We start from the raw sequence: 115,343 nt of genomic DNA, 5'->3' as shown, positions 1-115,343 counted from the left end.
CCCCTGCGCGAGGGCCGGTGCATTCTGCATTATACGAAAAACATCCATACGTTTAAAAATCGGCAGGATTGAAATAACAACGCAGGCTTGAGATCACGCCTTCTTTAATTTCAAAGAGGTTGAATCCTTTCGCAAATCGTTCTTCGCCCGAATTGCGGACCAAAACGACGTCATACTCCACTGCGATTTCATCGTTCTGTTCAACCCAGTGGGTGGGAGTCACTTCAATCTTTTTGAAACCATTAACCATTCCCTCATAAAAGGTCTTGATGTTGTTTTTTCCAACCAACTGCATGGTTGGTGAAGAAAATTTAGCATGTTCATCAAAGTGTGACAGGATTTCAGAGAGGTCTTTTTCACCTTCAGATTTCCAATAGCTTCTAACGATATCTATTTTTTTCATTTTTATCCCTTTTCTATTTTTTCAGCTGAAGCCTAATTCATCAACATGCCGCCCGTTATATTTAGAGCCTGACCGGTCATTGCGCTGCTATCGTTTGATGAAAGGAACAAGATAACGTTGGTAACTTCCTGAGGGTCGATAAAACGCTTCATTGGTACGTCTTCCCAGGCTTTATGCATTTGCTCCACAGATTGTCCTTCAACCTCGGCATGCATTTTCACGAGCTCCTCCACGCGGTCACCATCAATCGGTCCCGGGCAAACGGCATTCACTCTGATTTTTTCATCAACCAACTCAAGGGCCAGTGTTTGTGTGAGCCCCAACAGTGCCCATTTGCTGCAGACGTAGTCTGAACGATACGGCAGTCCGCGTTTCCCAACATTACTTGCTACGTTTACTATGGCGCCGCTTTTGTTGTTGATCAGGAATGGGATTATTTCGCGGCTGACCAGCATCGTGCCGGTGAGATTGACGCTTAAGGTATAGTTCCAATCAGAAAGGTTCATATCCTTAATCAGGTTCGCCTTTCCATTAAATCCTGCGTTATTAACGAGGACATCCACTTTCCCGTTGCATTTTTCACCCACGGCGACAGCCATCGCTTTGATTTGATTCTCATCGCTAATGTCGCAGATTACAAAATCAGATTTTCCGTTGGCGTTTTTGATCAGCTCCATCGTTTCCTCTGGTTTACGGAGGTCTACCAGAACCACAAACGCGCCCTCTGTTGCATATTGCAGGGCAATCTGCTGTCCAACCCCCGCTGCGGCCCCTGTGACGATTACATTTTTGTTTTCAAATCTTTTCATTTCGTTCCTCTATGATTTTGTCAGGTATTTTTCCAGAACGGACATATTTATTTCAACTCCAAGCCCTGGCCCGTCCGGGATGTGAACAAAGCCATCATTAACACTAAATGTTTCTGTTAATAAGCTATCGCGAAGAGGATTTACGTTTTTGTCGTATTCAATCATCGGTGAATTCTCTGGAGCACACTCAAAGGCCGTATGTGGCGACGGTGCAATCGTGGCGCAATATTGCAGCGCCGCCGCAAGGGCAATGCCGCTGCCCCAGCAATGTGGAATCACCTGCACATGATAGGCCGAAGCTAATGCTTCAATACGTTTTGCCTCGGTAAAGCCACCGGCGCATCCAATATTGGGCTGGATGATGTCAAGGCACTCATTTTTTAACAGTTCAAGATAACCAAAACGAGTGAACTCATTTTCACCTGCAGCAATGGCAAGGTTCAATGTTTCGCGAAGTGTTTTGTAGCCATGAATGTTTTCGGGCACAACCGGCTCTTCAAAGAAATGAACATTCATTTCCTCGAGGAATTTACCGATTCGTTTTGCCGTATGGAAGTTGTACGCATGATTTGCATCGACCATCAGAATAATGTCGTCGCCGACTGCTTCACGAATGGCAGCAATACGCTCCATCTCTTCCTTAACATGTAATAATCCGACCTTGATTTTTAAAGCGGTAAAACCTGCATCAATATACCCACTCGCTTCATCTTTCAGGTTTTGCAATGATTTTTTGTAATCAAGGACATCTTCGCCGCGGTAGTAGCATCCCGTTGCATAGCCTAGCACTTTTTTCCTGAACGCGCCTCCAAGCAACTCGTAAACAGGCTTGTTGTAAAATTTTCCAGCAATATCCCACAGTGCGATATCAATGCCGCTCATGGCCTCGATGCCTGTTGTTTTGCGTCCAAAATCGCGGATGCCCGTAAACATATCCTCCCACAAAACATTGATATCAAGAGGGTTTTTTCCGATGAGGCGTGGTTTTAATACGGTTTCGATAAACGTTGCCACCGGTTCGCCAGGGCCGTACTGACCACTTTCTCCCCAGCCGCAAATACCTGTGTCGGTCTCAATTCGAACCAGTAATGAATTGCGTTCTGGAAACGCGCATTGTGACGAATAGAAGCGCTGGTCCCCCAGTGGCACTTTTAATAAATATGTTTTTATATCAGTTATTTTCATTCTAGAATTATTTATATAAGTTTAACTAAAAAGGTTTGAAAGGCTTACCAGAACAATGGCAACAATGAGTAAAATAATACCTGAAAAAAGTTTTACGACAGCTCTTTTTGAGACTCCTTTCCACTCTCCGCTCATTAAGCCCAAAAAATTTGCAGCCATAATGGTTGCAGCCATAAACAGGGGCCATCCAACCACAGCACCAATGTCTTTAATGTAAATTGTTAAGGCAACCGTATAAAGGACCATCCCAACCATAAAAAGACCGGACATGCTAACGCCCAATAGCATATTTATAGTTTTTCCTGAATTATAATAATTTTTAAAGGAGTTATTTTTGATAAATAAATAGATGCAATAGATTGTATTAACGATGAATCCTCCTATAAAATAAGGAAGTAGCTGTGCATAACCAACATTGTAAGGTGCAACTGTACCTAATGCCTTTACTGACTCAGAGATTGGCTGACCAAAGAAAACAGCGAAATTAGTAGCGGGACAGAAAATCGAGGCTACAATACAAACTACCAGGCCGACTTTAAACGATACCCTCTTGCTACTTGAGGTTTGACCCTCTTTTTTCTGATCCAATTCCCTCCTTTTACCCGCTGCTGCAACTTGTGCGACACCAATAATAAGAACCAAAAGCCCAAAAATTAGAAACAACAATGCCTTCGTACTGAAACTATCTGAAGGCAAAAAGAGTAATGGGAAAAGTGTTCCAAAAGCAGCATTTAGTGCAGTGATGATTGCAATTCCAAGTGCCATTCCCAGGAATTCAGCCCCTAATCCGAAAAGCACTACACCGATCCCCCACGCGATCCCAGAAATGAATACCAGCCAAATTGTTATCGAATCAGTCTGACGGTAAATATCCATTAAATCAGGAGTCGTTCCGAAGGCCAGTACCATTGGAAAAATAAAACAACACGTTATAGTAAACACGAACCAACCATTTTCCCATTTCCAGTTTTTCATAAATTTAAGTGGATATACAAATGCTCCTTGTATTCCACCGCCCAATGCGGCTAGTAAAAGTCCAATAATTAATTTCATAATATCATTAGTGTCCCAATTTAGTGTCCCAACATTAGTCCCACAGCTACAACTATTTGCAGATATTGCCGCCTTCTTTCGAGTGGCCTGCGCTCTGAAAGGCCTGTAAAAGCGGCATTTTCTCGAAAACGGACACACTCAAAATCTGTAGAATTGTGTAGAGCGACTGCTCGATCTTCAGCCTCTTTTTCGTGATCGCCACGAGCAGGTAAACGCAGATGGCGATCCATATCTGCGTTTTGACAGCATTCGCGCTGGTTCCGTAAAAAGCTTTGATGCGCAGGTGCTGTTTGATCCATTTGAAGAACAGTTCGATCTGCCAGCGGCCTTTGTACAGATCGGTAATCATCAGCGCAGGCAGTGAAAAGTCGTTGGTCAGAAAGACCAAACGCACCTTCTGTTGCATATTGCAGGGCAATTTTCTGTCCAACTCCCGCTGTGGCCCCTGTGACGATTACATTTTTGTTTTCAAATCTTTTCATTTCGTTCCTCTATGATTTTGTCAGGTATTTTTCCAGAACGGACATATTTATTTCAACTCCAAGCCCTGGCCCGTCAGGGATTTGAACAAAGCCATCATTAACATTAAACGTTTCTGTTAATAAGCTGTCACGAAGAGGGTTCACGTTTTTATCGTATTCAATCATCGGTGAATTTTCTGGCGCACACTCAAAGGCCGTATGTGGCGACGGTGCAATCGTGGCGCAATATTGCAGCGCCGCCGCAAGGGCAATGCCGCTGCCCCAGCAATGTGGAATCACCTGCACATGATACGCCGAAGCTAATGCTTCAATACGTTTTGCCTCGGTAAAGCCACCAGCGCATCCAATATTGGGCTGGATGATATCAAGGCACTCATTTTTTAATAATTCAAGATAACCAAAACGAGTGAACTCATTTTCACCTGCAGCAATGGCAAGGTTCAATGTTTCGCGAAGTGTTTTGTAGCCATGAATGTTTTCGGGCACAACCGGCTCTTCAAAGAAATGAACATTCATTTCCTCGAGGAATTTACCGATTCGTTTTGCCGTATGGAAGTTGTACGCATGATTTGCATCGACCATCAGAATAATGTCGTCGCCGACTGCTTCACGGATGGCAGCAATACGCTCCATCTCTTCCTTAACATGTAATAATCCGACCTTGATTTTTAAAGCGGTAAAACCTGCATCAATATACCCACTCGCTTCATCTTTCAGGTTTTGCAATGATTTTTTGTAATCAAGGACATCTTCGCCGCGGTAGTAGCATCCCGTTGCATAGCCTAGCACTTTTTTCCTGAACGCGCCTCCAAGCAACTCGTAAACAGGCTTGTTGTAAAATTTTCCAGCAATATCCCACAGTGCGATATCAATGCCGCTCATGGCCTCGATGCCTGTTGTTTTGCGTCCAAAATCGCGGATGCCCGTAAACATATCCTCCCACAAAACATTGATATCAAGAGGGTTTTTTCCGATGAGGCGTGGTTTTAATACGGTTTCGATAAACGTTGCCACCGGTTCGCCAGGGCCGTACTGACCACTTTCTCCCCAGCCGCAAATACCTGTGTCGGTCTCAATACGAACCAGTAATGAATTGCGTTCTGGAAACGCGCATTGTGACGAATAGAAGCGCTGGTCTCCCAGTGGCACTTTTAATAGAAACGTTGTTATGTTTTTAATTTTCATAAAATATACTCCTTTTCAATTTTTATGAACCGCACAACGCACCGCTGATGGCGATGGTAACAATCTCCCAAGGCTCAAACTTAAGCTCGATTTCCCCGTTTTTATTTTCTATTTCACGGATCTTTTCGTGATTCAATTTGACTTGGTTATATTCGGCTGATTTGAGGTAGGGCAGATTGATGCCGGCGTTAGTTTTTTTACCGCTTCTCTCATAAAACCGGATATATATGGCATCCCCCTCATAATAAAGTGCGGACAATACGATATTTGGCTGGTTAATGGAGAGAAACGAGAATGCCTGCTGTTGCTCTGTTGGCAGCGTATCAGGCCAGTAGACTTCCAGCGGCGTGTTCACACTTTTTGCAACCGTATATGCATCTCCCTGGAAGGGGTCGTCTTTGTGGGTATAGATGGAATACTGATAGTTCTGTTTTCCAACGACAAAGGGACGCGCGCGACTTAAGCAGATGGATAGAGTGCCGTCCTTATAATGATAGGAAGGCGAACTCCTGTGGATCAGCGACAGACCATATTGCCCTTGGTATACATCGGCAAAATCCGTTGTTACCTGCCGTTCTTTTTGTGCCTCGTACAGTCCAAAAGGCTGGTTGATGTATAGCTTGCCCCTGAAATTTAACGGGAACTGGACAAATAATCCTGTGTCGTCTTCCTTGCGCGCGCCAAAGTTCATTCCCTCTTTGCCATAATCGACGGTCAAATCAAAATCAATCCGTTTCATGTTGTCATAGAGGCGAACCGAACATTCATACGGTGCGGCCCCAATCTTTGACCGGATACGGATCGTGGATCTCAACGGACCCTGTTCAATGAGTTCAACCTCTGCCGATTCGTCAGAAGAACGAGCCGCGGGGAGAGCGGGAGAAAACAGCTCGTTGCCGACCCGGTTTGAATCAAGCATTTCAATCCCGAGTGTTTTATCAAAAATACGGCTTATCCCGCCATTCTCAGCATTAACTTCAACCAGGTAGTAATCATTCTCCAAACGTGCAGGGCTTGTTTGCAATGATTTCGCCACCACGGGTACCGGTTTTTCTTTAGTGGGTTTCAGGTAATAGGTTTTATAGCCGAGGGATGGAATATCCGCCCGAAACAGCGCCTTGACCCGTTTCACAGAACCATCTCCGTACCGGTCCTCCGAGATGACCTGATACGAGACATCCTCTTTTCCGTCATTTAAGTTAAAGTGGAAAACCTCCCCCTGACTAAAGCTTTTTTCAAACGCTACGCACTCGCGTTTGTTCCAGCCAAGTTGATTGAACACCAGAAGGGGGATCACACTCTTATCCAGCGGCGCGGCGTTCACTCCTTCTGAAAGATCGCTGAATGCTTTGCCTGCAATGGCATCGGCAATATCCTGGCTCTCTTTGATGAACTCTTGTGCCCTGTTGTACCGATTGACAGGGATCATTGGTCCGGCGTAATTAGGTGTTAAGTCCTCGGTGTAATTTTCCATTCCGCCAACCGTGGCCGCTGCTTTAGGCAATAATTCGCGATCGTACCCCCAGGCGTGTGCGCCTGCTTTCTCTTCCCCCGGTTTTACGGTCACAGGCGGCACCTGATTTGCGTAATTTACTGAACCAAAAAACATGTGATCCTGGGTCCTCAGCAGGCTTTGCCAGGATTCATCCAGCTTTTCCTTTGTTTCCATTAAATCCGTGCCCGGCAGTTTGCGTAACACCGCCGCCATTGCGCTTAGTTTCTCTGCGGCCAGTATTTTATTCTCAGTCGTTCGGTTCCATTCAACGGCTTCATTCATACAGCCCCAGCTGGACCAGATATCGAGTTTGTTCGCCCATAAATCATCCACGCCAAGGAAGCACGTTTGTTCGGCTTCGGGAGTTTTTTCAAAAAACTCTTTTGCCGTGACCCAGGTCCCGGCAATGGGTGCAATCGGGTTGATCAGAGTGAGTTCCTTCTCGCTGGGTATCTTTTCAGGGTAGAGGTGGCAGGTCGCATCCAGCGTATCTCCCAGGAGAATCGTCTTATAGCCCATTTTATCAGCTTTTGCGATATTCTCCGGGTGAGTCAGAAATAATGGTTTTTCAATCCCTTCATATTGAGGGCTCGCTTCAATGTCCGAGCCATCTAGGCCGCGCCACATGATCTTATCCGCTCGGATCTCCTTGATCTCCCCTAAGAATCCGGAATGTAAAATGGCATGTTTATATCCAAAATTATTTAACAGCTGGGGCAGCTGGGGGTGGTAATCGAAATGGTCTCTGCAGGTCGCATACGTTTGCACTTTTTCGTCAAGGGCATTTTCAATTACGGGCAGACCATAAGAAAACTGCCTCACATTACTTTCTTCCGGCAGCAGCGGAAGAAAGGCTTGGGAATAAATGCCGTGCACGTTTTCCAAATAACCATCTTTGATTCCGTCGCGAAACCGCTTGATTTCATCGGGGTAGTATTTGACCAATAACTCCAAGTCACAGGAGGTTATGTTCATGAGCCGTTTTGCGCCCGTACGTTCACACCAGTTTAATTGTTTTTCCATCCACTGTATCAGATGGTCCTGGTATTCGGGTTCTGCGAAACCCATCAAGCCTCCGCCATAATAATCGGGAGTCAGGACGCTCGAGTGCCAGCCCCGGATCATATACCGCTTTACGCTGGTCATTTGATCCATACACTCGGATAAACGTTTCACACTTGAATCATATACCGCTTTTCCTTCATCAAATTTTCCTTGAACCAACAGGGTGGCAGCCTGCCCGATTTCATGGTCGGCTTTATCAAGCATCCGCATTAACTGCTCTGCTGACAACCTTTCTGAAAACGGCTCTTCTTGCTGGGCCAGCAATACATAGTCCCTGCTGGAAGCATATGCATAGAACATTTCGCTCCACTTCCGCATCGGTGTTTGTACCGGTTGGTCAAAAAAACCGAAGCCTAAAAGAGCTCTGACTGTATTGACAAAGAGATGGCCCATGTTCGCTTTGTATTGAGCGTACTCCTTCGCGCCCCTGAGATGAGCCTCCAAATCATTAAAAAGGTCAGTTGCAGCCAGACCCACCCTTCCATTTTCTGTCACAAACAGGTCGGGATCCCCTCCAAAACCCAACCGGGTCAGGACCGTACTCTGGCCCGGGTCAAATCTCATGTGCGGCAGCCACATCCGATGCGGATAAACACTGGTCCCTTCGGGAAGACCCAATATCCTCGAAGACGGATGATCGGTCAGCAAAGAAGACGCCGGCGTTTTATCCTCGGTCCCTTTAAATGTGACACCCAGTTTGTTCATGAACAGGGAAGCCTGGGACGGGGACTCAAATGTGGGCTGAACGAGGAACAACGCACCGTTGTTGTCTACATAGCTTAAAAGATCATTGATATAATCGTTCTTAATAATGTGAGGGCACGGAATAATAACCAAATCATACGATGAGATGTTTTGTTCGGTTAACTCCGGAGTGATTGCTTTGCCTGCATCACCCGTTTCCATATCTTCACCGGCTTGAATATATTTCGACGGGTCAGATCCTGCCCTGTCTCCATAAACTTTTTTCACCTCAATATTCGCTTCAGACCGGATCAGCGGGTCATATAAAAACCATGGCAAATAGCCCCAGTCCGGATAGGCGCAGTCATAAAAGATTAAGACCTTCTTCGCTTTTGCGGAGGACAATTCCGCGCCCGCTTTATCCGTTACAGCAGCTTCCCCACTAAAATTTTTCATCATCGTTACCTTTTTTGCCGTCAAATGGTGGTTTCCTTTATTCAGGCAACGGATCCGTTGCCTTCATTAGAGCAACCAGCGTCTCAAAAAACGGCACCATACCGCAACTTGAGAGGAGCGCACCTGTTGCGCCGAGCGGCAGACAACGTGCGCGGCCCGATATGTGTATCTCTATCTTATCTGATGTTCTTGAGTCCTATCTGGTCTATGAACCTTACAACGCACCGCTGATGGCAATGGTCACGATCTCCCAAGGCTCAAACTCAAGCTTTATTTTTCCGTTTCTACTTTTTAGTTCGCGGACCTTTTCGTGATTCAATTTGACCTTGTTATATTCGGCTGATTTGAGGTAGGGCAGATTGATACTGGCTTTCGTTTTCTTACCACTTCTCTCGTAAAACCGGACATATGTGGTATCACCCTCATAATAAAGGGCGGACAATACGATATTTGGCTTGTTAACGGAGAGAAACGAGAATGCCTGCTGTTGCTCTACCGGCAACGTATCAGGCCAGTAGACGATAAACGGCGTATTTACACTTTTTGCAACCGTATATGCATCTCCCTGGAAGGGATCCTCTTTGTGGGTATATATGGAATACTGATAGTTCTGTTTTCCAACGACATAGGGACGCGCACGGGTTAAGCAGATCGACAGAATGCCGTTCCGATATCTATAGGACGGCGAATTCCTGTGGATAAGCGACAGACCATATTGCCCTTGGTATAAATCGGCAAAATCCGTCGTGACCTGCCGTTCTTTTTGTGTCTCGTACAGCCCAAAGGGCTGGTTGATGTATAGCTTGCCCGTAAAATTTAACGGGAACTGAACAAATAAACCTGTATAGCGGTCTTCGATCTCGCCAAATTTCATCCCGTTCCTGCCAAAGTTCATTCCCTCTTTGCCATAATCGACGGTCAAATCAAAATCAATCCGTTTCATGTTGTCATAGAGGCGAACCAAACATTCATACGGTGCGGCCCCAACCTTTGACCGGATACGGATCGTGGACCTCAACGGGCCCTGTTCAATGAGTTCAACCTTTGCCGCTTCGTCAGAAGAACGAGCCGAGGGCTGAGAGGGAGAAAACAGCTCGTTGCCGACCCGGTTTGAATCAAGCATTTCAATCCCGAGTGTTTTATCAAAAATACGGCTTATCCCGCCATTCTCAGAATTAATTTCAACCAGGTAGTAATCGTTCTCCAAACGAGCTGGGCCCTTTTGTAATGACTTCGCCACCACGGGGGCCGGTTTTTCTTTAGTGGGTTTCAGGTAATAGGTTTTATAGCCGAGGGATGGAATATCCGCCCAAAACAGCGCCTTAACCCGTTTCACAGAACCATCCGCGTACCGGTCCTCCGAGACGACCTGATACGAGACATCCTTGCTTCCATCATTTAAGTTAAAGTGGAAGACCTCCCCCTGACTGAAGCTTTTTTCAAACTCGACATAATTGCGTTTATCCCAGCCAAGTTGATTGAACACCAGAAGGGGAATCGAACTCTTATCCAGCGGCGCGGCGTTCACTCCTTCTGAAAGATCGCTGAATGCTTTGCCTGCAATGGCATCGGCGGTCCCCTGGGTCTCTTTGATGAACTCTTTTACCCGGTTGTACCGATTGACCGGGATCATTGGGCCGGCGTAATTAGGTCCTAAGTCCTCGGTATAATTTTCCATACCGCCAGGCGTTGCAGATGACCTCGGCAATATTTCGCGATCATATCCCCAAGCGTGCCCGCCGGCTTTCTCTTCCCCTGGTTTGACGGACACAGGCGGCACCTGATTTGCGTAATTCACAGGACCATAAAACATGTGATCCTGGGTCCGCAGCAGGGTCTGCCAGGATTCATCCAGCTGTTCCTTTGTTTTCATTAAATCCGTGCTCGGCATTTTGCCTAACACTGCCGCCATTGCGCTTAATTTCTCTGCTGCCAGGATTTTATTCTCAGTCGTTCGATTCCATTCCGCGTGCTGATTCAGACAGCCCCAGCTGGACCAGATATCGATTCGACACGCCCACAAATCATCCACGCCCAGAAAGACCGATTGCTCGGCTTTGGGAGTTAGTTCAAAAAACTCTTTCGCCGTGACCCAAGTCCCTGCAATGGGAGCAATCGGGTTGATCAGAGTTAATTCCTTTTCACTGGGGATCTTGACCGGGTAGAGCGGGCAGGTCGCATCCAGCGTATCTCCCAGGAGAATCGTCTTGTAGCCAAGTTTGTCAGCTTTTGCAATGTTTTCAGGGTGAGCCAAAAATAACGGTTTTTGAATCCCTTCATATTGAGGACACGCTTCAATGGCCGAGCCATCTAAGCCACGCCACATGATCTTATCCGCTCGGATCCGCTTGATCTCCCCTAACCATCCGGAATGCAAAATCGCCTGTTTATATCCGAAGTTATTTAATAGTTGGGGTAGCTGGGGGTGGTAATCGAAATGATCTCGCGGGGTCGCATACGTTTGCACTTTTTTGCCAAGGGTATCTTCAAATACGGGCAACCCATAAGCAAACTGCCGCACATTACTTTCTTCTGATAGGATCGGAAGAAAGGCGGCGGAATAAATGCCGTGCACGGATTCCAAATAACCATCTTTGATTCCGTCGCGAAACCGCTTGAATTCATCGGGGTAATATTTGACCAGCAACTGCAAGTCACAGGGGTATACGTTCATGAGCCGTCTTGCGCCCGTACGTTCGCACCAGCCTAATTGTTTTTCCATCCACTGCATCAGGTGGTCCTGGTACTCGGGTTCCGCGAAACCCAACAAGCCCCCGCCATAATAATCGGGAGTCAGGACGCTCGAGTGCCAGCCCCGGATCATATAGCGCTTTACGCTGGTCATTTGATCCATGCACTCGGATAAAAGCTTCACACTTGAATTATATGCAGCTTTTCCTTCATCAAATTTCCCTTGAACCAACAGGCTCGCGGCCTGCCCGATTCCATGGTCGGCTTTATCAAGCATCCGCATCAACTTTTCGGCGGATAACCTTTCCGAAAACGGCTCTTCTTGCTGGGCCAGCAATACATAGTCCCTGCTGGAAGCATACGCGTAGAACATTTCGCTCCACCTCCGCATCGGCGCTTGTACCGGCTGGTCAAAAAATTCCATGCCTAAAAGAGATCTGAATGTATTGACAATGAGATGCCCAATGTTCGTTTTGTACTGAGCGTACTCCTTCGCGTTTCGGACATGAGCATCCAAATCACTGAAAATGTCAGTGGCGGCCAGGCCCACCCTCCCGTTTGCACTCACAAACAGGTCGGGGTCCCCTCCCAAACCCACCTGGGTCAGGACCGTACTCTGGCCCGGGTCAAATCTCACGTGCGGCAGCCACGTCCGATGCGGATAAACACTGCTCCCTTCGGGAAGACCTAATATTCTCGCAGACGGATGATCGGTCAGCAAGGAAGACGCCGGCGTTTGATCCGCGATCCCTTTAAATGCAATCCCCTGTTTGCTCAAGAACCGGGCGGCCTGGGTCGGGGACTCAAATGTGGGCTGAACGAGCAATAACGAACCGTTGTTGTCTACATAATTTAAAAGGTCATTGATATATTCGTTCTTAATGGTGTGAGGATACGGAACAATAACCAAATCATACGATGAGATGATTTGCTCGGTTAGCATCGGAGTGGTCGCGGCACCTGCATCATCTGATTGCAAATCAGCACCGGCTTTAATATATTTCAACGGGTCAGTTTCCCCCTGACCTGCATAAACTTTATCCACCTCAACATTCACTTCAGAACGGATCAACGGGTCATATAAAAACCAAGGCAAATAGCCCCAGGCCGGATAGGCACTGTCATAAAAGATCAAGACCTTCTTCGCCTTTTCGGAGGACAACTCCGAGCCCGCTTGATCAGCTGCTGCCGCACTATTACAGCAAAACAAACCTAAATTAAATGCGATGCCTAGAAGTGCTGCCAAGCTCAATCGTTTCATAATATTTACCCTTTTTTTGCCGTCAGGTGGCTTCCTTTATTCAGGCAACGGACTTTAAAGCAGCCAACCATCTCAAAAACGGCCACACACCGCAATCCGACAAGAGCGCACCCGTTGCGCCCCTGTCGTGCGAGGTGCGGGCCTTTTGGAGTTGGGGGCGGCTCGCCTAATTCACCATTTGTTTTAAATTCCGGGTTTGCGGTTCAGAGGCTGACGCTCGTTAAAGCGTTAAACCCGTTGAGTCCGGAGGATGCGTGAAGTGAGGCCTGGGTCGTCTGCTGGGCGGTTAGGGGCTCGGTTTTGTCGGCTCCAATCATTGGAATAGATTCTTCCAACCGTTGGAAAATCATCCTATTGATCCTGTTATCCCGTCCAAGAACTTCCAAACCATGGAGGCTGGCGCAACAGGTGCGTCATCCGTGGGTTGCGGTGTGTGGCCGTTTTTGAGACTCTTTTCCCCTCATTGATTGATAAAAGGGTCGAACGCATGAGTAAAGAAAACCACCACTTGACGGCGAAGGAAGATAAAATACCGGTCGGTCGGAAGCTTGCCTACAGTTCCGGCGCGGTCGCCGATTCGATTATCGGTTGTTCGGTGCATAATCTGGCCAACCCGGTTTTGAACATGGGGTTGGGGGTCAGCCCGACGCTGGTGGGCCTTGCCTTGTTTATTCCGCGCCTGTGGGATGCTTTCAGTGATCCGCTGATGGGCGGGATTTCGGACAATACGCATTCGCGCTGGGGCCGTCGTCGTCCGTACATTCTCTGTGGCGCTTTTATACAGGGGCTGGCTTTTGCACTGATGTGGATGATGGGGCGCGGCTGGAGTGAAATGCAATATTTCGCCTATTTCCTTGCGACCTCTTTGCTCTTTTTTACGGGCGTGACCATTTTTCTGGTTCCCTGGACGGCAATGGGACTCGAGATGACGCACGATTACCACGAGCGCACGCGGCTGATGTCGTACCGCAGTCTGGTTGCGACGCTGGCCGGATTTCTGGCGCCTTGGTTATTCAAACTGCTCGAGTTGGATATTTTCTCCGATACCGTTGAGGCGGCGCGTTATGTCGGGGCGGGTTTAGGGGCTCTGTTGCTGATTTTCGGCGTGATTCCCGCGCTCGCCTGCAAGGATCGCTATCCGGCGCCGAAGCAGGAGCGGCTCCCTTTGCTCAAGAGTGCCGGGGCCTGTCTGAAGCACAAGCCATTTCTCAAGTTGTGCGGAACGTTGGTCGCCGCCTTTACCAGTTTCCTGATGGTGGATGTGTTGGGGTTCTATCTGATCATTTATTATATCTACGGCGGCGACAAGGGTGCCGGAGCCGTGCTGCACGGTGCCAATGGAACGCTCAACCTGGCCATTAGTGCTATCAGCATCCCGATCATCACGATGATTGCCACGCGGTTCGGCAAGCGTCGCACGTTGCTGGGGCTGCTGCTGCTGGCTGTTTTTGGGACGGTATTGCGCTGGTTTTGCTATACGCCGTCGATGCCCTATCTGGCGCTGCTGCCGACCGCGATTATGGCTCCGGGATTTGGTGCCGCGCTCTGGCTGTTGATTCCCTCAATGTTGCCGGATGTCTGCGATGATGATGAATGCACGCATGGTGTGCGGCGGGAGGGCATGTTTGGTGCTGTGTCTGGCTGGCTGATGAAACTGGGGGTTTCGCTGGCTCTGTTGATCGGGGGGCTAAGCCTCGATTTTTCAGGCTTTGATATTGATCTGGCCGCGGCGCAGCTCCCGAATACTTTTTTGATGATGCGCCTGCTTTTTGTGGCGATTCCCACGTTGGGATTCGGCATCGCGGCCTATCTGATCTGGGCGTATCCAATCACGGAAAAACGCGCCTATGAAACGCGTGCGATTTTAGAGAAAAAGCGGGCTTCTAAATGATCAAGACGATTGATTTAAATGGGGATTGGCTGCTTTGCGAATCCGGCGAATCGGCAACCTGGCCGGCCCGCGTGCCCGGCTGCGTGCAGACGGATTTGCTGCGGAACGGACAGATCCCCGACCCGTTTGTTGGGACCAACGAAAACGAAGTGCGATGGGTCGCTGAAAAGGATTGGGTCTATACCCGCACCTTTTCGCTGAGCGCTGCGGATCTGGAAGAGGCGATTGTTGAACTGGTCTGCGAAGGCCTGGATACCGTGGCGACGGTCTATGTAAACAGTCAGGTTGTCTTGGAATCCGACAATATGTTTTTGGGGCATCGTGTGGAGATTCGGAACGCGGTTCGTGCGGGAGAAAATGAGCTGCGCATCGTATTCCGGAGCATTCTGGAGGTGGCGCGTGAGCGCGGCCCTCAGCCGCTGGATGTGATGGGTTCTGAATTCGGCGCGGGCCGCGAATATGTGCGTGCGGCGCAGTGTTCGTTTGGCTGGGACTGGGGCCCGGCGTTATTTAATACCGGCATCTACCGTCCGATCCGCCTAGAGCTTCGGTCCGGCAACCGCATTGATTCGGTTTTGGTTGAGCAGGTTTTCGACCCGGCGTGCGTTACGCTCAAGCTGTTGCCTGAACTGGCTGAAGAGGATGCTTCCGCCCGGTATCGCGTGGAGCTGTTTTTTGAGGAAGAATGTGTTGCACAGGCCGAGGCGGACGGGCCGGAGTTCGAGCTCGACGTAAAAGATCCGCAGTTGTGGTGGTGTCATGGCCTCGGCGAGCATCCGCTTTATCAGTTGCGGGTCTCTCTGCTGGATGGAGACACTCCGGTTGATGTCTGGGAACGGCGCATTGCTTTGTGTGATGTCAAACTGGAGCAGAACCCGGATCAGTGGGGAACCAGTTTCCAGTTTGTGGTGAATGGTGTTCCCATTTTTGCCAAGGGGTCCAATTGGATTCCGGCGCACCCTTTTTACAGTGAGGTCACTCCGGAGAAATACAGGGAGTTGATCGGGAGTGCCCGTTCGTCCCATATGAATATGATGCGTAACTGGGGTGGTGGATTGTATGAGGATGATGCGTTTTATGACGCGTGTGCGGAAAACGGCATCATCGTCTGGCAGGATTTCATGTTTGCCAATGCCTATTATCCGACGGAAGAGCTGTATCACTCCATTCAGCGTGAAGCCGACTATCAGGTGAAGCGGCTCCGGCATCATTCTCATATCGGGCTTTGGTGCGGGAACAATGAGATGGAAAACATGGCGTACTGCATGGTCGGCAAAGATGAAGAGCGCGTGAAAAACTATGATACGCTTTTTAACCATTTGCTGCCCGATGCCGTAAAGGAGCACTGCCCGGGCATGGCGTATATTCCGGGATCCGCATTCAATCCGGAAGGGTTTGACCTCGGCGATCCGAACAACCCGGAGAGCGGCGATGTGCACTATTGGGATAATGTGATGTATGGAACCCCGATCGAGAATATCTCGAAACTAGAGACGCGATTCCTGTCGGAATTCGGCATGCAGGCCTATCCGCACCCGGCCATCCTCAAAGGAGTCGTCAATGACCTCAACATAACGGGGCCTGAAATGACGCATCGCCAGAAACGCGGCGAGGCGACCCGGGTCAACTTTAACTATATGATGCAACTTCACCGAATGCCGAAGGATTATGCCGCGACGGCCTATCTGTCCCAGCTGGTGCAGGCGTTTTATGTGCGGATGACGGTTGAGCATACCCGTCGCTGCATGCCGCAAACCATGGGCGCTTTGTATTGGCAGATGAATGATTTCTGGCCCGCCATCTCCTGGTCGGGGATTGAGTTTGATGGGCGCTGGCGTGCGCTTCAGTATGAGGCCAGACGCTTTTTCGCACCGTGTTCGGTTTCGGCCAAGTGGCTGGGCGAAGAGCAGATGCTTGTGACCTCGAACTCGATTATTTCAACGGTTCACGGGGCAGAACTCTGGACGGTTTATGATGCCGGACTCCCCGCGGGGGAAGGAATTCTTGATTGGATCCTGTTCCGGGTCGACGATGGATCGGTCCAGTTGGAGGGGCAGACGGCGGTGGAGCTTGAGCCGGGTGTTTCGCGTTGCCAGCTAAAGCGGGATTTTACGGACATTTTCGATAGCAGCGACCGCAGCCGCTTTGTGTTGCGCACCCGCTTATCCGCCGCGGGGCAGCCGCAGTCCGAACACTCGCTCTATTTCTGCGCTCCGAAGCAGATGGAGTTTAAGCAGGCGGGGATTTGCTCGGAAATCAGCCAGACTGCGGATTGCACGGCGCGTGTTGTAATCTCCGCCGGGCATGTTTCGCCCAAGGTCATGCTCGACTTCGACGATTGCGGGCGATTTACCCTAAGCGATAATTTTATTGATCTGTGGCCGAACGAACCGCGCGAAATTGAGGTGATGTTCGAACAACCGATATCCTTGAAGCAGGCTGAATCCGCACTGCGCGTCTTCAGCTATGCCGAGTCTTATGAATTAAAAAGGAACGAATATGATGAACTCGAAAAAAAATATGATCCGGGCGGTTTTGATCGTCCTCGCTATGAGTGCGCAAAGCCTGTGGGCGTCAAAAGCAGCGTTTGTTGAAACGATGTTTCCGACGGAAGATTATGTGATTGCGAATGTCTCCATGGAGCCGACGCCGTCAAAAACAGACGGAGATTCCGCGCGCATTCAGAAGGTGATTGATCAACTGGCAAAGAAGGGCGGAGGCGTCATTTTTCTTCGCGCCGGGCACTACACCATTGATCAGAGCATTCTTCTGCGCCAGAGCGTGACGATTCGCGGGGACTGGGTTGAGCCGACGGAGAAAAATTGCGAGAAGGGGACGATTTTAAACATTACGGCTGACCACGGGAATGAGAATACGCTGCCGGCGTTTATCATGAAACGGAACAGCGGCCTGCGGGAACTGACGTTTTATTATCCAAATCAGGATCCGCTTAAACCGGTGCCGTATCCCTGGACGGTTGGGAACGATGAAAAGGATTATGATCGAAAGGTGGTCAACCAGGTCGGGATGGAATTGGCACCTATGGTGAAAAACTGCACGTTTGTGAATCCCTACCGCGCCATTACCACCTCCACTTGGAATAATGGGCAGTATTATTTTATTAATCTCTATCTGTCGCCGCTCAAGGTGGGGGTTGCGTGTAACTTTGTGACCGATATTGGTCGGACGGCGTACATTCATGTCAGCCCGCGCTGGTGGGAAGAGTTTAAAGGCGCGAAGACGATGCTCAACAACAGGCAGAAATCGGCGTTGCGGGATTATATGTTGAAGAACGCATCCGGTTTGACAATCGGCCGACATGACTGGACCTATATGTATGACATCAATGTCGAGGGGTGCAAAAACGGTATTTACTGTCACAAAAACCCGAACGGGATCTACGGCCCGAATGGCGTGCTGTTTCGGGCGAATATCCGCGATTGCGAAGTGGCGCTCAATGCGGAGAATGTCATCAGTATGGGAATCGCTTTCACGGGCTGTTCGTTTGAAGGCCGGAAGCATGCGGTGTTGAAATCACAATGTGGCAACAGTGCGTTGCAGTTTAACAGCTGCAGCTTTTCGAGCGAAAGCGATTCGGCGGTGCTGATTGACGGCGGGTATGCGTCGTTTGTGAACTGTACGTTTGAGACATGGGCCGGAGCGGCGGCGGTTTATGCGCCCGCCGGCGCGTTGTCCGTTGTGAATTGTGATTTTGAGCAGCCGAAAACTCATGTTCGTATGGATAAAAAGGTCTATTCGGGAAGTCTCCTGTCCAACCGGTTCAAAGGCGCTCCGCGCATTCAGAATTACGCGAAAAAGGGTGTGGTTGAGATTGACCATGAGCAGCAGAAATTTGCGAAGCCCAACATAGAACCGATGAATTTTCCGCCGGAGCCCCAGCCGGAGCGCCGTGCGCTCTATTCCGTTCTTGATTTCGGTGCGTCGCCGGATCTGGATGATAATACCGAAGCGTTTCAGAAGGCGCTCGACAAGGCGGGCAAAGAGGGCGGCGGAACCGTGTATGTGCCGGCTGGAGACTTTTATTTCGAAAGCGGCCTGACTATTCCATCCGGGGTGGAATTGCGCGGTATTTATGAAGGACCGCATCATACCACCAGTCCAGGATCGTTGCTGTTGCCGCTCGCCGGGCGCGGCTATGAGGAGGGGACGCCTTTCATCCAAATGGAATCTGAATCCGGGATGCGGGGTATTACAATTTATTATCCACAGCAGGATTGGTATCGCTCCACCCCCTATCCCTGGACCATTCGCAACCTGGGCCCCGGCTGCTGGTTAATGTTTGTCACGTTGAGCAATCCCTACCAGGGTGTTGATTTCTGGACCAACCCAAGCGAAGGACACCACATCAAATATCTGGCCGGATCTCCGATTCGTCGCGGGTTGTTTGTGAGCAAGTCCAAAAACAAGGGCTGGATCCAGGATTCGCAGTTTGTTTGCAATTATGCCATTTGGACACCGACCCGGTTGAACAATCTGGATGTACCCGCTAATGATTGGCGCAATGTATCGTTGATGACCACGCAGATGGATAATCTGGAAGCCTATAAGTTCGGAAATCTTGCCGATGAGCAGGTGATGGGAACTTTTGTCTATTGCTCTCATGCCGGCTTAACGACCGCTGCCGATGATTACAACGGGCATATTTTAGGCCCCAATATGCGCGTCGTTCAGCATGGTACGGACCTCGGTGCTTACGGCTTTCGTATTCAGGCGGTCGGTAATAAGGGGGTAGAATTTATCAACTCGGAGCAAACCCCAAATACTTATGTGCAGCATGGCGGGATTGTTGTCGAGGATTCCTGCAAAGGGGAGGTTTCATTCTTTAACTCCGCTTCATGGTCCATCGCGAAGAACTTCGCGTATTTGAAGGGGGATGCAAAGGTGACGATTCAGCAGTTCAACAACCGTACGGGTCCCATCTTTGTTGAAGGATCCAACGTGCAACTTGATGTCGGTCATTATGACCGCCCGGATTATCGGGAGAAGAGAAAGCTGAAGGGCAGGGGCATGCGCGAGCTGCTACCTCATGTCAATTTGACCGAAGAGGCGAAAGATACGCGCCTGATTGGGCATACCGTTTCGCAAAATGATGAAACCGGGTGCTTTGAGGCGCGTGTGGGGCCGATGCGGAAATAGCTGAAGGAAGGTTTTTTAGACGGGGTAACAGGATTAGTATTATCCGGAACATCCTGTTATCCGGTCAAAAAAGGTTGTCTGCCGTGAAGATTAAGAAAATCAATCGAATCAGAATCCTTGTTCTGGGTGCGCTTCTTTTAGGGGCGGTCACGGGCATTGCAAGCGCTTCGACTTCTGAGCAGCCTCCCAATGTTCTGTTCATCCTCGTGGATGATCTGAACGATGCGGTTGCCGGGTGGGATGGACATCCCCAGGCGGTTAGCCCGAACATCGCGCGGTTGCGTTCCGCCGGCGTGAGTTTTGTCAATGCGCATTGTAATTTCCCCCTTTGTGTGGCCTCGCGAGCCAGCCTTTTTACGGGAGTCTATCCCCACAAATCCGGTTATTCAGCTCAACCGAAATCGTTTCGGTCGAATCCTGTTCTCAAAGAGAGTGTCACGCTCATGGAACACTTTCGTGACAATGGCTACACCGTGATGGGAACGGGTAAGCTCTTTCATCACAGCGCCGGCAATCCGGATCCGTCGATCTGGAGCAAGATCGACGGAAAGCCCGCTTACGGTTGGAGTGCCGATGCGGGGCCGTGGTCTGCCAGTGCGAAGCGGCCCGGTGGCGGGTGGGGAACGCCTCATCCTTCATATCCTGAGCATCATAGTGATATTTTAATGGCGCGCCTTTCCGAGGTTCCTATTCACCCCGGGGATGAAAAGGCGCTGCCGAGCAATCACAGCGGGTGGTATCTGCGTGGAAAGCCGTTCCGCTATAACGGCCCGGATGACCGTGATTTGATGGCGGACGAGCAGCATGTGAAATGGGTGACCAAACGTCTTCAGAAAAAACACGACAACCCGTTTTTAATCTGCGTCGGCTTCCATCGCCCGCACAGTCCTCTCATTCTACCTGATGAGTATGTCGACCGCTTTCCGCTGGATTCGATTCAGCTTCCTGAAATCCTCGAAAATGATCTCGATGATTGCGCGAACATCCTGAAAGACATCAATCATAACTATCGCAGGCTGATGGGAATCGGGGGTGAGCGTGAAGTGAAGCGCTGGATTCAGTTCTATTTGGCATCCGTTGCCTTTGTGGACGAGCAGATCGGGGCGCTTCTGGATGAGCTTGAAAAGAGCCCGTATGCTGATAACACGGTGGTGGTTCTGACTTCCGACCATGGGTATCACATGGGGAAAAAAGAGCGGGTTTATAAGAATAGTCTTTGGGAGGAAAGCACCCGCGTTCCGTTTATTATCTCCGCGCCGGGAATCGGGAAGGATGCAACCTGCGACCATCCGGTTTCGCTCATTGATCTTTATCCGACGCTTATCGATTTGTGCAAGCTGCCGCAGCATCCAAATTCAAAAACCGGCCGCACATTGCTGGACGGCTTCAGCCTGCTGCCGCTTCTTGAAGATCCTGAAAACGGACGATGGGACGGACCCGATGTTGCGTTGACCATGGTGCGGGAATGGTACCCTGAAAACCGGAAGCCGAAAGATATGCATTTTGAATTCACAGTTCGCTCCAAAGACTTCCGGTATACGCGTTGTTCGAACGGGGAAGAGGAGCTTTATGACCACCGCAAAGACCGCCATGAGTGGCATAACGTGGCGGATGAATCAAAATACGCTAAAGAGAAAAACGAGCTAAGGCGTCAGCTCACGGAAATGACCGAAGAGAAAAAACAGACCGGATTTTGAGATGGAGAACACTGTGAAAGAAAAATTAATTGCATATCAGGTCGCGGAAAAAGTTGCTGTAATCGGAAACATTTCAAGGGCGGTTTTGTTTGAAGGGAAACTCAGTGAGTGCAGCGGCGTGTTGCAATCGGCACTCGATCGCCTGGCTGCAGAGGGCGGCGGATCCCTGCAGGTTGAGTCCGGCACATTCCCGCTGGAGCGATCTCTTCTGGTCGGCAGTTTTGTTACCGTGAGCGGCAGTGGTCGCAGTACCTGTTTTCAGGTGAATGAAAACAGTCAGGATGGCCGCGGTATCGTGGTTAAGGATTGCTCCGGCGCGCGGGTGGAAAAATTGGCGGTCGTTGGCGAGGGAAGCACTCCTTGCGGTGAAAGCGGCATTGTGTTTGATAATTGCGGCGACTGCGTATTGGATTCTGTGTTTGCTAAGAACTTCGAGAAATACGGCATCCTGCTTGACAACAATTCATTCCTTTTCCGGGTCGTTAACTGCAGCGCAGCGGGCAATGCCGATGCGAACATCATGCTTAAGGATCTTTGCAACACGCATGCCGGCGACTTCCCTCCGCGCCTGGTGAGCAACTGTACGGTGTATGGGGGTGGGGTAGGCATTCGCCTGCTTAACTCGACGGTCGTTAATATCAGCTCCTGCTTGGTGTATCAGGCCGAAAGCCATGGGTTTCTGCTCGAGTGCGGAAAATATAACGCCAACAGCGTTCTGATTACCGGTTGCCGAACCTTCCAGGTCGGGGGGAGTGCGGTCTATGCGAAGGACGCGCATGAACTCAACGTTTCCAGCAACACGTTCTGCTGGCAGCGTGAGCATGGAATTGTGCTCGATAATGTGAACTGGGCGGCCATCAACGCCAACTGCATCATGGACAACGGCGTGCGTCATGATCCACCGCAATGCGGCATTGTTCTCAAACGCGGCACCCGCGGGGCCCAGGTGAGCGGAAATACTGTTTTCAACTGGCCGGAACAGCAACCAATGGATCAAGGCATTGTTGAAGACGAGAGCTGCTATAAAAACATCATTGCGAACAACATCGTCAGCTATTACCTCAACCGCGATGTGGTCAGTGAAGGGAAGCTCTCCGAGAGCCATGGGAATCTCAGCGAAAACATGGCGTATGCTCCCGCGCAAGGCACACCGCTGGATGAACCGCCTTATGACGGATCGCTCGTTCCGATTCATAAAATGTGGAAATGCATGGGGCCGTTTGAAAACGAGCAGTTCGGTTTTACCTATCCCGATTTCAAACGCGACCCGTTGATTAATTATATTCAAAAGGAGGCTTAAAAAAATGAACAAATGGTTAAAATTCATATGTGTTGCCGGGGTGACGGGCTGGACTGCAACCGCATCCGCTGTACAGGTTGTTAATACGGTTTTCCCAACCGACGATGTGGTGATTGCGAATGCCGTCCTCAAACCGAAGGCATCTTCTAAAGGCGACTCGGAGCGAATTCAGGCGGCAATTGATGCGCTTTCCCAAAAGGGCGGGGGCGTTGTGTTCCTCCAGGCGGGACGCTATGTGGTGGATGAGCCGATTGTGGTTCGCTCCGCAGTTACGTTGAGAGGCGACTGGGCTCCTCCCACGGAAACTGACTCGGAAAAAGGGACGGTTCTTGAAGTCATTGCCGGGCACGGCCAGGAAGATGCGTTGCCGACCATTATGCTTCATCGCGACGCGTGTATTCGCGATATGACCGTGTATCACCCGAACCAGAATCCAAAAAATCCGGTTCCTTATCCTTGGACGATTTCTTCCGACCCGAGTCCGAAGAAGTACAAGACGGAACATTCAGTAAACGATATGGTCGAATCGAATCAAAGCGTAATCAACGTCACCTTAATCAATCCCTATCGGGGAATCCGCTTCAGTTCATGGACGAATATTCTGATGTTTGTCGACCGTGTTTTCGGAACTCCGCTCAAAACCGGGTTTGAATGGAACAACTGCTCAGATATCGGACGGGTTTATCGCATCAACTTCAGTCCGAAATGGTGGGAGGAGTCCCGTGTTTCCGGTGCGGCGATGTCGGATAAAAAACGTGCCGCGCTCCGTTCCTACCTTCTGAAGGAAGGCACGGCGTGTGTGTTCTCCCGTAATGATTGGTATTATGTCTATGATCTGAATGTAGAGGGATATCACACCGGCATCTATACCGCCCTACTTCCGGATACAAAGGAAGTGAGCGGCTATGGAATGATGTTCGGCGTGAAGATTCAGGACTGCGAAATCGCCATTCACGCCAAGGAAATCCGTTGTCCGGGCATGTTGATTTCTGCCGGTGAATTGCATGGACGCAAACACGTACTCCTCCGTGAGTCGGTTGACGAATGGATGGATCGGGGGCCTGTGCAGTTTAACTCGTGCCGGTTTTCTTCGGATAACGGTCCGGCGATTAAGACCATTAACGGGAATGTTTCTCTCGTAAACTGCACGTTTGCAAACTGGAAGGATGCCGCCATTGATTTGGGCGCTGGTGCCGGGATGGTGGTGAATTGCGACTTTGAAAAGGCCGGAACCGCTTTGCGTATCGGCCCCGGGAAGGAACATGCCAAGGTCATTTCCTGCCGTTTCAAAGGGAAGCCCGGTATAGATAATCAGCGGACACCATCGCTGGTTGATGTGGATCATAAGCAGCGCAAGTTTGAGACACCGGAAACGGAACTGATGACATTTCCTGCGGATCCGCGTCCGGCAAAGAACGCTGTGTTTGATGTGGTTGATTACGGCGCATCGGAAGAGAAGGAAGATAACACTGCGGCGTTTCAAAAGGCGTTGGATGCGGCGGGTGAAAATGGCGGCGGAGTCGTCTATGTCCCGGCCGGTATTTTCCGGTTTAAAGGCAATTTGATGGTTCCCGCTGGAGTGGAGTTGAGAGGTTGTTTTGAAGCGCCTCATCATAACCTCACTGCGGGATCGGCGTTGATTCCAATGGGTGGCGTGCGCGACCCGGAAGGCACGCCGTTTATTCAGTTGCAGACGCGCTCCGGCATTCGGGGGTTGAAGATCTTTTATTCCACACAGGAGTGGTGGCGCCTGTATCGGTATCCCTGGGCGGTGCGTAGCCTCGGCCCTGAAACGTGGGTGGTTTATCTCACCTGCGGGAATGCGGATCAGGGAGTGGATATGGGAACGCATCCCTCTGATGGGCACTACGTCAAATATCTTGCCGGTTCATTTATGCGCAGCGCACTGTGGGCGAGTAAATCGAAGAGCACGGGTTGGATTCGCGATGTGCATACGAGCAATAACTTTACGATCTGGGCGGACTCCCGTCTTAAACCGAAAGATCCTGAATTCGATTGGGAAACGATGAAGGCCTGGCATGGAAATTCATTGGGGGAAATCCAGCGCCATCATTTGAATACCGTAGCCCTGGGCTCGCTCGCCGATGAGCAGGTGATGGGCACCTTTTCCTTCTACTCGCGCAGAACCCTTTCGTTCCGCGACGATTATATCAAAGGGACTAGTGGAGCAAAACGGGGTGCAAAGGCGCGGGTGGTCAACCATGCGGGTGATGTGTCAACGGAGATGATTGCCGCCGGAGGGGCGCCTGACTTTGAACTGACGAACTTCTTTATGTCGCCGAATACATTCCTCGCCCGTCCGGGCATTGCTTTTTACGACGACTTTAAGGGGAAGGCATCGATCTTCAATGCCAGCTCATGGCATTGGGGGCTCGGACATGCCACCATTCAGGGCGAGGGAGACGTTGTTCTTCAGCAGGTGCTTAACGCGGGCGGCCCAATCCGTGTTGAGGGTGGAAACGTGAGTCTTGAAGCCATTACGTGGCCGATGAGCAGTTCACGGCTTAAGTACGAAAAACCAGCTCCCTATATTTTCGTCGGTAAAAAGGTCGAATCGATCCGCGTTCTTGGGAATATCACCCCGTCCTGGGAAAAAATTCCTTTTGTTTGGCAGTTTGAAAAAGGTGCCCCGAAGCCTGTTATGGCGGGGAATCAAACGCCGGTGATTAATTCAAAGTAAGGATGAAGTGATGAAGCATAGAAAAGGTATCATGATGTGTTGGGTTTTGGCTTGCCTGCTGTTGGGCGGAAGAGCTGGATGGGCTGAGCAGAAAAAACCCAACATTCTGTTTATTCTTACCGATGATCATCGCTGGGATGCGATGGGTTTTACCGGTGTCTATCCGTTTCTTAAAACGCCCAATATGGATCGGTTGGCCCGTGAGGGCGCCCATTTTGAAAATGCGTTCGTAACGCTCTCGATGTGCTCGCCTGCGAGGGCAAGCTTTCTTACGGGGATGTATCCGCATAAGCATGGGGTTTACAACAATGAAGATTTGCGTGAGTGCGACTGGCGCAAAACCCCGTCGTTTGCCGCCTATCTCCAGAAGGCCGGCTATGAAACCGGCTATATTGGCAAATGGCATATGGCCCATAGCACTGACCCGCGTCCCGGCTGGGACTTCTGGGCAATGTTTTCGGGACAGGGGAAATATAACGGCAATGACATCGTCGTGAACGGAGAAAAGGTTTATGAACCGGGATATGTTTCCGATGTGCTCAATCGCTATGCGCGTGAGTTTATTGAGAGAGATCGCGGCGATAAACCGTACATGCTTTACCTTTCCCACAAGGCGGTTCATGCGCCGTTTCTGCCCGCTGAACGACATGAAAATCTCTATGCGAAAGCCAGGATTCCGAAGCCGGCCAGCTATGGCGAAGATATGTCGAATAAGCCCGTTTGGCAGACGGTTCACTGGCGCGGCGCGACGATGCTGAACGGAAAACTGTGGAAGTTTGATGACTATGATTTTTCCAAACCTTGGAATCCAGAAGGACACAGTGCGCCGATGCATAAAAATTATCTGCGTGCTCTCTCTGCGGTGGATGAGGGGATTGGCGGCATTCTTGACCTGCTTGAAAAGCGGGGAGAACTCGATAATACCGTTGTGATTTATGCGGGCGACAACGGCTTTATGCTCGGCGAGCATACTCGGGCCGATAAACGGGTGGCTTACAACGAATCCATTCGCGTCCCGTTCCTGTTACGCTATCCAAAGCTGGTGAAGCCCGGCAGCACGATTGATGAAATGATTCTGAACATCGACCTGGCTCCCACGCTGCTTGAGCTGGCTGGTATCAGCAAGCCGGTAGCCATGCAGGGCGAATCAATTCTACCGCTGTTTAAAGGCGAGACCGACGGTTGGCGTGATGATTTCCTTTACACCTACTATCAGGATCTTCAGCCGCATCTTCCGCGGATTACCGCCGTGTGCAGCAAGGACTATCTGCTCTCCGTCTACCCGGACCGCCCGGAGGATAAAAACGAACTCTATGATCTGAAGCGCGATCCCTATGAGATGAACAACCTCATCGACCATCCCGAAATGGCGCCCGTTCAGAAATCGCTGTTTCGTCGCCTGGACGAGTTGAAAAATGAGTTTGCTTATCGCGCCGATGTTCCGGATCCGCATCCGGGTCGCTGGGACGGCGGGAAAATCGGGAAACTTTACAGCTTATCGAAACCTCGACAGTTCAAGGCCGACACGAAGTTCGATTCCCAGAAAAACAAAGATCTGGATATGCGCTGGGGAACTTATGAAATCGATCTGACTTTCAACGCAACCGCCGATGGCGTGATTGCTTCACAGAAAAGCACGTACTTAGGATATGTCATTTGCATTGAAGGCGGGCGTTTGCAATTGGTGATGGCCCAGGCGTACGGGAAGTATATTCTCGAGTCATCCAAGCCGGTTTTGAACAGAACGGTTAACGCCCGCATCACCTATTGCAATGCGACAAGGGTTTTCACGTTGGAGGTTGACGGGCGCAAAGAGGCGGAAGATAAACGGATTAATACGATTCCCCATTGGGGTTCGGATCTGCAGAAGGTTCGCTTCGGGCGCATTGATTCGGTTTGGCCCAACACGCACTCTACGCCCGATAGTTTCCAGGGAACGCTGGAGCGTTTTGAAGTCAGCCGAAGCAAATAACAGAAGGCATAACACCGTCGCGTTTTAATCGACCGAGCCTAGGGCGGATGAATAGGGGTAAACGTTTGCATGAAAGGTGCCGGTTTGGTAAAAGGTTCCTTTCGTACGAGGTAGTTTGAATTTTGACGGATAGAGCGGAGTAATAAGATGAAAAAACGTTGGTTACATAGTCTTGTAGTACTGGGTGCGTGTGCATTTGTTTGCGGTGCATTTGCGGAAAAGCCGAATATTATTTTCATTCTGACGGATGATTTGGGTTATGGCGATCTGGGGGTGATGGGTCATCCCTATGTTCAGTCACCAAACATCGACCGGTTGGCGAACGAAGGGATCCGGCTGGAACAGGCGTATACCGCAGCGGCCTGGTGCATGCCCAGTCGGGCGGCGTTTATGAACGGGGTCTATCCGGCACGGGAGTTTAACGCGACGAGGGTGCTTTCCGCGGATCGGCCCACGCTGACGAGCATGCTGAAAGAGGCGGGTTATGCCACCGCCCACTTCGGGAAATGGCACATGGGTGAAGGTGAGAGTGCGCCACCGCCTGCCGAGTACGGAATTGAGGAGAGTTTTACGAAGTATAGCAGCGGGCTGGGATGGACGGACAAGGAGATGAAGGAAAAGCATCACCGCGAAAGAACGGCGGCGCGTTATGTTGATCTCTCCATCGATTTTATGACGCGGAAAAAGGATCAGCCCTTTTTCATTAACCTCTGGGTGCATAACACTCATGCCGTTGTGAATCCAACCCCCGAACAATTGGCGGTCTATAAGGATCTGGAGGTGTCGATTGATGATTTTGAAAATCCGCTGCAGCGTGAATTTCTGGAGTTTGTTGGCAAGCATGGAAATGTGCGGAAAGCCATGCGCGCTTTTTGTGCCGATGTGACCGCGCTCGACAAAGAGATTGGCCGTCTGCTCGACAGCCTCGCAGAGCTTGGGCTTGAAGAAAATACGATCGTGGTTTTTTCGAGCGATAATGGCCCGGCTCCGTTGTTGAAAGTTGGGGAATGGGACCAGATTGTTCCGCGGTTTAAGAAAAGTCCGAACTTGATGAACAGTGTCGGCTCCGCCGGACCCTATCGGGATCGAAAAATCGCATTGCATGACGGGGGGATTCACACCCCGTTTTTCATCCGTTGGCCCGCGAAAATTAAACCCGGCATTGACCGCGACACGGTATTTTGCGGCGTTGATTTGATGCCCACGATTGCCGGGCTGGTCGGTGCGGTTGCTCCGGAGGGAATCGATGGTGAAAATCTTGGTGAGGCATGGCTAGGCGCGCCGCAAGCCCGGAAGAAAATGCTCTTGTGGAGCGATGCTTCCTCATGGCTCGCATTACGCGACCGGCAGTGGAAGGCGCATCTTCAGAGGGATACGATTCGCCTCTACAACCTGGACGAAGACCTCTCGGAGTCAAACGATCTGGCCGGTGCCTACCCGGAGATTGCCGCGAAATATTTTAAAACGCTCAAGCAATGGGAGGCCTCGATCTATCCGAAAAGGGCATCAAAATCCAAAGTGGGCGGCAAGAAAAAGAAAAATCCAAAACAGTAAACAGGGGTTTGTTGTGATGAAAAACAAGTTTAAGCGCACACAATTATTAACAAGGTATGCCTTTTTTTTGGGAGCAGCAGTGCTGGCATGTTCTGCGCCAGACTCCGTGGCCGCGGGACACGGGGCATCCCCGAACAAGCCGAATATTATTTTTATTCTGGCGGATGATCTGGGCTGCGGCGACCTAGGGGTGATGGGTCATCCCTATGTTCAGTCACCCAACATCGACCGGTTGGCGAACGAAGGGATCCGGCTGGAACAGGCGTATGCCGCTGCGGCTTGGTGCTCGCCCAGTCGGGCGGCGTTTATGAACGGGGTCTTTCCGGCCCGGGAGTTTAACGCGAACAAGTGGGTGCTTTCCGCGGATCGGCCCACGCTGACGAGCATGCTGAAAAAGGCGGGCTATGCCACCGCCCACTTCGGGAAGTGGCACATGGGGCAGAGTAAGAGTGCGCCGCCGCCCGCCGACTACGGTATCGACGAGAATTTCGGCACGCAGAGCACCGGGCCGGTATGGACGGACAAGGAGATGAAGCAAAAGCATCATCGCGAAAGAACGGCGGCCCGCTATGTGGATCTCTCTATCGATTTTATGACGCGAAAAAAGGATCAGCCCTTTTTTATCAACCTCTGGGTGCATAACACTCACGCCGTTTTGAAGCCCACCCCCGAACAAAAGGCGGTCTATAAGGATCTGGAGGTGTCGATTGATGATTTCGAATATCCGCTGCAGCGCGAATTTCTGGAGTTTATTGCCAAGCATGGAAATGTGCAGAATGCCATGCGCGCTTTTTGTGCCGATGTGACCGCCCTCGACAAAGAGATTGGCCGTCTGCTCGACAGCCTCGCTGAACTTGGGCTTGAGGAAAATACGATCGTGATTTTTACAAGCGACAACGGCCCGGCGCCGGTCTTGAAAGTTGGGGATTGGGACCGGATTATCCCACGGTTTAAGAAAGATCCGAACTTGATGAACAGTGTCGGCTCCGCCGGACCCTATCGGGATCGAAAATTCGCATTGCATGACGGGGGCATTCACGTTCCGTTTTTCATTCGCTGGCCCGCAAAAATTAACCCCGGCATCGACCGTGATACGGTGTTTTGCGGCGTTGATTTGATGCCCACGCTTGCCGAGCTGGTCGGCGCGGATGCTCCTGAAGAGATTGATGGCGAAGATCTTAGTGAGGCATGGCTTGGCGCTCCGCAAGCCCGGGAGAAAACGCTCTTGTGGAGCGATAATCCCAGATGGCTCGCATTGCGCGACCGGCAGTGGAAGGCGCATCTTCAGGGGGATACCGTCCGCCTCTACAGCTTGAACGAAGACCTCTCGGAGTCGAATGATTTGGCCGGTGCCTATCCGGAGGTCGCCGGAAAATATTTTAAAACGCTCAAGCAATGGGAGATCTCAATCTATCCGAAAGGGGCATCGGAACCCAAGGCTGGTGGTAAGAAAAAGAAAAATTTAAACCACTAAAACTGGAAGTTTATAAGATGAAAAACAGGCTGAAATGCGCGAAATCATTAAAGAGGGTTGCTCTGCTCTGCGGGGCGGGCATCGCGGCTTCTTTTGTGCCTGCCGCCATGGCGGCCGGGCAAGGTGCGTTCGGGAATAAGCCGAATGTTGTTCTGCTCTTTATTGATGATTTGGGATATGGCGATATCGGGCCTTACGGCTGCAAAGACATTCCAACACCGAACATTGATAAGCTGGCGGAGACGGGGGTGGTTTGCACCTCGTTCCATGTGGCCAGTGCGCCCTGCAGTCCCAGCCGTCATGTCCTGATGATGGGGGAGTATGCCCAGCGCTCCGGCAAGTTCGGCATGGCACGCGGCCAGCCGCTGCCCTCCGACCGGCCGACCATGGCGCAATTTATGTCGGATGCAGGATATGCGACCGGGCAAATCGGCAAATGGGATCTGGGTGACAGCACTCAGGTCCCCCTGTCCGTAGGATTCGATGAAACCCGAAAAAATGCGCCGATGAAGAAATATTCGCCGGATGAGCTGAAGGCGCTGGAAGAGCGGATGCTTAAGTATGGTGTGAAGAATACGAAGGCCCTGCTTAAAAAATATAAGCAAAGTTCCCGTTTTTTTGTAAAAACTCCGGACGGCAAAGACCAGTGGCTGACGGATTATGATGGCGATATGATGGTTGACTTCGTCAAGCGTCATAAGGATGAACCGTTCTTTCTCTACTTCTCGCCGAACGCGGTTCATTCGCCAAGTATGGAGGCGCCGGAATCCTATATCAACCGCACGACCGCCAAGGGCGTGCGGCGGTTTTTGGCCGGCGCTATTGTGTCGGTGGATGATCAGGTTGGGAAACTGCTCAAGGTGCTGGATGAATATGGATTACGGGAGAACACACTGATCGTGTTTGCCAGCGACAACGGCGCAAATCTGGATGAAGGTGGTTCTTCAACGCCCTATGCCGGAGGTAAACATGGCGGAACGCAGCAGGTTGGCTGGGTGCGGGTTCCCTGTATCTATTCCTATCCCGGAGTGATCCCTGCAGGTAAGCGGTATGACGGACTGAACAGCAGTTTTGACTTCTTTTCCACGTTTGCTGTTGTTTCGGGACACCCCGTGCCCGGGAATCTAGACGGTGTGAATATGATTCCGCACCTGCAGGGAAAAAAGACGGGCGTTGCTCATGAGTTTCTCTTCCAGCTCAACTGCGATCCCTCGGACATGGAGCACCGTAATGTGGTGGCGGTTCGTTGGAAGGACTGGCGCCTGTATCGAAAATCTGAAACGGATCAGTGGCAACTGTTTGACCTGAACGCGGATCCAAAAGAAACCAAAGACGTGTCAGATGCCCATCCTGAAGTTGTAAAACGCATGGACGAGGAGTTTGGCAACTGGAGAAAGACTCTTCCGGAATGGAAACCGATTCCTCCCCGTAAAAAGAGAGACACCCCGTTAATTCCTCAAGGCTATGGGTGGGCTTCTGCCAAGGAACAAGCATCGGGCCGTGTGCCCGCGAAAGAGGCGGGTAACTACCTGACCCTTGAGGCTCCGAAACAGCTGGTTGCCGGAAGTACCGTAACGGTCAAGATTACTCACAGGATTCCATCGAAGCTCGGTGAGCAGAAAATCCATGTAACCCTGAAAAGCGGGCAAAAGAAGGTTAAGCGGCAGGTGCTTAAAGCTAAAGGAACCGGAACGCTTGAGGTGTCGTTTTTGATACCGAAAGAGTATGCCGGGAAATCCCTCAACTTTGCCGCGTTTGCCGGGGAGGAGTACAAGCAGCGCCTTCAGAAATCCCTCCCGCAACTCCTCACCGATCCCGTGATCGTGAAACAGAAATTCTAACAAGGAGATGAAAGAGATGCTGCTGGAGTGGATGGAAATGGTTAATCACTCCAAACTGGAGCAGGCTCGAAAAGCCCCTTTGTTTAGATGAAAGATCTGTAGGAGAAATAAACATGAAGCCAGAGCAAAAATCTAAACAACCGAGAGGAGAGTATCCTGCCTGTCAGGATCTTGATATACCGGCCGACGGCGGCATGTCCGAATGGTCGCGCAGGTCGTTTCTCAATATTATGGCTGCCACGGGGGCACTCACGTGTGTTCCGAGCGGGCTGTTTGCAGCGCCCGGAGGGTCACAGTCTGCCGTGTCGTGGCCGGAAAAAGTTGAGCAGTTTCCAGCGATGGCCTGTGATGCGGCGGGCACGGCATGGATGGCGTTTTTGTCGCGCCCGAAACGCCGCGGTTTTGTGCGGGTCGATCGGGTCGTTAACGGTCGGCACATCAACTGCAGCTCACTGGATACGTCCAGGGCGACGGCCATTGGCATTCCACGTCTGACGGGTGAAGCCTCCGGCTGCACGGTTGTCTTCCCTCTTGAAATCAAGGACAAATGGCAGATTGCGTTTGCGCGCATCGATGGCTCGGGTCAGAAGTCTGAACTGCAGATGATTCCATGCGAGGGCAATGCCAACTTGTCGCCCGTTGTTGCTTCGAACAAGGGCACAACCTGGATTCTCTGGGAATCGAACGCGGGAACGCACCGCGGGATTTATGCATGCTGCGTGACGAACGGGAACGTTGGAATTCCGCAACGTATCACGGCACCGGACGCCAACAGTTACAACCCGACGATCGTTGCATTGCCGGACGGCCGGTTCTTTGCTGCCTGGGATTCCTATCGTGAAGAGCAGTCGAATATCTACGGAGTCTGGTGCATCGACGGCAAATGGCAAACCGAAATGTCGTTGACCCGTGATGCACGCATCGAGCGGCACCCGCATTTGGCGGTGCGCGGAACTGAGGTTTGGATGGCCTGGCAAGCGAACAGCTACCCGAAGATAAATCTGAACGCTCTGGACGAGCAACGGGTTGTTGTGGCACGCCTTGACGGTGAAAAACTTATGATGCCGACAGATATGTTTGAGAGGGTCTCCATCCCCAAGCGCCACCTTATGCGGCCGCGCATCGGGTTCGATGCGTCCGGCGCGCTTTGGTTGTCGGCAACGCTTGGTGCGAAGAAAAAGCAGGCTGGATGGACTCCGGTGCTGTGGTCATACGGCAAAGACGGCTGGTCTGAAATAATCAAGCTTAGCTCGCAGGAAGGGCGTTGGCAGCCTGTGCCGCTGGCATTTCCGAAGAGCGGCAAGGTTGTTGCGAGTTCCCAGTATGATGACTTGCCGAGGACGTGGGACGACACGCTTGGAAAATACCGCGACTGGAAATCCGGCATTGCAGTCAAGACATTGCCGTCGGAGGAACCCGGCAGACCAACCCTCGTTCCGTTGGCCATGCCTGCGACGGAATTTTCGCTGCCCTCGAAGTCGAAATTCTGCAACGCTACATTCCCGCGACAGACGTGGAAGACGCACTCCGGCGAGTTATCCCTGTTCTTTGGCGACTTGCATGAGCACACCGACATATCCGTATGCAACCGGCGTTTTAACCCTCCGGGGCACGACCTGTATGCGAACGTGCGCGACATCGAACAACTTGATTTCTGCGCGATTACCGACCACGGGTATAATTTTGATCCTCAGCAGTGGAGTCTCAACGCTGAACAGACGCGGCAAAACCACGATCCCCAACGGTTCGTCACGTTCCTCGCGCAGGAATGGACATCGAGCAGAGGCCCGACTTCCGGCGGCCACGGCCACCGAAATCTCATCTTCCTGGATCCGTATCAGTCGAAGTTCTACGATTCGTTCGAAAACAAACAGACTCCGCGTCAGGTCTGGGACGATCTCAAAGACACCGACTTTATCTTTATCCCGCATCAGCTTGCCGACGGGCAGCACAAGGGCAGCGGCAATCCTCCCACCGACTGGACGTATACCGACGAACGGCTGCAACCTGTGGCCGAGATCTTTCAGGGTCGTCAATCCTACGAATATCTGGGTTGTCCGCGACAGGCGCCGCATGGCGAACCTGTAAAAGGTAATTACCTGCAGGACGCATGGGCCAAGGGCATCGTGATCGGGGTCATCGCCAGTCCCGATCACGGCGGCGGCACCGGCAAGGCCGGTGTGTGGGCGCAGGACCTGACACGCGAGAGCATCTTCGAAGCGATCCGCGCCCGCCACACCTTCGGCACGTCCCATCCGAAGATGGGACTCCAGTTCAGTGCCGGCAACGCGATCATGGGCGACAAGGTCAAGCGCCCGAATGGCCCGATCAAGTTCCTCGTCAAAGCCGTGGCTCCCGATGCGATCAAAGAGGTCGTCATTTTTCGCAACAACAAGATCGTCCACCGCGCCGCTCCCGGCAAAGCCGAGATCGAGTTGGCGTGGACCGATCAGGCCCCCCTCGACGAGAAGCATGTCTGGTATTACACCCGTATCCAGACGAACGACGAGGAACTCGCTTGGAGCAGTCCAATCTGGTTTGTGGCATAGAGCCCGGGCTTTTGTCTTTGAGTCGTTACGATGGAGGCGTCATTTGTAATACCGAAAGAGTATGCCGGGAAATCCCTCAACTTTGCCGCGTTTGCCGGGGAGGAATACAAGCAACGCCTCCAGAAATCCCTCCCGCAGCTCCTCACCGATCCCGTGACGGCAAAGTAGCAATTCCGATAAGGAGATCGAAGAGACTTTTTGAAAACCGGTGGCCTGATTGATCTGCTTCCTACGCTTCAGGACTATTGTCAAAAAGTTCCAGCGAGCGGTTCAGGAAAGAGAAGATCGATTCAGGCCTTTTAATCCAGCGCAACGGGTGCGCTAGATATCGGTTGCTAAATGACACCGCTTTTGAAAGAAAGTCACTGTCATCCCATAGAGGACGCTAACGGAGTGTCAGCTCCCGTTTTTGTTAAGGTTTCTGATGTTTAGTTTATTTAGTCGATTCCGATTTTTTGTTGAAGAGTAATGATGATTCCCCGTTTTAAACAGTTGGCTGTCCCACAGCATTTAGATGAACCCCGGCAGATACGCCTGTTCCGGTGCTCCTCGGATGCGACCGGGTGGTTTGGCTGTCCCATAGGATTCCAGCAAGGCGGGCAGGTTCCAGCGACGCCAAAGCGAGACCCTTACGACGGTGAACAGGCGCTTGAAGCTGTGATCCCATCCGTGCATGAATTTGAGACAGCGCATCAGCAGATGGACGAGCAGCCCGGTCCATACCTGCCAGCGTACGGCATTAGCGCTGTAGCCGAGAAAGTCGGAGAGCTGGAGCGTCTGTTTGATTTCCTTAAAGAACACCTCGATATCCCACCGGCAGCGGTAGAGCTCCGCGACCGTCCACGCGCTCCACTCCAGATGGTTGGTCAGGAAGACCATTTCGACATCCTTGCCGTTGATCTCCACGAGGGCTACAACGCGGCGCAACTCGCACGGGTAGGCCTTCTTCGATTTTTCGAGCATCAGCTCGATGACTTCGTCGCGAAGGATGCGCTTGTTTTTAGTCGTTTCGAGGGAGCGCATCACCGTGTACTGCATGTTGTCTTTCGCTCGACCCGCCCAATTAATGCCGCGCTCCGTTAGCCCAAATAGACGCTTGAATTGGATATAAGCCTTGTCGAATACAACGATTTCTCCGGCTTCAAGGTCGGCACACAAGCTCAAGGTCTTGCGGCTGTCATGGTGTTTTGCCGTGTCGACAATGGCACATCGTGGAAGGAAGCTTTGCAGGTCCAGACGCATGTGGCACTTCGCGGCGGCCTTGCGGCGGCGGTGCTTTGCCCAGTCCATGCTATTGGCCACCAGCTGTATCGTGGTCGAATCGAGCGCATGGATCGCCTTGCTGAAGCGACGGAGGTATCCACTACGCACCTTTCCCTTCGCAAAACCAGGCACCGTGTCCATCAGATGCTTCATCATGCTCCAATAAAGCTCTTCGGCCATGTTCGCGTCGCGCACTTGATTCGCATGGCTCAGGTTGTTGCGGGACGGTGGAACCGCACCGCGGATGGTGGAGAGCGCCGCCGCATTCATCTGGAGCGCGTCGCATACATCGTTAAGCCCGAGCGCATGAGCAAAGTGGGCATAAAGCAGCGAAACCACATGGCTCCATGGCGTGTACGTCCGGCTTCGGGCATCGACGCCATGCTTCTTCGCAAGGTTCGTGACCATGTGTCCGGGAATCAGATTGCACAATTGCTTCAAGGTTGTATACTTATGTCCGGCTGGTTTGTGTTTTTGTCTCTGTTTTTTCATACCCTCCGAGTGGAGGATTTAGAGCTCACAAGCCAGCCTTTTTATTTAAAATCTATGGGATGACAGTGAAAGAAAGTCATTCTGTGGAAGTAGGATTAGCGGGCAAGGGGTTCGCATATAACCTACACAATATTTCACCTAACAACAGGAGATATGAGATGAAAAGAAGAGTATGGATCATGGCGGCAGCGTTGATCTCGCTGGCTTCGATAGCAAAGGCGGTAGAATACCAATACACCTCAACCTATGGAACCTGGTCGGAAATCAATAACTGGGAATATTGGCCCGTTGACGGTTGGGTGGCCGCGACCACCCTGCCGGGTACCAATGATAATGTCCGGTATACCGTTGCCGGGGACTTGCGGATTGAAACGGTTTCTCCGTCAATCGGGATTCTGGAAATTGGCGCTGGCGGCGCTACGAACAATGCGCTCGTCACGATGGTCAACAGCACTGTGTTGTCGGTAACCGGGCTGGACGTTGCCGATGGCGCTGGTAAAAATGGCCGGATTGGCTTATGGAAAACTTCAACGCTGAACCTGGATGGCCCGGCTATTATCGGAAAAGACGGAGGATACGGTAGGATGGTGATTGGAACTTCCTGGGCAACGGTGGATGGCGACAGGGCGTCGACTCCTCCTGATCCGGCCGAGGCTTTCGTTGTGGGATACTCGACGAATGCCGTCGGTGAGTTGAATGTTAATGGAACGCTTTCGTTGATGAATAACCACCTGTATGTGGGCTATGACGGGGCGACTGGAACGGTTAACCAAACCGACGGTTTTGTTAAAGTAACGCAATTGCGGCTCGGTCATTCGGGCGATGGCGTCGCAACCTATAATCTGACCGGAGGTGAGCTTCGTATGAGCTCCCAATGGGGTGTTTACAATCCCGGTCCCAATGCCGAATTGCACTTTGCCGACTACGGCGTTTTTACCCAGTGGGGTGATCAAACAACCACGATCAGCAATCTGATCGCCGATGGGGTAATCACCTGGACCAACGGGCAACCGATGCTGACGACTGACTGGGAGCTGGCTTGGACCAACAGTGCCGGCAACAGTGCGCTCTATGCCGACACGGATGGATCGGTGAACAGCGGTTTCACTACGGTCTGGGCATCGCCCATAGCTCTCCCGCCACCGGAGGGTGAGGAGCTTTTGGTCAATTTTGACGGGTCTTCGATCACAGCGGACGTGACGATCAACGGCGGTCTGGATTTGGATACCAATATCAACAAGGTTCGCAACCTGAGCCTGACGAGCCTGTTGTTTGATAGTACGCTCGATCAGCACGATGTGTATGGCGGGTGCAAGTTCCAGTATAGTCTGGATCAAGTCAATTATCTGATCGCAGCTGAAAGTGCTGCCAAGCACAACCTGCGGTTCCGCCCCTGGAATACACAAAACCCTCAGGCTTATATCATCGACGCGGTGGTGCTTTGGGATCAAGCGGACTTTATGGACGGGTTTGATACGCAAACCGTTGCCTTTACCTCCCAGTCCTCGTTTACGCTGGAGGTCGACGGCGCATTAACGACAGGAACTGGCTATGATGTGCGCATGGTTGTACGTGACGGTGCATCGCAATACTATGTGTCGGAAACCGTCGCTCCGTCCGGAACCACGATTACCGTGACGAATCCCGACAGCTTGCAGTGGGCAACCTACGACCTGGTGGATGGTTCCAGCAGCTTCGCGTTTGCAGACGGGGGGATCGGAGCATACGGCGCGCACAGCTTTACCGATGTGCAGCAGGTCGGTTTTGCATTTAACCAGAGCTATGGACCTGCTGAGCCGTGGGCGGACTTTTCCATCAGTGAATTCGTGGTGAAACGGGTTGATCCCGCCGTCAGCAACAGCTCTCCCGCCGTGGTATATGCCGACTGGCTGAGTGCGTATCCGGGAGTGGGCAGCGAATCGGAGCTGACCGACAATCCGGACGGTGACGCGCTTGACAATCTGGCGGAATACGCGCTCAACGGCAACCCGGATGACGAGTCCGATACCGGCATTGCTCCGGTTGCAAGCACTGAAGCCGGCTGGTTCTACTATGTCCATGCCCAGCGCGATGATGCGGCTGAGCGCGGACTGATCTATCGCGTGCTGAACGATACCGACCTGGTTTTTGGCGTCTTCACCAATACGGATGCGGAAGTGGTCGGCACCAACACGAGCTATGGCGTAAGCGGTTTCGAGACGGTCACCAATCGTGTTCCAACCGACGTCCTCGGCCAGCAGTTCCTGAAGCTGGAAGTGGAATCAAGTTTCTAATGTGAACAGCGATCGAGCTTCATGTGACGCCCGGTGCGGGCTGGTTCCGACCGGGCGTTATATATGAAATTTTTTGCGGCCATTTTGCTTTACAGCACGGACGGTAAAGAATGCGGATACTTTAATAAATATGCGCGCAAGCCAACAGTTATAAGATGGTTAATGATGAAGTTGTTATTCGTAAGGGTTGTTTTGTTCGGGTTCTTTCTCTGCGCGGTGGGGCCGTTGCGTGCGGATGTGGTGGGCTATTGGCGATTTGAGCAGGGCGCTGTGACAAATGATTCCAGCGGGAACGGGTTCGACCTGGGGCAAACCGGGACTGGGATTTCCGGGGTAAGCCGTCCGGCAAGCGGTTCCGGCTCCATGTTGTCCACCATCCCTCTGACCGGGGCGACGAACAACGGGGTTTCTTTGCTGAACGGGACGGGGGATCAGTGGTCGGTTGCGGATAATGCCCTGCTTGATTTCACTCCGACCGGTTTTACGTTCGAGGCCTTTGTGACCGGCAAAATCACAACGAGTTAAAGGAAATCACGATGAGAAAAAAAATGAAAAAGCAAATGGTGCTAGCGGCGTTGGCGCTCACCCTTATGCCGGTTGGGTTGCAGGCAACCCAGCAACCGAACATTATCCTGTTTCTGGTCGATGATTGCAGTACGCATGAGCTGGGCTGTTATGGAAATACGATGGTGTCGACGCCGAACATTGATGCGTTGGCCGAGGGCGGCATTAAATTCAAGACCGCCTGGGCGACGCCGGTGTGTGTGAGTAGCCGTGCGGCCATCATGAGTGGTCAGTATGGGTTCCGCAACGGCGCCTACGGCAACACATATATTGAATACGAAACGTACAAAGCCATGCCTCTGGAAAAAATGACTCTTTTCCGGGCGATGAAGGAATCCGGATATGCAACGTTTCACGGAGGCAAATGGCATCTGCCTACCTCTCCGGAGGATTCGGAATGGGGTGTGGATGAATATTTTATGTACGGCTCACTGATGGGCGGTGATGGACTGAAGCAGGAATGGATCCAGGAATATTTCGGTCCATGGTGGTTTTGGGGGAACGCAAACATATTTTCGCTGACCTATGAAGAACAGCACAGTCCGTTAGCAACCTGGCATCCGATGGTGATTGAAAATGACCTTCTGCGATCGACGGGACCCGATGATTTCGGCCCGGAAATGCTCGGGGATGCTGTCCTTGATTTTGCACAACGGAGCAAAAACGACGAAAAGCCGTTTTTTATCTATTATTCTTCCCACCTGACCCATTTTCCCTGGACGGAGATGAAAGCGCCGGGCGACCCTGAGGTCACGAAAACGGAGCCGGGCATGGTGTCCAATGTACAATATCTTGATACGGCAGTGGGCAGGCTGGTGAACGCGCTCAAAGCGATGGGTGAATACGAAAATACGGTCATCTTTTTCATGGCGGATAATCCAACCTATGGCATCGGGAAAGGCGCCGCTTCGGAGATCGGTGCGCACGTGCCTTTTATTGTGGCCGGGGGATCAAACTGGGTTAAATGGCATGGCGAGACTGGAAGTTTGACCGATTGCGTGGATCTGTATCCGACCTTGCTGGAACTGGCCGGCCATCGGGTCTTGCCTTCGCAGGTGCTGGATGGACAAAGCCTGGTCCCGTTGCTGGAGGGCGATCATGCACATAGCCGTGAGTGGATCTTCAGTTATGTATTGGGTTTTCATCGGATGATTCGTAATCGGGACTATTCGCTGGATGCCCAGGGACAGCTTTGGCGCTGCAATCCATCGGGGAACCCTTTCACGTTCGAAAAAATTGAGACGTACGATGAGGCCAGCCAAAACGCCCGGATGGAATTGGAATCCCAGTTGGAGCATCTGCCGATTCCTGATGAAGACCGGATGGAAGAGAAGCCGATCATATATGAGCAGTATCTCGAATTCTTGGCCGGTCAGTTAACCTGGCGCCAGGAACAGGCGGAAGACCTTTACCAAACCGGAGTTCAATCCCTTTTAAATCGGCCGGAACGACTGCAGTATGACCTTAAACCTGCGTATATACCGCCGCAAGCGGCAACATACCAATACACCTCAACCCTTGGAACCTGGTCGGAAACCAATAATTGGGAATATTGGCCCGTTGATGGTTGGGTGGCCGCGACCAACCTGCCGGGTACCAATGATAATATCCGATACATAGTTGACGGGAAACTCCGGATTGAAACGGTTTCTCCGTCGATCGGGATTCTGGAAATTGGCGTTGACGGCGATGCGAACAATGCGGAAGTCTTGATGTCCAACTACAGCACTGAGTTGTCGGTGACCGGGCTCTATGTAGCCAACAGTGCGGGTGAACGAGGCTATATTGGATTATGGGATGCAATGCTGAACCTGGATGGCCCGACTATTATCGGAAAAGACGGAGGAAACGGTAGGATGGTGATCGGAAGTAAATGGTCAAGGGCGGATGGCGACAGGGCGTCGACTCCTCCTGATCCGGCCGAGGCTTTCGTTGTGGGATACTCGACGAATGCCGTCGGTGTGTTGGATGTTAATGGAACGCTTTCGTTGGTGAATAACTTCCTGTATGTGGGTTATGACGGGGCGACCGGAACGGTTAACCAAGCCGTCCCCGACTCTTTTGTTAAAGCAACGCAATTACGGCTCGGTCATTCGGGCGATGGCGTCGCAACCTATAATCTGACCGGAGGTGAGCTTCGTATGAGCTCCCAATGGGGTGTTTACAATCCCGGTCCCAATGCCGAATTGCACTTTGCCGACTTCGGCGTTTTTACCCAGTGGGGTGATCAAACAACCTCTATCAGCGACCTGGTCGCCGATGGGGTCATCACCTGGACCAATGGGCAGCCGATGCTGACGACTGACTGGGAGCTGGCATGGACCAACAGTGCCGGCAACAGTGCGCTCTATGCCGACACGGATGGATCGGTGAACAGCGGTTACACTACGGTCTGGGCATCGCCCATAGCTCTCCCGCCACCGGAGGATGATGAGGTCTTAATCAATTTTGATTCGATCCAGGCAACAGTGGACGTAAACATAAACGGCGGTCTGGATGTGGATACCAATACCAACAAGGTTCGCAACCTGAGTCTGACGAGCCTGTTGTTTGATAGTACGCTCGATCAGCACGATATGTATGGCGGGTGCAAGTCCCAGTATAGTCTGGATCAAGTCAATTATCTGATCGCAGCTGAAAGTGCTGCCAAGCACAACCTGCGGTTCCGCCCCTGGACTCGTACTGACCCTCAGGATTATATCATCGATGCGGTGGTGCTTTGGGATCAGGCTGACTTTATGGATGGGTTTGATATGCAAACCGTTGTCTTTACCTCCCAATCCTCATTTACACTGGAGGTCGATGGTGGTTTTACGACAGGAACTGGCTATGACGTGCGTATGGTCGTGCGCGACGGTGCATCGCAATACTATATATCGGAAACCGTCGCTCCGGACGGAACCACGATTACCGTGACGAATCCCGACAGCTTGCAGTGGGCAACCTACGACCTGGTGGACGGGTCAGGCAGCTTCGCATTCGCGGACGGGGGGATCGGGACATACGGTGCGCACACCTTTACCGATGTGCAGCAGGTCGGTTTTGCATTTAACCATAGCTATGGCACGGTGAAGGCGGCGGACTTTTCCATCACCAAATTCGTGGTGAAACGGGTTGATACCACCGTCACCGAAGACACGCCGGCCACGAGATATGCCGACTGGCTGAGTGCGTATCCGGGAGTGGGCAGTGAATCGGAGCTGACTGACAATCCGGACGGTGACGCGCTCGACAATCTGGCGGAATATGCGCTCAACGGCAACCCGGATGACGAGTCCGATATCGGCATTGCGTCCGTGTCAACCACCGAAGCCGGCTGGTTCTACTATGTCCATGCCCAGCGCGATGATGCGGCTGAGCGCGGACTGATCTATCGCGTGCTGAACGATACCGACCTGGTTTTTGGCGTCTTCACCAATACGGATGCGGAAGTGGTCGATACCAACACGAGCTATGGCGTAAGCGGCTTCGAAACGGTCACCAACCGTGTTCCAACCGACATCCTCGGCGAGCAGTTCCTGAAGCTGGAAGTGGAATCAAGTTTCTAAGGCGGCTGCGTAGCCGCCTTGAACCGCAGATAATCGGGAGCGATTAGAGACTGATTTCCGAACAAGGAACCGCAGAATGATGAGGGTCTAACCTTCGAAATTCGACATTTCTTGTTCGGTGTTCGATATTCAAAAAGGGTGGTTCGCTCCGACCGGGGCGGTACGCATGATTTTTTTTGCGGCCATTTCGCTTTAAGGTGCAGGGGTGAAGAATGAGATTTACGGTGGTTCGTGGCGTTCTTGGACGGCTCGGCTTCCGACGTTTAGAATTCTTCCTGTTCAACCAGCGCAACAGGTGCGTTACGTTTGGGTTGTTGAATGACAATGCTTTTGAAAAAGTGCAACAACATCATAGAAAAAGGATCAGCGGGTCGGGAGCCCGCATATAACCTAACAGGAGCAATGAGATGAAAAGAAGAGTATGGATCATGGCGGCAGTGTTGGTCTCGCTAGTCTCGATGACGCAGGCGGCAGAATACCAAAACACTTCAACAAATGGAACCTGGTCGGTCATCGATGACTGGGAATATTGGCCCGTTGACGGTTGGGTGGCCGCGACCAGCCTGCCGGGTACCAATGATGATGTCCGATACATAGTTGACGGGAAACTCCGGATTGAAACGGGTGCTCCGTCGATAGGGAATCTGACAATCGGCATTATCAGCACGAACATTGCGGAAGTCTTGATGTTGAACTACAGCACTGAGTTGTCGGTGACCGGGCTCTATGTAGCCAACAGTGCGGGTGAACGAGGCTATATGGGATTCTGGGATGCAATGCTGAACCTGGATGGCCCGACTATTATCGGAAAAGACGGAGGAAACGGTAGGATGGTGATCGGAAGTAAATGGTCAAGGGCGGATGGCGACAGGGCGTCGACTCCTCCTGATCCGGCCGAGGCTTTCGTTGTGGGATACTCGACGAATGCCGTCGGTGTGTTGGATGTTAATGGAACGCTTTCGTTGGTGAATAACTTCCTGTATGTGGGTTATGACGGGGCGACCGGAACGGTTAACCAAGCCGGCCCCGACTCTTTTGTTAAAGCAACGCAATTACGGCTCGGTCATTCGGGCGATGGCGTCGCAACCTATAATCTGACCGGAGGTGAGCTTCGTATGAGCTCCAAATGGGGTGTTTACAATCCCGGTCCCAATGCCGAATTGCACTTTGCCGACTACGGCGTTTTTACCCAGTGGGGTGATCAAACAACCACGATCAGCAATCTGGTCGCCGATGGGGTAATCACCTGGACCAACGGGCAGCCGATGCTGACGACTGACTGGGAGCTGGCTTGGACCAACAGTGCCGGCAACAGTGCGCTCTATGCCGACACGGATGGATCGGTGAACAGCGGTTACACTACGGTCTGGGCATCGCCCATAGCTCTCCCGCCACCGGAGGATGATGAGGTCTTAATCAATTTTGATTCGATCCAGGCAACAGTGGACGTAAACATAAACGGCGGTCTGGATGTGGATACCAATACCAACAAGGTTCGCAACCTGAGTCTGACGAGCCTGTTGTTTGATAGTACGCTCGATCAGCACGATGTGTATGGCGGGTGCAAGTCCCAGTATAGTCTGGATCAAGTCAATTATCTGATCGCAGCTGAAAGTGCTGCCAAGCACAACCTGCGGTTCCGCCCCTGGACTCGTACTGACCCTCAGGATTATATCATCGATGCGGTGGTGCTTTGGGATCAAGCGGACTTTATGGATGGGTTTGATATGCAAACCGTTGTCTTTACCTCCCAATCCTCATTTACACTGGAGGTCGATGGTGGTTTTACGACAGGAACTGGCTATGACGTGCGTATGGTTGTACGTGACGGGGCATCGCAATACTATGTGTCGGAAACCGTCGCTCCGGACGGAACCACGATTACCGTGACGAATCCCGACAGCTTGCAGTGGGCAACCTACGATTTGACGGAAGGTTCCAGCAACTTCGCATTCGCGGACGGGGGGATCGGGACATACGGTGCGCACACCTTTACCGATGTGCAGCAGGTCGGTTTTGCATTTAACCATAGCTATGGCACGGCGAAGGCGGCGGACTTTTCCATCACCGAATTCGTGGTGAAACGGGTTGATACCGCCGTCACCGAAGACACGCCGGCCACGAGATATGCCGACTGGCTGAGTGCGTATCCGGGAGTGGGCAGCGAATTGGAGCTGACCGACAATCCGGACGGTGACGCGCTCGACAATCTGGCGGAATACGCGCTCAACGGCAACCCGGATGACGAGTCCGATACCGGCATTGCTCCGGTTGCAAGCACTGAAGCCGGCTGGTTCTACTATGTCCATGCCCAGCGCGACGATGCGGCTGAGCGCGGACTGATCTATCGCGTGCTGAACGATACCGACCTGGTTTCCGGCACGTTCGTTAATACAGATGCGGAAGTGGTCGGCACCAACACGAGCTATGGCATAAGCGGCTTCGAAACGGTCACCAACCGTGTTCCAACGGATGTCCTCGGCGAGCAGTTCCTGAAGCTGGAAGTGGAATCAAGTTTCTAATGTGAACAGCGATCGAGCTTCATGTGACGCCCGGTGCGGGCTGGTTCCGACCGGGCGTTATATATGAAATTTTTTGCGGCCATTTTGCTTTACAGCACGGACGGTAAAGAATGTGGATACTTTAATAAATATGCGCGCAAGCCAACAGTTATAAGATGGTTAATGATGAAGTTGTTATTCGTAAGGGTTATTTTGTTCGGGTTCTTTCTCTGCGCGGTGGGGCCGTTGCGTGCGGATACGGTGGGGTATTGGCGGTTCGAGCAGGGTGCCGTTACTGCTGATTCCAGCGGGAACGGGCTCGATCTCGGGCAAACCGGGACTCGGATTTCCGGGGTAAGCCGTCCGGCAAGCGGCCCCGGCTCCATGTTGTCCACCATCCCTCTGGCCGGGGCGACGAACAACGGGGTTTCTTTGCTGAACGGGACGGGGGATCAGTGGTCGGTTGCGGATAATGCCCTGCTTGATTTCAGTGCGTCCGGTTTTACCTTTGAGGCCTTTGTGACCCCGGTTCTGGGTAATGGATACACCTTGGTCGCGATCAAGGCTGAGGAGTGGCTTGCCACGATTAATGAAGGGAACGGGGCATTCAAGTTTTCGTTGAATAACGGTTTAGGGGGGTGGAAGGGCACTAGTTTTACTCCGAATGGAGAAAATTCTTTTGCGGCTGGGAAAGATTATTATGTCGGGGTCTCTGTAAGCCCCGATGGTTTTGTCACCTATTATTACCAGGATTTGACGGAAGGAACGCTGTTCAGCTCGACTGTTGATTTGAATATCAGCATTACGAATTTGACGAGTGATCTTCTGTTGAATGGAGATGCGAACATTAGGGCGCTTCTCTATATGGATGAGGTTCGTTTGAGTTCCGGGGTGGTGAGCGCATCGGATTTGCTGCCGGTCAGGGGTGGGTTAGTGACGGACTTCATGGTCGGGGGGGATAATGCGTCTTCGATGGATCTGACCTGGTTGAATCTGGCCGGTTCCGTCGTGCTGGAGTCCTCGGCGTCACTCCCGCTCATCGATTCCGTGCAAAATTCATTCCGGGATCCCGAGGGCGTTTCGGGTGTCATCAAGCTGAACCTGCAGGCTGTGGATGATGGTTCTTCCAATTTTAATCCGTTCACTTGGAGCGGGGGCGGGCAAAGCGCCGGAAATGTAATCCAAACGTTGGAAACCCAGGGATGGGGGGTGAGGACGAGTGAAAAAACAAATGGCGATATTCAGGGCTCCGAGGCGCTTCTGTTGACGTTTGACCTGAGTGAATTGACCTTGGGGGCTGATCAGACCCTTGCGCTGTCGGCGATTGGTTTATTTAATGATATCGATGTATACAGCGGCGATATCTGGATGCGCAATCATGATGTTCCGGTGGGAGAGCTCGGTGCCGGGAGGATGCTCGCGAACAATGTCGTCACCTTCTCGGATGCGATGCCGATTCGTGATGGGGATCAGATTGCCTTGATGAAAGGGGCGACGGATATTCGGCTGGGAACGTTGAAGTTCGATATTTTGCCGGCAGGGTTCAATGCGCCTAAGATCTCTTCTGTGTTGGATTCCAATCTGACCATCAGCGCAACGAATCTGTCTGCCGATGCGTATGTGACGATTCAGCAGCGCGAAAGCCTGACCTCCGGCGCGTGGTCGGATGTGGCGTTGACCAGCGGAGTTGGCCTGGCCGAGTGGGTGCTTGAAACGACCAATACGTCATCGTTCTTCCGAGTGAAGAGCAACGACACCTATCCCGTGCCCCGGTTCGGATATCTTTTCAAGCCGGTCGACGACTCCTTTGTGTCGGAGGTAAACTCGACGCAGAACTATGGCGCGAATACCAACCTTTCAGTCCGTACCGGTGCATCGAGTCAGAAGCTTTTCTCCTATCTGAAGTTTGACGTCGATGAGGTTCCCTCCTCGATCGAGGAGGTTTGGCTGAAAGTGTATGCCGCTCAAGCCATTTCCAATGCGGTCTGGGTTCGTGTGGTTGATGATAACACGTGGGATGAAAGCACCATCACATGGGCTAATCGTCCGGTTCCGGGCGACATAATCAAGAGCAAACCTTCTCTTTCCAAGGGTTGGAACACCTTCGACCTTTCCGGCCACATCACCTCAACGGGAACCTATTCGCTTGCAATTATGACCAGTGACCCGAGTGAGCAGGTTTTGATGTCCAAAGAGTCGGTATATGATCCGGTGTTGGAGATTCGCGAGACCCCGGATGGCCCCGAAAAGCCGGTGGGGCTTTTTGCCGGTGGCAGCATGTATGGGAGTTACAAAAGCAATGCTGCGGAGGTGAAGTCGTCTGGGTTCGACACCCTTTTGCTATGGAGTACAAAGGTGAGAACGACGGGCGAACTCTACTATAATCTAACCGAAAACCCGCTCGCGGAGTACGGATGGTATGTTGGCGAAAAGGATTGGATCGAGCAGCTGGTGGATCTGAAAAAGGCACCCTCAACGGTCAAGCGGATCGAGTTTTCGGTGAGTGCGTGGGGGGATGCCAGTTTTGCGAATATCGATGCATTGATCGAAGCCGAGGGAACCGGCGAAGACAGCAGGCTCTATCAGTCATTCAAGGTGTTGCGCGATGTGCTGGGCGCCGATGCCATTAACTTTGATGATGAGGAGCACTATGACGTGGAGTCGATGGTTGAGTTCGGCAAAATGCTCAGTGTTTTAGGGTATAAAGTGACGCTTTGTCCGTATATGAGGCCGGAGGGCGTTTGGAACCCCGTATACGAACAGCTCGAAGCCTACCAGCCGGGGCTGGTCGACCGGATTTATGTGCAATGTTATGCGGGTGGACAGTATAATTACCCTGAGGACTGGAATACCAAATTTGACGGCGATCTCAAGGTGATCCCCGGGCTGTCAATCAACCCGGATGATGCTGGAGGGAAAACCCCCGCAGAGGTTGAGGCACAGCTTTCTGAATGGAAGGACCATTGCGGAGGTGGCTTCATTTGGCTGCATCAGGAGATCCTGAATCAGGGATACGGCGTTTCGACCGTTGCGAATGCGGTAATTAATGGCCTCGAATAGAGGCTGGCCGATCCTCTCGCTCGTTCCGGCTGGTGTTACGCATGAAGGTTGTTCGTTTTACAGAAAATCATCCCATTGAGGGAGTTAACTAAACTGGAGAGTATGATGAAGAAATTGAAGCTGTGTAGTTTGATCATGATGGCCGCCGGATTGTCGTTCGCGGTTCAGGCCTCATCCCCTGACGAGGCGAAGAATGCAACGAAGCGCCCAAATGTGCTTTTTGTGATGTGTGACGATCTCGCCAACCGGGTCGGGGTCAATGGCTATCCTCATGTTCAAACCCCGAACATCGATAAATTTGCCAGAAGCGCCCTCAACTTTCATCGGGCGGTTGTTCAGTATCCCATGTGCGGACCGAGCCGCGCATCGATGTTGACCGGACTTTATTGTGAAAAAGTCGGGCAGGACACCGGCGAGGCCCAAATGTTCCAGTACAGCCCGGGCGTTCGGATTATGCCGCAGATTTTCCGCGACAACGGCTATTGGACGGGAGGCCTCGGAAAGATTTCACATAACCCATGGCAAGACCCAGAGCTGGAGGGGTCCTGGGACGAGTTTCATCTGTTTCGCTTGAAGGAGGAGCGAAAAAAAAGCGGCCCGTCGAAATACAGCATGCGTTGTCCCGTGCAAAATGACAAAAAATGGTCCGAAAGAATTATTTATCAATCCCATCCTGCCGATGATAAATACTATCCCGATGCCCAGAGTGCTGAGCAGACCATTTCCTGGATGAAAGAGCGAAAAGAGGATGGCCAGCCATTCTTTATTGCCTGCGGGTTTCTAAAACCGCACAACCCGTACACTTGTCCTGAAAAATATTATGACATGTATGCCGACTCGTCTGCCGCAGTGGTTAACGAAGATGTCTCCGATTGGGACAATCGTCCGATTCATGCAAAAAACTCTTTCTTTAACACCTATGGGTTTAAGTGGAAAGAAAATGATCAGGAACGGGCGGAGGGGATTATTCGTGCGTACCATGCCTGTATTACCTATGTGGATGCGCAGTTCGGAAAAATCATGAATGCACTCGATGAGCTGGGGCTGTCAGACAATACCATTGTGGTTTTCACCAGCGACCATGGATATCATCTCGGCGAACATTTTCTCTGGGCCAAGTTTACCCTGTTTGATGAGAGTCTTCGGGTGCCGACCTTTATCCGTGTTCCCGGCGCAAACGGGAATGGAAAGACCACGAAATCACCTGTTGGTCTGATTGATCTGCTTCCCACGCTTCAGGACTACTGCGGGCTGGATATCGCCCATAAGATGCAGGGGAAAAGCCTTCGGCCGCTCATGGATGACCCGTCGCATTCGGTGAAAGAGTACGAATATAGCATCTGGGGAAAACGGGAGCCTGAACCAAAGGGACGCTCCCTCTTGGGGGAACGCTACCATTTTATACAGTGGCTGGATAATGAGAATGAAGTCGAGCTCTATGACCTAGAAAAAGACCCGGGTGAACATGTCAATCTCGCCCGCCATCCGGAATATGGGGCGATGGTCAAAAATTTTCTGAAAATGGTTCAGGAAAAGAGAGGATCAATTCTGGGTTTGTGATCACCAATCGCAACTGGAGCAAACGAAGAAGGCGCCCCTTTTGGGGTTCTACGATTCGGCAAAAATCACAACTAGTTAAAGGAAGTCACGATGAGAAAAAAAATGAAAAAGAAAATGGTGCTGGCGGGGTTGGCGCTCACCCTTCTGCCGGTTGGGTTGCAGGCAACCCAGCAACCGAACATTATCCTGTTTTTGGTAGATGATTGCAGTTCACATGAGCTGGGCTGTTATGGAAATACGATGGTATCCACGCCGAACATCGATGCATTGGCCGAGGGCGGTATTAAATTCAAGACCGCCTGGGCGACGCCAGTGTGTGTGAGTAGCCGTGCGGCCATCATGAGTGGTCAGTATGGTTTCCGCAACGGTGCCTACGGCAACTCATATATTGAAAAGGAAACGTACGATGCCATGCCCAGTGAAAAAATGACTCTTTTCCGGGCGATGAAGGAATCCGGATATGCAACGTTTCACGGAGGCAAATGGCATCTGCCTACCTCTCCGGCGGATCCGGACTGGGGTGTGGATGAATATTTTCTGTACGGCTCACTGATGGGCGGGGATGGACTGAAGCAGGAATGGATCCAGGAATATTCCGGTTCATGGTGGGGGTGGGGGAACGCAAACAAATTTTCGCCGACCCAGAAAGACCGGCACAGCCCATCAGCAACCTGGCATCCGATGGTGATTGAAAATGACCTTCTGCGATCGACGGGACCCGATGATTTCGGCCCGGAAATGCTCGGGGATGCTGCCCTTGATTTTGCACAACGGAGTAAAAACGACGAAAAGCCGTTTTTTATCTATTATTCTTCCCACCTGACCCATTTTCCCTGGACGGAGATGAAAGTGCCGGGCGACCATGAGGTCACGAAAACGGAGCCGGGCATGGTGTCCAATGTACAATATCTTGATACGGCAGTGGGCAGGCTGGTGAACGCGCTCAAAGCGATGGGTGAATACGAAAATACGGTCATCTTTTTCATGGCGGATAATCCAACCTATGGGCTCGGGAAAGGCGCCGCTTCGGAGATCGGTGCGCACGTGCCTTTTATTGTGGCCGGGGGATCAAACTGGGTTAAATGGCATGGCGAGACCGGAAGTTTGACCGATTGCGTGGATCTGTATCCGACCTTGTTGGAACTGGCCGACCATCGGACCTTGCAATCGCAGGTGCTGGATGGACAAAGCCTGGTTCCGTTGCTGGAGGGCGATCGTACACATAGCCGTGAGTGGATCTTCAGTTATACATTTGGGTTTCATCGGATGATTCGTAATCGGGATTATTCGCTGGATGCTCAGGGTCAGCTTTGGCGCTGTAATCCATCGGGGAACCCTTTCACGTTTGAAAAAATTGAGACGGACAATGAGGCCAGCCGAACCGCCCGGATGGTATTGGAATCCCAGCTGGAGCATCTGCCGATTCCTGATGAAGACCAGATGAAAAAGAACCCGAAGGTGTATAAGCAGTATGTCAACGTCATGGCCGGTCAGTTAACCCATCGCCAGAAAACCGCGGAAACATTTTACCAGACCGGAGTTCAACGCCTTTTAAATCGGCCGGGACGACGGAAGTATGACCTTAAATAAAATGACGAAGAATCCGGAATATGCTACGCAGCTGAAAAAATGCAGAAAAAGATGAAGAGCTATTCGACCGACTTGCCGCACGCCTTCGGGGAATTCAAGCAGAAAAAACAACGCAACTTTAAGGGAGAATGAGATGAGTAGAACCACAAAAGGAATACGGGTTGTAATCGCCGCGGGTGCACTGGCTGCGGTGGCAGCGGGCGCCGCACAAAAGAAACCCAACATCGTCATTTTTCTGGCAGACGACTATGGCTATGGCAGTTCCAATTGCTATGGAACCCCCGAGTCGGTGCTTAAAACGCCCCATATTAATACGTTGGCGGAAAAGGGCATGCGGTTCACGCAGGCGTATGCACCGGCTGCAGTGTGCTCGCCAACCCGCTACGCTCTGCTTACCGGCCAGTATTGCTGGCGCACCGTGCTGAAAAGAGGGGTCATAAATATGTTCGACCCGCTGTATATCGATGAAGGCCGCTTTACGCTTCCGCAGATGCTGAAGGATGATGGATACAACACTGCTGTCATCGGGAAGTGGCATCTGGGCTTTGGTGAAAAAAAGGGGAAATGGAACGATCCGGAAAGGTATTTTAAACCGATTGCGAGGGGGCCGCTTTCCATCGGCTTTGATTACTTTTTCGGCCTTCCGCACAACCATGGAGATTTGTCCGGAATCTATATGGAGAACCATGATGTGTACGGGCGCAGATCCTACGACAAGATTAAAATTGAAGGGAAGACGCCATACGGAAAAGAGTGGATGGGCGTGGATGCCCCGCAACGGGGCGATGAGGAGGTCATGGATGTCCTGACGGAAAAAGCGGTCGCATGGCTCAATCAACAGCCGGAAGACAAGCCCGTGTTTTTGTATTTTGCAGCTCCTGCGGTACACAGTCCGATCACCCCGTCAAAACGTTTTAAGGGCACGCTGGCGGGCGGGGCGTTTGCAGAGTTTATTCAGGATCTGGACTGGAGTGTCGGCGAGGTTTTCAAGGCCTTTGAAAAGAGCGGTCGTCTCAAGGACACCTTGTTCATCTTTACGAGTGATAACGGGGGTGTTTATGCAGATGAAATCAAGACCTGGGATTATGAGGTTCCAGAGTGTTGGCAGTTGAAAGGCCAAGTCACCAGAATGCGTCAGCAAGGAATGGAAGTGAACGGCATCTATCGAGGCGGAAAGCAGGATCCGCTCGAGGGCGGAACCCGCGTTCCTTTCATCGTTTCCTGGCCGGATCATATCAAGGCGGGCGCGGTGAACGACGACAAAATAAGCCTGGTGGATATGACCGCCACATTGGCCGACCTGCTGAATATTGAAATCCCCGCTAAAGAGCTTGGCGCTGAGGACAGTGTGAGCGTTTTGGATACCTTTTACGGCAAGCCTGTTGATCGCGATGAGCTCGCAACCTGCATCACGCACAGCGGAGCCGGAACCTTTGCTCTTACGCTCGGGAATTGGAAATACATCGAAGGAGTAGAGGTTCCGATAAAATATAAAAAAATGGATCCTCCCGGTACAACCAGCCAGAACACGAGAGCTCTGTATGACTTGGAAAAAGATCCGCACGAGGACAACAACCTGGTTGAATCAAATCCCGAAGTCGCTAAGAAAATGCAGAAGCTTTTGGATCAAACCAGAATCCGCACCTATTCACGCAGGCACTAAAGGCGAAATAAACATATCAACACCCGCATTCAACATAACGTTCCTGTTTTCGGCTCCGTTTCATTGTTATCTTGAATGCTTGGATGATAGGCGCAGCGCCATCGGAGCGTGCTGACATAACAGCAAACAAAAGGAGATAGAGATGAGATCGTTATTCATAAAGATATCCTTGTTCGGGCTGGTTGTATGTGCGGCAGGGCAGTTGAGTGCGGGTACGGTGGGATTCTGGCGTTTTGAGCCTGGAGCCACTCGGGCGGATTCCAGCGGGAACGGGCTTACTCTTACGAGAACCTCGACCGATCTTAAGGTGGTAGACCGTCCTTCATCCGGCTCCGGTTCTTATTTGTCGATTATTCCGCAGACCGGAGCGGAGAATGATGGTGTTGCTCACCTGGATGGACTGGGGAAGCGTTTTTACGTTGCTGATACGAACCTATTTGATTTCGGAAGCAACGCCTTCACATTCGAAACGTTTGTGACGCCAACAACCAATGGCTTCCAAACGGTTGTTGAAAAGGTGGATGAGTGGCGCATGGGTATTAATGAAGCCAGTGGAAAATTAACGCTGTCGCTATATGATGGCGTTTCAGAGTGGAAGACCGCGCTGAAAATATTTGATGGAGCGACCTCCTTTACGGCGGGGAACGATTATTATGTTGCCGCGGTTGTGGCACCGGGTGTGAGCAATACCGTCGTGTCGTTCTATTATCAGAACCTGACCGCTGGCGGAGAATTATTGAGCGATGTGAAAACGATAGCCGGAATAAATTCTCTTAACAATTCGGCGGAGCCTTTCAATCTTAATGGAAATATCGCCGGTAGGTCGATGGACTATATGGATGAGGTTCGTTTGAGCTCCGGGGCGCTGAGCCAGTCCGAGTTGTTTGCGACATTTCCCGAACTCGGCTTTGGCGTTTTGAGCCGGGTGCCGTCACGAATGATTCCAGCGGAAACGGGTTGGATCTGACGCAACTGATTGCAGGGGCCTCCGGTGGAGGCGGCATCGACTTTCCAAAGGGAGTGGATCGTAATGAACCCGGAGAAGGCTCTTATTTGCCGACCATTCCCCAGAGCGGGGTGACGAACGCCGGGGTTTCCTATTTCAATGCCAAGGGGAACCATTGGGCCGTTGCTGACACGAACCTGTTCGATTTTGGAACCAGCGCCTTTTCGTTCGAAACGTTCGTAACGCCAACGACTGGGATTGGGTATCAAACGGTTGCCGAAAAGGATGAAGAGTGGCGCGTGAGTATTAATGAAAGCAAAGGGGAGCTTACGCTGGCGGTATGGGACGCTTCGCTTGCATCGAACAACTGGGTGATCGCGCAGGCCAAGCTGGATGGGACGAACTCCTTTACGGGATCGGTTGATTATTACATTGGAGTCGTCGCGACACCGGGTGCGAGCAATACAGCCGTGACGCTCTATTACCAGAACCTGACCGATGGCGGGGACCTGTTGAGCGCGGAGAGAACCATTGCCGGGGTGACTTCCATTCATAACACAACGAATTCTTTCTTGCTGAATGGCGATACAAACCAGAGGGCTGTCCGCTACATGGATGAGGTGCGCATAGTCACCCGGGCCCTGGGTGAGTCCGAGTTGCTGGTTGCAGCCGCGGCCGATCCGAGCGGGTTTGATGCGTTTGTCGATAAGTATGACCTTTCCGGCGACCCATCCGCCAATGCGGACAACGATGAACTCACGGATTGGGGCGAATATGTCTTTGGCGGAAATCCGACCAATTCGGGGGATATTGGAACACAGCCTTCGTTGGTTTCCGGGGGCTACCTGTTCTCGATTGTCGGCGACAACACCCTGCAGTATTATGTGCTGACAAACACCAACCTGGTCGAGGGCGGCTGGGGAACCAATACCGGCCCCGTTGCGATCACCGACGAGAGCGGAGAGCTGGGCAGCTACACCAATGCGGTCGGAACCGCGGACGACGAACTGTTCATTAAACTGCTGGTGGAATAAGAATCGTTGTCTCACTGGGATTGCCCCTGTTTGTGCCTGGTTGTTCGGGCACAAGCGGGGGCACGATATGACACCGCCGAGGCGTTGTTCTCGGCCGCCCCGGCCGTTTTGGTTTGGCTTCCTTTGGTCTGCGCCAGCGATGGTAAGTTTCCGGTTGGACAACCAACATTACGTCAGAGATGTATGCGCCTCTTCCCCGACCCCATAGGCAAGCCAGCCAAAGCCTGATAATTTATCGGGCATGGATACGAATGAAAATAATGGGCTGGGGCGTGCTTCTTATACGGATGAAGAACGCCGGGAGTTGATCGAGGAATATAAAACGTCTGGTTTGACACAGGCGGCGTTCTGTCGGGAATGGAATCTCAATTCCAAAACGCTGGCCCGCTGGCTGCGAATCGAGCGGGAAGATAATGAGGTGTCTTTTTGCGAGGTCGAGCTTAGCCGTGAAGCGGTTCTGGCTGATGAGGTGCGAATTCGCCTTCCGAATCAGATTGAGGTCGTGATTCCGATTGCCTCTTCGGCAGGACTTGGCACCGTGCTTAGGGAGGCTGCCGGATGTTTGGATTAAGTAATTCGATCCGGGTATTCTTGGCGGTGGAGCCAGTGGACTTGCGTAAAAGTTTTAACGGACTGCATGGGGTTGTGCTGGATCGACTGAAGGAGGATCCGTGTTCGGGGGCGCTGTATGTATTTACGAATCGCCGACGGAACCGGATCAAAACGCTCTACTGGGATGGCACGGGCATGTGGGTGGCGATCAAACGACTGGAGCAAGGTTGCTTTACCTGGCCGCAGGGCGTTGGAGAAAGTGGAAAACTCGCACTCGCACCGGAAGCACTGGCCCTCCTGCTCGATGGCGTTGACCTGAAGCAGGGCTTGTTTAAGCCCTGGTAGCAACGCTGATTCTTTTGCGTTTTTCGCCAGGTTGGTGCCGCATTTTTTACGAGTTTTGATATAATGTGCGGCATGGTTTATACGCGTGAAAATTTCAATCAACTGCTCGCCGAAAATGCGAGTCTAAAGAGCGAGGTAAACCTGCTTCAGGAAAAAGTTCAGTGCCTGATGAAGAAGCTATTCGGGCGCAGTTCGGAAAAACTCAGCCCCGATCAGCTGGAACTCGAGCTTGAAGAACTTCGCGAACTGCAAGAGGCTTTGGAGCTGGCCGAAACGAAAGCCGAGTTGGCCGAAGAAGAACAAAAGGAATCAAAACGAGGGAAGCGCAAGGGGCTCGATGCGCGCATTCCCAAAGACCTCCCGACCGAAACCATTATTATTGATCCAGATGAAGTTCTTGCCCATCCGGAGCTGTACAAAAAGATTGCCGAAGTCCGCACCGAAAAACTAGATGTCACGCCGACGCGCTTCTTTCGCACGGTCATCATTCGCAACAAATACAAGAAGCGCGACGACCGTTCCATTGCTCCGCTGATTGCTCCCGCGCCGAAGCAACTGATCGAAAACTCCTACGCTTCCACCGGACTGGTTCTTCATATCATCCTGAGTAAATACTGCGACCACCTCCCGCTTTATCGGCAGGAACAAATTTTTAAGCAACGCTTTGGAGTTGAGATCAGTCGGAAAACGATGGGCGGATGGATGTATCTCGTAGCCCAATGGTTATCTCTGATCTATGAAGCACTTCGAAATGAAATCCGCGCGAGCGGATACATTCAGGCCGACGAGACTTTTATCAAATATCAAGATCCGAAAAAGGACTACTGTCCCAACGGATACCTATGGGCGTATCACACCCCGCAGGTCGGCGTACTCTTTGAATGGTATCCGAGTCGTGCCGCCGAATGCCTTGACACCATGCTTGGAGGGTATAAAGGCCTGCTGCAGTCCGATGGCTATGTCGGCTACACCAGCTGGCTCAATAAAAAGAAACACCGCGCCGAAAAAGCCGCGATCATCCATGCCGCCTGCTGGGCGCATGCCCGCCGCAAGTTCGTCGAAGTCCCCGGCCATCCCGTCGCCCAGACCGTCGTAAAACTCATCGCCAAACTTTACCGGATCGAATCCGCCCTGCGCGACAAACCGGAGCTCGACCGCGCCGCCTACCGCCAGGCACATGCCAAGTCCCATCTCGAACAGATAAAGAAAATCCTCGATCAGGAAAAACCGCGCCAGCTCCCGCAAAGCAACTTCGGTAAAGCGATCAATTACACCATCGAACGTTGGGATGCACTCAATCTTTACCTCGAACATAGCACACTCGAAATCGACAACAACCTCGTTGAGAACGCCATCCGGCCCACCGCTATCGGCAAAAAGAACTTCCTTTTCTTCGGTAGTCCGGAATCCGGCCAGACCAGCGCCATCATCTATAGCCTCATTGAAACCTGCCGAAAACTCGACATCAATCCAGCCGACTACCTGCGTGAAACCCTCAGCGCCCTGCCGACCATGCAACAGTTCGAAGCTGCCGACTGGACGCCTGCCCGCTGGAAATCAATCCGCGGAACCGCCGGAGAGTAGCCCTGTCAAGGCGGTCGCCGAAGAGACGCATACTTTTGACCTGATAACCGTTGGAAAGACGCTCTACGTGAATGTGGAAACCGTCGCCCTTGTGGATGCATTCGAGGCCAAGGCTCCCTATTGCCAACTGACCGGTGAACGGCAGGTGGTGATCGATGCCGAGTGTTTCGAGGTCGGTCTGAAGGAAGGGCAGTTCAATGAACCGCCGGAACTTTGCCGAATTGCAGGGGCGATTGCTCTGAAAATTGCGGAGGAGCAGCCGGACGACATCAACATTTACTGTTGATTGGACAAGTCAGGAATAGCGGAAGCAGGCAGGGGATATCTTGCTCATGTTTTTGAGCAGGGAGCGTCTCATGGGTGTGAGGATCTTTCCCACCTCGGATATTCCTGGGCCTGTCTGCTCCTGGATCGGTGGCGGCCAACCTATGATGTTGTGTCAGGGGATAATCTGGCCGCGGTAACGAATACCATTTTTCAGAAGCTGAAGGGGCTTTAACCGTTTGGGAAATACTTCGTTATGTGACGGGGGCGACACCTTCCGAGTGCTGGGACATTCTTACGGTCAATCTTCTTAACCCCGGCATGCAACCCCATTATTACCAGCGGGAGGCCAATGGGTGGCGGTCTGACTGCGCGCTTTGCGGCCGTGATGGAATGCTGTTGTGCGGAGAGACGGTTCCTTTGCTGGTTCGTCAGAAAGGCTTTACTCACGAGATCACCACAAAGCTAGCGAGGCAAATTCATGGCGCAACAAATTCCTAGAAATCCTAACAGCCCACGGCCGGCAAGGCAGGTAAATCATCAGCCGCCTCCGCATCCGATTAACAATCATCAGCCTATAAGGCCGCCTGCACATCGCAACCGTTATCTGCAAAACAATTTGACGATTCTGATGTGGGTTTGCCTGGTTGTGGTTGAGGTGGTTCTGATTGAATTCTGTTTTGGCATACTGGGGTTTCTTTTTTCTTATTTGCCGCATTTTCTACGCCCGCTTCTTGCTCTGGTTCAGGTCGGACTGTTTGGTTTTCTTAGTTATCATACAATACGTGCCTTGATAGCAGCTTTCCGGGAGTAAGAAGTATGACTATGACTTTTGTGGGCAAACCGGTTTGGCTTTTGTTTGTCGTCGGGTGCATTGCAGGTGTCTTCTGCAGACGGTATATGCCCTGGTTCGGGAGGCTGCCCCATGGTCTTTCTATATGAGCTCAGTATCGGCGCGTCAGCATTGAAAAAGCATTGTTTCCATTCGCAGCGATCGCTTCTACGAACCCGGGGAGGGTTTCGTGTTCTTCCTGTTCTTTGTGCATGAACAGCAGGGTGTTGCGTAGCATGGCGAGGGCACCGACCATCGTTGGGTTGCGGCTGCGTGTTTTGTCTTCGAGCAGGATCGCGTCTTTCTTCCAGTGGTTCCGGATTTCCACGTCGCCCCAGTGTCCCCGGACGAGCTCAAGCCATTGCTCGGGGGTTCGCCGGTCGAAGGGTTCGGAGGAGAGATAGTAGCAAATCTCTTTCTCGTCCGTCTTGTAGGCGGTCGATTCCCTCCAGATTTTCACGACGGTTTGGATGTGCGGGAACCCGACCTGCAAGGGCGTGGCGCTTTGGGCGGCTACCGCGCGTCCGTCGATTCGCCCATGCGCTTTTTCGGTCTGGCTAAAAGGGGGGAGAGCTCTTTCGCGCTGAGCTCGGCTTCCTGGCGGATGGTTTTTTGGTTGTCCTTGACCTGTATGCAGTATTCGCCGCCCCGATCCACAATGATTCGGGCGGTCTCTTTTTGGCAATCAAGCGCATCGGCCGTGATCACCGTGTTCGTTAAGTCGTCGTGCCTGCGAAGCATCTTTTGCGAGGCCTTGAGCTCGCAGCGTTCCCCTTCGCCTTCCTTTTGGGAGGCGTCGATCATCGCAACGGGCGAATTGGTGTCGTGCTCGGCGAGGGTGACGAGGCCGACGGTGTCGCGGATGAACTTGCCGTCCATGGCCAGCGCGACGGGCAGGGTTCCGCGGTGCTGGGCGAGCCATTCGGAAAGTACCTGCGAGAACGCGTCGAGATCGAGCTGGGTCAGCAGGTTGTAGACGGCGGTGTAGGAGGGTATTTTCTTGTAGCGGCTCCCCTTTTCAAAGCCGGGAAGCGCGAGTTTCTTGCGCTGGGGCAACGTCATCCGCTCCGCAAAGCGCATGATCGCCTTGAGATCCTTGTGCCCGCTGAAAACCCCCATGGCGACGATCGAAAGGATGGCCCCGATGTGGTAGACGCAGTTTTTCGCGCGCGGATCGGGAACCTTGCACAGCGCTTCGTGCAGCGACTCGATCTGCCTGGCCTTGATCGGCATGACCCCGTCCGCGTCCGACGCCGCCCCTTTCTTGAATTCGTCCGGAAGATGGATCGAGCGGAGCAATTCGGTTGCGTTCTTGCGCAGCTCGCGCACCCATAGTTTCTTGGGGCGGTCGTTAGGTACATAGAAGTCCGCTGCGTGGCGGGAATACCCCTTCGTCTTGCCCAGCGCAGTCCATCCCGACGCCTTGTAGCACGTCCCCTCGCGCGCCTCGATATCCGAAAAGGTCTCGGCAAGCAAAGGTTCGTATCCGAACCGCTCCAGCCAAAACGCGGGAAGCTCCCGAACGACCTTACCCAAAATGCGCGATGCCAGATTGGGGTGCTCTCCAGGCTCGGTCAGTAAAACAAAACGACGGTTCTGGACAACGAGTTTTTGGCGGGCCGCGCGTTGCTGATCCGTCCAGCCGATCCACTCATCGCGATGCTTAAGACGGTAGCACGCCGAACCCCAAAGGAGCAGGGCGATCCATTCACCATCGGCCACCACGACCATGCGAAGTGTATCTCCCGCCGGACAGCCCTCGCCCATGTAGTGGAACTGTTTGGCGAGTTTCGTGAAGCGCGCGACGTCCTTTTTGGTCTCTATGATTTTGATTTGCAGGGAGTTGCCACTCAGAGAAGATCTCTTCAAGTGCCGATCTGGGTTTGTTTTTGTAGTCTTCATCGAGCGTATAAAAACAAAGGCAGGGGAAATTGTCTACAAAAATCGGCTCCTTATACCAGCATTACCCAAAGTGCCGTTAGATAAAAACACCATGGAAGCTGCCCGGAGATATTGAATTGAAAGTCGGAAATATCTGTTGTTCAATTCCTTTGGTGAGTTCTATGTTGTTTAGCGTAGTGGTTTCGCTTGTGGCATCTGTTTTGCGCCGCTTTTAAGCGGTGTTAATGACTACGCAGTGCGTGTGTGATCAAGTAATCTGCGGTGGTTTGTGAAATAATGCCGTCATTGACCGCCTGTTCCAGCAGGTAGACGGCTTTTTCACGATCCATGGCCCGCAACAGCAGGAAAATTTTGTGGCGGGAGTCGCCATCGTCCTGGAGCTGAAAATCAACGGCAAGGTGGTTGACGCGGTCGCTGATTTCGCCAAGATCGTCATAGGTCATTCCAATGCCGGCCATCTCGGTTCTTGTTCCCGCACGTTGTTTCCTGAACCCGGTTTCCGTCAAGCGATCATCCATTTCCTGGGCGGAAATCTTGCCGCTATCGTAGAGATCTTGGATCTTCCGTTCTTTTTGGTCATAATAATCCAGCTTAGAGCGGTATTCATCAAGGGACTCAACGATCAGTTTGATGCGACCAGCATATACATCCAGTTCCACAAAATCCTTGTATGGGTCTGAATAGGCCTGATCATACTCTTCGAGTATTTTTTCGAGCTGCAGGATTTGCTCGGCAATTCTGTTTTCGCCGGAGGTGCGGTATTCACAATGATCGTCATGCCGTTTGTTTTCCATATGCTCATCCGCTGCCCCCGAAGAGCGGAAGTCGGCGACAATCTCGCGGGCTTTGTCGATTATTTCCTCTGAATCTTCTGAATCAGAACTTTCAGGATCGTAGTTTTCACTGCCCCATTCATCCTGGCTATCATCGTCAAACCACATACTTTTACCTCCAAAAAGGGTGGGATTTGTCCCATTTGTCTTGGTTGGGGGCATTCCGGCTCGGACGGCAGCGAAAAACTTCGGCTCTCCATCAAATACGGGGGCGAGGGCGATCTCCGACTGCTAAGATAGCAGTTGGATAATATAAGGAGATCGCCATGCCCAAAAGAAAGATAGAGTTCATTGGTAAGGGGTTCAATATCCATTCTGTGAGTGGACACGATCCTATCATCATTAAAGCCGAATACGTCGGCCCGGTTGCCTGTCCGGATTGCAATTCAAAGCAGTTACGAGTCAAAGATCGCATTGAGCGGTTGATTCGTCACGAGAGTTTCGGTCGTCAAAAAAGCTGGATTCGTCTGATTGTTCGCAAGTATCACTGCCTGGCCTGTAACCGCTATTTCAGGCCCCGAATGCCTGGCATTCTACCGTACAAGCGCAGCACGGAATATTTCCGTAGAGAAGTCTGCCTGAATCATCGCGACGGGATATCCCAGGCTCAAATCAGGCGCAACTGCAGGATCGGTACAGCGACCGTGGAGCGATGGTTCCACGATCATCTTGAACTTAAAGAACGCATGTTCTCCGGACGCAAATGCTCTGAAGTGCTGGGCATTGATGAACACTTCTTCTCGAAGCGCAAAGGCTACGTCACCACCTTCTGCGACCTGAAAAAGCACCGGGTGTTTGAGCCGGCGATGGGGCGCACGCATGATGCGCTTGAGCCCTTCCTGCGGGGACTTAAAGGCAGAGAACGGGTCAAGGTGGTCTGCATTGATCTGTCCTCTTCCTATCGAGCGATTGTTCGCAAATTCTTTCCGAATGCGCGTATCGTATCCGACCGGTTCCACGTGATCCGAACCGTGCTGCAGCACTTCCTGGCCGGATGGAAACAACTGGATCCAGAAGGACGGCGTAATCGCGGCCTGTTGTCGCTTGTACGCCGCCATGCGGATAAGCTGCGCCCAGATCAAAAGGAACGCCTGGATCGCTACCTGGATGCTCATCCAGCCATTAGTGAGCTCTATCAAGCCAAGGAGTCGCTCTGCAGGCTGCTTAATATCAAACACCGCACAAAGAAACAGAGCCAGCCGCTGATCAGGCGATTGCTGAATTGGATATGGAAGCTACGTTACAGCGGCCTGCCGGCCATGGAAACCCTAGCGAGTACGCTAGAGAACTGGAGCGCAGAGATCGCCTGTATGTGGCGATTTACAAAGAACAACGGAATCACAGAAGGGTTCCATACGAAAATGGAAGTGATCCAACGCAGGGCGTATGGATTTAAGAATTTTGCAAATTATCGTTTGAGAGTCATTGTGCTCTGTGGTTAAAAAAAACCGCCCTCGCCCCCGTATTTGGTGGAGAGCCAAAACTTCCCGCTTTCTTCCCGCCCATGGTCAGTTTTGTGCTCAAAATATCAATGCCTGTCAAATATCGTCCGAAACTTGGGGATCAGTATAATAGGCAATAAAATAGGGGCTGATATTGCTATCAGCCCCTGTCAAAAATGGAGCGGGCGAACAGATTCGAACTGTCGTAACCAGCTTGGAAGGCTGAGGTTCTACCATTGAACTACGCCCGCTCTTTCGTATAAACGAGCGCATAAAGTAGCGGGCATCCCTAGTGGCGTCAAGGCTTCTTGGGCATATTTTTTAAAAGTCTGGCTGTTATGAAAACACCTGCTTCATTACCAAGTTATGGCGAATCGTTATTTGGCGTTTTTCAGGCTCCACAGCCAGAATTTTAACCGCTGGATAATGGAGGGTTTGTTGGCGGCTTTTTTAATATGGGCGCGCGGTTTTTCCGGTTCCAATTGCTCGGCCGGTTTACGCATATAGTCGCGGTCGGATATTCCCATTTGGATTTACTTGCCCTTCGTTGAATAATTCGCACACAGTATGCACCCCATGACCAAAAAAAAGAAGACAACTTTGCGTGTAATGCCTGAAAACTGGCTGGATCCCTATGACTTCAAATCGGAGTTTTTGCATCCGGAGCAACCGCTTGAAGTGGATATCGGTTCGGGGAAGGGTCGTTTTCTCGTTGCGCGGTCGGGCAAGTTTCCGGAAACGAATTTTCTCGGAATCGAGCGGCAGAAACTTCGGATCAACAGCAGCGGGCGCAGGTGCGAGCGTGCCGGGCGGGAAAATGTACGGGTGTTCCGTATGGAGGGCTATTATGCCATCAGCAAAATGATGCCTGCGGAATATGTCGCCAACTATTATTTCTTTTTTCCGGATCCGTGGCCAAAAGCGAGGCACAACGACTACCGCCTTTTTAATCCGGCCTTTATGGGTGCGCTTTTTCAAACCTTGGAAAAGGAGGGTTGTCTGCATGTAGCAACCGATCACCTTCCGTATTTTGATGACATTTATGCGTTGCTCCAGAAAGATGAACGCTTTGAGGAAATCGAAGCCTTTGAGCCGGACGATGAGGAACGTACGGATTTCGAGCTTATTTTTTTGCATAAGCAAATCGGGCGATGCTCCTTTCGCAAGGTGGTCTGATGGCAAAGAGCAAGCCAGAGGTAAGCGTGCACAGCCACGGGCTGTATGATGGCTGGGATCGAGAGAGCAAGGAGCTTCCTAATTTGGTGAAGATCTCGGCGGAAATTCCTGCGGCCCTCGATGTTGAGTTTGGCTACATTCTCCGGATCCGCAATGCCCGCAACAGCAAGATCACCTTTCGCATAGAGCATCCGCCTTTCAAGGACTCCAATGGCGAACTGGCACCGCCTTTTGAAGGGGAGCTTTATGTGAAGACCAACGACTTCCGTTTTTTCCTTGGCGACACCATATGGGCTCCGCTTGAGGACAAGCGCGGCGAATGGCGGTTGATCACTTGGCTGGACGGCGCAAAGGTGGCCGACAAGACGTTGACGATGATCTAAGGCACCTCAAGCTCGACGGACCGGATCAGAAATTCGCGGCCGCCTTTGAGTTCTACATCGTTTGATCCGCATTGACCGCAAAGCAAAAGCGTGGGCTCTGGGTTGGAGAGGGCTGCGCACTGGCGGCACTCCACCTGAACGGGCAATTCTTCTATTTCCAGTTTAGCCCTCTCGGACAATGTGCCTTCGGCGGCAAAGGGGAAGGCAAATTCAAATGCGTCGCGCTCAACGCCTGAATATTTTCCGATCACCACAATAATGCGTTCAACGCGCAATGCGTTTTCCGCAACCGCGGCCTTTTCCAGCTGCTCCACCAGTCCCTGTGCCAATGATAGTTCGTGCATAGAGCGTTACTATAGCCGGTTTTCGATGATGAACCACTCTCTTTGGCCGTTATGTTGCTTCAGCAAAATGATTTCTCGCTTTGATCTAGGGGAAGTCTGCTGGCTTTTTCGGACAAAGTCTAAATTGGCTGATGTGCTTGTCGTCGGGGGATTCGCCGCTATAATGCCTTCGTTCGGAGAATCATTAATCACAACTAACACTAGGAGGTCGTCAATGGGTGCTGTATCGAATTTGCTCGATTCAAAAGGATATGATGTGCTGACCGTAAAGCCGGATCAAGCGGTTTACGAGGCCATCGAACAAATGGAAACAATTTCTGCCGGTACAGCCTTGGTGATGGAGGGGGGCGGCGTAGTTGGAATTATTTCCGAGCGCGATGTTTTCCGAAAGGTGGTTCTCAAGGGGGAGAGCATTGATAATGTCAAGGTGCAGGATATTATGTCCAGCGACTTGACGACGGTTTCGCCCGAAACACCGCTTGACGAGTGCATGAAGCTGATGACCGAAAAGCGCATCCGCCACCTTCCCGTGTTGCGGGACAAGCAGCTCTGCGGGATCGTTTCCATTGGCGATGTCGTCAAGTATCTGGTGGTTGAAAAGGATTTCAAGATCAAGAATCTTGAAACCTACATCAGCGGTGTGATGTAGCCGCCGTTTTCCATGCCATGGCGCAACCCGCCGCCTCGGCGGGTTTTTTTCTATCCATTAAAGCCGGAGGCGCAGCATCGACGTTGAATTTTCTTCCAACCCTTGAAAAAGGCGGTATATTTTACAGTCGAAATTTCAACCTTTGGAAATGCTATGGAACAGACCGATAACAACAGCGAAAACATGATTTACAAGCCCGTCGTTGGCACCGCCCTCGCGGTGGCGTCCGGCCTCTCCTTCTTTTTTCTTTGCATGATTCTTCCGTTGGTTGGACCTGCGGGAAGCCGGGTGGAGCATGCTGGGAAAAACAAGGCCGCTTTTGTTTTTGTGCTGCTCATGACCTTTGGTCTTGCCGCCGTTGCCGCTTATTCGAAAATTGGGCGCCGCAAGATCGACGGAGGCCCGCAGCCGTGGTTTTCGTTTGGCATTTGCGGGGTTTGCGTTCTAACGCTTTTGGTCCTTTTAATGAATGGATTTGCCATCTGATTCGGAATGCCCATGATCCTGTCTTGTAAATCCCGGAAGGCTGTTCAAGCTTCTGGGATTTTTTTGCGTTGCCAATCAGGAGTGGAACTATGATGACGAGCAAAGAGGTCCGCATTGCGGACTATCTGCAACAGGATTGTATTCTATGCCATGTGGATGCCGAATCTCGCGATAAGGCCATTGATCTGCTTGTCGAAACGCTTTGCAGCAAGATTGACGGCGTTGACCGTGGCGCCGCCGTCCAGGCCGTGGTCGAGCGCGAGCGGCAGGCGCCGACTGTGCTGGCCGAGGGGCTGGCGTTGCCTCATGCCCGCCTCGACGGATTGGTGAAGCCGATGCTGGCGCTGGCTACCTCGCATGAGGGAATTGATTTTGAAGCGGTCGGCGAAGAGCCGGTGCATGTTGTCGTGCTGATTCTGACGCCTAAAGATGATCCGGGGGCCTATCTGCGCCTGATGGCTTCGCTTTCCAAGATGCTGGCTGCGCCTCATATGATCACGCGTCTGGCGGCGGCCGGAACTGCCCGGGAAGTCTTCGGCATATTAACCGAGGGGGCGGAGGAGGTTGTCGTCCTTCTCAATGCATCGAGCGTTATGAACTGCAATCCCATCACGCTCGATGAAGGCGATACGTTGGCGTCCGCCATTCATGCGTTTTGCGCCAACCGAGTGCTGGATATCCCCATTGTCGATTCCGACGGCGATTTGCGCGGCGTGATTGCCATCGAAGACCTGCTGGATCAGAGCCTGCCCCGGCACCTGCTATGGATGGAGGATCTGAGCCCGATTGAAAACTTCGAGCCTTTTTCGGAGTTGCTCCGCAAGGATTCCGAAACCAAAGTGGCGGATTTTATGCACGACAAGTTCGTGGCAATTGGCCCCAGCGTACCGGCCATCCAGCTGGCCAAGATGTTTCTGATGCAGCACATCCGCCAAATTCAAGTGGTGGAGGGGCGCCGGTTTCTAGGGGTTGTGAATTTAGACAGTTTCAGCTCGCAGATTTTTTGGGCGTAGGCCGGTGGGATGATAGTTAAAAAATGCAGGGGGTCATATGCATAGCGACGACAATGGTGAAGTGCTCAGTACACGACAGTTGATTCAGCGGTTGATTCTCCTTTTGACAATAAGCACCGGTGTTGGCGTTGCTGGCGCGACCTTTGGCGGGCTGGACATGAATCAATCGGTTGCAACCAGTGTGTTTCTGGCCATCATCCTTGGAACGCTCTTTTTCTGGACGTTCCGTTTGGCGATCGCTTTTCTGGGACTGGGGGTTTTGATTTTTACGAAGTCGCTGAATATTCCGCACTTTGTCGAAGCGGCCGCGCTTCCGGTAATTCTTTTTTTGGTTGGAATGATGATTGTGGTGGGTGCGCTGCGCGACCTCGGTTTCTTCACTTGGGTGGTGCAGGCCTTGATTTCCATTCCCAAGATGACCGGCCGAAAGTTTATCGCCGCCACTTCGGTGGCCTCTGCGCTGCTGGCCTGCGCGGTGGACGAGGTGACATCGATCATCTTCATTGCCACGCTGATTTTCCAAGTGTGCAACCGGCTCAAGCTGAGCCCGACTCCCTATATCATCATTTGCGTGCTGTGCACCAATATTGGCAGCGCCGGCACAATGATGGGCAATCCGGTTGGCATCTTTATCGGCACGCAGGCTGGCCTGACGTTCGGTGATTTTTTCCGGTGGGCGTTCCCGATCATGCTGGTTTCGCTCGCCTCGTGCGTAGCGATCACCATGTATTGGTTCCGCAAGGACCTGAATCTGTTCGACGAACGACTGAAGGACCGGATGGACCGCCAACTGAGTTTGGTGCCCAAGGTGGTCGTTCCATATAAGCGAGGCTTGGCTGTCTTGCTTCTCACGCTGGCGTTCATTGCTTCGCACCATGCCTTGGAGGAGGGGCTCCACCTCGACACGAACAGCGTGCTGCTTGTGGCGCCGCTGGCCTGCGCTGGTTTCATCATGCTCTTCAAGCGCGACCGTGCCCGCTATTATGTCGAGCGCGAGGTTGACTGGTGGACGCTGTTGTTCTTCATGCTGCTCTTCGCCATTGCCGGAACCTTGGAGTATACTGGGGTAACCGAAATTATCGCCCACAGCTTTGTGAGCGTCTGTGGCGACAAGCCGGCCATCCTCATTCCATCGATTATGGCGACAACGGCGATTGGATCCGCGTTTGTCGATAATGTGATTTTTGTGGCGGCGTTTTCTCCGGTGATTACAGAGCTGGGAAAAACCATGTCCGCCATGCCGCTGTGGTGGGCGCTGTTGTTTGGTGCTTGTTTTGGCGGCAATATCACGCTGATTGGAAGTACGGCGAATATTGTAGCGCTGGGCATGCTGGAAAAGCAGTCACACTCGAGCATCGGCTTTTTCCAGTGGCTTAAGATCGGCGCGCTCTCCGCCTTGGCGGCGTGCCTGATTGCTTGGGGCATGCTCACGGTAATGGCGCCCCTTATGCCCCCCCAGTAGGCACAAAAAAGCACTCCTCAAAGGGAGTGCTTTTCTAAACAACGTTTCCGATCAGCTTTTACATGGAAAGTTCTTCGATCGTTGCAGCATCGCGGAGGGTCTTGATGTATTCGGCAACCGCTTCTTGCTTCTTCTGGCCACTCATGAATACCAGAATCTGCTCTTTTGCTTCTTCGTAGGGGACAACGCCGGCGTCCTGACGCTCGGTAACCTTGATGATGTGGTAGCCGAACTGGGTTTCAACCACGTCGCCAACTTCGTCGATTTCCTGAGTGAAGGCTGCCAATTCGAATTCCGGAACCATCTGGCCTTTTCCGAAAGAGCCAAGCGATCCGCCCTGAGCGCTGCTTGGGCATGCTGATTTTTCTTTGGCTGCGTCTTCGAAGGTTTTCGTGCCGGCAATGATTTCGCCGCGGATGGCTTCAAGCTGGGCTTTCTTTTCCGCTTTGGTGGCATCGGTGTCGGTTTCATCAAACTTGATGAGGATGTGGCTGGCCGATACGTTTTCGGGCTTTTTAAAGCGGTCGGGGTTGGTTGAGTAGAACTCTTCCGCTTCAGCTTCGGTGGCCTCCGTTACATTGACGGTCTTTTCTTCAAGGAACTTGCGGGTGGCCATGTCGTTTTTGATATTGGTCTTGAGCTCGTCAATGGTCGTGCCCTGGGTCGTAAGCGCAGCTTCGAGGGTTTGCCCTTCAGGAATGCGGCCACGGAGTTCGGTCAGCGCCGTCTCGATTTCTGCATCGGCAATCTCAACGTTTGCTGCGGTCACTGCGGCATCAATCAGCTTTTTGGTGACCAAGTCGTTTTTGAACTGTTGGTACATTTGCGCCTGAAGCTGCTGCATCTGCTCCGGGGGAACGCGTCCGCCGAGGCGCTGCATGGAGGCATCCACTAATTTAAGGATTTCGCCACGGGTAATTTCTTCTCCGTTCACACGCACAACAACGGCGGCCGGATCGGAAGTAAGGGGGTTGGCTTGAACTGGTTTGGCAAAGAGGTCTGCGGTCTGGGCCAGATCAACCGGCTCCTGTGTTTGTGCGCTTGCGGCTGCTTCGTCTTCCTTGCAACCGCAAAATACGATTGCCGTCGCAACAGGCAGAACCATCAAAATTTTGTTTTTCTTCAAATATTCAAACATGGTACTTGATCCTTTCATCGTTATTCATCTAAACACCGCAACGACTCCGCGCGCATGTAAAACCCAAGACACTGCCCGTTGGGGCACCAAATGTCAACGCATTCAGACGTTTTTAGAGGCAATGTGTTCAATGTTAAATTCAGAAATCTTAGATGAATTCCAGTGCTCCGGCTGCGGCGAATGCTGCCGGTGGACCGGTGCCGTCCTGCTGACGGATGAGGATGTCGCCTCGATGGCTTCCGGTCTGGGCCTGCCGGAGCAGGAATTCATTGAACAGCACACGCGGCTGGCACCGAATCGCCAGCAGCTGGCGTTGCTGGATCAGCCGGACGGCAGCTGCGAGTTTTTGGAGGGTGATCGGTGCCGCGTGTATGCGTCCAGGCCGGTGCAGTGCCGCTCGTTCCCCTATGCGTGGAGCGTGCCGGAGGGTTGTCCCGAGTTGGACCGTCTCAAAGCGGAATCTAAAATACCCTTAAAATAGAAGGGCGGGAATGGCTGAAGCCAATCCCGCCCAATTGAAGGCTGGTGTTCTCAGATGCTAGATGTTGGCAGGGACAGTCATGTCTTCCACTGCTTGCTTCTCCTTCTTCAGCTCTTCTGGCACTTCGGGCAGTTCTTTTGCAGCTTTTTCGGCTTCGGCTTTATTTTTCTCGGCCAAGTGCTTAACCTTTTCGACCGCTTCCTCAAAGGCCTCTGAATTTCCTGCATATTTGCAGGCGGTCGCATAGCTGGCCCATGCAAGCAGGCTGTGGGGCGACATTTCCGTGGCCGTTTTGAGCGTTTTCATGGCGGGTTCGAATTCCTTCAGCAACAGCTGGCTGTTGCCCAAGCCGATCCAAGCCGCCGGAATGCTTGAGTTGCCTTGCAGCAGTAGGGCGAAGATGGCTTTCGATTCAGCAGGGCGGTTGAAGGCCAAGAACACCTTGCCGGAGCCGATCAGCTCGCCCGGGTTGCCGGCACGGCACCCTTTCGTGATTTTTGCGGCATAAGCCACCCGTGCAGCTTCAAGCTGGGCGAGGCCTTGGGCCTGCGCCTTGGCGTTGTTGAGGAGGGGGGCGAACTTTTCCTTGTCCATAAGCAGGATGGCGGTGGTTCCGTCGAAATAGGCCAGCTTCCATACCTGGCGTGCGAGCAACGTTGAAATTCCTTGGGCGGAAGAGGCGGACAGCGTGTTGATGATGATGGCTTCGGGGCGGTAGGTCTCGTATATGCTGTCGTAGGCCTTGCGGTTTCCGAGCATCATGGAGTTGATCTCTTTGAGCAGCTCTTTGTCGTAGCGGCCCGAACGGTAGTCGAGGAAAATTTTGCGTTCCGGGTTTTTCCACGCGAGGTAGCCGCCGTCGGCCGGCATGTTGATGAACTTTTCGGGGAAGGCGGGGTGGTTGAGGATTTCTTCGGCTCCGCTCGGGAAGAGCTCTTCCTGGATGCCGAGGCCGAAGTTGGAGGCGCTGCCGCTTTTAACATAGGCGCAGTTGCTGGTGACCGGGATGAAGGAAAAAACAATCAGCAATGCAAAGATGACGCCGGTGGCAGGACTGAGCAATTTGGCTTGGTCACCGAGTACGTTTTTGAGCGAGTCGTGCACATATTCGCTGATCGAGGTTAGGCTCAGCACAATAAACGGGAAGGCCAGCACGGCAAAAAGCGGGCTTGTCTGAGGGGAGGTCCATACCAGGAAGGCGCCGAAAATCGCCAACGTAGTCAGCACGATGGGGAGCCGTTTTTTCAGCGTGATCAAACCTCCGGCACCCAGCACCAAGGTGAATAGGATCAGTGGTTTCAGCGGGGGCACCTGGAAGTATTCAAGGAATAGCGACGACCAGTAGACCGGAAGCGGCGATTGAATGTTGGCCAGCACTTGGGCATGCAGTTTGAACATGTAGGGGTTGGCCAGTGTAGCGACGGCCAGCGCTGCGGCGAGTATGCCGTAGGTGCCGGCCTGAGCCGTTTGCTTGCTTTTGCGTCCGGAACCCTTTTGAGCTTGCGCCGCTTGAAAGGCCGTCAAACCCGCGAGGATGGGGCCATAGAGGAAGGAGCCGTCCAAATTGGTCCAGAGAATTTGCAAGGGAATCAGGGCTCCGAACAAAATCGCGGGCGACTTGATGGTGGAAAGCAGGTAGAGAAACAGGGCGATGCCCAGCAGCATAACGGTGTCGGGATCCACGTCCAGCGACTGGAACATGAGGTGTCCGCAGATCAGCAGCGCAAAGCCCTGGCTCAACGAACCGCCCCATTTTTTTGAAACTTGAATCAGCAGCAGGAAGGTCGCCAGTAATCCGATAATATTCATGGTGATCAGCAAGGGGGCGCCTCCAATATTCCAAAGGGCGTAGGTCGCTTTGTCGTAAAGGTGGGTGGTGTTGACTGCTGAGTCGGCCTCTAGTACTGAGATCGGAGCATTGGTGCGGCCTTGTGCTAGATGCGTCCAGATTTCCGGAGTACTGATCGTACGGAAGCCGATGACGGCAATGAAAAGAAGTCCAAGGACAATAAAAATAGCGGATGCACCAAACGGCTTCTTACTCATAACTTCTCCCTAGTTAATAATGCAACAGGCTAAAGCGAATCATAATACTAATGCAAGTGGGTATTGACCGAAAATCAGAAGAGATCCAGCTGCGAAACATTCGCTTTTAATTTGTGCGGGCGCTTCTTGGCAATCTTCGGCTGGCCGGCGTCGCCGAACTCGCCTTCTTCGAGGTTGGTGAGGATGTCTGTCGCCCGCTCGATCACCTCGTCCGGCAGGCCGGCCAGTCGGGCGACCTGGATGCCGTAGCTTTTGTCGGCCGAGCCCGGAACGATTTTTCGCAGGAAGGTGATCGTATGGCCCTTTTCCTTCACGAGTACGCAGAAGTTCTGCACGTTGGGCAGGATTAATGCGAGGTCGGTCAGTTCGTGGTAGTGGGTGGCGAACAGGGTCTTGGCCTGCATTGCCGGATTCTTGCAAAGGAATTCCGCGACCGACCATGCAATGCTGATGCCGTCGAACGTGCTGGTGCCGCGTCCGATCTCGTCGAGCACGATTAGGCTCTTGGGCGTGGCATTGTTCAAAATATTGGCCGTCTCCTGCATCTCCACCATAAAGGTTGAGCGACCGCGTGCGAGGTCGTCGCTCGCGCCGACGCGGGTGAAGACGCGGTCGACGAGGCCGATTTCCGCCGAGGCGGCCGGCACGAAACTGCCCATGTGCGCCATGATCGTGATCAGCGCCACCTGCCGGATATAGGTGGATTTACCCGCCATGTTCGGTCCCGTGATGATAATCAGCTGGTGAGTTTCGCGGTCGAGCTTGGTGTCGTTCGGAACAAAGCGTTCGGCATCGGGCATCCGTTCGACCACCGCGTGGCGGCCGTCGTGGATGTCGAGCCGGCCGTCGTCGCTCATGGTTGGGCGGGCATAGTTGTTGGAAAGCGCACGCTCGGCAAAGGTGGCGAGCACATCGACTTGGCCGATCGCCAGAGCGTTGCGCTGGATCGTTTCGAGATGCTCAACGGCTTGCCGGCGGACTTCGGTGAAGATTTCCTGTTCCAGCCCAATCGACCGCTCCTGTGCGCCAAGAATCTTGTTTTCGTATTCCTTGAGCTCCGGCGTAATATAGCGTTCGGCGTTCACCAGCGTCTGCTTGCGCAGATAGGTTTCCGGCACATCGGCCAGATAGCTCTTGCTGATTTCAATATAGTAGCCGAACACCTTGTTGTGCCGCACCTTCAGGCTCTTGATGCCGGTACGCTCGATTTCCGAGGCCTGGAAGTCCGCCAGCCACTTGCGGCCTAGCGTTGCTGCATCGCGCAGTTCGTCGAGCTCGTCGTGGTAGCCTGTGCGGATGACGCCGCCGTCCTTCATGTTCAGCGGGGGCTCGTCGACAATGGCCGTATCGATCAGTGCCACCAGCTCGGGCAGGGCGGTGATTCCGTTGCCGAGCGATTCTAAAATCGTTCCTTTGCCGGAAAGCAGCGCCTTGACCATTGGCATTTGCTGGAGCGATACGCCCATGGCGCGCACGTCGCGCGGATTGCCGCTGGTGGAGCCGATGCGCGAGATCAGGCGCTCCACGTCCTTGATGTCGCCAAGGATGTCGCGCAGGCTGCGCAGATAGGACTGGTTGTTCACCATCAGTTCGACGGCGTCGTGGCGCGCGTTGATTTGCTCGAGGTTGTTCAACGGCCGCAGCAGCCACTCGCGCAGCAGGCGTCCGCCCATGGCAGTAGATGTGGAGTCCAGTACATTTAATAAAGTGGCTTTATAGGCCTGGCGGTTCGAGTTGATCGGCGCGACCAGTTCCAGATTGGTGGCGGTGGTTTCATCCACCAGCATGTAGTCCTGCGGATTTTTTACGCGAATGTTGCGGACGTGGGAAAGGTTGCGGCGCAGCTCGTTCTTGACGTAGTAGAGCACGCCGCCCGCCGCGCCCAGCGCGGCGGTCATCGATGTGCAGCCGAAGCCTTCCAGCGAATGGACGTCGAAATGGCGCTGCAGATAATCGTTGGCGCTCGAATGTTCGAACGTCCAGTCCTCGCAGGCTGTCAGCAGCGTGTTGGTGGCTTCCATCGCCAGTGCGGCAAAGGCCGGTTCGGCCAGCTGCTCTTCGGCAACAACGCACTCTGCTGGGGCGTAGCGCGAAAGGTTGGCCTGCACGCTCGCCACGTCGTTCGATTCCTCGATCCAAAATTCACCGGTCGAAAGGTCGAGCATGGCCATGCCGAACTGATCCTTGCTGCGGAAGAGTCCCGCCAGAAAATTGTTTTGGTTGCCGTCGAGCACCACCTCGTCGAGAATCGTGCCCGGGGTGACGATACGGGTGACGGCGCGCTTCACGCAACCCTTGGCGGTGGCCGGATCTTCGATCTGCTCGCAGATCGCCACCTTTACGCCCGCCTTCACCAGCCGTTCGAGATAGCCCGCTGCCGCGTGGTAGGGAATGCCGCACATCGGCGTGCTGTGCCGCTTCGTCAGGGTGATGCCGAGAATGTCGGTGGCGACTTTGGCGTCGTCGAAAAACATTTCGTAGAAATCGCCCAGCCGGAAAAAGAGGATGGTGTCCTCCGGCAATTCGCGCCGTATCGAACGATACTGCGCCATCATGGGTGTTTCCTTCTTCTCCGCCATTTTCTCTCCCTGAAAACCAAAACACACAGTTTATCCAGACCGCGGTGCGAATCAATCCCCAATCCCTGCCAATGTAGGGTTTCATGACTGATTCATATAGAATCGGCTGACACTTTTGGAAGCCATGATGATTTCTTCGAGGTCACGACCCGGAAGGCCAGTTCCAATCTATTTTTCTTCATCGTCTCGAAAAAACCGTTGGTTGTCGCTAGGCGGGCATTGGGCTGGTGGTCGATCCAATACCGATCCAGCGAAAGGGCTGCCCGGCGGAACAAGCCGAGGTTATGGGCGGCGTTGCGGTTTCGGACGCGGCTTTTGTCTCCCTGGAAGCGGGAGTTGTCGAGGCACTGGTGGGTGCCGTTTCCGATGTCCCAGCAGCCGCGTTTGAGATCGAGCATCTCTTCCGCCGTCAGCCCAGCGCGACTGGAGAGCAGGTAGACGACCAGGTCGTCGATGGATTCGGGATCTTTGCCTTGATCAGTGCATTGCGTGAGCATCGCCGGGCTTTTTGCGTGGGGGAAGCAGACCTGCCCGGAGGTGGTCGCGTAGGATCATGGCTCCATTCTCGGCGCACTTCTTTGCAAGCTTACGGGCGACGGGAATTTCGTTGGATTTTTCTTCAACAGGCCTGGTGCCGAGCCAGCGGCCGGTTTCCCCGCAAAAGGCGCTCACGAGCTGGATCCCGCGCGACCCGCGCAACGCCTTGCCGTCGATGATGACCAGGTTTCCCCGTGCAGGCCCGACCAGGTCGTCCATGCAGTCGAGCAGCGCTAGCCATTCGCCGTCGTATTCGACTACATAGCGGAGCTGTTCGCCCACGAGTTGCGCACTCTTGAAGGCAGTGTTGTTCATCGATCAACTGCTCATAGCAGCCATGCTCATCCCTACGGATGAGGCGAATCGTCAGGCCATCAAGGATCTGTTGTTCGTGTGGATTCGGCATTTGAATGTTCTGTTTCATGCCGGAAGTAAAAAGAAATTCCGCGGAAATGTGCCTCAAAAAATCCCATTCCTTTTATTCGCAGAGTTTTAACTGGCCGGGCGCATCAGTCATGATGCCGTTAACGATTCAGGTTTCCACGCTTTCCAAGGATTGGATCATTTAGCATAGTGCTACCCAGTTATTGGAGGATTTGATGCTTACACCGTTGCTGCTTATTGTCGTGCTTGCCGTTTTGGCGATTGTTCTTGTGCTTCAGTTGACCGCCGCCGCCAAGGTGCACACCCGTATGGACGAAGCTTCCCGGCAAGGCGCAGAGCGCTCCCAGCGGCTGGAAAGCTTTTTTCAGACCATGGAGAAAGAGCTTCGCGAAGATGTGGAGGGCGTTCGCAAGAAGGTCGATGAATCGTTGGAAAGAAACAACCGCCAGCTGGGCGACCGCGTCAAGGAGCTGATTGAAACCAACGAACGGCGTCTGGGCGAAATCAGCGGCAAGGTTGAGGAGCGGCTCGACAAGGGCTTTGAAAAGACCACTTCGGTATTCGCCGACGTGCTCAAGCGGCTGGCGTTGATCGACAAGGCCCAGGAAAACATTGCCAAGCTTTCATCCAATGTCGTCTCGTTGCAGGAAGTATTGTCCGACAAGCGCTCCCGCGGCGCTTTCGGCGAAGTGCAGCTCAATGCGCTGATTTCAAACATGATGCCGGAAAACAGCTTTTCGCTGCAGCATACCTTCGGCAACGGCGTGCGAGCCGACTGCGTTCTTTTTCTTCCCGAACCCACCGGCACCATCTGCATCGACTCCAAATTTCCGCTCGAAAGCTATCAGCGCATGGTCGATTTCGAACTCGGCGACGCCGATCGCAAAACCGCCGAACAGCAGTTCCGGCAGGACATCAAAAAGCACATTAAGGACATTGCTTCGAAATACATCATTACCGGGGAAACTTCCGACGGCGCAATGATGTTTATTCCGGCCGAAGCGGTTTTCGCCGAAATTCACGCCCACTATCCCGATCTCGTCGAGGAGGCCCAACGCGCCCGTGTCTGGCTGGCGTCGCCCACAACCATGATGGCCGTGCTGACCACCGCCCGCGCCGTACTCAAAGATGCCGCCACGCGTCAGCAGGTTCATATTATCCAAGAGCATTTGGGTATGCTGTCGCAGGATTTCGATCGCTTCCAGCAGCGCATGGACAAGCTCGCGCTTCACATCGACCAAGCCAACCGCGATGTCACAGATGTGAATAAATCAGCCAAAAAAATCACCAGCCGCTTCACCAAAATCGAAAAGGTGGAGCTGGAGAACGATGAACTCGTCGTATTGGACGAGCCAGAAGAAGCCTAAATAGGGGTTCCGCCTCCGTCCTTTTCTTTCGCTTGCTCGAATTTAGGGCAAGTGTCCGTTGCCTGCACTTCCTTTTTGTGGAGGGCGCAGAATTGGGTGAAGGGATTGACGATATAGTTGGCGCAATAGCGGCATAGCCTTTGGTTCTCGCCGTCGTCGAACACCTCGACCTTGGCGGATCGGTCGGCCTCTGTGAATATCTGAGGTTCTGTCTCTACGGCTTTGAACGGCACGTCGTCTTCGGAGGCGTATTCAAACCCGCAGCTGGAACAGGCGAGCTTTTCGCCGGTTTTGGTGAAGCCGTCATAGACCGCCTCGCGCTTGAGCAAGGTGTCGGCGCCGCAATTCCTGCAAATTATTTCTACTGCACTCATGGTGCATAATGCGTATTGCGTAATGCGTAAAGAATCAAGACCTTTGTTCCTTTGCGGTGGAATTGGGTCAAAAACTGCTGTATGTTGACAACACTTGCTTAGTGGATTTGGGGTATAAGCCATGCATCCATTAACGAATAACCAATAACTAAACCTCGGAGAGGTTTTCATGCGAAAGATTTCAGATTGGGGGAACTATCCGGTCATCGACGCGGAAGTGGCGGGCTTTGATACGGCCGAGCAGCTCCGCGAAAAGCTGGCGCGTCCGGGCGAGGTGATCGCTTTTGGCAACGGCCGGTCATACGGCGATGCATCGCTGCAGGAAAGCATGCTGCTGACGCGCCGCTTCAACAAATTCCTTTCGTTCGACGAAGCCACTGGCGAACTCTGCTGCCAAGCCGGCACGTTGCTGTCGGAGATCCTCGAGGTCTTTGCGCCGCGCGGCTGGTTTCTTCCAGTGACGCCCGGCACCAAGTTCATTACCATCGGCGGGGCAATTGCTGCCGATGTGCATGGCAAAAACCATCATGTCGATGGCAGCTTCGGCCAGCATGTCCGGTCGATGGACGTTATGCGCAACGACGGCTCGGTCATTACCTGCACGCCGACTGAGAACTCCGATTTTTTCAGCGTTACGGTTGGGGGGATGGGGCTGACCGGCGTCATTCTCAATGCAACCTTCCGGCTCCGCAAGATCGAGACCGCCTATATCCGCGAAGAAACCATTCGCGCGGAAAACCTCGACGACATCATGGACGGTTTCGAGGCGTCCAATGACTGGACCTATTCCGTGGCGTGGATCGACTGTCTAGCGAAGGGCGATGCACTTGGACGCAGCATTATGATGCGTGGCGAGCATGCCACGGCGACGGAGCTAGTAGACGCATCGCACAAGCAGTCTCCCTTGGTGCCCAAGCGGGGCCTGCAACTGGATGTGCCGTTTGTATTTCCGAACTTCGCTCTGAATCCGCTGACGATGAAGGCCTTCAATTTTGTCTATTACAATAAGTGCCGGCCGGGAACGCATAAGCGCATGGTCGACTACAACAGCTTCTTTTATCCGCTCGATGCCATCGGCAACTGGAACCGCATCTACGGCAAGCGTGGTTTTACGCAATACCAGTTCGTGATTCCTAAGGAGGCGGGACGCGAAGGCATGCGCAAAATCCTTACGCGCATTACCGAAAGCGGGTTGGGCTCGTTTCTGGCGGTGCTCAAGCTGTTCGGCGAGCAGGAAAGCTTCATGTCGTTCCCTATGACGGGATACACGCTGGCGCTCGATTTTCCAATCTCGCTCAAGGCGATGGATCTGTTCAAGGAGCTCGACGCAATGGTGGCCGACTATGGCGGCCGGCTGTATCTTGCAAAGGATTCCCGCATGAGTGCGGCCATGTTTGAGAAGACCTATCCCAACGCAGATGCGTTCCGCCAAGCCATTGCCATGTTGAACAAGGGCGAAACTAAATTTGGTTCCCTGCAATCCAAACGAATCGGGATCACGGATTAGGCGACAGCAGGAAAGGGAGCTACGGAATACACTGAAATTTTATGACCGCGAAGACGCAAGGAAACAAAGAACCATTTGCCTTTGCGTCTTAGCGCCTTTGCGGTCGAATCAAGTTGATTGGAGTCTAGGATGAAGAATGTTTTGATATTGGGTGCGACGTCGGACATGGCGCAGGCCATTGCAAAAAAATATGCAGCGGAGGGCTGGAGCCTTTCGCTGGCGGCGCGGAATCTGGAGTTGCTTGAGCCGGTTGCTAGCGATCTGCGTATCCGTTCCAAGGCCGAGGTTCAGGCGCTGGAGTTTGATGCCGTGGACTTTGCCAGCCACTGCGGCTTTTACGATTCGCTCGAACCGAAGCCGGATGCGGTGATCTGCGTCTTTGGCTATATGGGCGACCAGCTGGAGGCCCGCACGGATTTTGACGAAGTGCGCCGGACGATCGACGTCAACTATACCGGCGCCGTTTCCATCCTAAACATTGTGGCCAGCGACTTTGAAAAGCGCGGCAGTGGCGCCATTGCGGGCATTAGCTCGGTGGCGGGCGACCGCGGACGCCAGAGCAATTATATCTACGGAAGCGCCAAGGCGGGCTTCACGGCCTATCTAGCGGGCTTGCGCAACCGGCTCGCGAAAAAGGGCGTGCATGTGATGACCGTCAAGCCGGGATTCTGTCGAACGAAGATGACGGAAAACCTAGAGCTCCCGGCTGCATTGACTGCCGAGCCGGAGCAGGTGGCGGATGCGGTTTTCCAAGGATTGGAAAAAAAGCGCGACACGGTCTACTCCCTGTGGATGTGGCGCTGGGTTATGCTGATTATCCGCCATATTCCTGAGGTGGTTTTTAAGCGCTTGGGGATGTAGGCACGTAACGAGTGAAACGTGAGTCGTGAAAAAAATCACGCCTCAATCGTTACTTTTCAGAACCTATTCCCCCTGCTTCAGCAGGCTGTCGAAATATTCGATCGTCTTGGCCAAGCCTTCGCGCAACGGCACGGTGGGTTCCCACCCGAGTTTTTCTTTGGCCAGCGTGATGTCGGGTTTGCGTTGCTTGGGGTCGTCGGGCGGAAGGTCTTCAAACACCAGCGTGGATTTTGAGTTGGTCAAATCAATCACGTTTTCAGCCAGTTCGATCATGGTGAATTCGCCGGGGTTTCCGATGTTGATCGGGCCGGTCACGTCGTCGCCGGTGGCCATTAGGCGGATCCATCCTTCGATAAGATCGGAGCAGTAGCAGAAGGAACGGGTCTGCAATCCGTCTCCATAGATTGTGATGTTTTCGTTCCGCAGCGCCTGCATAATGAAGTTGGAGACCACGCGTCCGTCGTGCGGGTGCATGCGCGGTCCGTAGGTGTTGAAAATACGGGCTACTTTGATGCGTACGTTGTGTTGGCGGTGATAATCGAAAAATAGGGTTTCGGCGCAACGCTTGCCTTCGTCGTAGCAGGAGCGGATGCCTATCGAGTTGACGTTGCCCCAATAGCTTTCCGGTTGCGGGTGGATGGAGGGGTCGCCGTAGACTTCGGAGGTGGAGGCTTGGAAAACCTTGGCTTTGACCCGCTTGGCCAGCCCGAGCACGTTGATGGCGCCGTGCACGCTGGTTTTGGTGGTCTGCACCGGATCGAACTGGTAGTGCACCGGCGAGGCGGGGCAGGCCAGGTTGTAGATTTCGTCCACTTCAACGTAGAACGGGAACGTGACGTCGTGGCGCATCAATTCAAAGTAGGGGCTGTCCATCAAATGGGCAATGTTGGCTTTGCGTCCGGTGAAAAAGTTATCCATGCAGATGACGTCGCAGTCTTCGGCCAACAACCGCTCGCAAAGGAACGAGCCTAAAAATCCGGCGCCGCCGGTAACCAGAACGCGTTTCTTAATGATATCTTTCATTCAATACTCCTTTTTTAAGGTGAACAATTGGAATGAATATGCCATTTGATGCCGTAGAAATAAATTCCAATCACGGTCTATTTAAGAGATAGTCAATAAAGATTTGAACCCGAGGAAAACCATGTCCAACGAATGGAAAAAAGAAATTGTCGGACGCGAGGATTGGCTGGCGCGTCTGCCCCAGAAGGAAAAGAAGCTTTATGCCATGTATTCGTCGGTGGCCGACTGCATCGTGACGGATCAATCCATTATGACGGTGCCGGTCGATGACCACATGGTGCATCGGGGCGACGGCGTGTTTGAGTCGTTCAAATGCATCGATGGCAACATTTATAATCTGGCTGACCACTTGGTGCGGTTGGAGCACTCATGCGAGGCGCTGGGCATTGCGTTGCCGGCTCCTTGCGACGGTATGGCGGACGTCATCATCCAAACCATCCGCGCCGGCGGGCAGCGCAACGCGTTGGTCCGCCTGCTTGTATCGCGCGGGCAGGGCACGATGGGCGTCAACCCCTATGCCTGTTTTCATTCTGAATTTTATATTGTGGTGTACGAACTGCCGCAGTCGAGTATCGGCCGTTTTCCCGACGGCGTCAGTGTGGCCGTTAGCAAAATTCCGATTAAACCCGGCATCTTTGCACGGGTGAAAACCTGCAACTATCTGCCTAACGTGCTCATGAAAAAGGAAGCCGTCGATCTTGGCGTCGATTTTACGGTTTCGCTGGATGAAAACCGATTTCTGGCAGAAGGTGCCACGGAGAATATAGGCATTGTTACACGTGGCAAAGAGCTCTTCATGCCTCCGCCCGACCGTGTATTGGCCGGCACCACCGCCAAGCGCGCGCTCGAATTCGCCAAGCAGCTGGTCAAGGAGCGCGTACTGACCAACGCCGAGTTCCGGCCGATCAGTCTAGGGCACGTCCGCTCCGCCGCCGAGGTGCATATTTACGGCACCACGCCAAACATTACGCCGGTCACCACATTCGACGGCAAGCCGGTTTTCGACGGCAAGCCGGGGCCGGTCGCAGCTCGGCTCTTTGAAATGCTCAAGCAGGAGATGATTCCCGACAGCAGCAGGTTGACTAAAGTGTTTGAATGATGAACGGCTTCGCCATCCACATCACGGGCATTGTCCAAGGGGTCGGCTTCCGGCCCTGGGTGTGGAAAACCGCTGCGCGGCTGGGGCTGTCCGGCAGCGTTCGGAATAATTTTGACGGCGTGCGAATCGAACTGTTCGGCGACCCTGAATTGTTTTTGACGGCCTTGGAAAACGAACCGCCACCGCTCTCGCGGATCGACTCGGTTGAAGTCGTAGAGATTGCGTTTCGGGTGGCCGACGGCTTTCAGATATTGGAAAGCGAAGATTCCGGGGAAGCGTTGCTGCGCATTTCTCCAGATATTGCGATTTGCGACGATTGCCGGCAGGAACTGTTCGATTCATCCGACCGTCGCTTTCGCTATCCTTTCATCAACTGCGTCAACTGCGGGCCGCGTTTTTCCATCATTGAAAGCCTGCCGTACGACCGCCCGTCCACGAGTATGCGGGAGTTTGATATGTGCCCGGCCTGCTCGGCGGAATATGCCGATCCCTCCAACCGCCGCTACCACGCCCAGCCGATTGCCTGCCCGCAGTGCGGGCCGCAGATGGAGCCCGGAAATTGGGAAACGATTTGGCAGGAATCGATGAAGCAGGGGAAGATCGTGGCGGTTAAAGGCGTCGGCGGTTTCCACTTGGCTTGCGACGCGCTGAATCCCGATGCGGTTTCAACCTTGCGGAAACGCAAGGGGCGGGAAGCCAAGCCGTTCGCTCTAATGGTGCCCGGTCTTGAATGGCTTCGAACGGTTTGTGCTGTATCACCAGAGGAGGAGCGCCTGCTTCTTTCCCGGGAACGGCCGATTGTACTGCTCAAGTTGACGGAACGTTTTCAGACCTTGGAGCACATTGCCCCCGGTCTCGATACGCTGGGCGTGATGCTGCCGTACAGCCCGATGCACGAAATCATGTTCGACCGTTTTCCGCATCCGGTGGTGATGACCAGCGCCAATTATACCTCCGAGCCGATGATCCATACCAACGAAGCTGCGCAGAAGAAGCTGGCCGGTATTGCCGATGTTTTTCTGACGCACAACCGAGTCATCGTCAATCGCTGCGACGATCCCGTCTGCGCGGTGCACGGTGCTCAAACCATCGTAATGCGCCCCGGGCGCGGCATTGCGCCGGTTTCCTTGCCGATCGATTCTAGCCGTTGCATTTTGGCCTTTGGCGCCGACATGAAAAATACCTTTGCCTTGGCGCACCATGGGCAGACGACATTGCATCCCTATATCGGCGATCTGGAAAATCCGGAAACGCAGGCTATCTTGGAACGATCGATTTTCCGGGAGCTCGACTGTTTTCAGCTGGAACCCGAATTCGTGGTGCACGACCTGCATCCCGATTATTTTTCAACCCAAATGGCGCAGCAGTTTGCCAAAGCGCACGATCTTCCAACCCTTGGAATCCAGCATCATCACGCGCACTTGGCCGGAGCGCATCCCGGCAAAGCCATCGGCTTTGCATTCGACGGCACGGGCTATGGAACCGACGGAACTATTTGGGGCGGGGAAGTGCTGCTCTACGATAGCGAAGGTTTTGAACGCGCATTCCACCTGCGGCCGTTTGCGTTGCCGGGGGGCGATGCTGCGGTGAAGGAACCAAGGCGCGTGGCGGATGCGCTGCTCTACCAGCTGGGTGCAGCGAATCAGGCTTCTTCGTCTATGAAAACATTGCTGGAGTCGGGCATCAACTGCCCGATGACGTCGAGCATGGGGCGCTTGTTCGATGCGGTTTCGTGTCTGCTCGGCATTTGCGAGCATCCGACCTTCGACGGCGAGGCGGCCATGCGGTTGGAGGCCGTAGCCGATCCGTTGGAGTGCGGCGACCTCGCTTTCGAAATCAAGGACGGGCAAATCGATTGGCGACCGTTGATCATCGACTTGCTGGACGAACAGGCGAAGGGCTTGTCCGCATCGGTTCTGTCGGCCCGGCTCCACAACACGTTGGCGGAAATTGTCTATTGCTGCGGCAACCAACTGGCGAAAAAGCATGGGCCGTTGCCTTGGGTTTTTTCCGGCGGCGTGCTACAAAACCGTTTGTTGGTTGAGCGCATTAAAAGCGTGGCCGGCGATGAACTTGAACTGGTGTTTTCCAGCTATCCAAACGACAGCGGCATTGCCCTTGGGCAAGCCGTGATAGGAGCAAGACAATGGGCATCGAAATAGAGCGCAAGTTTTTGGTTGAGGATGAATCATGGAAGAGCGAGGCCGGAGAGGGCTTGGTCTGTAAGCAGGGTTACATGGTCTCGGAGAGCGAAAAAACGGTTCGCGTACGGATCATGGGAGAAAACGGCTATCTCACCATCAAGGGCGCAACGAAGGGAATAACGCGTTCCGAATTCGAGTATCCGATTCCGGTTGAAGATGCAGAGGCGATGTTGGGCCTTTGCGGCGGCCTCGTTGAAAAAACGCGTTTTTTGATTCTTCATGCGGGAATGACCTGGGAATTGGATATTTTTGCCGGCGACAATGAAGGCCTGGTAATGGCCGAGATCGAACTGGAATCAGAGGATCAGCTTTTCGAAATTCCCGAATGGGCAGGAAAAGAGGTTTCCGACGATATCCGCTACTTCAACGGCTATCTTTCTAAAGTGCCATTCACTCAATGGTGAGTGCGTAATATTTCCAATAACCATTAAAAAGCGCTATTGGGGTTTGAAAAAGTACCAAAACGGTATCATATTGCGTGCATGAAATTACTGGCAACCACGTTGGTTTTGTTGGCCGTCGTCCTTGGGGGTGGCGAAGCATCGGAAAATCAAAAGGAATTGAAAATGCATAAGTTTACAAACCGCCTGGCGGAAGAGAAGAGCCCTTACCTGCTGCAGCACGCCCACAACCCGGTCGACTGGCATCCGTGGGGGGGCGAAGCATTTGACCTGGCGGCCAAAGAGGACAAACCCGTCTTTCTTTCAATCGGCTATGCCACGTGCCACTGGTGCCACGTCATGGAGCACGAATCGTTTGAAAACGAGGAAATTGCTGCGTTGATGAACGAGGCCTTTGTTTGCATCAAGGTTGACCGCGAGGAGCGCCCGGACATCGATAATATTTACATGACCGTCTGCCAAATGATGACCGGTTCAGGAGGATGGCCGTTGACCATGATTCTGTCCCCCGACAAAAAGCCGTTCCATGCGGCAACCTACATTCCTCCGGATCAGCGTTTTGGCCGGGTCGGGATGAAGCAGCTGATTCCGCGCATTTCCGATGCGTGGAAAAACCAGCGCTCCAAGGTGTTGGAATCGGCGGGGCAGATCACCGATGTGCTGGCGAAGCAGCAAGCGCAGGGTTCCGGCGCGGCGTTGAGCCCCATCCTGCTGGCTGATGGCGCCCATGAGCTGATGAAGCAATATGATCCGGACAAGGGCGGCTTCGGGATGCAACCGAAATTTCCGACGCCGCACCGCCTCGTCTTCCTGTTGAGGCAAGGGGATGCGGACGGCATCCAAGCCGTGGAGCACACGCTGGAAGAAATGCGGATGGGCGGCATCTTCGACCAGGTAGGATTCGGATTCCACCGCTACTCTACAGATAAAGACTGGCTGGTGCCTCATTTTGAAAAAATGCTTTACGACCAAGCGTTGCTGGCGATCGCCTACACCGAAGCCTATGAGCTTACCGGCAAGCCGCTCTACCAGCAGGTGACGGAAGAGATCCTGGCCTATGTGCTGCGTGATATGACCACCGACGGCGGCGGGTTCTATTCCGCCGAGGATGCCGATTCTGAGGGCGAGGAGGGCTTGTTCTATATTTGGGACACCAAGGAGTTGAAGACCCTTCTTGGCGAAGACTATGAATTTGTTGCCCAGACCTGGAAAATTTCAGAGGCCGGAAACTTCCGCGATGAATCAACCGGCCAGATGAACGGAAAAAATATTCCGCATCTCTCGGCCTTGTTGGGCGCAAAGGATGCGGAATGGCTTTCCGCGCCACGGGAAAAACTGTTTGAGGTACGCGAAAAACGAATCCATCCGCTCAAGGACACTAAAGTGCTGGCCGATTGGAACGGGCTGATGATTGCGGCTTTTGCCAAGGCGGGGCGCGCCTTCGGCAATGCCGAATTCACCCAGGCGGCTGTGAAGGCGAACGCCTTCATCGAATTGGAAATGCGACAGGAATCCGGCGCTTTGTGGCATCGCTGGCGCGATGGGCATAAGGCGGTGCCGGGACAGCTTGAAGATTATGCATTCATGAGCTACGGCTTGCTGGAACTCTATGAAACTACGCTCGACTCCAACTATTTAGAGGCCGCGCTTAAATACAACGACATACTGAACAAGTCGTTTGTCGACGAGGCTAAGGGCGGCTATTACATGACGGCCGACGATGCCGAGGAGCTGATTGTGCGCCCGAAGGAGCTTTACGACGGCGCGCTGCCTTCCGGCAACTCGGTGCAGATGTTGAATCTGCTGAAGCTGGCGAGGTTAACCGGCCGGTCGGAGTTGGAGGAGCAGGCGGACGAAACCGGAAAAGCCTTTGGCGGCGTTATCAATCAGGGCCCCGCCAATTTTTCCCAAGCGTTGATTGCCCTGCAGTTTGCTGCGGGTGAAACGCTTGAAATCGTGGTGGTCGGCGATCGCGGCAGCGAAGAAACCAAACGTATGCTGGAATACATCCACTCGGTCTACAAACCGGGAAAGGTGGTTCTTTTCAAGGATCCGTCCGATGCCGGCAAACTGGCTGATCTGGCGCCTTTCTCCAAGGAGCTGGGAATGGTGGGAGGGAAGGCAACCGTCTATATCTGCCGCGGCTTTGCATGTGAGCAACCCGTAAACTCAATAAAAGATCTGAAGTCCAAACTAAATTAAACACGTGTTTCGCTTAAAGCGAAAAGGCCACGAAGTTGGAGCTCTTCGTGGCCTTGGAGATTTGGTGTTTAATTTTTCTACCCGCCCTCGTAGGACATGAGGAAGTTGAACGCGAGGTTGTCTTCGGAGAGGCCGCTGTACATGACATCGACGATCTGGTCTTCGGCGTCCATCATCTGCATTTCAGTGACGACCAGTTCCAGTCCCACCCGGTCCGGGCGCAGCGTGAGGGAGAAGAATCCGAGCCCGATCAACACCGATGCCGCCATGGCCAAGGCGGGTTTCCAGTTCCAGTTGAACAGTTGAACCCGTTTCCGTTCAGGCGCTTGCAGGCGCGCTTCGCGCAATACGTTCTGCAGGGCCTTTGCTCCGGGCTCTTCGGTGGTCGGGAAAAGCTGTTGCGATTCTATCAGGGCGTGCTGGAACTGCCGGCACGGATTGCAGTCATGCAGATGCGCGGCCAATGCGTTTTTTCGTTTCGCGGGTATTTCACCGGAATCCTGTAAAAGAACCCATTTTTCTGCTTCTGTGCATTTCATGACATGGCCTCCTGAAGTTCGTCGTACTCTTCCTTTAATATAGAACGCAGCTTGGTCAGTGCATATTGCATCCGAGCCAAACAAGTATTGATCGAGCACTTTTGAATTTGGGCAATTTCCTTGAAGGAGGTGTTGCCGTACATCCGCAGCATGAAGACCTCTTTTTGGTCGGGCGAAAGCTCTTTTACCGCTTCGTCGATCTGTTCGCCCAGTCCTGCGCCTCCGGCCTCCTCGGCAGGGGAAATGCCCGGTGCGGCGAGGTGGTCTTCCAAGGTGTTGTCTCCGTCTTCGCCCCCCATGCTGCTTTGCATCGATACGTTCTTTTTGTTCCGTCTGGCCCGGTCGATCACTAGGTTGTGCGCAATCCGGAACAGCCAGTTCAGGAAATTCTTGTGTTGGAACTTATGTATGTTTTTCAGCGCGCGGAACCAGGTTTCCTGAAAAATCTCATCGGCGTCCTCGCGCCCTTCAGTCATCTTGAGGATGAAAGAATAGAGCGGACGCTTATACTTTTCCACCATGGGCTCAAGCGCATTGGCGTCGCCGCCTAAATAGGCGTTAATGCAGTCCGTATCCGTTTTGTCCATACCCCGATATCTCTTTCGTTGCGCGAATAACGGATGTCCGTTGCAGTTATTGTGTGAATTCGGAGCGGATTTTTCCAGAGATCGGGTCGTTTTCAAGCGTAACGCCGAGCCCCCGGTTGTCTTCCAACTCGAGGATGAACCACTCGGACTGTCCGTTGGGGAAATAGCGGACGAGGTAAAGATCGTCATATTCCTCGTCTTCTTCTCTAAAGTCCTTCTCGAATTCGCGGACCGACAGGGTGTCGGGCAGAAAGCGGTGAACCTCCTTCTCGATGCCGCCGGTTTCGGACGACGACTCGTCTCCATCTACATAGCCCAGCCGTTTCAGCACGCTTTGATCGAGCTCGCCGTCGGCTTCGGTTGCGGCTGTTTCAGCCTTCGCGCCCAGATAGATTTCCATCGTTTCATGGTTGAGGACCACGGTCAGCGTTTCTTCGCGCAAAATGGCCATGCTGCGCGCATAGCGCGCCATGCGGGTGATGGTGCGCGATGCGGCGCGCAGCTTTGTGCCTTTATAGGCGCCGGCGAAATAGGGGAGCGCGATGCCGGAAATCACCAGCGTCAGCACCAGCACCAGAATGACCTCCATTAGCGTGAAGCCGTGTTTACGACCGCCGAATTCCGAACATCGAGCTTCGAATTTTGAAGTTTTTTTCTTCACGCAGCGTTCCATGTTCGAAGTTCAGTGTTCGATGTTGGTGCGGTAGAGCCGCACCTATTCCCAGTTGTTGACCAGCGTCCCTTTGGGCGAGGTGCAGGAAAGGTCGAAGGTGTGGCTGTTGTGCGAGCCGGGGGCGGCGAAAGTGAAGGGGGCGCCCCAAGGGTCTGTTGGGATGGACTTCTTTTCCATGAAGGGGCCGCCTTTGGATTCGTCGAGCAAGCCTTCCAGGCTCGATGGGTAGTCGCCGTTGACAATCTCGTATTCTTGGATCGCCATGCCTAAAGCCGTAATGTTGGCGCTGGCTTGCGAAAGCTTGGCCTTCTCGGTCTTGCCGCCCATGCGAGGTACGGCAATGCCCGCGAGAATGCCGATAATGACGACGACGAGAATGATTTCAATCATAGTGAAACCTGAGCGTCTGCTCATGTGCTTGCTTTGCTTTTCCTTGTTCATGGGTCTCTCCTTCGGTTGTTTTAAATGTGCAGCGAATCGGTGAGCGTCAGTACCGGCATCAGCAGACTGACCGCAATGCCGCCTACCACGATGGCGACCATGACGATCAGCAGGGGTTCGAGAATGGTCGTGCAAGTTTTCACCATGCGGTCGAGCTCCGTGTCGTAGCGCCGGGTGATGTGCGTCAACGCGCCGGCGAGGTCGCCGGTTTCCTCGCCGACGGCCAGCATGTCGATGAGCAGCCGCGGGAACACCTTGCCCTGCGCCAGCGGCTTGGAAATGCTCGCGCCGTCAGTAACGCGCTCGCGCGCCTTTCCGATTTCGCCGGAAATAATCACGTTGTCGATCGTTTTCTCGACAATGCCCAGGGCCGGCAGCACCGACACCCCGTTTTTGAGCAGCGTGCCGAGCGTCCGGGAAAAGTGGGAATAAGCGTTGGTGGTGATGATCGATCCCGCGATCGGGATGCGCAGCACGGCCGTATGCCAGATTCGCTGGCCGGTGCCATGTTTGATCCATTTTTTAAACAGGATCACCGCACCCGTGCCGAGGGCGGCGACGATGATGCCGTAGCGGGTGATGAAATGGCTGGCCGCCATCAGCGCCAAGGTGGGCTTGGGCAGGGTGGCGCCCATGCTTTCGAAGGTGGCGGCGAATTGCGGCACCACAATAATCATCATCGCCAGTACGGCAGCCCCGCCCATGACCATGACAATGGCAGGATAGATCATGGCGGAGATCACCTTGCTGCGCGCGTCCTGCACGCGTTCATAGTGGATGCAGATGTTTTCCAGCGCTAACGGCAGGTTGCCGCTGGCCTCGCCGGCGCGGACGAGGTTGATGTAGAGCGCGGAAAAGGTTTCCGGGTAGAGCTCCAACGCGTCGGAAAGCGAGGTGCCCTGCACAATTTCATCCCGCAGGGTCACGATGATCCGGCCGACTGCGCTTTCGTCCTTGCGGGCGGAAAGGGTATGCAACGCGCGTCCGATGGTCATGCCCGAGGCGACCAGATCGGAGAGCTCGCGCGAAAACAGCAGCAAATCCTGCAGCTTCATCTTGGCCTTGCGCTGAAAGCCCAAATCAAATTTAAAGCGCTTCTTCTCGCCGTCATCCTGATTCGCCGTCTTGGTGGTTTCGGTGACGGAGACCGGGATGTGGCCAATGTGCTCAATCTGGCGCACTGCGCCGGCACGGTCGTTCGCTTCGACCACGCCGTCGACCTTCTCGCCCTTTTTCGTGCGACCTATGTATTTAAAATGCGCCATATCAACCTATGTTAAACGGACTGGGGGCTCAAATATTTCCGATGAGCTGAAAGAATAGTGATTTGTCGGGAGATTGGAAGCTTGGAAAAAAAGTTTGGAGTGCGGAGGGAGGCGAAGCGCCGCACCGCTCTTCGCTGCAGACAAGTGGTGCCGCCCGTTGGTGAAACATTCGCTTCGCTTCGTTATTTGCTTTGCAAATTATCATTCGCTTCGCGAATTGGGTCTCCGCACTTCAAAACGAAATTTATGCCCGCGGGTGGAACTGCTGGTGGATGGATTTGAGGCGTTCGGGGTTGACGTGGGTGTAGACCTGGGTGGTGGCAATGTCGGCGTGGCCGAGCATTTCTTGGATCACGCGCAAAGGGGCGCCGTTGTCGAGCAGGTGGCTGGCGAAGGAGTGGCGCAGGGTATGCGGCGTCACGTTTTTCATGATGCCTGCTTCTTGGGTGTATTTTTTGATGATCTGCCACAGGCGCTGCCGGCAGAGCGCGGTTTCGCGCTTGGAGACGAAGACATTCTGCAAGTGAGGGTTGTTGCACAGCATGGGGCGGATCTCTTCGAGATAGCACTCCAAAATATTAGCGGAATCCTGCGCAATGGGGATGACGCGTTCTTTGCGCCCTTTCCCAATTACGCGGATATAGCCGTCGTCGATGTGCAGGTCGGGAAGCTGGAGTCCGGATAGTTCGGAAACGCGCAGGCCGGAGGCATAGAACACTTCGAGGATTGCGCGGTCGCGTACACCTAGCGGCTTGCGCATGTCGGGGGCTTTCAGCAACAGATTGACTTCCTGCTCCGAAAGCGTATCCGGCAGAATTTTCCAAAGCCGGGGCGAATCCATCGTGTCGGTGACGTTTTTGTCGAGCAGGCCTTCTTGCTGGAGGTAGCGGAAAAACACCTTGATCGAAACCAGATGGCGCGAAATAGAGTTGGTCGACATGCCCTTGGCTTTCATGGTCATCAGGTGGTCTAGGATCTGCTTCCGGCTGACTTGGCTGAGCGAGGTGACGCCCTTCAGGTTGAGAAAGCTGAGGAACTGGCCGATGTCGTCGGCATATGCCTTGCGCGTGTTGATGCTCAACCCGCGCTCCAGCGAGATATAGTCCAGATAGCTTTCCAGAAGGGCATTCATTGTTTTAACCACAGAGGGCACGGAGGATCACGGAGGAAGTCCTCTGAGTCTCTCTGTGCCCTCTAGCGAAGCGAGTGGTAATTAGCACTCCAGTTCGGTTCCGGTCAGCAGCTTGTATGCTTCCAGATATTTTTCGCGGCTTTTCATGAGGATTTCCTCGGGCAGGGCCGGCGCCGGCGGGGTTTTGTCCCAGTCGAGCGTTTCGAGGTAGTCGCGGACAAACTGCTTGTCGAACGAGAAGGGCGAGGAGCCCGGCTTGTAGGTGTCGGCCGGCCAGAAGCGCGAGCTGTCGGGCGTGAGCACCTCGTCGATCAGAATCAGCTCATCGCCGATCATGCCGAATTCAAACTTGGTGTCGGCAATGATGATGCCCTTGGTCAGGGCATAGTCGGCCGCGGTTTTGTAGAGGTTCATGCTGACATCGATCAGCTTTTGCCCTAGCTCTTCGCCGACGATTTCCTTCATCTGGTCGATGGAAATGTTTTCGTCGTGGCCTTCGTCGGCCTTGGTGGAGGGGGTGAAGATCGGTTCGTCGAGTTTGCCGGCCATTTCATAGCCCGCGCGCAACGGCATGCCGCCGATGGTGCCGGATTTCTGGTATTCCTTCCATCCGGAGCCGATTAGGTAGCCGCGCACGATGCACTCAACGGGCAGCAGTTCGGCTTTTTTCACCAGCATCGAACGGCCTCTGAGCAGTTCGGCATGCTCCTGCAGTTCGGCGGGAAAATCGGCCACATCGGTGGAAATCATGTGGTTTTTGACGACGTCGCCGGTGCGGTCGAACCAGAATTTTGAAATCATGTTGAGCACGCGCCCTTTGTCGGGGATGCCGTTGGGCATGATGCAGTCGAAGGCCGAAATGCGGTCGGACGCCACGAACAAATATTGGTCGCCGAGGTCGTAGACTTCGCGCACTTTGCCGGATTTAAATTTTTCGATGCCTGGAAGTTCAATTTTTACAGCTGCTGGGGTCATTTTTCCTCCGTAAATGTTAAGGGTTTTGAAAACAGTGACACTTTACGAAGCCTTCGCGCCTTGTGCAATTCAAACCGGTGAGGGATTGGAGGATGGTTGGATTTGTGCGGGAACCTTCCTTTCATCCACTCCTAAAGCACCATGTCTTCGAGCGAAAGGCGGGTGACTTTTTCGAGCGAATCGGTGATGGCGTCGGCATCGAGCAGATATTCGTGGTCATAGCTGTTGGTGACGGCCAGCACTTTGAGTCCCGCTTTTTTGGCGGAACGAATTCCTGCGGGGGTGTCTTCGATGGCGATGGCTGATGCTGGATTGTCGATTTTAAGCTGTTCTAGAACCAGTTTGTAGGGCGCTGGGTCGGGTTTGCTCTTTTTGGTGTCTTCCGCAGTAACCATGGCGCGGAAGGTATTTTCGATTCCAAGCGTCTCAAGGATGGGCAGGATGTCCTCTTTCAGTGCGCCGCTGCAAAGGGCCACCGGCAGTTTGCACGGAATGCTCCCGATCAGTTCAACCGCGCCCGGAAGAGGGGAGATCTGGCCTTCGCGGATCAGGGTCTGGAAAATCTCGGCTTTTGCGGTGATCAACCGTTTCAGGTCGCGGGACGATATCTTTTGGCCGGCCGCCTTGAAGGCTTCGCGGAAGCCGTCGCGGTCGTCGAAGCCAATATAGCTTTCGCAGTATTCTTCCCACGAATAGGAAATTTCATGCGGTTCGAGTGCGCGTTGAAAAGCCTGATAGTGCATCGGTTCGCTGTCCACGATGATGCCGTCAAAATCAAATATCACTGCATTGAGCATTACAAAATCTCCAAAAGTTGCGGGAGAGAGGTAACCACAGCATCGGGTTCGATGGCAAGGCAGCGTTCATCGTTTTCTCGCATCCGAAGCGACCGCTTGTCTCCCGCAAACAACACGGTTTGGCATCCGGCTTCCTTTGCGCAATAGATGTCGTTGAGCATGTCGTTGCCCACATAGGCCGTCTCGTGCAACTCGATCCCGTGGTTTTGCTGCAGGAATTTTCCCGCCTTTGGAAAAAGTGCCGTCGAGGGCTTGGCCTTTAGTTCCTTGTACGACCAGATGCAGCATTCCGGATCGAAACCGCAGTTTTCGACGGATCTTTCGAAAAAGGCCGAAAAGAGCAGCGGGGTGTAGAACTGGGCGTTGGAAACAATGCCCAGCGCCATGCCTTTCTCTTTGATGCGGGCGATGGTTTCGCTGCTTCCGGGCATCGGGAATACGGGGTTGACGCGGCATTCGTATTCCAGCCCCAGGCGGCGGATCTGGTCAAAGTCGATTTCAGCGGGCTTGAGCGTTCCGGTGTGGCGCAACGCATCGATGATTTTTTTCCATACCTTGGAGATTTCCACCTCGGGGCAGTCGGCCCCGGCTTCGCGCCCCGCCTTGTGCCATTCCAGAATTTCGGCCTTGAGCATGTCTTTCCCTATCAGGCCGGCCTGTTCCATTTTGCCCTCGAAGCCGGAAACCACCAGCGCCTGGGTCAGCGCCTCTGCGGTATCGGTGGCCGCCGCCGTTCCGACATCGCCTGATCCCGAAACAAACAAGGTGCCGTACACATCGAACAGCACGGCCTTGATTCCGCTGAGCTTGTTCAGCTTGGCCTCGGCATCCGTCGGCAACGGCGCCAGTGGAGGGCAGTTCTTTAGAATAGTGTCTGCAAGTGGATTCATGTGGCCCATCATTTTCTAAACGGTGAAGATTTCCAAGTACTGGATTGTTTTTGTTTGGAGTGCGTAAGCTCGACTGCGCTTTTTAACGGCGGAATGGGCGGTGATGCGCGGGTGTTTGAAAGCGCAGTCGAGCTTGCGCTCTCCAAAGGTTTCTATGTCCTTAAAAGGTTGAAGCGGGCAGGTTGTAGAAATTCGTCGAGCAGGTCGGCGGCGTTGGCTGCAGTGACTTCGCCGGGTTCGGTGGCGGCCAAGTCGCGATAGAGGCCGAGAAGGCGTTTGCCGTAGGCTTCGAGGCTGTAGTGGTCGAGCGCAACCTGTCGGTTGAGTTCAATTAGGGAGGAAGTGGTGGAAGGGTGGAAGGGTGGAAGGGTTTTGCGGTCCTTTAGGTTCTCCGCCAGATGGCGGATGACGTTGCGCTGGAGCGCTTCGTCGAGAATGCCGAAATCAACCTGCCCATCGACGACGAGCGTCGACTTGGCATCTTCAAAATATTCGTTTTTCCATTCCTTGGAATAAGCGACATAACTCTGCTTCATCGCGGTTTCCAAGGATAGGTAAAACTGCGCTTCCCCGGCCCATTCGAGCGGGATGGGGAGGGCGGCGTAGAGCGTGGAAAGATCGAGCCCTTCCTCTTCAAAATCGGGGGTGATTTCGGGGAGCTTTCGGCCAATGAGCATTTTACCTTCGAGCCAGGGTTCGAGGAATGCGAGGCCGAAGCCTTCTGCGATGCTGGTGGAGATTAGCGCCTCGGCATTTTGAACGAGCCCGGAAAAATCGTTCGTGTGCCCGGCATCGAATTCGACGGGCAGGTTGAATTCTTCGGCGAAAGCAACCCATTCGTTATAGACGCCCTGCCATTTGGGATTTTGAGGGGCGAGGGTGCTTTGGAAAAGATATCCTTCGGGGGCGAGCAGGCTCCAGAGCAGGAACTCGCCGATGTTTTTGCGCCGGATGGCGCGGGCAGGGTAGACGATGGTCTTTTGCGCAGAGGCAGGCGGGGTGCCTGCGGTACGGATCTGCGCAGTGACGGCATTCGGCAACTCATGCACGTGGGTAAGGCCAATGCCTTCGAGGAAGGCTTTGTCGCGATAGTTGATCGGCGCGTACCAAACGTGGTCGGCGTTCGGATAGAGGATGCCGTCGAGCTCGACGCCAATCTGTTCTTTCAACAGGCGGTAGTTTTCAGGTCGGCCGTCTTCTGCAAAGTCGTGGGGCTGCAGCAGCACGCGGCACCCGGCGTTGGCGAGGTGCCAAACAAACTGAGGCGTAAAGCTGTTTTTGCCGAGCGAGTGGTTGTGGATGTGCCAAACATCGGGATCGCGCCCGAGCAGGCTTCGGGCGGTGAACCGCAGGTCTTCAGCGACGCGTTCAAAGTTGGACAGCTTGGCGCCCTCGGAATATTCCAAGGCGTAGAAGGGCTCGGTGATCGGCGTAAGCGCATCGTCCGGCGCAGGCGCTTCGCCGGTGAGCACCAGCAAATCCACTTCGTTGCCAATCGATTCAACCGCGCGTTCAACCACCCGGGTCACACCTCCGGGACGGAGGTGATAGTGAAGAATGGCTACTGCTAGTTTTTTGCTCATCTTATTTCTAAACACCCGCTCGTTAACTCGCTTAAGACACAAAGTTCACGAAGAGGGTTTGTTTGTCCTCCTCCTTGGTGTCCTTAGTGCCTTCGTGTTTAACTCCTTTAACTATTTGATCCCGAATTTTTTGCGGTATTCGGGGAGCTCGATCATGGGAGGACGCTCTTCCTCGACAATCTCGTAGCAGACCTGTTCGAAGGTTTCGTCTTTGGCTTGGAACTGGCGGAGCAGGGTGTTGAGCTCGGGCAGCTTGCCGATCACGCCGAGCTTTTCGGCACGGAACAGGAAGGCGCGCAGAATACCGAACGCCATCTTGCCGAGGTCGCGGGTTTCCTGGTTGCGATGCACGCGTTGGTCGAGATCGACCTGGGCGATGGCTTCCATGCCCCATTTTTTGTAGACGTCGATCAGGTGCGAGGTTTCCACGCCGTAGCCGATCGGGAAGGGGATGGCTTCGAGCACTTCGCGCCGGACGGCATATTCGCCGGAGAGCGGCTGAATGAGCCCGGTGAGATCGGGGAAGAAGAGGGAGAAAAGCGGCCTCGTCAGGATTTCCGTAACCCGGCCGCCTCCGGAGGGGCGGACGCCTTGCGAGAAGGCCAGCGGACGGTCGTAGAAGGCTTTCACATAGTGGACTTCCGGCCGGTAGATCAGCGGGGCCACCAAGCCGTAGGCAAAGCGCGGGTGAATGTTTTTAATGTCGGCGTCCACGTAGACGATAATGTCGCCGGTCAGTTCGTAGACGGCCTTCCACAGGTTTTCGCCTTTGCCTTTTTTCTCGCCGTACTGCGGCAGGATGTCGGCGGAAAGATAAACATCTGCACCAAAGGTAGAGGCAATCTCGCGGGTGCTGTCGGACGAGCCGGAATCAATGACGGCAATTTCGTCGATCAACGGGTAGCGGTCCATCAGCTCCGACTTAAACATGACGATCTCTTTGCCGATCGTCTTTTCTTCGTTGAGCGTCGGCAGGCAGAGCGATATTTTCAGGCCTTGCTTTTCCTTCTCTTCCACCAGCTTTTTGATGTCCCAAAACTGGGAGTGGTGGATGGTGTTGTTTTTGATCCAGTCATTCAGGTTCATTGCAAAATCCTCCGTCGATGGCGAACAGCATGGCGATGAGCTGCGCCAATCCGGTGTAGATGGGTTTGATGCGGATGGTTTCGTCTAGGTCGTGCAGGTTGCTGGCTTCGGTGATGCCCAGCGTGACGGCAGGCAGGCCTCGCCCGATCAGCTCGGAGACTTCCGACATGCTCGGGCTGATATTGGGTTCGAGCCCGAGTTTTTCCATAACGCTTCGACAGCTCTTGACTAGCGGGTGGCCGATATCGATGCCGCCCGGTTCGCGGCTGGAGACGATTTCGAAGTGGATGTCGGCATTGTAGACCGAGGCAATGTCGGCAATGATGTCGTTGATGCGTTTTTGGATTTCTTCCACGATTTCGGCGCTGTCGCTGCGGACTTCGAAGCGCAGGCTCGATTGCGTAGCCATGATGTTGTAGCTCTTGCCTCCGCGGATGGCGCCGAGTACGATCGAGGTTTTCGGGCGGCGCGGCACGGGGATTTCGAGGATGCGGTTGATGACGTCGTTCAATGCGATGATGGCACTGTTTTCGCCGACGCGCTGCCATGCAAGCTCCTCGGGGAGCTTGCAGGAGATAAGCCCGCGGAACATGCCTTGCGCGGTATAGCTGAGCCGCCCGAGCTGGGCGCCTTCGATGCATATCCCCGCATCGAACGGCAGGCGGTTGTTTTCCATGAAAAAGCGGAGCCCGTCGAGATTGCCGCGCCCGAGGCCTTTGGTGCTTCCGAGCAGGATCAGGTTGGCATCGAACTCGATGCCCAAGGTTTCAAGCATGCTGGGCAGCGTAGCGAGCACCGCCATGCCCAGGCTGTTGTCCGATACGCCGGGGCCGATGATTTCGTCGGCGCGCACGCTGAGGGTGTGGTCGGCCTTTTCGGAATAGACCGAGTCGGCGTGGGCCACGAGCAGAATATTGCGTTTGGGGTTTTTGCCCCGGATGATGCCGACGCCGTTGCCGGCCTCGTCGGTGGACACATTATGCAGGCCGCATTCGACCATGCGCTGGAGCTGGAGCTTGATGCGCGCGGCTTCTTCGAAGGTGGGGGCGGGAATTTCGCTGAGCATGATTAGGTTGGCGATCAACGTTTCCTGAATGCCGGCGAGCTGGTCTGGAAGTTCGGGAAGCTGATCCAGTATTTCCTCGATGCTGCTGAATTTTGTTTTCATAGGATGTGGGTGGAAGCGTTATTTCCATGGGTTGAGGGTTTGTGCTCCTGAAGATCCGATATCCTTGGTGTTGCGGGTTATGACGGTTAGGCCTTTTGCGAGGGCGGTTGCTGCAAGCAGTCCATCAATGGCGGGGAGTTTTTTTTCTTTGCCCTCTGTCTTGGCCGAAATGCTGCCCCATGTTTCGGCAACTTCGGCATCGATTTCAATGATCCTCCCCTTGAAACGGGCGCACAGGTCGTGGTCGATCCACGCTTGCAGGCGGAGCTTCTTCCGTCCATTGGGCAGCTTGCCGATCTCCTTGTGGATTTCGCCGAGGGTGAGGACGCTGATGAACAGGCCAGTTTCATCCTGTTCGCCGACCCATTCAAGCACGCTAGTTGAAGGCGTTGGCTTGATTAACTCGGAAAGAAGGCAGGTGTCGAGCAGGTATTTCAAAGGACAATCTCGCGCCCGGCGTTTTTGGAACGCTTGGCATCAAGCTTGATGCCGCGAAGGGGGGAGTTTTGAAAAAAGTCGATGACGGAGCCGCTGGGTTCCGCGGCTTTCCGGTATTCCTCCACGGAAACAATCACAACGGTTTCCTTTCCGTGGCGCGTAACGGTTTGCGGCCCGTTTTTCAGCGCGCTGTCCACCACACGGCTAAAACCGTTTTTCGCGTCCTGCAATGCCCATGTGTTCTTAACCATGCCGTTCCCTCCTGTGCGTGCAATCAAACTAGCTAGTCTGGCCAGTATTGCAAGAGGCTTTTCTGCTAAATCAGAGCCGGGGCTTTAGCTGGAACCGGAGGGTGCAGGGATTCGTTCCAATTTTGCGCCCAAATAGTTCTTTCCATGGCAGGGGCGGTCGCTATGCTTTCAGCAATCATTACGAGGTGGCCATGAGCGAAAATATCGGATTTGTTTCAACGCGTTTTGCAGGCACGGACGGCGTTTCCTTGGAGAGCGCAAAATGGGCCAAGGTGCTGTGGGACTACGAACACCGCAGCTTCTGGTATGCCGGCCGGCTCGACCGCTCTCCGGATGTGAGCTTCTGCGTGCCCGAGGCCCACTTCGGGCATCCGGAAAACGTTTGGATCAACGAACGCATCTGGGGCAAATCCTTCCGCGACCCGATTGTGAGCCGGCGCATCCGCGACATGGCGGAATACCTCAAGACCACGCTCTATGAATTTGTGAACCGCTTTGATCTGCGTATCATGGTTTTTCAGAATGCGCTGACCATCCCGATGCATGTGCCGCTGGGGGTGGCGATCACTGAGTTTCTGGCCGAGACACGCATCCCCTCCATCGCCCACCACCACGATTTCTACTGGGAGCGCATCCGCTTTTCCGTGAATGGTGTTCCGGATCTGCTCGACATGGCCTTCCCTCCGCGCGACGACCTGTTGCAGCATGTGGTTATCAACCAGGCGGCTCGCGAAGAGCTTTCCTGGCGCAGGGGGCTGTCGTCGGAGTTGATTCCGAACGTATTTGATTTCCAGACGCCAGCACCGGAACCGGATGATTATACCAAAGGACTTCGTGCGGACCTCGGCTTTGCAGAAGACGACATCCTGATTTTGCAGCCCACCCGCATTGTGCCGCGCAAGGGCATTGAACACTCGATTACGCTGCTGGAAGCGCTGGACGATCCGCGCATGAAACTGGTGATCTCGCATGCGGCCGGTGACGAAGGCTATGAATACCAGCACATGCTGCAGGAGCTGGCGCACGACTCGAATGTTGATATGCGCATCATCGACGACCGCATTGGCGAAATTCGCCAGAAAAATTCAAGCGGTCAGAAAATGTATACGCTCTGGGACCTTTATCCCTTTGTTGATTTTGTAACTTACCCGAGTCTGTATGAAGGGTTCGGCAATGCATTTTTGGAAGCCATTTATTTCCGGCTTCCGATTTTGATCAACCGCTATTCCATCTTTGCGCGCGATATCGAGCCGAAGGGCTTCCGCGTGCCGCTGATGGACGGCTACTTGACGAAGCATGTCATCGACGATGTCCAGCGTCTGCTCGAAGATGAAAACTATCGGCGCGTGACGGTGGAGCACAACTATGCGGTGGCCCACCGGTTCTACAGCTACGACGTCCTGCGCCGCAGCCTGCGCACCCTCATCACCAACATCCAAGGATTGGAAACATGATCAAGAGTCTCGATATCCATGCACTGGAAAGAATGCGCACCCGCTTCAACCGGCTTTATGGGCCGAGCAAAGTCGAGCATCTGCTCGAACGCATCGTCGCCCTGATCGGCCGCTACGGCGTCGGGCTTGAAGGCTACAGTGACGTCGGTTTGTGGGATGAAACCACCTCGGTGCTGATCACCTATGGCGACATGGTGCAGCACGAGGGCGAACCGCCGCTGCAGGTCTTGAAACGTTTCGCTGACCGCCATCTGAGCGGGGCCATCGATACGGTTCATATTCTGCCGTTCTGCCCCTATTCCTCCGACGACGGCTTTTCGGTGATCGACTACCGTGCGGTCGACCTAAACCTTGGAACATGGAACGACGTTCAGGACATCGGAAGCAACTTCCGCTTGATGTATGATCTGGTGCTGAACCACTGTTCGCGCAAGAGCAAATGGTTTGCCGACTATGTGGCCTACATTGCGCCGTACCGCGACTTCTTCATTGAGGCGGATCCCGAGGCCGACTTTTCGGCCGTAACGCGGCCGCGTGCGCTGCCGCTGTTGACGCCGGTGCATACGCAGCATGGCGACACCCATGTTTGGACCACGTTCAGCGACGACCAGATGGATTTGAATTTTGCGAACCCGGACGTGCTGTTTGAATTCCTCGACATCCTGCTCTACTACATTTCAACCGGCTCGACGATCATCCGGCTCGATGCCATTGCCTACCTTTGGAAAAAGATCGGCACCAGCTGCATCCACCTTGAGCAGACGCACGAGGTGGTCAAGCTCATGCGCGACCTGCTCGACATGGTGGCGCCGAACGTCGTGCTGCTCACCGAAACAAATGTGCCGCACGAAGAAAACATTTCCTACTTCGGCCAAGGCGACGAGGCGCATATGGTCTATCAGTTCAGCCTGCCTCCGTTGCTTCTGCACGGTCTGTTGAACGGCAACTCAACCTTCCTTACTAATTGGGCGGCATCGCTGAACGATCTGCCGGAAAAGTGCACCTACTTTAACTTTACCGCCTCGCACGACGGCATCGGAGTGCGGCCGCTGCAGGGCATAGTTCCCAACGAGGAGCTCAACAAGCTGGCCGACCGCGTGAAAGAGCTCGGCGGTCATGTCTCCTCCAAGGCCAATTCCGACGGCACCGAAAGCCCGTACGAACTCAACATCACCTACTTCGATGCACTCGGCGACAATCCGGAAACCGTGACGGATCTGCATCTGGCGCGTTTCCTTTGCTCGCAAACCGTCGCCATGGAACTGCGCGGCGTATCCGCCGTTTATTTCCATAGCCTGACCGCCACGCGGAACAACTATGCCGGCGTCGAGGAAACCGGGCGTGCCCGCACCATCAACCGCCTCAAGTGGAACGAAGACGAGCTGGAGGCGCAGTTGGCCGATCCGCGCTCTCCCGGAGCGCGGGTAATCAAGGAATATACGCGCAGGTTGCAGCAACGCGCCCAGCACAAGGTTTTCCATCCCGACGCCGCCCAGCAGATCGTCAATCTCGGCCCGGAATGGTTTGTGGTGGAACGCGAATGGAACGGCGAGCGAGTCGTCTGCATCAGCAACTTTACCGATCAGTACCAGGAGTTGAAGATCGACGACCGCCTCGACCGTTTGAACCAGGCCGACGCTTGCTCCGACATTCTCACCGGCCGCCGCTATATGGGGCAGGGCAAGGTCATTCCGTTCGATGCCTACCAAACCGTCTGGCTGCAGCTGTAGCTACTCTCCTTGAATATCCTCAAAGCGGTAGATCTTCCAGAAACCGCGGTCGCCGCTCATATCGACCGGCAGGTTGGTGGCGGTGTTTGCGCCTTGGGAGCGGATCCGTTTGATTTCCTGCCAGTTGCAGAGGTTGGAGCTGAAGAGCAAAACATAGGTGCCGCTGGCGAGGGTATAGGGTTGCAGCAGGGTTGAAACGATGGAAGAAATTGATTAGCTGAAGGACGCTCGCAAACGGATACGGGAACTCTAAGCCGCTTTGGCCGATGCGCATATCGACCATTGCTTGGAGCATGCTTTTCTCGAGATTGCGTGTGAGCGGATGGAACCGGCAGGCTTCGAGAGCACGGACTGGGGATCAGCATGACGGAAAAGAACCACTGCTGCGAGAATGCCAAAGCCGAGTGGGTGAACGGGATCCAGAAGCAGGAGTATGGTCAGGGAAGCCCCTTCCGGACAAAGAAGTGGGCCACTGCTTCGGTGGATCAAGCGGTGATGCTTTACAATACCCGCCGCCTAATGGGTGGGAGGTTAAGCATTTTGATGCTGAGTTGCGGCCAACCGCTACGCACCGATAAATGAACGTTGCAACTCCTCTTCTGAAGAGGGAACAGCCTCCTTAACTCGCCATCCTGTCAAGATTTCGCAGAACGCAGGTTGTTTTTTTCTGCGCCGTGTGATATGCGTATACGCATATTCAAAAAAAGGAGCGCGGCGGGGATGGATGAAGTCGAAAAATTGAGGACACGACGCGATGTGCTGTTGAAGGAAATAGGTGAAGCGCCGCTTTGGGTGAACGGGTCGGTTGTTGAAACGACCCGAAAGACCTGCGGCAAGGAGAGCCCGTTCTACTACCTCTCCCATAGCATCAGGGGAAAAAACAAGATTACCTACATCTCGGCGGCGCATCTAAACCAATTCAAGGCGGCAGCGGCCCAGGGGGCAAGGATAAGGCTGCTGCACAACGAACTGAGCACGATAAACATGAAATTGATCAAGAAGGGAGGCCACGATGATTAACACCGACAAGTCCAACCGTCTCCTTGCAAGCTTCGGAGAGCTTGTGTCGAAAGAAACCTTCGATATGACGGCCCTAAAAAAAGGGCGTTTTCCAGATCGCGTGTTTTCCCGCTGGAGGTTGTTCTTTTCTCCCTTGTGCTCGATGCCCAGCAGGGCTTTGGGTGCGGCGTTGCCCGGCTGATCGCCAAACTGTTTGAACTGGGCATTGTCAGGGAGAGAGACGGGATGCTTCCTGCAAGGGAATCGTATGATGAGGCCTGCGCCAAACTGCCTGCCGATATCGTGCGGCAACAGCTCGTGAATAGCCATCGGAATGAATATGGAACGAACGGCCGCACATTCCATGGCCTAAAGGTCCTGATACCTGACGGAACCAAGGTTTCGTTCGCCGATACACAGCCGACAAGGGATAAATACGGAGCGGGGCAGGGTCATTATGTCCAGTCCCAAGCACTCGGCTTCTATGAGTTATCCACCGGTACGTTCGAGGATTTCAGGTTCGAGCACTGCAACACCCCGGAACGAGCCATTGCCATTGGGCATATGGGTTCGAATGCGACCCGATCCCTGTACATGGCCGATGCAGGGTACAACGGCATGGCATTCATCGCGATCAGCATGGATAAGAACCATGAATTGCTGATGCCGCTCAAGAACTGCGCACTTGCAAAGAAGTTCCTCAAGGCAAAAAAGCGCTCCGCTGTCATCGGCATCAAGCTGAGCAAAATCCATTTGGCCAACTATCCAGGCCACCATCATCTTTTGGGGACGTGCATAAAGGTGCGCCTGATCCGAACGCGCGGCACCTCCAAGCTCCGTTCGCAAGTATTGATTACCACCTTGATTGACGAAGTTGTCTTCGGGTGGCGGGAAGTGACGAAGCTATACCTGCAGCGCTATTGCGTCGAACTCGCCTTCCGTCACCTGAAGACAAGGATCGGGATTGAGAGAATCCGCAAACGAAAGCTCCTGCGAATTGAACAGCTTCTGTTTGCTGCGATCGTACTGTTCAATCTGTCGGCGGCACTCAGGAACAGAATCAGACGCCCCAGCCTTCTTCCTGAAAAGGCAGGGATAAAGCTACACTGCTTCACATTATGCATAGAGCTGGTTCATACCTTCCTTCAAGCCGCCCTGGGGCCGCGGCGCGGGATCAGGAAAAAGATGGATTCGAGCCTGAGGGCAATCAGAGGCTGCTGGTTCATCTATAAGCCATGGCGGGCAGAGCCACGGATTTGCCGCACGCCTCCGTCGGAATTTTCCGTTCAAAAAGGAGCTGAAATGCTAACGGAGGTTGAAACAGCGAAATTCCTAAGCGTTGAGTACGAAATACTCGCGCAACAGTACGGCCAAAGGGAGTAAAAAAATGCTTAACCTCCCTCCCATTAACCCGCCGCCCGCATCTGTCGTTAAAATACAAGAACCCTGAAGAGGTGCATCAAGTACTTAAAAAGTGGGCGCAAGAGTTTCTCCCCCTCCCTCCTGGAGGCGAAGCTTCCGAACAACCCGGCTTCCAAGACGGAGCCTAAACCGAACTTCTGAGGAAATACGGCTCCTTCTGCGATGCAATCCTCTCGCACTCAATGAGTTAAACAAAAAGAATGTCCAAGTTTTCAAAATCTGTACCCATGTAAACATAAACTTAGTGCTTGCATGTTTCGCTATGTCGCATATTGTGCGGCCATGTATATAGAACGAGTGCCCAATCGAAACTCTCCGCCCGCCGTCCTCTTGCGGGAGTCGTGGCGGGAAAATGGAAAAGTCCGAAAAAAAACAGTGGCTAATCTGAGCGGATTGCCCGATGAACTCGTCGAGGCGCTTCGGGCGGCCCTCAAGGGCGAATCGATCCCGGCATCGGAAGGGATTGCATCTCTTGAAAAAGCCATATCCATTCATGACGCCCGCCAGCACGGCCATGTTGCAGCCATCCATTCTGTGCTGAAAAAGTCGGGGCTGCTGGGCATGATCGACTCAAAACGTTCCCGTGAAAGGGATGTGGTTGCGGCGATGATTATTGATCGCATTATCAGCGGGGATTCCAAGCTCGCAACGGTTCGCCATTGCGACCCCCAGACCGCTTCAACCTCTCTGGGCGAGCTACTCTCCCTTGAGGATTTGCATGAAAACGAGTGCTATGCGGCAATGGATTGGCTGCTGGAACGACAGGATAAAATCCAAAAGAAACTTGCGAAAAAGCATCTTGCCGACGGCGCCCCCGTACTGTTCGATCTTTCATCCTCCTATTTCGAGGGGCAATGCTGCGAGCTGGCCCAATTCGGGTATTCCCGCGATCATCGGGTGTATCGCAAGCAAGTGAACTACGGAATCTACTGCAACTCCGCTGGTACGCCCGTCGGCGTCGAAGTCCTGGCCGGGAACGAAAGCGACCGCATTGCCTTTCCCATAGCGGTGGAACGGGTGCGAAAGGATTTCAACCACAAGAATGTCATCTTCATTGGCGACCGCGGAATGATCAGCGGAAAAGCCATCGACGAATACCTTCGCGACGAAGAAGGCGCGGACTGGATCACGGCGCTCAATGCCGCCTCCATTGCAAAGCTTGAACGGTGCGGGAGCATCCAGCTCACGTTCTTCGACGAATGCGACCTCGCGAGCATAACCCACCCCGACTACCCGGACGAACGCCTCGTCGTCTGCCGCAACCCCGACCTCGCCAAACGCCGCTCAAAAAGGCGCGAAGCCCTTTTGCAAGCCACCGAAAAACTTCTCGCCGAAATCATCAAAAAGGTCGAACGCAAAAACAAACCCCTGCGCGGCAAGGATGCGATCGGGGTGGAGGTCGGCAAAATCATCAACAAGAAAAAGATGGCGAAACACTTCAACCTCACCATCGAGGACGACACCTTCGCCTTTGACCGCAACGAAGAAAAGATCCGTTCCGAATCCGCCACCGACGGCCTCTATGTCATCCGCAGCAGCGTCGACAAAACCCGTATGACCGACCAGGAACTCGTGGCCAACTATAAAAACCTCGAAATGGTCGAACGCGCCTTCCGCTCCCTCAAATCCATCGACCTAAACGTCCGCCCCATCTATCACCGCCTTGACAACCGAGTCCGCGCGCACATCTTCATCTGCATGCTCGCCTACCACATCGAGCACCAAATGCGCAGCCAGCTAGCGCCCCTGCTTTTCGCCGACGAACAAAAAGAAACCGCGGCCGAACGCGATAGCGTCGTCGACCCCGTCAAACGCTCCGACTCCGCCAAGAAAAAAGACCAAACCCGCCGCACCCCGGACGGGCAGCATCCCATATCGAGCTTTCGCGACATTCTCAACACCCTATCCGCCATCACCCGCTCGCGGGTCAAAGTGGAAGGCCATAAAAAAGGAGACTTCAAAACCACCTCAACCCCGACTCCCTACCAGCAAAAAATACTAGAATGGCTTGGAGCAACGCGAGGAATGTAGCCAGCAGCAAGAAAAGCGTATTTGTGCAACCGACTCACAGTCGGATAGATACGCATATTCATGCCGAGAAGTTCGGCCTAAACCATGAGAGAAAACTGGGGCGTGATGCATACTGGTTCAGATGAAGGCTGTTTTGTATCTTTCCGTGAGCTTGTCCCCGATCGTCAAAACTCCCATTACTCCCAAAACTATGGTGAATCATAGGGAGTATGAATTGTCTTGGCGACAAGACTAGTGAGGAAGTGCTGGCGGGGGATGGATTCGAACTATCGATTCCCACGCCTCTGTATCAGTTTTTACTTAAGTCCTTGTATATGTTGCTCTTAAGATGTTTTTACTTGGCGTTCTCCGCTCTGGTCAAAATGATTTTTAGGAGCAGTTTAGGAGTTTCGAAACTCCCTTCCCCGCTCGAAAAGGTGTACAAGACAGCGTCTTGGTTGCTGTTGTTTAGGAGAAATCTGTTAAAAACTTCCCCTCTGAGTATGTATTTGTCATGGGGGGCTGTAACCTCCTGATTATCAGTCATATATGAGTCATGGTAGCCCCGCCCCCCACGACCCCCTCGAAAGGGGGGTGAATTAAGTTGGTTTTGTTAGTTATCAGAGATGTGGTGGCGTGGAGGTTCAGTATTCGTCTGCTACTTTGATGGTGTTGCTGCCGTAAAACGGGTTGCGCCCATGTCTTCCTTCGTTTGTTGAGGTCGTTAGGGTTCTAGCGAGACAGAAATCCTGTGACATGTTAGGTTGTTTTTAAATGAGTGAAGAGTGGGAAACTAGACAGACGTTGTTGATGCGGGCAAAGAACCAGAACGATCATGCGGCCTGGGAGGAGTTTGTGGCGTACTACCGCGATTTTATCTATATGGTGCTGCATCAAATGAACCTGTACTCGATCGATATTGATGATCTGGCGCAGGAGATTTTAATTAAGATCTGGAAGAGCCTGCCGAACCATATCTACGACAAGGATCGGGCGCGCTTCCGTACATGGCTCAGCCGCCTGATCCGCAACCAGGTGCTTGACTACATTCGTGCAACGCAGCGCCGTACCCGTAAGCATACCGCCGCTGCGGAGGACGATGCGGTGGGTAGCATGTCCGTAATTACGGAGCCGGATGTGGAGAAGATTATCCAACAAGAGTGGGAAGTTTACATCGTACAATTGGCGCTGAAGAATGTTTCCTCCCTGTTTTCCGAACGGGCGATCGAGGCATTCTCGATGAGCATTGACGGGAAGAGCACTGAACAGATTGCCAAGCATCTCGGTGTAAAGCCCAACTCGGTGGTCAAGCTGAAGAACCGGGTAAAGGAACGCCTCGTCAAAGAAATTCATCATTTGCGCAACGAATTGGAGTCGGTGTGAATACGCAGTATTCCAGAGACAACAAATTTGGCGACATGGCGCGTCGGCTTTCTTCGCTCTATAAAGAAGGAGTTGCCGATTTAGAAGAGGCGCAAGGCGCGATCTATTCGGAACTGCGTCGTTCGGGCGATCGCTATACCGATGCGGAAGTGCTGGCACGCGGGGGGATGAAAAAGGTGAGCCGGGTTTTCGACACGAAGACCGGGCGGCAAGTGGCCATGGCGGAGCTTAGGGCGAATGCGCCTGCGGAACTTTATGAACCGTTCCTGCGCGAAGCGCGGCTGACGGCCCTGCTGGATCACCCGAACATTATTTCGGTTCACGATATTGGGCTTTCTCCGGACGGTCTGCCGTTCTTTACAATGGATTTGAAGCGGGGTGATTCGCTGGCGGATGTCCTTAAAAAGAACCGGGTGTCGCAAATCACGCTGCTCGAAATTTTCGTCAAGCTCTGCGACGCGATCTCCTATGCCCATTCGCAGAAGGTGATGCACCTGGATCTGAAGCCGGACAATATCCAGATCGGGCGTTTCGGCGAGGTCTTTATTTGCGATTGGGGTTTGGGCAAGGTTATCGGTTCCGACGAGAGCGAAGGGAAGGAATTCGACGAGATTCTGTTCAATCCTGACCTGCTCAACAATATGACGCTTTCCGGGGAGTTGAAGGGCACGCCCGGCTATATGGCGCCGGAGCAATTCCAGAAGAATGGCGCTAAAACTTTTCAAACCGACATCTATGCTCTGGGGTGCATTCTTTACGCCATTCTAACCCAGCAACCGCCTTTGAAAGGAAGTCCCGAAGAAATTCAAGAGCTGACCCTTACGGGAAAAATCGTATCCCCGACATCTGCATTCCCGAAAAAAAACATTACGAAAGGACTGAACGCGGTGGTTATGAAAGCCCTCGCCTTAAAGCCGGTCAATCGCTACGGATCTGTGGCCGCGCTGCGCGACGATGTGAAAAGCTATCTGTCCGGCTTTTCAACCACTGCTGAAAATGCAGGATTCATCAAGGAAGCGTCTTTGTTCTACAAGCGCAACCGGGCGGCCTGTTTGGTGGCGCTTCTGGCAGTCACCATTATTGTGGTCACGACGGGGCTGTTCATTGGTGAGCTGCAGAACAGCATTGTGGAAATCCGCCGCTCCAACGAGCTTGCCGAAACCAAACGACATGAAGCGGAGGTGGCTTCCAAACAATACCGCGACGAGCTGACGCGCAATATGCGCCTGATGGGCAGTTTGTCGGGCAACCTGAAAGCGGAGTCCTACGAACTTTCCCGCACATTCATTTATTCCGATCCCGTAAAGGCCGTTGAGCTTTCCATTCAACGGTTGGAACTCCTGGCGAGCCGGGATCCCTCTGCCAATGTTGGATCGCAAATCGGCTATGCCCGTTTTATCATGCAGGATTTTGCCACAGCCAATGAATACTTCGATACCGACAAGAAGATTCATGCTGATTTGTATCCAATATCTCTCCGGTTTGAAGCCGTTAAGACCAACGAATGGTTAAGCATCGAGCAACTGGCCGAACTGATGGGGAATCTGAAGAAACAGGAGTTCAGACGAAAGCCGCTGATGGAAAAGATGCTCGTCTTCGATTATGCGGTGCGCGAAGACAAAACGGGATACGAGCAGGTGGTGGAGGCGGTTTTGTCCGGTTGGAACCAGCGGTGGACCCAAGGACGTTTTGAATATGATCCGCGCAAGGCGTCACTGTTGTTGCGCGGCGGCCAGTTGAAAGAGTTTGCGATCATTTCTGAAGACACCTCCGGGGAAAGTCCGCTGCGTTTTCTAAACATTAAGTCGCTGGACGCGCGGGAGACCGGCTTGCATGATCTCAACCAGATTAAAGACCTTCCCCTTGAGACGCTGGATATCCGGCGAACAAAAGTCAGCGACCTGAGGCCCATCAACCATTTTCCATCGTTGAGAACCCTGATCGTCGGTCGCGACCAGTTTGCCTCAGGACGGCTCGCGGGCTTGCCCAAGACGCTAAAGGTTAGCGTTCGCGACTAGGCGGTCTTGCCCGAATTAAAGAAATCAATCCCGAAACCATGCCGAGTGTCGTTATGAGTGGTATGAAAGAGAGATTGTGCAGATGAAGAAACGGGTTGTGGCTTTTGCGGTTTCGATAGCCTTGGCATCCTTGGCGAATCGGATGGGTTTTGACGAGGACTGGAAATTTATCCAGCAGGATGTGCCGGGCGCCGAGCAGGCGGGCTTTGACGATGAGAGCTGGCGGGTGCTTGATGTTCCGCACGACTGGAGCATCGAGGGCGAATACAGCAAGGATAACCCCATGGGGGCCGGTGGCGGCTATCTGCCGGCGGGCATCGGGTGGTACCGCAAGACCATTCCCGTTTCCAACGATTGGAAGGGAAAGCACGTCGAGATTGCGTTCGACGGCATCTACATGAACAGCACCGTCTGGGCAAACGGCCGAAAGCTTGGCACGCGGCCGTATGGCTGGAGTTCGTTCGCATACGACATCAGCGACATCGTCCAAAGCTCGGAAACGATCACCTTTGCCGTGCGCGCCGACAACGAAAAGCAGCCCTCGGCGCGCTGGTACACCGGCAGCGGCATCTATGCCCACACCTGGATCGATGTGAAGCAAAAGGTGCATGTGGCGAACGACGGCATTTTCATCCGCACGAAGGGTGGCACGGTTGAACTCGACGCGGAAATCCGCAACGCCACCGAAAGGATGCAGAACATCGCGGTCGAAGTTTCCATTATTGATCCCAATGGCAGGGAAGTGCTGAAAAAGCGCAATCCAGTCAAAGTCGCATCTGGTGGTCTTCAGGTTTCAAGTTTCAAGTTTCAGGTTTCCTCGCCGCTTTTCTGGGACGTTGATTCCCCGAACCTGTATCAAGCAGTCACAACGCTTAAGGTTGCAGGAACAACGATCGGCGCGGCGACAACCACCCGGTTCGGTATTCGCGATGTGGAATGGAAACCGGAAAGCGGTATGTGGCTGAACGGAAAAAACGTAAAGCTGCAGGGGGTGTGCAATCATCAGGATGCCGGGGCTTTAGGTGTTGCGGTGCCGGACAAGGTGCTGCGGTTCCGCATCGAGCAGTTGAAAAAGATGGGCTGCAATGCCATCCGGACGGCGCACAATCCCCAGACGCCGATCTTTTACGATATTTGCGACGAAGTCGGAATGCTGGTAATGGACGAAATTTTTGACGGCTGGCTGAAGAAAGCGAAGCACGACTATGGCGCACATTTTTTTGACGAGTGGTGGGAGCGCGATCTGACCGATTGGATCAAGCGCGACCGCAACCATCCGTCCGTTGTGATCTACAGCGTGGGTAACGAGACCCATGGCAAGGTCGGCAAGAATCTGGTGGAGCGTTGCCATGAGCTCGATCCAACCCGCCCGGTCACGTCGGGCCACTCCGGATCAGAATTCATGGATGTATTCGGGGTGAACGGGGGCAGCGAAAAAAAAGGCTGGTTTAATCGGCTCAAAAAAGACCGGGTGTTTATCGGCACAGAAAACACGCACACCTGGCAGGTGCGCGGCTTTTACCGCACAAAGACCTGGTATCGCGATGGCTATCCGAACGCCCGGCAGGGGGTTCATGAGACTCCCGATCTGACCGCCGAGGAAGTGTTTTCCAATGATTGGACGGACGAGGCCGGGCGTAGCAACCGCAAGCAGATTTTTAATTCCAGCTATGACAACGCCACGGTGCGTTTGAACTCGCGTCAGAATATCGAGCAGCTCCGGGACATTCCAAACTATGCGGGATCGTTCCGCTGGACGGGCTACGATTATATTGGCGAAGCCAGCTATGTACACGGGGGTTGGCCGTTCAAGGCCTTCATGGGCGGGGCCATCGATCTGGCCAACTTCGAGAAGGATTTGTATTACCTCTACCAAAGCCAGTGGACCAAAGAGCCGATGGTGCACATTCTGCCGCACTGGACGCACCCGAAGGTGAAAGAGGGTACGGAGATTCCGGTGTGGGTCTATTCCAACTGCGAGGCGGTTGAATTGTTTTTCAACGGGCAGTCGCTGGGCAAAAAACGGCCTGGAACCAAGTCGAATGAAATGCAGTGCCAGTGGTTGGTGCCGTGGCAAGCCGGCGAACTAAAGGCCCTTGGATTCAACAAGGGCAGGGTGGTGGTCGAGGAAATCATCCGCACGGCCGCTGCGCCGGCGCGCATTGCGTTGTCGATCGATGGCGAACCGCTCGTGGCCGAAGGCAAGGACATGGTGCAGGTGCGCGTGACAACGACGGATGAAAAGGACGCGTTTTATCCCTATGGCGAAAACCGCACTCATTTCCGTGTGATCGGCCCGGGGCGGATCCGCGCGCTCGATAACGGCAGCCCGATTGATGTTGAAAGGCATTTTGACGCAAAGGACCGGATTGCGTTCTACGGCTTGACGCGCGCCTATATTGAATCGACCGGCGAAGCGGGGGATATCACGCTGCTGGCCAGTTGCATCCTTGGTGAAAAGAAGCAGGTGACCTCGAATAAGGTGAACATTGATGCGCAACTTCTTTCATTGCGCGGGCCGCTTCCAACCCTTGGAATCGAAATTTTCTATACGCTCGATGGCTCCGCGCCCACCATGCAGTCTATTCGCTATGCTGAGGCCTTCGCCGTTGAGTTGGGCACCACCGTAAAAGCATTGGTTGCGGTGGGTGGGAAACCGTTCCAAACACTGGAAGAACGCTTCGCGGCCGACGAAGGCTTTGTATGGAATGAGGTGCAGACCACGGCCGGGCTTGGGGGCGATCAGGCTGAGGACGCAACGCTTAATGGTGCGCGGATTGCTTCCAAAGGAAAAAACTTCAATGGAAGAGGGTTCGTTGATTTTGGCCATACCAAGGGCGCCTATGTGGAATGGTACCAGGAAAACGACGGCGATGCCGGCATGGCGGATCTCACGATCCGCTACAGCGGAAAAGCCGAAGGGCGTCCAGGACGTGCGTTCAAGTTAACCGTGAACGGGAAAACGATTAAGGAAAAACTGCTGCTCCCTAATACGAAGGACTGGGGCTCGGACTGGAAGACCGTCACCGTCAAGATTCCGCTCGGACGCGGTGCTAACACAATTCGGCTCACCACGGTGGAAAGCGGCGGGATGTATATCGACGAAATCACGGTTCGATAAGGGGCAGGTTTATGAATCAGTCTATTCAAACACTAGTGTGCGGAACGTTTCTGTTGGTGACGACGTTCCGGGCAACTGGCGCGGAAGAGTTGGCCAGCCGGGAAGAACTGTATGCCGGAAAGGAGTTCTCGAAGGCATTCGTTAATCCGCCGGATGATCCTGAACGACCCAACGTCTTATTGATCGGGGACTCGATATCCATCGGCTACACGGTCGAAGTTCGGAAACGGCTGAAGGGAAAGGCCGATGTGTACCGAATTCCAACCAATGGAAAATTTGCTGCATATGGCTTGGACAACCTGGACCTGTGGCTTGGAGGTCGGTCCTGGGATGTCATTCATTACAACTGGGGGCTGTGGGATATCTGCTACCGGAATCCGGAATCAACAAACCAGGGACACCGGGATAAGGTGAGCGGAACGCTGACCGCCACCCCGGATCAATACAGGCAGAGCATGGAAAAGATTGTTTCCCGGTTTCGGAAAACGGATGCAAAACTAATCTGGTGCTCGACGACTCCCGTCCCGGAGTGTGAGGCTGGCCGAAAAGCGGGGGATGAAATCAAATGCAATTTGATTGCTGAAAAAATCATGAAGAAGCATGGGATCTCGATCAATGACCTGCATGCGTATGCGCTCTTGCGGTTGTCGGAGATTCAGCAGAAAAAAGGCGATGTCCATTTCTCCGCACAGGGCTACAGTTATTTGGCAGAGAAGGTTGTCCTTGAAGTTTCTACGACACTGTCTGAATAGCGAATAAATAAGGAATAAGTTGATGGTTGAATTATTTGGAATATTGCTCATCACCATGGTGTTTGCATCCACGGGGTTGTCTGCGAACGATGCAACTGGAACCGTTGAAATAACCCATTCCCCTTTGGAGGGTATTGGGCAGGAAAAGGGCGTTATGCGCCGTGACCCGAGCGACATCATCAAGGTCGGCGACCTCTACTATGTCTGGTATTCAAAAGGAAAAATTGCTCCCGGCTATGATGCGACCGTCTGGTACGCGACTTCACCGGATGGCCATGTCTGGACGGAAAAAGGAATGGCCCTCGCGAAAGGCGAGCCCGGAAGTTGGGAAGGGGAAAGCGTGTTTACGCCCAATATTCTTGTTGCCGAGGGGAAATATTGGTTGTTCTACACTGGGGTGTCGCGAAAGTTTGAAAAGGGCTATAATCCGGATTCAAAAATCGGCATCGCGGTATCGGATTCACCCGATGGTCCATGGGAGCGGCTCGCCACCAATCCGGCGTTGAAAAACAGCGATAAGCCGGAGGATTTTGACAGTCACCTCATCGATGATGCCTGCTTGATCGTGCGCGATGGAAAATATTGGTTTTATTACAAAGGACGGCAGTTGGGAAAAGGTCCGGGGCAAACCCAAATGGGTCTGGCGATTGCGGATCATCCGCAGGGCCCTTATGTGAGGCACGAGGCTAATCCGGTGATTTCCGGCAACCACGAAGTGCTGGTTTGGCCGCAGGGCAAAGGCGTTGCCGCCATGATCGGCACGACCGGTCCGAAGCATATCAAGAATACGATCCAGTATGCTGAAGATGGGGTTCATTTTTCAAAAACCCATGATGTTAAAAACGGACCATGGGCCGGCGGTGCCTATCGTCCCGAGGCGTTCACGCAGAGCGGTACCGGCGACCTCCCGAAATGGGGCGTCGAGATTGGAAAAGCAAAAGGACAACTTCCGTTTATTCGGCGGTTTGACCTTGTCGCAGGAGAATAGATGAAGGCTTCGTTTGTCATTGTAATGGCGAGTGCACTGGCCACGGCGAATTTGTTCGCGGAAATGGCCTCGGGCGGCGGTCATGCCATGATCCTTCGGCCCCGCGAAAGCAATCCGTTGAAGTCGTATGACGGCAGTTGGGAGTCGTTGCAGCAGATGCCGGTTCCGGCCTGGTTCGATGACGGGAAGATCGGCATCAGCCCGCAGCGGTCGAAGGGCGTGGCCGGGAGCTGCGATGCGGACGGTCAGGTGCTGACCATCGTTACCTATAACGTGCAGGCGGCGCCCAACGGATTCGTGAATTCCATGTGGGAGCACCAAAAGGAACCCTATAAGGGCGATGTGATCAACTCGTACAACGACGGATCGCCGGAACCGGGCAAGCCGCCGCTGGGGCCGTTCTATGAAATCGAAACCTCATCGCCCGCCACTGCGCTCAAACCCGGCGAAACCATGAAGCACGTCCAGCGAACCCTGCACTTCCAAAGTTCGGAAAAGCTGCTCGACCCCATCGCCCGTCGCATGCTGGGTGTGGGGTTGGAGAAAATCAAAGCGGCAAATCACTAACTACTACTTAAAACGCAACTTAGAAGCAGAAGGGTTAGGCAGAATGATTTTAGGGCAAAATAATTTCAAACTCTGGAGCAGTGAAAATTATTCTGCCGCCCAATTGTGCTGCCCAACTGATTGGAGAAAGCGGGAATAATGAAAATGGAAACACGAATCAAAACCGTCGTCGGTTCAGTGGCTCTGTTAAGCCTGATCGGCAGTT

91 protein-coding genes, 1 tRNA gene and 2 pseudogenes (1 of these 94 only partly in view) are annotated in these 115,343 nt (G+C 53.3%); 57 read left to right on the top strand and 37 right to left on the bottom strand.

Translation table 11 applies throughout. The features are described 5' to 3' along the window. Window positions 1–52 precede the first annotated feature (52 nt). From SCARR_RS07595 to SCARR_RS07560, 8 genes and pseudogenes are all read right to left on the bottom strand, one after another. Window positions 53–403, bottom strand: a complete 351-nt coding sequence (locus SCARR_RS07595) for a nuclear transport factor 2 family protein (RefSeq protein ID WP_136060889.1) — start codon at window positions 401–403, stop codon at window positions 53–55. Between the two features lie 32 nt (window positions 404–435). Continuing rightward, a complete protein-coding gene (locus SCARR_RS07590; protein WP_136060888.1) occupies window positions 436–1,212 on the bottom strand; it encodes an SDR family NAD(P)-dependent oxidoreductase in 777 nt (258 codons plus the stop codon). A 9-nt stretch (window positions 1,213–1,221) separates the two neighbouring features. Continuing rightward, entirely contained in the window at window positions 1,222–2,397 is a 1,176-nt protein-coding gene (locus SCARR_RS07585) for a mandelate racemase/muconate lactonizing enzyme family protein (protein WP_136060887.1), read from the bottom strand. 21 nt (window positions 2,398–2,418) lie between these two features. Next, entirely contained in the window at window positions 2,419–3,450 is a 1,032-nt protein-coding gene (locus SCARR_RS07580) for an L-rhamnose/proton symporter RhaT (protein ID WP_136060886.1), read from the bottom strand. 52 nt (window positions 3,451–3,502) lie between these two features. Further along, a pseudogene (locus tag SCARR_RS07575) lies at window positions 3,503–3,838 on the bottom strand (transposase); the annotation flags it as partial. 103 nt (window positions 3,839–3,941) lie between these two features. Continuing rightward, on the bottom strand, window positions 3,942–5,117 hold the full coding sequence (locus tag SCARR_RS07570) for a mandelate racemase/muconate lactonizing enzyme family protein (protein ID WP_136060885.1): 1,176 nt from the start codon (window positions 5,115–5,117) through the stop codon (window positions 3,942–3,944). Between the two features lie 22 nt (window positions 5,118–5,139). Continuing rightward, window positions 5,140–8,841: a glycoside hydrolase family 38 C-terminal domain-containing protein gene (locus SCARR_RS07565; RefSeq protein ID WP_136060884.1), complete on the bottom strand. Its 3,702-nt coding sequence runs from the start codon at window positions 8,839–8,841 to the stop codon at window positions 5,140–5,142. A gap of 190 nt (window positions 8,842–9,031) precedes the next feature. Continuing rightward, window positions 9,032–12,769, bottom strand: coding sequence for a glycoside hydrolase family 38 N-terminal domain-containing protein (locus SCARR_RS07560; protein WP_136060883.1), 3,738 nt, complete (start codon window positions 12,767–12,769; stop codon window positions 9,032–9,034). Between the two features lie 487 nt (window positions 12,770–13,256). Between SCARR_RS07560 and SCARR_RS07555 the strand changes: the two genes are divergently transcribed. From SCARR_RS07555 to SCARR_RS28080, 12 genes are all read left to right on the top strand, one after another. Next, on the top strand, window positions 13,257–14,660 hold the full coding sequence (locus SCARR_RS07555) for an MFS transporter (RefSeq protein WP_136060882.1): 1,404 nt from the start codon (window positions 13,257–13,259) through the stop codon (window positions 14,658–14,660). Beyond that, window positions 14,657–17,254 (top strand): beta-mannosidase, encoded by a 2,598-nt coding sequence (locus tag SCARR_RS07550; protein ID WP_136060881.1) that lies wholly within the window; start codon window positions 14,657–14,659, stop codon window positions 17,252–17,254. The genes SCARR_RS07555 and SCARR_RS07550 overlap by 4 nt, the downstream gene beginning before the upstream one ends. Further along, window positions 17,160–19,817, top strand: coding sequence for a glycosyl hydrolase family 28-related protein (locus SCARR_RS07545; RefSeq protein ID WP_136060880.1), 2,658 nt, complete (start codon window positions 17,160–17,162; stop codon window positions 19,815–19,817). The genes SCARR_RS07550 and SCARR_RS07545 overlap by 95 nt, the downstream gene beginning before the upstream one ends. An 83-nt stretch (window positions 19,818–19,900) precedes the next feature. Continuing rightward, window positions 19,901–21,514: a sulfatase gene (locus SCARR_RS07540; protein ID WP_136060879.1), complete on the top strand. Its 1,614-nt coding sequence runs from the start codon at window positions 19,901–19,903 to the stop codon at window positions 21,512–21,514. Window positions 21,515–21,527: 13 nt separating this feature from the next. Beyond that, a complete protein-coding gene (locus SCARR_RS07535) occupies window positions 21,528–22,814 on the top strand; it encodes a right-handed parallel beta-helix repeat-containing protein (protein WP_168433100.1) in 1,287 nt (428 codons plus the stop codon). A gap of 4 nt (window positions 22,815–22,818) precedes the next feature. After that, window positions 22,819–25,515, top strand: coding sequence for a glycosyl hydrolase family 28-related protein (locus SCARR_RS07530; RefSeq protein ID WP_136060877.1), 2,697 nt, complete (start codon window positions 22,819–22,821; stop codon window positions 25,513–25,515). Between the two features lie 10 nt (window positions 25,516–25,525). After that, complete coding sequence (locus SCARR_RS07525; RefSeq protein WP_136060876.1) at window positions 25,526–27,487, top strand: sulfatase family protein; 1,962 nt, start codon at window positions 25,526–25,528, stop codon at window positions 27,485–27,487. A 147-nt stretch (window positions 27,488–27,634) separates the two neighbouring features. Next, entirely contained in the window at window positions 27,635–29,041 is a 1,407-nt protein-coding gene (locus SCARR_RS07520; protein WP_136060875.1) for a sulfatase family protein, read from the top strand. 16 nt (window positions 29,042–29,057) lie between these two features. Then, window positions 29,058–30,515: a sulfatase family protein gene (locus tag SCARR_RS07515; RefSeq protein WP_168433099.1), complete on the top strand. Its 1,458-nt coding sequence runs from the start codon at window positions 29,058–29,060 to the stop codon at window positions 30,513–30,515. Window positions 30,516–30,532: 17 nt separating this feature from the next. Continuing rightward, window positions 30,533–32,356 carry a sulfatase family protein gene (locus SCARR_RS07510; protein WP_136060873.1) on the top strand — a complete coding sequence of 608 codons (1,824 nt, stop codon included), beginning with the start codon at window positions 30,533–30,535 and terminating at the stop codon, window positions 32,354–32,356. A 113-nt stretch (window positions 32,357–32,469) separates the two neighbouring features. Then, the gene (locus tag SCARR_RS07505; protein WP_136060872.1) at window positions 32,470–34,905 is read left to right on the top strand and encodes a DUF3604 domain-containing protein; all 2,436 of its coding nucleotides are present in this window, start codon (window positions 32,470–32,472) and stop codon (window positions 34,903–34,905) included. 30 nt (window positions 34,906–34,935) lie between these two features. Beyond that, the gene (locus SCARR_RS28080; protein WP_168433098.1) at window positions 34,936–35,073 is read left to right on the top strand and encodes a hypothetical protein; all 138 of its coding nucleotides are present in this window, start codon (window positions 34,936–34,938) and stop codon (window positions 35,071–35,073) included. Between the two features lie 342 nt (window positions 35,074–35,415). Here the strand turns inward: SCARR_RS28080 and SCARR_RS07500 are convergent, their stop codons facing one another. Continuing rightward, on the bottom strand, window positions 35,416–36,660 hold the full coding sequence (locus SCARR_RS07500; RefSeq protein WP_136060871.1) for an IS4 family transposase: 1,245 nt from the start codon (window positions 36,658–36,660) through the stop codon (window positions 35,416–35,418). 158 nt (window positions 36,661–36,818) lie between these two features. On the opposite strand from SCARR_RS07500, the gene SCARR_RS07495 reads away from it, so the two are divergent. The 15 genes from SCARR_RS07495 to SCARR_RS07425 all read left to right on the top strand — a co-directional run bounded on the left by SCARR_RS07495 (window position 36,819) and on the right by SCARR_RS07425 (window position 58,958). Then, window positions 36,819–38,933 carry a hypothetical protein gene (locus SCARR_RS07495; protein WP_136060870.1) on the top strand — a complete coding sequence of 705 codons (2,115 nt, stop codon included), beginning with the start codon at window positions 36,819–36,821 and terminating at the stop codon, window positions 38,931–38,933. A 162-nt stretch (window positions 38,934–39,095) separates the two neighbouring features. Next, a complete protein-coding gene (locus tag SCARR_RS07490; RefSeq protein WP_136060869.1) occupies window positions 39,096–39,458 on the top strand; it encodes a hypothetical protein in 363 nt (120 codons plus the stop codon). An 11-nt stretch (window positions 39,459–39,469) separates the two neighbouring features. Then, a complete protein-coding gene (locus tag SCARR_RS07485; RefSeq protein ID WP_136060868.1) occupies window positions 39,470–43,045 on the top strand; it encodes a sulfatase-like hydrolase/transferase in 3,576 nt (1,191 codons plus the stop codon). A gap of 407 nt (window positions 43,046–43,452) precedes the next feature. Continuing rightward, the gene (locus SCARR_RS07480) at window positions 43,453–45,567 is read left to right on the top strand and encodes a hypothetical protein (protein WP_136060867.1); all 2,115 of its coding nucleotides are present in this window, start codon (window positions 43,453–43,455) and stop codon (window positions 45,565–45,567) included. Between the two features lie 162 nt (window positions 45,568–45,729). Then, window positions 45,730–48,606, top strand: coding sequence for a CBM96 family carbohydrate-binding protein (locus SCARR_RS07475; RefSeq protein ID WP_168433097.1), 2,877 nt, complete (start codon window positions 45,730–45,732; stop codon window positions 48,604–48,606). 102 nt (window positions 48,607–48,708) lie between these two features. Further along, complete coding sequence (locus SCARR_RS07470) at window positions 48,709–50,166, top strand: sulfatase (protein ID WP_136060865.1); 1,458 nt, start codon at window positions 48,709–48,711, stop codon at window positions 50,164–50,166. 102 nt (window positions 50,167–50,268) lie between these two features. Next, on the top strand, window positions 50,269–51,756 hold the full coding sequence (locus tag SCARR_RS07465; RefSeq protein WP_168433096.1) for a sulfatase-like hydrolase/transferase: 1,488 nt from the start codon (window positions 50,269–50,271) through the stop codon (window positions 51,754–51,756). Window positions 51,757–51,889: 133 nt separating this feature from the next. Then, entirely contained in the window at window positions 51,890–53,419 is a 1,530-nt protein-coding gene (locus tag SCARR_RS07460; protein ID WP_136060863.1) for a sulfatase-like hydrolase/transferase, read from the top strand. Between the two features lie 142 nt (window positions 53,420–53,561). Then, window positions 53,562–54,386, top strand: a complete 825-nt coding sequence (locus tag SCARR_RS07455) for a LamG domain-containing protein (protein ID WP_136060862.1) — start codon at window positions 53,562–53,564, stop codon at window positions 54,384–54,386. After that, entirely contained in the window at window positions 54,377–55,399 is a 1,023-nt protein-coding gene (locus SCARR_RS07450; protein WP_136060861.1) for a hypothetical protein, read from the top strand. Before SCARR_RS07455 ends, SCARR_RS07450 begins: the two co-directional genes overlap by 10 nt. A gap of 241 nt (window positions 55,400–55,640) precedes the next feature. Further along, on the top strand, window positions 55,641–55,970 hold the full coding sequence (gene tnpA, locus SCARR_RS07445) for an IS66 family insertion sequence element accessory protein TnpA (RefSeq protein WP_136060860.1): 330 nt from the start codon (window positions 55,641–55,643) through the stop codon (window positions 55,968–55,970). Then, entirely contained in the window at window positions 55,958–56,296 is a 339-nt protein-coding gene (gene tnpB, locus SCARR_RS07440; protein ID WP_136060859.1) for an IS66 family insertion sequence element accessory protein TnpB, read from the top strand. The genes tnpA and tnpB overlap by 13 nt, the downstream gene beginning before the upstream one ends. A 63-nt stretch (window positions 56,297–56,359) precedes the next feature. After that, window positions 56,360–57,880 (top strand): IS66 family transposase, encoded by a 1,521-nt coding sequence (tnpC, locus tag SCARR_RS07435; protein ID WP_136060858.1) that lies wholly within the window; start codon window positions 56,360–56,362, stop codon window positions 57,878–57,880. A 67-nt stretch (window positions 57,881–57,947) separates the two neighbouring features. Next, window positions 57,948–58,166: a hypothetical protein gene (locus SCARR_RS07430; protein ID WP_136060857.1), complete on the top strand. Its 219-nt coding sequence runs from the start codon at window positions 57,948–57,950 to the stop codon at window positions 58,164–58,166. A gap of 459 nt (window positions 58,167–58,625) precedes the next feature. After that, window positions 58,626–58,958 (top strand): hypothetical protein, encoded by a 333-nt coding sequence (locus SCARR_RS07425; RefSeq protein WP_136060856.1) that lies wholly within the window; start codon window positions 58,626–58,628, stop codon window positions 58,956–58,958. A gap of 130 nt (window positions 58,959–59,088) precedes the next feature. Here the strand turns inward: SCARR_RS07425 and SCARR_RS07420 are convergent, their stop codons facing one another. Further along, a complete protein-coding gene (locus SCARR_RS07420) occupies window positions 59,089–59,436 on the bottom strand; it encodes a hypothetical protein (RefSeq protein WP_136060855.1) in 348 nt (115 codons plus the stop codon). 53 nt (window positions 59,437–59,489) lie between these two features. Continuing rightward, window positions 59,490–60,845 (bottom strand): ISAs1 family transposase, encoded by a 1,356-nt coding sequence (locus tag SCARR_RS07415; protein WP_168433094.1) that lies wholly within the window; start codon window positions 60,843–60,845, stop codon window positions 59,490–59,492. A 113-nt stretch (window positions 60,846–60,958) separates the two neighbouring features. Here SCARR_RS07415 and SCARR_RS29475 point away from each other — a divergent pair, with 113 nt between their 5' ends. After that, window positions 60,959–61,093 carry a DUF2905 family protein gene (locus SCARR_RS29475; protein WP_136062132.1) on the top strand — a complete coding sequence of 45 codons (135 nt, stop codon included), beginning with the start codon at window positions 60,959–60,961 and terminating at the stop codon, window positions 61,091–61,093. Between the two features lie 6 nt (window positions 61,094–61,099). On the opposite strand, the gene SCARR_RS07405 is transcribed toward SCARR_RS29475, so the two are convergent. Continuing rightward, window positions 61,100–61,819: a hypothetical protein gene (locus SCARR_RS07405; RefSeq protein ID WP_136060853.1), complete on the bottom strand. Its 720-nt coding sequence runs from the start codon at window positions 61,817–61,819 to the stop codon at window positions 61,100–61,102. A gap of 158 nt (window positions 61,820–61,977) precedes the next feature. Here SCARR_RS07405 and SCARR_RS07400 point away from each other — a divergent pair, with 158 nt between their 5' ends. After that, entirely contained in the window at window positions 61,978–63,153 is a 1,176-nt protein-coding gene (locus tag SCARR_RS07400; protein ID WP_136060852.1) for an ISL3 family transposase, read from the top strand. Window positions 63,154–63,330: 177 nt separating this feature from the next. Here the strand turns inward: SCARR_RS07400 and SCARR_RS07395 are convergent. Next, a tRNA-Gly gene (locus SCARR_RS07395) sits at window positions 63,331–63,404 on the bottom strand. A gap of 126 nt (window positions 63,405–63,530) precedes the next feature. After that, complete coding sequence (locus tag SCARR_RS28075) at window positions 63,531–63,680, bottom strand: hypothetical protein (RefSeq protein ID WP_168433092.1); 150 nt, start codon at window positions 63,678–63,680, stop codon at window positions 63,531–63,533. A 49-nt stretch (window positions 63,681–63,729) separates the two neighbouring features. On the opposite strand from SCARR_RS28075, the gene trmB reads away from it, so the two are divergent. Further along, window positions 63,730–64,329: a tRNA (guanosine(46)-N7)-methyltransferase TrmB gene (gene trmB, locus SCARR_RS07390; RefSeq protein WP_168433091.1), complete on the top strand. Its 600-nt coding sequence runs from the start codon at window positions 63,730–63,732 to the stop codon at window positions 64,327–64,329. After that, window positions 64,329–64,712: a DUF3859 domain-containing protein gene (locus tag SCARR_RS07385; RefSeq protein WP_222846216.1), complete on the top strand. Its 384-nt coding sequence runs from the start codon at window positions 64,329–64,331 to the stop codon at window positions 64,710–64,712. The genes trmB and SCARR_RS07385 overlap by 1 nt, the downstream gene beginning before the upstream one ends. Here SCARR_RS07385 and hypA read toward each other — a convergent pair. Next, window positions 64,709–65,056, bottom strand: a complete 348-nt coding sequence (gene hypA, locus SCARR_RS07380) for a hydrogenase maturation nickel metallochaperone HypA (protein WP_136060850.1) — start codon at window positions 65,054–65,056, stop codon at window positions 64,709–64,711. The genes SCARR_RS07385 and hypA overlap by 4 nt on opposite strands. A gap of 214 nt (window positions 65,057–65,270) precedes the next feature. Here hypA and SCARR_RS07375 point away from each other — a divergent pair, with 214 nt between their 5' ends. From SCARR_RS07375 to SCARR_RS07360, 4 genes are all read left to right on the top strand, one after another. After that, window positions 65,271–65,705, top strand: coding sequence for a CBS domain-containing protein (locus SCARR_RS07375; protein WP_136060849.1), 435 nt, complete (start codon window positions 65,271–65,273; stop codon window positions 65,703–65,705). A 153-nt stretch (window positions 65,706–65,858) separates the two neighbouring features. After that, entirely contained in the window at window positions 65,859–66,191 is a 333-nt protein-coding gene (locus SCARR_RS07370) for a hypothetical protein (RefSeq protein WP_136060848.1), read from the top strand. 89 nt (window positions 66,192–66,280) lie between these two features. Beyond that, the gene (locus tag SCARR_RS07365; protein ID WP_136060847.1) at window positions 66,281–67,204 is read left to right on the top strand and encodes a PTS sugar transporter subunit IIA; all 924 of its coding nucleotides are present in this window, start codon (window positions 66,281–66,283) and stop codon (window positions 67,202–67,204) included. Between the two features lie 37 nt (window positions 67,205–67,241). Beyond that, the gene (locus SCARR_RS07360) at window positions 67,242–68,666 is read left to right on the top strand and encodes an ArsB/NhaD family transporter (protein ID WP_136060846.1); all 1,425 of its coding nucleotides are present in this window, start codon (window positions 67,242–67,244) and stop codon (window positions 68,664–68,666) included. Between the two features lie 58 nt (window positions 68,667–68,724). Here SCARR_RS07360 and SCARR_RS07355 read toward each other — a convergent pair whose 3' ends face one another. Next, window positions 68,725–69,804: a peptidylprolyl isomerase gene (locus tag SCARR_RS07355; protein WP_168433090.1), complete on the bottom strand. Its 1,080-nt coding sequence runs from the start codon at window positions 69,802–69,804 to the stop codon at window positions 68,725–68,727. Between the two features lie 130 nt (window positions 69,805–69,934). On the opposite strand from SCARR_RS07355, the gene SCARR_RS07350 reads away from it, so the two are divergent. Beyond that, on the top strand, window positions 69,935–70,285 hold the full coding sequence (locus tag SCARR_RS07350) for a YkgJ family cysteine cluster protein (protein WP_168433089.1): 351 nt from the start codon (window positions 69,935–69,937) through the stop codon (window positions 70,283–70,285). Between the two features lie 57 nt (window positions 70,286–70,342). Here SCARR_RS07350 and SCARR_RS07345 read toward each other — a convergent pair whose 3' ends face one another. From SCARR_RS07345 to SCARR_RS07330, 4 genes are all read right to left on the bottom strand, one after another. Beyond that, a complete protein-coding gene (locus SCARR_RS07345; protein ID WP_136060843.1) occupies window positions 70,343–72,331 on the bottom strand; it encodes a tetratricopeptide repeat protein in 1,989 nt (662 codons plus the stop codon). Between the two features lie 74 nt (window positions 72,332–72,405). Continuing rightward, the gene (gene mutS / locus SCARR_RS07340) at window positions 72,406–74,910 is read right to left on the bottom strand and encodes a DNA mismatch repair protein MutS (protein WP_136060842.1); all 2,505 of its coding nucleotides are present in this window, start codon (window positions 74,908–74,910) and stop codon (window positions 72,406–72,408) included. Window positions 74,911–75,002: 92 nt separating this feature from the next. After that, on the bottom strand, window positions 75,003–75,407 hold the full coding sequence (locus SCARR_RS07335) for a hypothetical protein (RefSeq protein ID WP_136060841.1): 405 nt from the start codon (window positions 75,405–75,407) through the stop codon (window positions 75,003–75,005). After that, window positions 75,388–75,762, bottom strand: a complete 375-nt coding sequence (locus SCARR_RS07330) for a hypothetical protein (protein WP_136060840.1) — start codon at window positions 75,760–75,762, stop codon at window positions 75,388–75,390. The genes SCARR_RS07335 and SCARR_RS07330 overlap by 20 nt, the downstream gene beginning before the upstream one ends. Before the next feature lie 284 nt (window positions 75,763–76,046). Here SCARR_RS07330 and SCARR_RS07325 point away from each other — a divergent pair, with 284 nt between their 5' ends. Continuing rightward, the gene (locus SCARR_RS07325) at window positions 76,047–77,198 is read left to right on the top strand and encodes a DNA recombination protein RmuC (RefSeq protein ID WP_136060839.1); all 1,152 of its coding nucleotides are present in this window, start codon (window positions 76,047–76,049) and stop codon (window positions 77,196–77,198) included. Here the strand turns inward: SCARR_RS07325 and SCARR_RS07320 are convergent. Next, window positions 77,195–77,572, bottom strand: coding sequence for a hypothetical protein (locus tag SCARR_RS07320; RefSeq protein WP_136060838.1), 378 nt, complete (start codon window positions 77,570–77,572; stop codon window positions 77,195–77,197). The two genes, SCARR_RS07325 and SCARR_RS07320, sit on opposite strands and share 4 nt — an antisense overlap. Before the next feature lie 169 nt (window positions 77,573–77,741). On the opposite strand from SCARR_RS07320, the gene SCARR_RS07315 reads away from it, so the two are divergent. Together SCARR_RS07315 and SCARR_RS07310 are read left to right on the top strand one after the other, a co-directional pair. Beyond that, complete coding sequence (locus tag SCARR_RS07315; RefSeq protein ID WP_136060837.1) at window positions 77,742–79,079, top strand: FAD-binding oxidoreductase; 1,338 nt, start codon at window positions 77,742–77,744, stop codon at window positions 79,077–79,079. Window positions 79,080–79,208: 129 nt separating this feature from the next. Continuing rightward, window positions 79,209–79,940 (top strand): SDR family oxidoreductase, encoded by a 732-nt coding sequence (locus SCARR_RS07310; RefSeq protein WP_136060836.1) that lies wholly within the window; start codon window positions 79,209–79,211, stop codon window positions 79,938–79,940. A 63-nt stretch (window positions 79,941–80,003) separates the two neighbouring features. Here SCARR_RS07310 and SCARR_RS07305 read toward each other — a convergent pair whose 3' ends face one another. Further along, the gene (locus SCARR_RS07305; RefSeq protein ID WP_136060835.1) at window positions 80,004–80,963 is read right to left on the bottom strand and encodes a UDP-glucuronic acid decarboxylase family protein; all 960 of its coding nucleotides are present in this window, start codon (window positions 80,961–80,963) and stop codon (window positions 80,004–80,006) included. Window positions 80,964–81,084: 121 nt separating this feature from the next. Between SCARR_RS07305 and SCARR_RS07300 the strand changes: the two genes are divergently transcribed. The 4 genes from SCARR_RS07300 (at window position 81,085) to SCARR_RS07285 (ending at window position 86,869) form a co-directional block, all read left to right on the top strand. Continuing rightward, window positions 81,085–82,062, top strand: a complete 978-nt coding sequence (locus SCARR_RS07300; protein ID WP_136060834.1) for an aminotransferase class IV — start codon at window positions 81,085–81,087, stop codon at window positions 82,060–82,062. Next, window positions 82,059–84,224 carry a carbamoyltransferase HypF gene (gene hypF / locus SCARR_RS07295; RefSeq protein WP_136060833.1) on the top strand — a complete coding sequence of 722 codons (2,166 nt, stop codon included), beginning with the start codon at window positions 82,059–82,061 and terminating at the stop codon, window positions 84,222–84,224. The genes SCARR_RS07300 and hypF overlap by 4 nt, the downstream gene beginning before the upstream one ends. Continuing rightward, window positions 84,209–84,670: a CYTH domain-containing protein gene (locus tag SCARR_RS07290; RefSeq protein WP_136060832.1), complete on the top strand. Its 462-nt coding sequence runs from the start codon at window positions 84,209–84,211 to the stop codon at window positions 84,668–84,670. Before hypF ends, SCARR_RS07290 begins: the two co-directional genes overlap by 16 nt. 162 nt (window positions 84,671–84,832) lie before the next feature. Continuing rightward, complete coding sequence (locus tag SCARR_RS07285) at window positions 84,833–86,869, top strand: thioredoxin domain-containing protein (RefSeq protein ID WP_136060831.1); 2,037 nt, start codon at window positions 84,833–84,835, stop codon at window positions 86,867–86,869. A gap of 77 nt (window positions 86,870–86,946) precedes the next feature. On the opposite strand, the gene SCARR_RS07280 is transcribed toward SCARR_RS07285, so the two are convergent. From SCARR_RS07280 to SCARR_RS07215, 14 genes are all read right to left on the bottom strand, one after another. Beyond that, on the bottom strand, window positions 86,947–87,408 hold the full coding sequence (locus tag SCARR_RS07280) for an anti-sigma factor family protein (RefSeq protein ID WP_136060830.1): 462 nt from the start codon (window positions 87,406–87,408) through the stop codon (window positions 86,947–86,949). Next, entirely contained in the window at window positions 87,405–87,995 is a 591-nt protein-coding gene (locus tag SCARR_RS07275; protein WP_168433088.1) for a sigma-70 family RNA polymerase sigma factor, read from the bottom strand. The genes SCARR_RS07280 and SCARR_RS07275 overlap by 4 nt, the downstream gene beginning before the upstream one ends. 46 nt (window positions 87,996–88,041) lie before the next feature. Further along, on the bottom strand, window positions 88,042–88,656 hold the full coding sequence (locus tag SCARR_RS07270) for a pilus assembly FimT family protein (RefSeq protein ID WP_168433087.1): 615 nt from the start codon (window positions 88,654–88,656) through the stop codon (window positions 88,042–88,044). 54 nt (window positions 88,657–88,710) lie between these two features. After that, entirely contained in the window at window positions 88,711–89,109 is a 399-nt protein-coding gene (locus tag SCARR_RS07265) for a type II secretion system protein GspG (protein ID WP_136062130.1), read from the bottom strand. 20 nt (window positions 89,110–89,129) lie between these two features. Then, window positions 89,130–90,374: a type II secretion system F family protein gene (locus tag SCARR_RS07260; protein WP_136060827.1), complete on the bottom strand. Its 1,245-nt coding sequence runs from the start codon at window positions 90,372–90,374 to the stop codon at window positions 89,130–89,132. 244 nt (window positions 90,375–90,618) lie between these two features. After that, complete coding sequence (gene xerD, locus SCARR_RS07255) at window positions 90,619–91,506, bottom strand: site-specific tyrosine recombinase XerD (RefSeq protein ID WP_136060826.1); 888 nt, start codon at window positions 91,504–91,506, stop codon at window positions 90,619–90,621. 81 nt (window positions 91,507–91,587) lie between these two features. After that, entirely contained in the window at window positions 91,588–92,481 is an 894-nt protein-coding gene (locus SCARR_RS07250) for a phosphoribosylaminoimidazolesuccinocarboxamide synthase (protein WP_136060825.1), read from the bottom strand. Between the two features lie 131 nt (window positions 92,482–92,612). Further along, the gene (locus SCARR_RS07245; protein ID WP_136060824.1) at window positions 92,613–93,278 is read right to left on the bottom strand and encodes an HAD family hydrolase; all 666 of its coding nucleotides are present in this window, start codon (window positions 93,276–93,278) and stop codon (window positions 92,613–92,615) included. After that, the gene (locus tag SCARR_RS07240) at window positions 93,278–94,168 is read right to left on the bottom strand and encodes an HAD family hydrolase (protein ID WP_168433086.1); all 891 of its coding nucleotides are present in this window, start codon (window positions 94,166–94,168) and stop codon (window positions 93,278–93,280) included. Before SCARR_RS07240 ends, SCARR_RS07245 begins: the two co-directional genes overlap by 1 nt. Window positions 94,169–94,320: 152 nt before the next feature. After that, complete coding sequence (locus SCARR_RS07235) at window positions 94,321–95,751, bottom strand: glycosyltransferase family 4 protein (protein ID WP_136060822.1); 1,431 nt, start codon at window positions 95,749–95,751, stop codon at window positions 94,321–94,323. A 111-nt stretch (window positions 95,752–95,862) separates the two neighbouring features. Then, window positions 95,863–96,837, bottom strand: coding sequence for a glucosyl-3-phosphoglycerate synthase (locus SCARR_RS07230; RefSeq protein WP_136060821.1), 975 nt, complete (start codon window positions 96,835–96,837; stop codon window positions 95,863–95,865). Then, window positions 96,824–98,005: a M20/M25/M40 family metallo-hydrolase gene (locus SCARR_RS07225; RefSeq protein ID WP_136060820.1), complete on the bottom strand. Its 1,182-nt coding sequence runs from the start codon at window positions 98,003–98,005 to the stop codon at window positions 96,824–96,826. Before SCARR_RS07225 ends, SCARR_RS07230 begins: the two co-directional genes overlap by 14 nt. An 18-nt stretch (window positions 98,006–98,023) precedes the next feature. Beyond that, window positions 98,024–98,443 carry a type II toxin-antitoxin system VapC family toxin gene (locus SCARR_RS07220; protein WP_136060819.1) on the bottom strand — a complete coding sequence of 140 codons (420 nt, stop codon included), beginning with the start codon at window positions 98,441–98,443 and terminating at the stop codon, window positions 98,024–98,026. Next, window positions 98,440–98,694, bottom strand: a complete 255-nt coding sequence (locus SCARR_RS07215) for a type II toxin-antitoxin system Phd/YefM family antitoxin (RefSeq protein ID WP_136060818.1) — start codon at window positions 98,692–98,694, stop codon at window positions 98,440–98,442. Before SCARR_RS07215 ends, SCARR_RS07220 begins: the two co-directional genes overlap by 4 nt. Window positions 98,695–98,885: 191 nt before the next feature. Here SCARR_RS07215 and SCARR_RS07210 point away from each other — a divergent pair, with 191 nt between their 5' ends. Then, window positions 98,886–100,148, top strand: coding sequence for a glycosyltransferase family 4 protein (locus tag SCARR_RS07210; protein ID WP_136060817.1), 1,263 nt, complete (start codon window positions 98,886–98,888; stop codon window positions 100,146–100,148). Then, a complete protein-coding gene (locus tag SCARR_RS07205) occupies window positions 100,145–101,878 on the top strand; it encodes a sugar phosphorylase (RefSeq protein ID WP_136060816.1) in 1,734 nt (577 codons plus the stop codon). Before SCARR_RS07210 ends, SCARR_RS07205 begins: the two co-directional genes overlap by 4 nt. Here SCARR_RS07205 and SCARR_RS28070 read toward each other — a convergent pair whose 3' ends face one another. Then, entirely contained in the window at window positions 101,879–102,028 is a 150-nt protein-coding gene (locus SCARR_RS28070; protein WP_168433085.1) for a hypothetical protein, read from the bottom strand. Window positions 102,029–102,241: 213 nt separating this feature from the next. Here SCARR_RS28070 and SCARR_RS07200 point away from each other — a divergent pair, with 213 nt between their 5' ends. The 12 genes and pseudogenes from SCARR_RS07200 to SCARR_RS07145 all read left to right on the top strand — a co-directional run. Further along, a complete protein-coding gene (locus tag SCARR_RS07200; protein WP_136060815.1) occupies window positions 102,242–102,460 on the top strand; it encodes a transposase in 219 nt (72 codons plus the stop codon). 138 nt (window positions 102,461–102,598) lie between these two features. Next, on the top strand, window positions 102,599–102,898 hold the full coding sequence (locus SCARR_RS07195) for a DUF6788 family protein (protein ID WP_136059843.1): 300 nt from the start codon (window positions 102,599–102,601) through the stop codon (window positions 102,896–102,898). Then, window positions 102,891–103,079, top strand: coding sequence for a hypothetical protein (locus tag SCARR_RS07190; protein ID WP_136059844.1), 189 nt, complete (start codon window positions 102,891–102,893; stop codon window positions 103,077–103,079). Before SCARR_RS07195 ends, SCARR_RS07190 begins: the two co-directional genes overlap by 8 nt. Continuing rightward, window positions 103,034–104,260 carry a transposase gene (locus tag SCARR_RS07185; RefSeq protein ID WP_222846138.1) on the top strand — a complete coding sequence of 409 codons (1,227 nt, stop codon included), beginning with the start codon at window positions 103,034–103,036 and terminating at the stop codon, window positions 104,258–104,260. Before SCARR_RS07190 ends, SCARR_RS07185 begins: the two co-directional genes overlap by 46 nt. A 414-nt stretch (window positions 104,261–104,674) precedes the next feature. Further along, the gene (locus tag SCARR_RS07180) at window positions 104,675–106,330 is read left to right on the top strand and encodes an IS1634 family transposase (RefSeq protein ID WP_222846215.1); all 1,656 of its coding nucleotides are present in this window, start codon (window positions 104,675–104,677) and stop codon (window positions 106,328–106,330) included. A 753-nt stretch (window positions 106,331–107,083) separates the two neighbouring features. Then, entirely contained in the window at window positions 107,084–107,692 is a 609-nt protein-coding gene (locus SCARR_RS07175) for an RNA polymerase sigma factor (RefSeq protein ID WP_136060813.1), read from the top strand. Beyond that, window positions 107,689–109,710, top strand: coding sequence for a serine/threonine-protein kinase (locus tag SCARR_RS07170; RefSeq protein ID WP_136060812.1), 2,022 nt, complete (start codon window positions 107,689–107,691; stop codon window positions 109,708–109,710). Before SCARR_RS07175 ends, SCARR_RS07170 begins: the two co-directional genes overlap by 4 nt. Window positions 109,711–109,792: 82 nt before the next feature. Continuing rightward, window positions 109,793–112,831: a glycoside hydrolase family 2 TIM barrel-domain containing protein gene (locus SCARR_RS07165; RefSeq protein ID WP_136060811.1), complete on the top strand. Its 3,039-nt coding sequence runs from the start codon at window positions 109,793–109,795 to the stop codon at window positions 112,829–112,831. Between the two features lie 11 nt (window positions 112,832–112,842). Beyond that, on the top strand, window positions 112,843–113,583 hold the full coding sequence (locus SCARR_RS07160) for an SGNH/GDSL hydrolase family protein (protein WP_136060810.1): 741 nt from the start codon (window positions 112,843–112,845) through the stop codon (window positions 113,581–113,583). Between the two features lie 55 nt (window positions 113,584–113,638). Next, the gene (locus SCARR_RS07155; RefSeq protein WP_342803689.1) at window positions 113,639–114,571 is read left to right on the top strand and encodes a family 43 glycosylhydrolase; all 933 of its coding nucleotides are present in this window, start codon (window positions 113,639–113,641) and stop codon (window positions 114,569–114,571) included. A gap of 183 nt (window positions 114,572–114,754) precedes the next feature. After that, a pseudogene (locus tag SCARR_RS07150) lies at window positions 114,755–115,138 on the top strand (DUF6786 family protein); the annotation flags it as partial. 138 nt (window positions 115,139–115,276) lie between these two features. Further along, window positions 115,277–115,343 carry the beginning of a hypothetical protein gene (locus SCARR_RS07145; protein WP_222846213.1) on the top strand. 2,336 nt of this gene lie beyond the right edge of the window, so the window shows 67 of its 2,403 coding nt (coding positions 1–67); it begins with the start codon at window positions 115,277–115,279; its stop codon lies beyond the right edge, outside the window.

Source organism: Pontiella sulfatireligans, assembly GCF_900890705.1.
Taxonomy (GTDB): domain Bacteria; phylum Verrucomicrobiota; class Kiritimatiellia; order Kiritimatiellales; family Pontiellaceae; genus Pontiella; species Pontiella sulfatireligans.
This window is presented reverse-complemented; position numbering and strand designations above follow the sequence as displayed.

Bases quoted from the DNA above. Each gene is read 5' to 3' on its own strand.
- SCARR_RS07595 (WP_136060889.1), bottom strand. From the start codon at position 403: ATGAAAAAAATAGATATCGTTAGAAGCTATTGGAAATCTGAAGGTGAA.
- SCARR_RS07590 (WP_136060888.1), bottom strand. From the start codon at position 1,212: ATGAAAAGATTTGAAAACAAAAATGTAATCGTCACAGGGGCCGCAGCG.
- SCARR_RS07585 (WP_136060887.1), bottom strand. From the start codon at position 2,397: ATGAAAATAACTGATATAAAAACATATTTATTAAAAGTGCCACTGGGG.
- SCARR_RS07580 (WP_136060886.1), bottom strand. From the start codon at position 3,450: ATGAAATTAATTATTGGACTTTTACTAGCCGCATTGGGCGGTGGAATA.
- SCARR_RS07570 (WP_136060885.1), bottom strand. From the start codon at position 5,117: ATGAAAATTAAAAACATAACAACGTTTCTATTAAAAGTGCCACTGGGA.
- SCARR_RS07560 (WP_136060883.1), bottom strand. From the start codon at position 12,769: ATGAAACGATTGAGCTTGGCAGCACTTCTAGGCATCGCATTTAATTTA.
- SCARR_RS07555 (WP_136060882.1), top strand. From the start codon at position 13,257: ATGAGTAAAGAAAACCACCACTTGACGGCGAAGGAAGATAAAATACCG.
- SCARR_RS07550 (WP_136060881.1), top strand. From the start codon at position 14,657: ATGATCAAGACGATTGATTTAAATGGGGATTGGCTGCTTTGCGAATCC.
- SCARR_RS07545 (WP_136060880.1), top strand. From the start codon at position 17,160: ATGATGAACTCGAAAAAAAATATGATCCGGGCGGTTTTGATCGTCCTC.
- SCARR_RS07530 (WP_136060877.1), top strand. From the start codon at position 22,819: ATGAACAAATGGTTAAAATTCATATGTGTTGCCGGGGTGACGGGCTGG.
- SCARR_RS07525 (WP_136060876.1), top strand. From the start codon at position 25,526: ATGAAGCATAGAAAAGGTATCATGATGTGTTGGGTTTTGGCTTGCCTG.
- SCARR_RS07520 (WP_136060875.1), top strand. From the start codon at position 27,635: ATGAAAAAACGTTGGTTACATAGTCTTGTAGTACTGGGTGCGTGTGCA.
- SCARR_RS07515 (WP_168433099.1), top strand. From the start codon at position 29,058: ATGAAAAACAAGTTTAAGCGCACACAATTATTAACAAGGTATGCCTTT.
- SCARR_RS07510 (WP_136060873.1), top strand. From the start codon at position 30,533: ATGAAAAACAGGCTGAAATGCGCGAAATCATTAAAGAGGGTTGCTCTG.
- SCARR_RS07505 (WP_136060872.1), top strand. From the start codon at position 32,470: ATGAAGCCAGAGCAAAAATCTAAACAACCGAGAGGAGAGTATCCTGCC.
- SCARR_RS28080 (WP_168433098.1), top strand. From the start codon at position 34,936: ATGGAGGCGTCATTTGTAATACCGAAAGAGTATGCCGGGAAATCCCTC.
- SCARR_RS07500 (WP_136060871.1), bottom strand. From the start codon at position 36,660: ATGAAAAAACAGAGACAAAAACACAAACCAGCCGGACATAAGTATACA.
- SCARR_RS07495 (WP_136060870.1), top strand. From the start codon at position 36,819: ATGAAAAGAAGAGTATGGATCATGGCGGCAGCGTTGATCTCGCTGGCT.
- SCARR_RS07490 (WP_136060869.1), top strand. From the start codon at position 39,096: ATGATGAAGTTGTTATTCGTAAGGGTTGTTTTGTTCGGGTTCTTTCTC.
- SCARR_RS07485 (WP_136060868.1), top strand. From the start codon at position 39,470: ATGAGAAAAAAAATGAAAAAGCAAATGGTGCTAGCGGCGTTGGCGCTC.
- SCARR_RS07480 (WP_136060867.1), top strand. From the start codon at position 43,453: ATGAAAAGAAGAGTATGGATCATGGCGGCAGTGTTGGTCTCGCTAGTC.
- SCARR_RS07475 (WP_168433097.1), top strand. From the start codon at position 45,730: ATGATGAAGTTGTTATTCGTAAGGGTTATTTTGTTCGGGTTCTTTCTC.
- SCARR_RS07470 (WP_136060865.1), top strand. From the start codon at position 48,709: ATGATGAAGAAATTGAAGCTGTGTAGTTTGATCATGATGGCCGCCGGA.
- SCARR_RS07465 (WP_168433096.1), top strand. From the start codon at position 50,269: ATGAAAAAGAAAATGGTGCTGGCGGGGTTGGCGCTCACCCTTCTGCCG.
- SCARR_RS07460 (WP_136060863.1), top strand. From the start codon at position 51,890: ATGAGTAGAACCACAAAAGGAATACGGGTTGTAATCGCCGCGGGTGCA.
- SCARR_RS07455 (WP_136060862.1), top strand. From the start codon at position 53,562: ATGAGATCGTTATTCATAAAGATATCCTTGTTCGGGCTGGTTGTATGT.
- tnpA (WP_136060860.1), top strand. From the start codon at position 55,641: ATGGATACGAATGAAAATAATGGGCTGGGGCGTGCTTCTTATACGGAT.
- tnpB (WP_136060859.1), top strand. From the start codon at position 55,958: ATGTTTGGATTAAGTAATTCGATCCGGGTATTCTTGGCGGTGGAGCCA.
- tnpC (WP_136060858.1), top strand. From the start codon at position 56,360: ATGTGCGGCATGGTTTATACGCGTGAAAATTTCAATCAACTGCTCGCC.
- SCARR_RS07425 (WP_136060856.1), top strand. From the start codon at position 58,626: ATGGCGCAACAAATTCCTAGAAATCCTAACAGCCCACGGCCGGCAAGG.
- SCARR_RS07405 (WP_136060853.1), bottom strand. From the start codon at position 61,819: ATGTGGTTTGACGATGATAGCCAGGATGAATGGGGCAGTGAAAACTAC.
- SCARR_RS07400 (WP_136060852.1), top strand. From the start codon at position 61,978: ATGCCCAAAAGAAAGATAGAGTTCATTGGTAAGGGGTTCAATATCCAT.
- SCARR_RS28075 (WP_168433092.1), bottom strand. From the start codon at position 63,680: ATGGGAATATCCGACCGCGACTATATGCGTAAACCGGCCGAGCAATTG.
- trmB (WP_168433091.1), top strand. From the start codon at position 63,730: ATGACCAAAAAAAAGAAGACAACTTTGCGTGTAATGCCTGAAAACTGG.
- SCARR_RS07385 (WP_222846216.1), top strand. From the start codon at position 64,329: ATGGCAAAGAGCAAGCCAGAGGTAAGCGTGCACAGCCACGGGCTGTAT.
- hypA (WP_136060850.1), bottom strand. From the start codon at position 65,056: ATGCACGAACTATCATTGGCACAGGGACTGGTGGAGCAGCTGGAAAAG.
- SCARR_RS07375 (WP_136060849.1), top strand. From the start codon at position 65,271: ATGGGTGCTGTATCGAATTTGCTCGATTCAAAAGGATATGATGTGCTG.
- SCARR_RS07370 (WP_136060848.1), top strand. From the start codon at position 65,859: ATGGAACAGACCGATAACAACAGCGAAAACATGATTTACAAGCCCGTC.
- SCARR_RS07365 (WP_136060847.1), top strand. From the start codon at position 66,281: ATGATGACGAGCAAAGAGGTCCGCATTGCGGACTATCTGCAACAGGAT.
- SCARR_RS07360 (WP_136060846.1), top strand. From the start codon at position 67,242: ATGCATAGCGACGACAATGGTGAAGTGCTCAGTACACGACAGTTGATT.
- SCARR_RS07355 (WP_168433090.1), bottom strand. From the start codon at position 69,804: ATGTTTGAATATTTGAAGAAAAACAAAATTTTGATGGTTCTGCCTGTT.
- SCARR_RS07350 (WP_168433089.1), top strand. From the start codon at position 69,935: ATGTTAAATTCAGAAATCTTAGATGAATTCCAGTGCTCCGGCTGCGGC.
- SCARR_RS07345 (WP_136060843.1), bottom strand. From the start codon at position 72,331: ATGAGTAAGAAGCCGTTTGGTGCATCCGCTATTTTTATTGTCCTTGGA.
- mutS (WP_136060842.1), bottom strand. From the start codon at position 74,910: ATGGCGGAGAAGAAGGAAACACCCATGATGGCGCAGTATCGTTCGATA.
- SCARR_RS07335 (WP_136060841.1), bottom strand. From the start codon at position 75,407: ATGCTCACGCAATGCACTGATCAAGGCAAAGATCCCGAATCCATCGAC.
- SCARR_RS07330 (WP_136060840.1), bottom strand. From the start codon at position 75,762: ATGAACAACACTGCCTTCAAGAGTGCGCAACTCGTGGGCGAACAGCTC.
- SCARR_RS07325 (WP_136060839.1), top strand. From the start codon at position 76,047: ATGCTTACACCGTTGCTGCTTATTGTCGTGCTTGCCGTTTTGGCGATT.
- SCARR_RS07320 (WP_136060838.1), bottom strand. From the start codon at position 77,572: ATGAGTGCAGTAGAAATAATTTGCAGGAATTGCGGCGCCGACACCTTG.
- SCARR_RS07315 (WP_136060837.1), top strand. From the start codon at position 77,742: ATGCGAAAGATTTCAGATTGGGGGAACTATCCGGTCATCGACGCGGAA.
- SCARR_RS07310 (WP_136060836.1), top strand. From the start codon at position 79,209: ATGAAGAATGTTTTGATATTGGGTGCGACGTCGGACATGGCGCAGGCC.
- SCARR_RS07305 (WP_136060835.1), bottom strand. From the start codon at position 80,963: ATGAAAGATATCATTAAGAAACGCGTTCTGGTTACCGGCGGCGCCGGA.
- SCARR_RS07300 (WP_136060834.1), top strand. From the start codon at position 81,085: ATGTCCAACGAATGGAAAAAAGAAATTGTCGGACGCGAGGATTGGCTG.
- hypF (WP_136060833.1), top strand. From the start codon at position 82,059: ATGATGAACGGCTTCGCCATCCACATCACGGGCATTGTCCAAGGGGTC.
- SCARR_RS07290 (WP_136060832.1), top strand. From the start codon at position 84,209: ATGGGCATCGAAATAGAGCGCAAGTTTTTGGTTGAGGATGAATCATGG.
- SCARR_RS07285 (WP_136060831.1), top strand. From the start codon at position 84,833: ATGCATAAGTTTACAAACCGCCTGGCGGAAGAGAAGAGCCCTTACCTG.
- SCARR_RS07280 (WP_136060830.1), bottom strand. From the start codon at position 87,408: ATGAAATGCACAGAAGCAGAAAAATGGGTTCTTTTACAGGATTCCGGT.
- SCARR_RS07275 (WP_168433088.1), bottom strand. From the start codon at position 87,995: ATGGACAAAACGGATACGGACTGCATTAACGCCTATTTAGGCGGCGAC.
- SCARR_RS07265 (WP_136062130.1), bottom strand. From the start codon at position 89,109: ATGAACAAGGAAAAGCAAAGCAAGCACATGAGCAGACGCTCAGGTTTC.
- SCARR_RS07260 (WP_136060827.1), bottom strand. From the start codon at position 90,374: ATGGCGCATTTTAAATACATAGGTCGCACGAAAAAGGGCGAGAAGGTC.
- xerD (WP_136060826.1), bottom strand. From the start codon at position 91,506: ATGAATGCCCTTCTGGAAAGCTATCTGGACTATATCTCGCTGGAGCGC.
- SCARR_RS07250 (WP_136060825.1), bottom strand. From the start codon at position 92,481: ATGACCCCAGCAGCTGTAAAAATTGAACTTCCAGGCATCGAAAAATTT.
- SCARR_RS07245 (WP_136060824.1), bottom strand. From the start codon at position 93,278: ATGCTCAATGCAGTGATATTTGATTTTGACGGCATCATCGTGGACAGC.
- SCARR_RS07240 (WP_168433086.1), bottom strand. From the start codon at position 94,168: ATGAATCCACTTGCAGACACTATTCTAAAGAACTGCCCTCCACTGGCG.
- SCARR_RS07235 (WP_136060822.1), bottom strand. From the start codon at position 95,751: ATGAGCAAAAAACTAGCAGTAGCCATTCTTCACTATCACCTCCGTCCC.
- SCARR_RS07230 (WP_136060821.1), bottom strand. From the start codon at position 96,837: ATGAACCTGAATGACTGGATCAAAAACAACACCATCCACCACTCCCAG.
- SCARR_RS07225 (WP_136060820.1), bottom strand. From the start codon at position 98,005: ATGAAAACAAAATTCAGCAGCATCGAGGAAATACTGGATCAGCTTCCC.
- SCARR_RS07215 (WP_136060818.1), bottom strand. From the start codon at position 98,694: ATGGTTAAGAACACATGGGCATTGCAGGACGCGAAAAACGGTTTTAGC.
- SCARR_RS07210 (WP_136060817.1), top strand. From the start codon at position 98,886: ATGAGCGAAAATATCGGATTTGTTTCAACGCGTTTTGCAGGCACGGAC.
- SCARR_RS07205 (WP_136060816.1), top strand. From the start codon at position 100,145: ATGATCAAGAGTCTCGATATCCATGCACTGGAAAGAATGCGCACCCGC.
- SCARR_RS07200 (WP_136060815.1), top strand. From the start codon at position 102,242: ATGACGGAAAAGAACCACTGCTGCGAGAATGCCAAAGCCGAGTGGGTG.
- SCARR_RS07195 (WP_136059843.1), top strand. From the start codon at position 102,599: ATGGATGAAGTCGAAAAATTGAGGACACGACGCGATGTGCTGTTGAAG.
- SCARR_RS07190 (WP_136059844.1), top strand. From the start codon at position 102,891: ATGATTAACACCGACAAGTCCAACCGTCTCCTTGCAAGCTTCGGAGAG.
- SCARR_RS07175 (WP_136060813.1), top strand. From the start codon at position 107,084: ATGAGTGAAGAGTGGGAAACTAGACAGACGTTGTTGATGCGGGCAAAG.
- SCARR_RS07165 (WP_136060811.1), top strand. From the start codon at position 109,793: ATGAAGAAACGGGTTGTGGCTTTTGCGGTTTCGATAGCCTTGGCATCC.
- SCARR_RS07160 (WP_136060810.1), top strand. From the start codon at position 112,843: ATGAATCAGTCTATTCAAACACTAGTGTGCGGAACGTTTCTGTTGGTG.
- SCARR_RS07155 (WP_342803689.1), top strand. From the start codon at position 113,639: ATGGTGTTTGCATCCACGGGGTTGTCTGCGAACGATGCAACTGGAACC.